Source organism: Mesorhizobium sp. CA8, from assembly GCF_020164955.1.
In the GTDB taxonomy this organism is placed as follows: domain Bacteria; phylum Pseudomonadota; class Alphaproteobacteria; order Rhizobiales; family Rhizobiaceae; genus Mesorhizobium.
Window position 1 is genome coordinate 167,667 of sequence record NZ_JAIUHG010000005.1, and the last position, 109,668, is coordinate 277,334.

A 109,668-nucleotide genomic window follows, 5' to 3' on the forward strand; every position below is an offset into this window, starting at 1 on the left:
CTTCCGCTTCCCCGGCAAGGGCAAGCTGACGATCAAGTTCGTCGGCGAGGACGGCCAGGTGATCGAGCACGACGTCTATGATGCTCCCGGCGCCGGCGTGGCCATGGCCATGTACAATCTCGACGAGTCGATCCGCGAGTTTGCCCGCGCCTCGTTGAACTACGGCCTGCTGCGCAACTTCCCGGTCTATCTGTCGACCAAGAACACCATCCTTAAGGCTTATGACGGCCGCTTCAAGGACATCTTCCAGGAGGTCTACGAGAAGGAATTCGAGGCCGAGTTCAAGGCAAGGAAACTCTGGTACGAGCATCGCCTGATCGACGACATGGTCGCTTCCAGCCTGAAATGGTCGGGCGGCTATGTCTGGGCCTGCAAGAACTATGATGGCGATGTGCAGTCCGACACCGTGGCGCAAGGCTTCGGCTCGCTCGGCTTGATGACTTCGGTGCTGATGACGCCGGACGGCAAGACGGTGGAAGCGGAGGCCGCGCACGGCACCGTGACCCGCCATTACCGCCAGCATCAGAAGGGCGAGGAAACCTCGACCAATTCGATCGCCTCGATCTTCGCCTGGACGCGCGGCCTCGCCCACCGCGCCAAGCTCGACGACAATGCCGAGCTGAAGCGCTTCGCCGAGACGCTGGAAAAGGTCTGCATCCAAACCGTCGAGAGCGGTTTCATGACCAAGGACCTGTCGCTGCTGATCGGCCCCGACCAGCCCTGGCTCTCGACCACCGGCTTCCTCGACAAGATCGACGAGAATTTGCAGAAGGCGATGGGGTGAGGAGCGGTGCGCGAAGCGCATGAAAAGCCCCGAAATGGGCTTTTCATGCGACGAACGCCCGGAGCCATTGCGGAGGGCCGGGCCTGATGGCCAAACCAACTCTCTACGGCGCGGATTACAGCGTCTATGTGCGCATCGCGCGGATGACGTTGGAGGAAAAGGGCGTCGGCTATCAGCTGGTGCCGCTGGACATCTTCGCCGCCGAAGGCATTCCGGCCTGGTATCTGGACCACCACCCTTTCAGCCGCATCCCGGCTTTCGAGCATGCCGGTTTTCGTCTGTTCGAGACAGGCGCCATCGCGCGCTATGTGGACGAGGCCTTCGACGGTCCCGCGCTACAGCCGGCCGACGCGCGCGGCCGCGCCAGGATGAGCCAGATCACCGGCATGCTCGACGCCTATGGCTATCGCGCCATGGTCTGGGATGTGGCCGTGGAGCGGCTGGAGAAGGCGGCACCGGATGAGGCGCTGATTGCCAGCGGGCTCCGCCAAGCTGAGACGGTGCTCAAGGTGCTGACATCGCTGAAGGCAAGAGGACCTTGGCTGCTTGGCGAGCAACTGACGCTGGCCGATCTGCATGCCGGGCCGATCATCGCCTATTTCCTCAAGGTCGCGGAAGGACGCGATCTGTTGGCGCGGTTTGCGGATATGCGCGATTGGTATGCGCGGATAGCCGGACGGCCGAGCTTCGCGCGGACGGAAAAGGTCGCGTAAATCGCTCAGCGTCGGCGCCGCCCCTCATTGCCCTGCCGGGCATTTCTGCCCGTAAACGGGGAGAAAGAAGCAGTTGCAACGCTGGCGATTGGCGAAAGCCTATGTGACAGCGCCCTTCTCCCCATTCAACGGGGAGAAGATGCCGGCAGGCAGATGAGGGGCAGCGCGGCCTGCGGAGAATGGGAACCGGCCTGAGCTACAGCCGATCGCCCCGACCGTCACGCCGCCTCCAGCGCCGCCTTCACCGCCGCGATCGCATCATTGGCCCTGGAGGCGTCCGGGCCACCGGCCTGCGCCATGTCGGGACGCCCGCCGCCGCCCTGGCCGCCAAGCGCGGCGGACGCGACGCGCACGAGATCGACGGCGCTGAAGCGGCCGGTCAAATCGTCGGTGACGCCGACGACCACGCTCGCCTTGTTGTCCTCGCCGGCGCCGACAAAGACGACCACGCCGGAGCCGAGCGTCTTCTTGCCGGCATCCGCCAGCGGCTTCAGGTCCTTCGGCGCGACACCGCTGACTGCCTTGCCAAGGAAGCCGACGCCGGCGACCGTCTCGTTGGCGGCCGGGGCATCGGCAACGGCCGAACCGCTGCCCAGCGCCAGCTTCTTGCGCGCCTCGGTAAGCTCCTTTTCGAGCTTCTTGCGCTCTTCGAGCAGCGCCTCGACACGTGACGGCACATCGGCCGGCGAGATCTTCAAGGTCGCCGCCGCGGCTTTCAGCCGCCTGTCCTGCTCGTCGAGATGCTTGCGCGCCGCCTCGCCGGTCAGCGCCTCGATGCGGCGCACGCCGGCCGCCACCGCGCTGTCCGACAGGATGCGCACCAACCCGATATCGCCGGTCGATTTCACATGCGTGCCGCCGCAGAGTTCGACTGAATAGGGACGATTGGCCTTGGCGCCATGCAGGCCGGTGCCCATCGACACGACGCGGACCTCGTCGCCATATTTCTCGCCGAACAGCGCCATGGCGCCCTCGGCGATCGCATCGTCGACCGACATCAGCCGCGTCGTCACCGGGCTGTTCTGGACGACGATCTCGTTGGCCATGCGCTCGACCTCTTCGAGCTCAACGGCCGAGATCGGCTTGTTGTGCGAGATGTCGAAGCGCAGCCGGTCCGGCGCCACGAGCGAGCCCTTCTGCGCGACGTGGGTGCCCAGCACCTCGCGCAACGCCTCGTGGATGAGATGCGTCGCGGAATGGTTGGCGCGCAGCTTCGAGCGGCGGGCGTGGTCGACCCTCAGTTCGACAGCCACACCCGTCTTGACCGTGCCTTTGGCCACCTTGCCCAGATGCACGAACAGGCCGTCGGCCTTCTTCTGCGTGTCGGAAATCTCGATCAAGAAGCCCTCGCCGGAGATCACGCCGGTGTCGCCCATCTGGCCGCCCGATTCGCCATAGAACGGCGTCTGGTTGACGATCACGGCGACCGCGTCGCCCTGGGATGCGCTATCGATCGCTTTGCCGTCCTTGACCAGCGCCTGGACGATGCCTTCGGCCTGCTCGGTCTCATAGCCGAGGAATTCGGTCGCACCGGTGTTTTCACGCACGGAAAACCAGACGGTCTCGGTCGCGGCCTCGCCCGAGCCCGCCCAATGCGCGCGTGCCTCGGCCTTCTGCCGCTCCATCGCGTCGGTGAAGCCGGCGATATCGACCGAGATGCTGCGCTGGCGCAGCGCGTCCTGTGTCAGATCGAGCGGGAAGCCATAGGTATCGTAGAGCTTGAAGGCCGTCTCGCCGTCCAGCATGTCGCCGGCTTTGAGCGTCTCGGTCGCTTCCGAAAGCAGGCCGAGGCCGCGCACCAGCGTCTTGCGGAAGCGTGTTTCCTCGAGCTTCAGCGTCTCGGTGATCAGCGCCTCGCCGCGCACCAGCTCGGGATAGGCCTGGCCCATCTCGCGCACCAGCGCCGGCACCAGCTGCCACATCAGCGGATCCTTGGCGCCGAGCAGCTGCGCATGGCGCATGGCACGGCGCATGATGCGGCGCAGCACATAGCCGCGGCCTTCGTTGGACGGCAGCACGCCGTCGGCGACCAGAAAGGAGGACGAGCGCAGGTGATCGGCGATCACGCGGTAGGACGCCACGTTCTCCTGGTTCGGACCCTGACCGAGCGCCGAGGACGCCACATCGATCAGATGCTTGAAAAGGTCGGTCTCGAAGACGCTCTCGACCCCTTGCAGGATGGAGGCCATGCGCTCCAGGCCCATGCCGGTGTCGATGGAGGGACGCGGCAGGTCGATGCGCTCTTCCTTCGTCACCTGCTCATACTGCATGAACACCAGGTTCCAGAATTCCAGGAACCGGTCGCCGTCCTCTTCCGGGCTGCCGGGCGGGCCGCCCCAGATATGCTCGCCGCGGTCGATGAAGATTTCCGAGCACGGCCCGCAGGGACCGGTGTCGCCCATCGCCCAGAAATTGTCGGAGGTCGGGATGCGGATGATACGGTTATCCGAGAAACCGGCGATCTTCTTCCAGTATCCCGCCGCCTCGTCGTCGGTGTGATAGACGGTGACCAAGAGCTTGTCTTTCGGCAGACCGAATTCCTTGGTGATCAGGTTCCAGGCAAGCTCGATCGCGCGCTCCTTGAAATAGTCGCCGAACGAGAAATTGCCGAGCATCTCGAAGAAGGTGAGATGGCGCGCGGTGTAGCCGACATTGTCGAGGTCATTGTGCTTACCGCCGGCGCGCACGCTCTTCTGCGCGGTCGCGGCGCGCGAATAGGGACGCTTCTCCAGGCCGGTGAAGACGTTCTTGAACTGCACCATGCCGGCGTTGGTGAACATCAGCGTCGGATCGTTGCGGGGCACCAGCGGGCTGGAGGCGACGATCTCGTGGCCCTCCTTGCGGAAGTAGTCGAGGAATGTCGCCCGGATATCGTTCACGCCACTCATTGCGTATTGCCTTTTCGCGAGAACCGCCGGCGTTGCCGGCGGCTGATGGGCTTTTGTTTCAGAAGATAGATGGGCCTTTTAGCGATAGCTCCTCACCCTGTCCAGAAACACGGAATTAATGCATGTCGCCCGGAAGGGCGCAGCGGTTCTGGGCACAACGACATGCATCAAAACAAAGACCTAAAGCGCGTCACCTGGACCCGTTTCAGCGCGACGCGCTTTGGGCCAATCTTCGTAGGAGCGGCGCCTCAGCACCGCCCGCAAAACGCAAAACCGCCGGCGCGAAGGCCGGCGGTTCGGGTACGCAGTACTCAAGAACTCGATTACATAAGCACAAACCGATAAACCAGGATTGTGGCCGAACTCCGGCTGAGCCGACGAATTGCTTTCGCTCAATCCCGAACAGGAAACCGCCGGGCGGCCTTCCTGGACGAACCGGCCCTATATGGCGCCGGCTTCGTCCTCGAAACCGTCGTCTCCGCCTTCGGAGCCGCCATTCTCGAGGAATTTCTCGGCGATCAGTCCGGCATTCTGCCTGAGCGCCATCTCGATCTCGCGCGCCGTGTCGGGATTGTCGCGCAGGAACAGCTTGGCGTTCTCGCGACCCTGGCCGAGACGTTGCGAATTATAGGAGAACCAAGCGCCCGACTTCTCGACCACGCCCGCCTTGACCCCGAGATCGACGAGCTCGCCGGTCTTGGACACGCCCTCGCCATACATGATGTCGAACTCCACCACCTTGAAGGGCGGGGCCAGCTTGTTCTTGACCACCTTGACGCGGGTCTGGTTTCCGACCACCTCGTCGCGGTCCTTGACCGAGCCGATGCGGCGGATGTCGAGGCGCACCGAAGCGTAGAATTTCAGCGCGTTGCCGCCCGTGGTCGTCTCGGGCGAGCCGAACATGACGCCGATCTTCATGCGGATCTGGTTTATGAAGATGACCATGGTGTTGGAGCGCGAGATCGAGGCGGTCAGCTTGCGCAGCGCCTGGCTCATCAAACGAGCCTGGAGGCCGGGCAGCGCGTCGCCCATCTCGCCTTCGATTTCTGCGCGCGGCGTCAGCGCCGCGACGGAGTCGACGACCAGAACGTCGATCGCGCCCGAGCGCACCAGCGTGTCGCAGATTTCCAGCGCCTGCTCGCCGGTATCGGGCTGCGAGATCAGGAGGTTTTCCAGGTCGACGCCGAGCTTGCGGGCATAGACCGGATCGAGCGCGTGCTCGGCATCGACGAAGGCGCAGATGCCGCCCTTCTTCTGCGCTTCCGCAACCGTGTGCAGCGCCAGCGTCGTCTTGCCCGAGCTTTCCGGCCCGTAGATTTCGATGATGCGGCCGCGCGGCAGGCCGCCGACGCCGAGCGCGATGTCGAGCCCGAGCGACCCGGTCGGCACGGTTTCGATCTCGACCACCTGCTCATTGGCGCCGAGCCGCATGATCGAGCCCTTGCCGAAAGCGCGCTCGATTTGCGACAGCGCCGCATCCAGAGCCTTTGATTTGTCCACTGCCTTATCCTCTACAAGCCGCAAAGTATTCTGAGCCATGATACATCACCCCTTGGTCGTCAATGAAGGCCGGACAATCCGTGATCCCTGCTCTTTTGTACCTTTTTTGTTCTCATTTGGCAAGGGGCAACAAATATCTGAAAAACAACCACTATCTGGATTTGTTCTATTTTTGTCTCACCAGAGCTGGCGTGGAGCACAACCACTGGTCCAGAAGAGATTTCGATCCAGCCGTCCCGAATCGCGACCCCGACTGCAGGGCGACCCGGGGAAACCTAGAGCAATTCCGGGAAAAGTGCGTAGCGGTTTTCCGTTCGGAATTGCGCAAGAAGAAAGATTTAGAGCGGTTCAGCGATTCCGAGAAACGCCGAACCGCTCTAGTGTGCGCAGCCACACGATCAACGAAAGTCAGCGATCCGAAATGCCGACATCCCCAACTATCCTAGCGCTGGGCGGCGCCCATATCGACCGGCGCGGGCAGGTCTCGGGCATTTATGTGCCCGCTGCCTCCAACCCCGGCATGATGCGCGAGGACGTCGGCGGCGTCGTTTTCAACGCGCTGCGCAGTGTGGTGAAGCGCGGCGTGTCAGCCTCGCTGATGTCCGTGCGCGGCGGCGACGCGGCAGCGGACATAGTAGCCTCGGCGATCGACAGCGCCGGGATAACGGACCTCTCGGTCGTGTTCCTCGATCGCACGACGCCGAGCTACACGGCGCTGATCGACGCCGAGGGCGAATTGATCGTCGGCCTGGCCGACATGGCGCTCTATGACCTCGCCTTTCCCAAGCAGATAAGGCGTTCCAAGGTGCGCGAGGCGATCGAAGCCGCTGACGCGATCCTGTGCGATGCCAACCTGCCGACGGCGGCGCTGGAGCGCCTGATGGCGTTGGCCGGCGGCAGGCCGGTCTTCGCCATCGCCGTCTCGCCGGCCAAGGTCGTCCGGCTGGCGCCGCTGCTCGACAAGCTGTCGCTGCTTTTCATGAACCGCCGCGAAGCCGCTGCGCTGGTCGGCACCGAACTGTGGGGCAAGGCCCTTGTCGACGCGCTCAGGCGGGTTGGCCTGAATGCCGGCGTGGTTACGGCGGGCAGCGCCCCGGTGCTGGGCTTCGACGACACCGGCCTCTTTGAAATCGACCCGCCCACGCCGCGCCGGGTCGCCGACGTGACCGGCGCCGGTGACGCCTTGACCGGCGCGACCGTCGCTGCCCTGCTGCGCGGCCTGCCGCTGCGCGCCGCGCTTCGCGAAGGCGTTGCGGCGGCGATGCTCGCCATAGAGAGCTCCGAGGCCGTGCCGTCCTTCACGATCGCCAATTTCACGCAGGCGCTTGCCCTTGTGCCGGAGGCACGGGAGGTGGCATAGGGCCACCCACCATCTACTTCCTCCTTATCGGAGACAGCCATGACGCCGGAAACCGCCCGCCCCTTCGTCGATATCCACCCGCCGGTAGCGGAAGCGCTTGCCGCCGGCCGGCCCGTGGTGGCGCTGGAAAGCACCATCATCACCCACGGCATGCCCTATCCCGACAATGGCGCGATGGCCGCCAAGGTCGAGCAGATCATCATCGACGGCGGCGCGGTGCCGGCGACGATCGCCGTAGTCGACGGCCGCATCAAGATCGGCCTCTCCGACGGCGAACGCGAATCGCTGGCCATGACGGGCGATGCCATGAAGTTGTCGCGCGCCGATCTCGGCTTCGCGGTCGCTCAAAAGCGCACGGGCGGCACCACGGTCGCGGCCACCATGATCGCGGCGCATATGGCCGGCATAAGGGTCTTCGCCACTGGCGGCATCGGCGGCGTCCATAAAGGCGCCGAAAAGAGTTTCGACATCTCTGCCGATCTCGACGAGTTGGCCCGCACGCCGGTTGTCGTCGTCTCGGCCGGCGCCAAGGCGATCCTCGATATTGAAAAGACGCTGGAAGTGCTGGAGACGCGCGGCGTGCCGGTGATCGGCCATGGCTGCGAGACGATGCCGGCCTTCTGGTCGAGGCAGTCGCCCTTCCGCGCTCCGTTGACGCTCAATGCGCCAGAAGACATCGCGCATTTCTACCGCACACGGCAGGCGCTGGGCCTGGGCGGCGGCATTCTGGTCGCCAATCCGGTGCCGCGGAATGACGAGATACCAGCCGCTGAAATGGACGGTTACATCCAGGCGGCGCAGAAAGCGGCCCAAGCACAGAACGTCACCGGCAAGGCGGTGACGCCGTTCCTTTTGTCGAAAATCCTTGAGCTGACCGGCGGCCGCAGCCTCAAGACCAACATCGCGCTGGTCGAGAACAATGCGCGGCTGGCGGCGGAGATCGCCAAGGCGCTGTAGAGCGTCCAGGTTGCGGCAGCCCGGCCAACTGCAATGGCCGAGTTCCTTCACACTCCCTCTGTCCCGCCAGCATTTTTAACTTTCACTTCCCCGCCCTTCGTCCCGCTTCATAAGCCCGCCGCGCCCACACCGCCATTTCATCGGGATCGTCGAAGGCGTCGTCGGGCACGCTCCAATAGGGCATCGCCACCTCCTTGCCGTGGCGCGAGCCGGTATAGGTCCACTGGCGGCAGCCCGCGGCCTCGAAAATGGGAATGGTTTCGTCATCCGCCTTGAGCATCAGCTCGCCACGCACGACGACCGCGACAATGACGCCGTCGCAATAGATGCCCTTGCCGCCGAACAGTTTTCGGATGCCGATAGGCCCAAGGCTTTCGAACAATTCTTCAAGGCGCGCATTATCCATGCCGCGATCATCTCATCCGTCACCGGCCTTGTCATCGCCGCAACCAAAAGCATGCTGACAGGTTGAAACCTGGAAACGGAGTTCCCGCCATGCCCGTCCTGCTTAAAGGCTCCTGCCGCTGCGGCGCCGTCCGCTTCGAGGTGGAGAGCCACACGCCGATGCCTTTCATGCTCTGCTACTGCTCGATCTGTCGCAAGCAGCAGGGCGGCGGCGGATTCGCCATCAATCTCGGCGCCGACTACAAGACGATGAACATAAGGGGCAAGCGCAACCTCGGCGTCTACCGCGCCGAAATCGAGGATGACGAGCATCCGCATTGCGAGGTCTCGACCGGCGAGCGCAATTTCTGCCGGAAATGCGGCGCGGCACTCTGGCTCTATGATCCGACCTGGCCGGAGCTTGTGCATCCGTTCGCCTCGGCGATCGACACCGACCTGCCGACACCGCCGGAAAAGGTGCATCTGATGCTGAAATATAAGGCGAACTGGGTCGAGCCGGTCGTCGGCAAGAACGACAAGGTGTTCGACGTCTATCCGGAGGAATCGATCGCCGACTGGCACAAGCGGACTGGAATGTGGGTTGATTCGGCAATTCCAGAAAAACTGCGCAGCGGTTTTCCGCTCGCAATTGCATCAAGACAAGCATCTGGCGACAGGAGACCGAAATGAAGCTCACAACGCACAAGAAATTCAAAGGCGATCGTTTGATGCCTTGCGGCAAGGGCACGGTCGTCTCGGACGCCAAGGGATATGTTTTCCTGTCCGGCAACACCGCCACGGTCGACGACTACGATCCGTCGAAGCACCAGGGCGGCGCTGTCGGCGACGCGGCAACGCAGTGGCGTGAAATCCTGGCGAACATCAAGTCGGATCTGGAGGAACTCGGCAGTTCGCTCGACCATCTGGTCAAGGTGACGTTCTACGTCAAAGGGCCTTTTCCGTCCGGCGGCGTTCTCAGCTCACCCAATTTTCGTCTGGACGTATTGGACGAATTCTTCGCCGAACATTGCCCGAAGCACTGCAGCTACAACAATCCGCCGCCATCGGAGGTAATAGGGGTGGCCGCCCTGGCGCAGCCCGACCTTGTTGTCGAGCTCGTCGTCATCGCCGCACTGCCCGACTGAGCGGGAGCGTTGGCGTCTAGTCAGGCTGAGGCGCGCGCCTCGGCAAGCGCCTTCAAGTCCGCCGGCTTCAGCTCTACGGATTCGCCGCAGCCGCAGGCCGAGCTCTGGTTCGGATTCTTGAAGGTGAAGCCGGTGCGCAGTGTCGTCTGCTCGAAATCCATCTCCGTGCCGAACAGGAAGAGCGCGGCTTCGGGCGCGACATAGACATGTGCGCCGTCGCGCTCGATATGGTCGTCCTTGGGGTTCGGCTCGGCCACCAAGTCAACCGTATACTCCATGCCGGCGCAGCCGCCCTTCTTGATGCCGAGCCGGATGCCATGCGCACCTTCGCGCGTGGCGACGATCTCGCGCACCCGGTCGGCGGCCTTTTCGGTCATCGTGATGACGGCGAAGCGTCCCATGTTTTTCCTTCTCCATTCCATGCAGGTTCAAGGCCTGCCGAATGATTCTCACCTAAAATGGTGAAGTTTTACAACTGGCGCAAGGGTATCGGCCTCAGTACCACCCCACCGCGACCTGCGCCTCTTCCGACATGCGGTCGGGCGTCCACGGCGGATCGAACACCATGCTGACCTCGACACCGGACACGCCCTCGACGGCGCCAACAGCGTTCTCGACCCAGCCAGGCATCTCGCCGGCCACCGGGCAGCCCGGCGCGGTCAGCGTCATGTCGATCTTGACGGAGCGGTCGTCCTCGATATCGATCTTGTAGACCAGGCCGAGCTCATAGATGTCGGCCGGGATTTCCGGGTCGTAGACGGTCTTCAGCGCCGAAACGATGTCGTCGGTCAGCCGCGCCAACTCGTCAGCGGGAATTGCCGAGGCCGAAACGATGCCGTTGGCGACCGTTTCCGGCGCTTTTTCAGCGGTGGTGCTCACGTCGTCCATCATCGTCACCCGAAGAACTTTCGCGCCTTTTCCAGCGCCTCGGCCAAAGCGTCGACTTCGGCCCTTGTATTATACATGCCGAACGATGCCCTGCATGTGGAGGTGACGCCGAAGCGTTTCAACAGCGGCTGGGCGCAATGCGTTCCGGCCCGGACCGCGACACCTTGCCGATCGATCACCATCGACACGTCATGCGCATGGATACCTTGCAATTCGAACGAGATGATGGCGCCCTTGCCGGGCGCGTCACCGAAGATGCGCAGCGAGTTGATCGCCCGCAGCCGCTCATGCGCGTAAACCTTGAGATCCGCCTCGTGCGCCGCGATCCGCTCGCGGCCGACCTTCTCCATATAGTCGAGCGCGGCGCCCAGGCCGATCGCCTGCACGATCGGCGGCGTGCCGGCCTCGAAGCGGTGCGGCGGCTCGTTGTAGGTGACGATGTCCTCCGTCACCTCCTCGATCATCTCGCCGCCGCCCATGAAGGGCCGCATCTCTTCCAGCCTGTCCTTCTTGCCGTAGAGCACGCCGATGCCCGACGGGCCGTAGACCTTGTGACCGGTGAAGACGAAGAAATCGCAGTCGAGATCCTGCACGTCGATCGGCATGTGCACCGCGCTCTGGCTGCCGTCGACGAGCACGGGAATTCCACGCGAATGCGCGATGCGCACTATCTCCTTGATCGGCGTCACCGTGCCCAGCGCATTCGACATGTGGGTGATGGCGACCAGCCTGGTGCGGTCGGTCAGGCGCTTTTCGAATTCCTCGATGTGGAAGGCGCCGAGATCGTCGACCGGCACCCAGACGAGCTTCGCGCCCTGCCGCTCGCGGATGAAATGCCAGGGCACGATGTTGGAGTGGTGCTCCATGATGGACAGCACGATCTCGTCGCCCTCGCCGATCCGCGGCATGCCCCAGCCATAGGCGACCGTGTTGATCGCCGAGGTGGTGTTGGAGGTGAAGACGATGTTGTCGGTGCTTGGCGCGTTGAGAAACCGCTGCACCGACTTGCGCGCATTCTCATAAGCGTCGGTTGCGGCGTTCGACAGGAAATGCAGGCCGCGATGCACGTTGGCGTATTCCTGGGAATAAGCGTGCTGGATGGTGTCGAGCACCACCTGCGGCTTCTGCGCCGAGGCGCCATTGTCGAGATAGACCAGCGGCTTGCCATAGATCTGGCGCGACAGGATCGGGAAGTCGCGGCGGATCGCCTCGACGTCATAGGGAGGGGTTTCGATCTTCTGGTCCACAGCAATCAACCTTCCAATGTGGCTCCCCCTCACCCGACCTCCGCTTCGCTCCGGCCACCCTCTCCCCGGCGGGAGAGGAGGTCACCAACGTCGCGCCTGCCTCTTCTCCCCTCGGGGAGAAGGTGGCCGCGAAGCGGCCGGATGAGGGGGCTTGCGCCCTATGCCGCTAGCCGTGCGTCGAAAACCAGCCGTCGAGCCGCGCTTCGAGCGCTTCGACCAGCGCCTCGTCGTCCAGTTCCTCGATCACTTCGGCGACGAACGCCTTCACCAGAAGACCCCGCGCCGACTTCTCGTCAATGCCTCGCGCCATCAGGTAAAACAGATGGTCGTGGTCGATCTCGGTGACGGTGGCGCCATGGCCGCAGACGACGTCGTCGGCGAAGATTTCCAGCTCCGGCTTGGTCGAGAACTCGCCGTCGTCAGACAGAAGCAGCGTGTTGCAGGCCATTTTGGCGTTGGTCTTCTGCGCGTATTGATGCACGTTGATGCGGCCCTGGAAGACGCCGCGCGCCTTGCCGGTCACCACGTTGCGGATCACTTCGGTCGACGTGGTGTGCGGCACGGCGTGGTCGAGCACCATGGTGGTGTCGGTATGGGTGTCGCCGGCGAGAAGGTTGATGCCGCGCAATTTGAAGTCGGCGCCCTCGCCTGTAGTCCTGACCACGACCTCCTGGCGAACGAGCTTGCCGCCGGCGTTCATCACGAACAGCGTCAGCTTGGCGTCCTTGCCGATATGCGCCTTGAACTGGGCGAGATGCGTGGCCGTCTCCGGCTGCTCCTGCACGATCAGCCAGGTCACTTCCGCGCCGTCGCCAACCACGAGCTGGCTGACCGAAGAGACGAGCGCCTCGTCGCCTTCGCCGGCCTGGCGCTCGACGATGACTGCCTTGGCGCCGGCCCCGACGCGCGCCAAGAGCCGCACATGCGACTGGCCGCCGGCCTGTAGGTTCTGCAGCTCAACCGGCTTTTCCAGCTTAGCGCCGTCGGCGATATCGACGAAATAGCCGTCGGCGACGAAAGCCGTGTTCATCGCGCCGATCGCGTCGTCACTGCCATAGGGATCGAGCCCGGGCGCGACGCTGCCGTCGGTCAGCTTCTCCGACAGGCGCTGCACAGTGACGCCGTCGATCTCCGGCAGTTTCGTCTGCGAGAGGCCGTTCAGCACCGGCAGGACCGCCGACCCTTCAAGAACCGGCGCAAGGGCCTTTGTGACGGCGCCGGCCTCGAAAGCCGGAACCTTGGTCAGCAGCCGGCGCAGATCCGTATAGTGCCAGGATTCGACGCGGCGCGTCGGCAGGCCGTGCTTGATCGCCTCGATCGCATCGTCGCGCTTGACCATCACCGCGCCGTCGCCGGGCAGCAGCGACAGACGCTCGCCGAAGGCATCGATCAGCGCCGTCTCGGCCAAGGTCCGCTGGGGCTGTGCGTGCATGTTCATTGTTCTTGCCTCGACCGCTCCCATCTCACGCGGCTTGCCCGATCACGCCGGCATAGCCATTGGCCTCAAGATCGAGCGCCAGCGACTTGTCGCCCGACTTGATGACCTGGCCCCTGTAGAGCACGTGCACCGTATCAGGCACGATGTGCTCGAGCAGGCGCTGGTAGTGCGTGATGACGACGATGGCGCGGTCCGGCGAACGCAGCGCGTTGACGCCGTCCGAAACGATCTTCAGCGCGTCGATGTCGAGGCCGGAATCGGTCTCGTCGAGCACGCAGAGCCTCGGCTCCAAGAGCTTCATCTGCAGGATCTCGGCGCGCTTCTTCTCGCCGCCGGAGAAACCGACATTGAGCGGCCGCTTCAGCATCGCCATGTCCATGTTGAGCGAGGCGGCCGCATCCTTCACCCGTTTCAGGAATTCCGGAACCTTCAGCGGCTCCTCGCCGCGCGCCTTGCGCTGCTCGTTCATCGCGACCTTCAGGAATTCCATGGTGGCGACGCCCGGTATCTCCATCGGATACTGGAAGGCGAGGAAGATGCCGGCGGTGGCGCGCTCGGCCGGATCCATTTCGAGGATCGACTGGCCGTTATAGAGGATGTCGCCTTCCGTCACCTCATAGTCCTCGCGGCCGGCGAGGATATAGGACAGCGTCGACTTGCCCGAGCCGTTCGGCCCCATGATGGCGGCGACCTCGCCCGCTTTCACCGTCAGGTTCAGCCCGCGGATGATCTCGGTGCCATCGTCGACGATGCGGGCATGCAAATTCTTGATCTCAAGCATAATTTCTTCCTGAATGTCTTTTGCGGTCAGCCGACCGAACCCTCTAGGCTGATGCCGATCAGCTTCTGCGCCTCGACGGCGAACTCCATCGGCAACTGCTGGATGACGTCCTTGACGAAGCCGTTGACGATCAGCGCGATCGCTTCTTCTTCGGGGATGCCGCGCTGCATGACGTAGAACTTCTGGTCCTCGGAGATCTTCGAGGTCGTCGCTTCGTGCTCGAACTTCGCCGTCGCGTTCTTGGCCTCCATGTAAGGCACTGTGTGCGCGCCGCACTGGTCGCCGATCAGCAGCGAGTCGCAATTGGTGAAGTTGCGCGCGTTGGCCGCCTTGCGATGCGCCGAGACCTGGCCGCGATAGGTGTTCTGCGAGAAGCCGGCGGCGATGCCTTTGGAGATGATGCGGCTCGACGTGTTCTTGCCGAGATGGATCATCTTGGTGCCGCTGTCGACCTGCTGATAACCGTTCGACACCGCGATCGAATAGAATTCGCCGCTGGAATCGTCGCCGCGCAGGATGCAGCTCGGATATTTCCAGGTGATCGCCGAACCGGTCTCGACCTGCGTCCACGAGATCTTCGAGCGGTCGCCGCGGCAATCGCCGCGCTTGGTGACGAAATTGTAGATGCCGCCCTTGCCCTCGGCATCACCCGGATACCAGTTCTGCACCGTCGAATATTTGATCTCGGCATCGTCGAGCGCGATCAGCTCGACCACCGCGGCATGCAGCTGGTTCTCGTCGCGCTGCGGCGCCGTGCAGCCTTCGAGATAGGAGACGTAGGCCCCCTCCTCGGCGATGATCAGCGTGCGCTCGAACTGGCCGGTGTTCTTCTCGTTGATGCGGAAATAGGTCGACAGCTCCATCGGGCAGCGAACGCCTTTGGGCACGAAGACGAACGAGCCGTCGGTGAACACCGCCGAGTTCAGCGTCGCGTAGAAATTGTCCGAGGTCGGCACGACCGAGCCGAGATATTTCTTCACCAGCTCCGGATGCTCGCGGATCGCTTCCGAGATCGAGCAGAAGATGACGCCGGCCTGCGCCAGCTCCTTCTTGAAGGTGGTGACCACCGACACGGAATCGAACACCGCGTCGACCGCGACGCGGCCCGATTTGTAGACGTTGTCACCGACCTCTTCTTCTTCCGCGTCAGCCGCCCCGGTCTTCTGCACGCCCGCGAGGATCTCCTGCTCCTTGAGTGGGATGCCGAGCTTCTCATAGACCTTGAGCAGTTCGGGATCGACTTCGCTCAGCGACTTCGGCCCCGGCGTGCTCTTCGGCGCAGCATAGTAGTGGATATCCTGGAAGTTGATCTTCGGATAGTGGACGCGCGCCCAGGTCGGCTCTTCCAGCGTCAGCCAGCGGCGATAGGCCCCCAGACGCCATTCCAGCATCCAGTCCGGCTCGCCCTTCTTCTCGGAGATCAGACGGATGATATCTTCGCTCAGGCCCTTGGGGGCCTTGTCCATCTCGATCTCTGTCTGGAATCCGTATTTATACTGGTCGACGTCGATCTTTCGAACCCGATCGATCGTCTCCTGCACAGCAGGCATAAGCGTTCTCCATCCACGCCGGGGTCAAGGCCCGGCAGTTTTCAAACTATGGCACCGCCGAAATCGCGCCCCAGGGAGGGACTCGCGGCGGAGTAAGCTCCATATAGTGCGTGTCCGCCGGAAATTCACCCGGCCAGGACAAAACGCACGGCTCTACCAGGCCCTAAGCCTGAATTCGTTTTCGAGCAGCGGAAATGCGGGAAACGCGAGGCGTTTCCCGCTCCGATGCTTTGCCGCGTCAGGCGGCTTCTTCCTTGCCCGCCCGGCGCGCGACGATGCCTGCCAGCGCCGCCCGGAACGTCGCGATATCCTCGGCGCCTGTCGCACGGCCGATCGAGACGCGCAAGGCGCCCAGGCTGTCGCCATGGCCCATCGCCTTGAGCACATGGCTCGGCCCGACTTTTCCCGACGAGCAGGCCGAGCCCGCCGACAGCGCGATGCCGGCAAGATCGAAAGCGATCTGCGCCGTCTCGGCCTTGATGCCGGGAATAGCGAAGAATGTCGTGTTGGCAAGCCTTGGCGGTGCTGCTCCAAAGATTTCCGCGTCGGGCGCCAATTCGGTCACTATCGCCTCGATCTCGTCGCGCCGGCGCGCGATGGCTTCCATGTCGGCGAGACCGGCCAGCGCGGCACGCGCTGCGGCGCCGAAACCGGCGATCCCGGCGACGTTTTCCGTTCCGGCGCGGTGCCCTTTTTCCTGGCCGCCGCCATTGACCAACGCCCGCGGCATCATCAGGTCGGACGCGGCGACGATCGCGCCGACGCCTTTCGGACCGCCGATCTTGTGCGAAGACAGGATCAGATAATCGGCATAAGAGCCTGACATATCGATTGGAATCCGCCCGGCCGCCTGCACGGCGTCGATGACCAGCACCCCGCCCGGTTCCTTGACGATTTCGGCAATGCGCCCAACCGGCTGGACGACGCCGGTCTCGTTGTTGGCAGCGTGGATCGCCACCAGCGGCAGGCCGGTGGCCTTGTCATGCGCGGCGAGCGCTGCGGCAAGCGCTTCGAGATCGACAATGCCGTCGCGATCGACGCCGATCCTCGTCACCTGTGCCGATGCGAAGCGCCCGCCATTCAGGACGCAGGGATGGTCGGCCTCAGAGACGTAGAGATGGCTCATGCGGATAGCGCCGCGTCCCATCTGCCAGTCGGGCGTAAGCAGCGTCGAAGCGGCTTCGGTGGCGCCGGAGGTGAAGACGACATGTTCGGGCCTGGCGTTGACCAGCCGCGCCACGTCGCGGCGCGCGTCTTCGACCAGCCGGCGCGAGACCCGGCCCTCGGTGTGGACCGATGAAGGGTTGGCGGCATCGAGCGCGGCGACCATCGCCGCGCGCGCTTCCGCAAGAAGCGGCGCGCTGGCGTTGTAGTCGAGATAGGCGCGGGTTGCGGCCATTTTCGCTCAGTTCGTCCTTTCGCCAACTGTCCCGCGAGGATAGCGCGTTATTTCCTTGAAATTGCAAGGCAAGCCGTCCTATTTACGCGGCTTGCGGCGCGGGCGGCCGGACCATCGGGTTTCGGCCTCCCAGTTTTGAACAATTCTAAACTAGCTTCTAGGAAGACGCTCGCCCGGCGTCAAGGCCACAGAAGATGTGGGGCCGCACGAGAGTTGGGGCCGAAGAGTTCCGGGCTAGCGCATTCATATGCCACGTGGAGTATTTTATGCCTGAGGTCATTTTCGCCGGTCCGGCTGGTCGCCTGGAGGGACGTTATCAGCCCTCGAAGGAAAAGAGCGCCCCGATCGCCATCGTGCTGCACCCGCACCCGCAATTCGGCGGCACGATGAACAACAAGATCGTCTACGACCTCTTCTACATGTTCCAGAAGCGCGATTTCACCGTGCTGCGCTTCAATTTCCGCGGCATCGGCCGCAGCCAGGGCGAGTTCGACCACGGCACCGGCGAATTGTCGGACGCGGCCGCGGCGCTCGACTGGGTGCAGTCGCTGCATCCGGATTCCAAGAGCTGCTGGGTCGCCGGCTATTCCTTCGGCTCGTGGATCGGCATGCAGCTTCTGATGCGCCGGCCGGAAATCGAGGGCTTCATCTCGGTCGCGCCGCAGCCCAACACCTATGATTTCTCCTTCCTGGCGCCCTGCCCGTCATCCGGCCTGATCATCCATGGCGATGCCGACAAGGTGGCCCCGCCGAAGGACGTACAGGGCCTGGTCGACAAGCTGCACACGCAAAAGGGCATCACCATCACCCAGAAGACGCTGCCCGGCGCGAACCATTTCTTCGCTAACGATTCCGAGCTGCTGATCCAGGAGTGCGCCGACTATCTCGACCGGCGCCTCGCCGGCGAGCTCGCAGATCCGAGGCCGAAGCGCCTGCGCTAAGCACGGCAGGCCGCCAGTCCAGGCGTCTTAAGGGGTCTGGATTCGGTCGGCGCCGATCTCGTCGCTTTCGACCGGGACGGACATCGAAACCATGCCACTCGGCGCGCGGAACGGTCCCAGCCGGAATGTCCGCTTGCGCACCGGCAGCTTCGAGCTTGTCTGGCCGAAGATGAAGCCGAGCCGGGCAAACACCAGGCCCGAGACCACCGCGAACGCCAGCCCGAGGCCGAAGCCCGCGACCGTGTCGCTCGGATAGTGCGCGCCGACGAAGACGCGTGTCGAAGCGATGCAGGCGGTGACTGCCAGCGCGATATACCAGCGTCGCGGGAACAGCAGCAGCAGGATGCCGAAGACCGCGCCCATCGTCGTGGCATGGCCGGACGGAAAGCCGGCAAAGCGAGCGTCCATGGCGAAAGGATGCAGCGACAGGACGCCGAAACTGTCGAAATAAAGCGGCCGGGCCCGGCCGATGCCGTATTTCAACAGGTTGACCGCCAGACCGGAGAGACCGACGGCACAGAGCACCAGGAAGGCGAAGCAGGTCCAGTTGTAGACGATCATCCGGCCATGCCGCGACAGGCCGCGCCAATCCGTCAGATTGGCGGCTACGAGGCAGAGTGCCGCTGGAATGAGATACCAGCCGCCGAGGCCGAACTGCGTGAAGAAATCGGTGAAACGCGCAAGGCCAGAGGACCATTCGCCGCGCATCTCGCCCGCGCCGGCGTCGAGGCGCAGGAAGATCGCCACCGTCAGCAAAATCCAGGCCATGAGCCAGACGCTCCACAGAATTCGCGGATAGCGCGCCGGCCGCACGGAAAAGCGTCGCTTCACGATCGACATCGTGTCGCGGAAATTGCCGAGCGAGCGGCGGTAAAGGACAAGTGGCGCGGCGGACATGGCTTCAGCGCGTGCTTATAGGGACATTCGATGTCCGACACTATTCATCACGGCGCCACTCGATAAAGGCCGAGCGAAAGCTTGTCTCCTGACGAATAGTTGATGCCGTCAATTTCGGTCAGCCGCTTCACCGACTTGCCCTGGGCGGTCAGCACATCGGCAAGCTTCTGCTCGTCCTTGATCGGCGCCAGCCCAAGCGCGCAGGATGGATCGTTGAGCAGATGCCGCGCCACCCCCTCGACATCGGTAAGCACGGTCTTGGTGCCGACTAGGAAGACCAGGCTCGGCTCCTGGAATTTCGCCGAGGCGAGCACCGTGGTGTCGCAGAGCCGGTTGGCGTCGACGGCGGTCTTGACGCCGGGGCTCAGCCAGATCGGCTTCAGCGACGGCGCAATGACGCCGAACAGCAGGCTGAAGGTAATGCCGGCGCCGATCGCGATCGCGGCAATGCGCGGAAGCGGCACCTGCAGCTGTTTGGGGAAGGCAAGATAGCCGGTGACAAGAGCGGCGATCGCTGCCGGTATGCTCCACCAGGAGAAGGTCTTTGTCAGATAAAGCGGCGCGCCGAGACAGACCACGGCAAGGCCGATCGCCACCACGGCAAGGCCGAAGGCAGTCGCCCACCACAGCCATGTCTGCCAGCGCTTCAGCGGCGCGTTGGCCTTGTCCACCGGCAAGGTGAGCAGCCAGCCGACCAGAAGCGCCATGCCCGGATAGGCAGGCATCACATAATGCGGCAGCTTGGTCGGGATCGCCTCGAACACCAGCCAGAACGGGATATACCAGGCCAGGCAGAAGCGCAGGCGCGGATCGTCCCAAAGACGGTTGATGGCCTGGAGCCCGGCGCCGACCGCGATCAGCCCGAAGGGCCACATGAACAGCGAATAGGTCAGCATGTAGAAGCCGGGCGGCAGGCCGTGCGATTCCTCGCCCTGCGCCACCTTGTTCAGCATGTCCTTGCCGACCGCTTCTTGGAAGAAGGCGCCGCCGCTCTTCCAGGTGATGAGAATGAGCCACGGCAACACGATCGCCAGCACGATCAGGACGCCGCGCACCAGCTTCATCTTGAGGAGCCAGCGCCAATCGCGGTCGAAGGCAAAAAGCGCAGCGGCGGTCAGCAGCGACAGTAGCGGCGAAACCGGGCCCTTGATGAGGATGCCGAAGCCTTGCGCGATCCAGAAGATCCACGGCAGATGCCCCGGAACCGGTTCGTTGCGCTTGGCTGCCCAATAGACCTGCGCCAGCGCGCCTTGCGCCATCACGCAGCAGGCAAGCAGTATGGCATCGGTCTTGGCGTCGCGCCCCTCGAAGGCGGTGGCGAAGATCGCCGCCATCATCAGGCCGGCGGCCAGCCCGGCATTGGCGCCGAAGAGTTTCGTCCCGGTCCAGCCGATGCCGACGACCGCGAGCGCGATGCCCAGCATCGAGACCAGGCGATAGACGCAGATCGGCGCCGCGGCCCCCTCGCCGCTCAACGCCACGGCGGCCGACTGCAGCCAGTAGATGCCGATCGGCTTCTTGTAGCGCGTGACATCCTGCAGGCGGATATCGACATAATCGCCGGTCTCGACCATCTGCTTCGTCGACTGGACGAAGCGGGATTCATCGCGGTCGACCGGCGGCAGGCTGGCCAGCCCGCTGACGGTCATGACGATGCTGAACAGAAAGAGGAAGAGGTAGTTCCTGTTCATCGCGGGAGCTCGTCCGATCTGAAACTGCGGGATGGCCCCGTCGCGGCGCATTGCGCCTGTCTTTGCGCGGCGCCTCATTACGCCAGCAAAAAGGACGAAGCAAGGATATGCGGCTTCACCTGAGGACCCCACGACCGGAAACCGCTTTTGTTGATAGCGGTCTTTCGTTTGGCGGGCGATCGGACGCAAAGCCCGAAACCACTTTTGCTGATCGCGGTCTTTCGTTTGGCGGGCGATCGGACGCAAAACCGGAAATCACTTTTGCTGATCGCCCGCGAATGCTAAACGCGCGCCTTCATATCAAGCACGGCCAAGTGCCCGGCGACCTCCAGGAAGAACAAATGTCCGCCTTCAAATCCGATTTCCTGCGCATCATGAGCGAGCGCGGCTTCATCCACCAGATTTCGGATGAATCGGCCCTCGACCAGCTTTTCGCCAAGGAAACGGTAAGCGCCTATATCGGCTTCGACGCCACCGCCAATAGCCTGCATGCCGGATCGCTGATCCAGATCATGATGCTGCATTGGCTGCAGCAGACCGGTCATCGGCCGATCGCGCTGATGGGCGGCGGCACGTCAATGATCGGCGACCCGTCCTTCAAGGACGAGGCGCGCAAGCTGCTCACTCCTAAGGACATCGAAGACAATCTCGTCGGCATTCGCCGGAATTTCGCGCCTTACCTGAAATTCGGCAGCGGGCCGGGCGACGCGGTCATGGTCAACAACGCCGACTGGCTGATGCAGATCAACTACGTCAACTTCCTGCGCGATGTCGGCCGGCATTTCTCCGTCAACCGCATGCTCGCCTTCGATAGCGTGAAGCTCAGGCTCGACCGCGAGCAGTCGCTGTCCTTCCTCGAATTCAACTACATGATCCTGCAGGCCTACGACTTCGTCGAGCTCTACAAGCGCGTCGGCTGCCGGCTGCAGATGGGCGGTTCGGACCAGTGGGGCAACATCGTCAACGGCATCGATCTCGGCCACCGCATGGAGGGCGTGCAGCTCTTCGCGATGACCACGCCGCTGCTCACCACCTCGTCCGGCGCCAAGATGGGCAAATCGGCCTCGGGCGCCGTCTGGCTCGATGGCGACATGCTCTCGCCTTACGAATTCTGGCAGTACTGGCGCAACACCGAGGACGCCGATGTCGGGCGCTTCCTGAAGCTCTACACGACCCTGCCGCTCGACGAGGTCGCGCGCCTTGAAAAGCTCGGCGGCTCGGAGATCAACGAGGCGAAGAAGATCCTCGCGACCGAGATCACCGCCATGCTGCATGGCCGCGACGCGGCCGAGACCGCAAGCGAGACGGCGCGCAAGACTTTCGAGGAAGGCGCGCTCGCCGACACTCTGCCCAGCATCGAAGTAGCCAAATCGGACCTCGAAGCCGGCATCGGCATTCTGGTGCTGTTCGTAAGCGCCGGGCTTGCCGGCTCGAACGGCGAAGCGCGCCGGCATGTCCAGGGCGGCGCCGTGCGCATCAACGACCAGCCCCTGACCGACGACCGCCGCGTCGTCACGCTTCAGGATCTCGGCCCGGAAGGCGTCGTGAAGCTTTCGCTCGGCAAGAAGAAACACGTGCTGGTCCGGCCGATCTGATCGGCCGCGGCTTACTGCCCACTTTGGGACGGTTGCTGCCTGTACTCGAAGATCGAGCGGAATATGCCTGGCGCGACCACCGATAGCGGATTGATGTTAAGCGTCGGCTTGTTGGCGTTGCCGCGCAAACGGTAGGTGACGCCGATCAGGCCGCGGTCACGCCCGTTGCCGAGCAGCGGCCCGAACAACGGCAGTTCGCCGAAGATACGGTTGAGACCATAGACCGGCATGAAGGTGCCGGTCATATCCATGTTGTTGTTCGCATCGTAGAGCGTGCCCTGGAAAGTCGTGCCGATGCGCGGGCCCCGCAACAGGCCGTTCGCCAGTTTCAAATAGCCGGAACCCTTATCGATCTCGGCGAAGCCGCGCTCGAACTGCACCCTGGACGTGTCGATGTTGCTTTTGACGGCCTGGTTCAGGCTGCGTGTATCGCCGGCCGGAGTCGTCGATACGATCGAGGCCAGCTTTGGCTCGTTGACCACATAGAAGTTGCGCGCATCCACCTGTCCCTTCATCGGCCCGTCGGCGGCGCCCGAGAGCGACAGCGTGATCGCGCCGCCCTCCATATGCTCGTAGACGTTGAGGAACCGCAGGATGGCGCCGGCATCGGCAGATTTCACCCTGAGCACGCGGCCGCCTTCGCTTGTGGTGTTGTTGATCGCGATCGCCGCGCCGGAGCTTGCCGCGGCCGTGACGTTGAGCCCGTTCACGCGCGATCCGGCGGCGCTGTATTCGAGCCTGAGATTGGAGAGCACCTCGTCGTGGAAGCCGGTCAGCGATGCCACGTCGGCCCTCACCGAGACGGCATCGCTGCCCGCGCCCTTTGTCGCGGTGTCGACATCCGAGGTGAACTGCTTGATCAGCGAGCGGGCGTCGAGCGACGCGCCGCTGACGTTGACGGCATAACTCTTGCCGGAGCGCTTCACCGAAACGGCGACGTCGTCGCCCCGGTTCAACGAAACCTTGCTGAAGCGGGCCGTTGACAACGTCCCGTTGACCAACGTCACATTGCCGTCGATCGAAAAGCTTTTTCCGCCGAGATCGAAATCCGACAGCGTGGTGGTGCTGCCGGACTTTGCCATGTTGAAAGCGACCTTGGCGGGAATGCCGGCGCCCTTGCTCCAGCCGGCCCAGGGAATGTCGAGCCTGGCATTGGTCAGGTCCGCCGAAACCTGCTGGGCGCCCTGGCCGCTCTTGTCGATCGCCACCTTGATGGTTCCCGAAAGCAGGTCCGACAGTCCAGGCATGCTGGCATTGCGCGTCTTGTCATCGAGAACCAGCGTAACCTTGCGGCTTCGCGCCGGCCCGTCGTCGGCTAGCGGCTCGACCAGATCGAGCTCGGCCGGAATGCCGTTGAGCTTGGCCTCGGCGGAAATCACCGCCTGCTTCGGCCCGACGGTGATCGAGCCAGTGGCGTCGGTGACCGTCTGGTCCTCGAAAGGCTTGGCCAACGACAGATCCTGATAATCGAGCGAAACCAGCCAATCGAGCTTCGAGGTATCCATGCCCTTCGTCAGCGGAATGTCCGCCCTGACATGGCCGGTGACGGTGCCGGACAGATCCTCGGGTGCCAATCCGACATGGCGCATGGCGTTGATCGGCTCGTAGGAGGCAAGCTCGGCGATAGCCGGGGCCTCACCCGCAACGTCGATGTCGAGCCCGCCAACCACAATCGGCAAATTGGCGTTCTTGATCGTCAACGTGCCGCCGCTTGCCGCCACGGTGCGGCCGCTCGGCATATAGACGCTGCCGGAGGAGAGCGCGATGTCGACATCGTTGCCGTGGAACCCAACGACGCCGACGGCGTCACGGACCGGCGGGATGCGCCCGGCGGTATCGAAGCGCGATCCTTCGACCCGGAAACGGCCGAACACTTCGTCGCCGGTAAGCGGCACGCCGTTGCCCAAGCGCCCCGGCGCGACCTGGAACTGCAGGTTGGCATCGGTCACCGTGCCGCCGAACAGGTTGCCCAGCACCCAAAGCCGCGCGTTGCGGGCCGAGAACCACGGCCACAATTGCTTGACATGCGAGACCGGCATGTCGTGAACGTTGAGCGACAGCGATACTCCTGGAGGACCGTTGTCGATGAAGGCGACCGTGGCGGCCCCCAGCACCTCGCCCGGTCCGCCCGAGCGCACGCCGATCTGCTCAGCGACAAGCTTGCGGCTCCTCGGCTGGTAGACGCCGGCGATACGGGCCAGGAATTGAAGTGCCGGTTCCGGCGATTCCGAGGGCGCCAGCATCGAGCCGTCGCTGGTGAGATCATAGCGGTAGGCAGGCTCCTCCCCCGCGGCTGCCGGCTTCGGTCCGATCGATCCGGCAAAGTCGAAGCTGGAGCGGCCGCTTCTGATCAGCAGCCGGTCGACCGAGATCTTGTTCGAACCGGCCACCAGCGTGGCATCGGCATCGACATCGGTCGGCAACAGCCCGCGTTCGTCCAAGTCGAGCACAGAACCGTTGAGCGAGAGTGATGCCGCCAGGCGCGAAGGGTTGTCGCCCGATGCTTCCGAGCCCGAGAGCTTCAACGCGATCGAACCCAGTTTAGCGCCGTCGGCCGCCGGGCCGAGTCCTGTCGAACTGTTCCCGCCGGAGGGGCCGGCTATCTCGAGATTGGCGTCCAGCGACGAAATGCGTTTTGCTGTCGCATCGCGCGTCGCCGAGGCGATCAACGTCGCGTGCCGGCCGTCGACATCGGCATCGTACGAGAACTGCATGCTTCCCGTACCGGTTTGCGCGATGGTCGCCGAGGCGACGGTCACGCGCTTGACCGGCCCGGTGTCCGGCAGCTCGAACTCGACATTGCGCAGATCGATCTGGCGCATCGAGTCCTCGCGCACGGCATCCAGCGCGTCATTGACGCCTGAAAACACCGCCGCCGACACTTTCTCCGGGTCGATAAGGCCGTTCTCGTTGCGCAACGCCGCCGTCCAGTCGCCTCCGCCGGAGGGCATTGCGGCCACCACGATATGAGCATCGGAAAATCTGGCGGCGGTCAGCCGGACATCGCCGGAAAGCAGCGGCAGCAGGCGCATGCCGAAACGCACGCGCCCGATATCGGCCATCGGCTTGCCGTCGGCCGTCTTCAGGCTGACGTCGTTCACCTGCAGGGCAACGAAGCTCGACCCGTCGAGCGTCAGTCGCGCCGCGCCGACGGCGACGTCGACGTCGACGCCCGCCAGCTTCTCGATGGCGGTCTCCGCCTCGGCTCGGAGGCGCTCCGTGCCTATGCCCGAGGCCCCGAGGACATAGACGCCTGCCGCGGCCAGAAGCACTAGCGCGCAAAACCCGGCAAACACGCGACCGAGCATGCGGAAACGCCGCCGCACGGCTGCCCGGCCCAGCGGCGGCACGCTGCACGCGGACGGAAGCATCGCCAGGTCGGTGATCTCGTCACGCCTGAACCTGATCTTCTCGTGCTGCGGTTCTTCCCGATCCAAGCAATATTCCGTTGTGACGAACTCGTCGTGGACGAATCCCCGCTTCACGTTATATCGATGATTTCCCGCGCGTAACCGCTAACAAGGGCATCGATATGGCTGATCTCGACGTGGGCGACGCAGCACCCCAGTTCGATCTCCCGCGTGACGGCGGGGGCTCCATCAGCCTTGCTGCGCTCCGGGGCAAGCCGGTTGTACTCTACTTCTATCCGCAGGACGACACCACAAGCTGCACCAACGAGGCGATCGGCTTCTCGCAGTTGAAGCCGGAATTCGAAAAGGCCGGTGCAGTGGTGATCGGTCTATCGCCCGATAGCGTCAAGAAACACGACAAATTCAAGGCGAAGTACGATCTCACCGTCGATCTCGTCGCCGACGAGGAGCGCAAGGTGATCGAGGCCTATCATTTGTGGGTCGAGAAGACGATGTACGGGCGCAAATATATGGGCGTCGAGCGCGCCACCTTCCTGATCGGCAAGGACGGTCGCATCGCCCGCATCTGGCGCCAGGTTCGCGTCAAAGGCCATGCCGAAGCGGTGCTCGAGGCCGTGCGCGCGCTCTGAAACGGGAGCGCGTGTGGCTTTTCGCGATCGCCGGCCGCTCGTCGGCCTCATCTCTGTCGCAACCGGCCACCCGCAAGGCGCGAATTGGTTGCGCCGATATTGCGGCCGGCAAAACTTTGTTAACCTTAATAATGTGTAGTCGAGCTTGTCGTTGGTTCCGTAATGAAAGCTCGGTCCCGTGAAACAAACCGGTCAGTCAGCGGTCTTCGGCAAGCGCAAGGAACCGCATACGGTCATCATTGCCCGGGGCAATGAGATCAAGCATTTCACCATCCGCCCCTGGCTCGCCGCCTTCATCGGCTCGGCCCTGGCGGCGATCGCCATCGGCTATCTGCTCGCGACGTCCTATCTGGTGCTGCGCGACGACCTGATCGGCGCCACGACGGCCAGGCAGGCGCGCATGCAGCAGGCCTATGAGGACCGCATCTCGGCCCTTCGTGCCCAGGTCGACCGCATCACAAGCCGCCAGCTTCTCGACCAGCAGCTGATGGAAACCAAGGTCAGCGAGTTGCTGGCCAGGCAGACCCAGCTCAGCGAGCGCCATGGGCGGCTTGGCCCGATCCTTGAACGCGCCGAGAACGAGGTCGGCGACCCACCTGCAACGGGCGCAGCGGCACCCAATCCCGACGAGCACGCTGAGGTCACCGGCAGCCTCTCGCAGGCGCCGGCCTATTCCGTCGCATCCTTGAGTGCTGGCGACACACGGCCCTTCTCGCTTTGGTCGACAAGGTCCGATCCGCTCGACGGCGAAACGGCCGCCGACCGCGCCGACAAGCTGTTCGTCTCGATCAATGCGTCGCTCAAGGCCATCGAGAACCAGCAGCTTTCGCGCATCACCACGCTTGCCGACAACGCCTATAAGAATGCCGATGCCATCGCCCAGGCACTGGAAGCGGCCGGCCTGCCGGTCGACAGCGAGCTTGACAAGAGCGATGTCGGCGGCCCGCTGGTTCCGCTCGATCCCTCGATGGTTTTCGACAGCAAGGTCAAGGAGCTGGACGAGGCGCTAGATGCGCTCGACGAGGTCAAGAAAGAGGCGAGCAAGCTGCCGCTCGCCAACCCGGCGCCGGGCCATACGGTGACCAGCCCGTTCGGTGTGCGCACCGACCCGATCCTGGGCAGCGCCGCCTTGCATACGGGAATGGATTTCAGGGCGCCGATCGGCATGCCGGCCAAGGTCACCGCCGCTGGCACCGTCACCAGGGCCGGCTGGGCCGGCGGCTACGGCCGCATGGTCGAGGTCGACCATGGCAACGGCTTTGCCACACGCTATGGGCATCTGAGCGAGATCGATGTGAGCGTCGGCCAGAAGCTTGTCGCCGGCGACGTCATCGGCAAGACCGGCAGCAGCGGCCGCTCGACCGGTCCGCACCTGCACTACGAGGTGCGCCACGACGGCGAGGCGATCGACCCGCTGCGCTTCCTGACCGTCGGCAAGAAGGTCGCGCAGTATCTTTGACCGGCTGATCCAGCACCGGCGCCCGCGAATTCGCTAAGCGCCGGGATTCTCCTGCCCTGCCAGATACATCGTTGCCGCCGAACCAAAGTAAGGACGCCGTTCTTCAACGCGGCCTCGTCGATACGGAACTTGGCGTGGTGAGCGGATAAACCGATCCGACCTCCGGCCGGTCAGGCGTTGACATGGACATCCCGCGGGAACTTCGTCAGCGTCTCGTTGCCGGTATCGGTCACCAGAATGGTCTCGCTGATCTCGATACCCCAGCCGTCCATCCACATGCCCAGGATGGAATGAACGACATTGCCGGGTTGCAGCACCGTCTTGTCACCCGGCCTCAGGCTGATCGTATGCTCGCCCCAATCCGGCGGATAAGCAACGCCGATGGAATAGCCGATGCGCGATTCCTTCTTCAGCCCGTGACGCTCTATGACCTTGCGCCACGCGGCTTCGACCGCTTCGGCGGTCGTGCCCGGCCGCACCGCATCGAGCACCGCATCCATGCCTTCGATCACCGCCTTTGCCGTGTCCGCGACGCGGGTCGGCGTCTTGCCGAGTTGCATGGTCCTGGCAAGTCCCGCAGCGTAGCGGCGGCAGACGCCGGCAAGCTCGAGCGCGATCGTTTCGTCCTTTCCGAACCGCCGGTCGCTCCACATGATGTGCGGCGCGGAAGCATTTTCGCCGCCGCGGCGGCAGCGCCGTGATATCGCCGGCGAAATCCGGGCTGCCGGCGATCTGCGCCGCCTGGATGGAAGCGATCGCGTCGCATTCGCGCACGCCCGGCGCAATGACTTCGTAGGCTCGCGCAACAGCCGCTTGCGCCAGCCTCGACGCGTTGCGCAGATAGGCGATTTCCGGCGCTGATTTCACCGCGCGGATCCAGTTCACGAGCAGATCGGCATCATGCCATGTCGCATCGGGCAATCCGGCGACGAGCCGCGCATGCGCCTTCGGCGAGAAATAGTAGGCTTCGAGCTCGATGCCGATATGGCGGCTGCCCCAGCCCTTGGCGACGATCCACGCCGCGACCCAGTCCATGGGATGACGGTCGGCGCGCTGCACATGGTCTTCCGGGAAGCCGACGATGTTTTCCGGCTTCATCCAGGCCGTCAGCAACCCGCCGGCCGCATCCATGGCGCGGCCGATCCAGACCGGCTCGACCTCCTCGATCGGAACAAGCACCACCTGTGGCGTGTAGAACGACCAGCCGTCATAGCCGGTGATGTAATGCTGGTTGGCGACGTCGTTGACGATCAGTAGTTCGATGCCGCGCATGGCCATCTCGGCGCGGATTTTTCCGAGCCGCCGCTGGTACTCTTCGCGGGCAAAAGGCAGTTCAATCATCTTTTCTCCTCGCCGGACCTATCTGATCGGGGGCGAGCCGCGGCTTCCCCTCCGCCCACCATCGCGATGGTTTTGACGGCCGGCAATCGGCCAGGACAATGCACAAGCATGGCCTAGCCCGGCTTGGCTTAAGCCACCTTGGTGATCGCGGTGGGTTTTTTGAATTCCATTTGACTGAATAGATTTTCTCTGCAAGTCTTGCCGCAGGGATGGGATGCGCAAGCCATGGCGTTGCGGGGGACCAATCAGGAATTCGGGCGGCCGTACAACCGGCGCATCGTACTTGAGTCCATCCGCCGCTTCGGCCCCATCGCGCGCGGCGATATCGCCCGGCATGTTGGACTGACAGTCCAGACCGTTTCGACCATCGTTCGCGAGTTGGAGGAACAAGGTTACATCCTGTCGGTTCGCGAGGAGCCGAAGGGTCGTGGCCTGCCGCCGGCGAGGCTGCGCATCAACCCAGACGGCGGATATGCCGTCGGCATCCACCTCACTCCGCTCGGCATCGACGCGGCGCTGATCAACCTCAGCGGCGACGTGGTAGAGGGTGCGCACCGCAGCGCGCCCAATGCCGCTCCCGATGACGCGTTCGAAGCAATCGGCGCCATGGTCGCCGAAATGACAGGGCGTCGCCCGGGCAGCCGCGTCATCGGCATCGGCATGGCGCTTCCTGGCCCGTTCGGTGTCGAACCCATGAGCTTTGTCGGCCCGACGACCATGGTTGGCTGGCGGGACGTTTTGCTACGCGAGCGGCTGTCGGCAGCCACCGGCCTGCCGGCCTTCTTCGAAAACGACATGGCGGCCGCCGCCATGGGCGAACGCCTCTATGGTTTCGGCGCCAAGCATTCCGAATATTACTATCTATATTTCGGCGTCGGTCTTGGCGGCGCCATGCTGCATGATGGCAGCGTCTTGCGCGGCGCCTGGGGCAATGCCGGCGAGATCGGGCATATCCCCGTCGTTCCGGGCGGCGAGCCGTGCCCCTGCGGCAATCGCGGCTGCCTCGAACGCTATATTTCGCTGGACGCGCGAAGCCGCTGGAGCGGCGACGATGCCGGCTGGGTGGCCGAGGTCGCGCCCGTATTCCGCAACGCGATCGCCATCATCGAGAACCTCTTCGATCCCGAAACCATCGTCCTTGGCGGATTGGCCTCGCCTGGCCTGCTTGAACGGCTGGCGGCATCGCTGGAGCCGCTGCTGAATTCGGTTTCGGCGCGCAAGGATCGCACCACACCGCGTATCCTGCTGGCGCAAGGTGGCCAGCACGCGGTGCTGCGCGGAGCGGCGGCGCTTGCCGTTGCGGGCGTGCTTTCCCCGCGCTTCGGCCAAATCTTCACCGCCAAGCGGCAGCGCGATGGCGACCTTTTGAAGGGTGGAGACATCGCAGCATGAGCGAACCGCTTCTGGTCCTCGACAACGTCGCTAAGAACTACGGCGCCATCCAGGCGCTGCGCGGCATCAGCTTTTCGATCGGACGCGGCGAGGTTGTGGCCCTTCTCGGCGACAACGGCGCCGGCAAGTCGACGCTGGTCAAGATCATCGCAGGCGGACTCGAACCGACCTCGGGCCGCATGCTGTTCGAAGGCAAGGAATTCCTCGCCAGGTCTCCGGCTGAGGCCAAGGCCGCCGGCATCGAAACCGTCTACCAGGACCTTTCGCTCTGCACCAATGTCGATGTCGTAGCCAACTTCTTCATGGGACGCGAGATCACCCGCAAGGTGCTGGGCGTTCCGGTCCTCGACGAGCGCGCGATGGAAGCGGTGGTCGGCAAGGCGCTGGCCAATGCCGGCACGCGTATTCCTTCGCTGCGCACCAAGGTCGAGCATCTCTCGGGCGGCCAGCGGCAGGCGATCGAGCTGAACCGCTTCGTCCATTGGGGCGGCAAGCTGGTGCTGCTCGACGAGCCCTTCGCCGCGCTCGGCGTCGAACAGACCCGTCGCGGCCTCGACATGATCCGCCAGGTGGCGAGGCAGGGTATCGGCGTCGTCATCATCACCCACATCATGCAGCAGGCCTTCCAGGTCGCCGACCGGATCGTGGTGATCCGCCATGGCGTCGTGGCCGGTGACGTTGCCCGCAACAAGACAAGTCCCGACGCGGTGATCAACATGATCACCGGGGAGACGCTCGCCGGTGCCGGACCGGCGGGTTGAGAAACAATGAGGGGTCCGGCGCAAGAGGAGCGAACGACATGAAGCGACTGCTACTTTCTGTCTTCGGTATCCTGGCACTGGCCATTGCCACGCTAACGCCGGCATTCGCCCAGTCCAAGGGTACCGTCTATTACCTGGTGCCGACATTGCTTGACGAATTCCAGACCGGCTCGGTGAGCGCTCTGGAACTGTTCCTGAAGCAGGTCGGCTATGAGATGAAAACGCTGAACGCGGACAACAAGACCGACGCTCAGCAATCGCAAATGAATGACGTTATCGCGCTGAAGCCCAAGGCGATCATCCTCGCGGCGGTCGATTTCAACGCGTTGAAGCCATCCGTTGAAGCCGCCCGCGCTGCCGGCATCCCGGTGGTCGAGTTCGACCGCCAGATCACCGCAACGCCGTCCGACTTCACCTCGGTCGCAGGCACGGTCGAGATCGGCCACATCGCGGCCGATCAGGCCGAGGCCCTGCTGAAGGCCAAAAACGGCTCGGTCAAGGGCAAGATCCTCCAGGTGCTCGGCGATCCGGGCGATCCCTACACGCTCGACATCCAGAAGGGTTTCGAGGAGAAAATGAAGGCGTTTCCGGACGTCAAGATCATTTCGCTGCCGGCCATGCAATGGGAAGCGAGCAATGCCGGCACCATCGTCGCCGACCAGATGTTGGCCAATCCAGACATCGACCTGATCTTCAGCCATGCCGCCCACCTCTCGGTCGCCGCGGTCGCATCGCTCGAAGCCGCCGGCAAGAAGCCGGGCGATGTCATGCTGATGAGCTCGAACGGCGCGCCGGTCGGCCTCGACCTCATCCGGAAGGGCTGGCTGAATGTCGAGGTCGAGCAGCCGCTTTACGCGCAGGCCGCAGCCGTCGCCATGTTCATGGATAAGGTCGCCAACAAGCAGGAGATCAAGCCCGGTGACTACGACGTGCTCGGCCTGAAGTCGGTGGTGACCAAGGAAGCCTGGGGACCCAACATCAAGATCCCGGGCGCCGCGATCACCAAGACAAACGTCGACAATCCTGCCTTCTGGGGCAACCAGAAGCCGCCGACGGATACGGTCAAGTCCGTCGAATAGGCTTTCCCAGCAGAGCTCCGGGCCGCCGTGGCCCGGGGCCTTGCGGTGCGTCCGCGCAGAAGCGGTCGCGCATCCGTCCTGACGCCAACCGGATCGCCCCATGAGTCCGCGCACTCGCCATAGTCTCGAGCTCGTTCTCGACAATCTCGTCTGGTTCATGCTGGTCTTCGTGCTGGCGGTGTTCTCGATGTTCATTCCGAACTTCTTCCAGCTCGGCATTTTCGCCAACATCGTCGAGGCTTCGAGCGTACTGGGCGTCATGTCGATCGGGCTGGCGCTGGTCATCATTGCCGGCCACATGGACCTTTCGGTCGAATCGGTCGCCGCGCTCAGCGCCATGGCGGTCGGCATTATGTTCTGCTCGTCCGGCATAGGCCTCGGCGTGCAACTGCATCCGGATTGGCTGATGGTGCCGGTATCGCTCGCCATCGCGCTGGCGGTGGGCGCGATCATCGGTGTCATCAACGGGCTCCTCATCGTCAGATTGAAGATGAGCGCCTTCATCATCACGCTTGCTTCCTACATCTGGGTGCGCGGCCTCGTGCTGGTCATCTCCGGCGGCCGCTCCGCACAGGACCTCGCCCCCGCGATCCGCTGGTTCGGCATCCAGCGCCTTGCCGGTCTGCCCCTCACCGCGTGGATCGCGGTCGCCTGCTTCGTCATCTTTTCCTTGATCCTGGCCAAGACGCCTTTCGGCCGGCATCTGGTGATGATCGGCGGCAACGAGACGGCGACCTTCCGCGCCGGTATCTGCGTCAACCGCAACCTGATCGTGGCCTTCGTGCTCGCCGGCGCCATTGCCGGGCTTGCCGGTTGGCTGCTTGCCATCCGCACCTCCGGCGCCACCGCCAATCTCGGCGTCGGGCTCCTCTTCAACGCGTTCGCCGCCGTCGTCATCGGCGGCGTCAGCCTGAAGGGCGGCGTCGGCACACTACCAGGGGTTTACGCCGGCGTGTTGCTGCTGTCGGCCATCAACACGGCCATCAACCTGATGGGCCTGCCGGCTAACTTCACCCAGGTCATCCATGGTCTGCTGGTGCTAGCGGCCGTGCTGCTGGACGCTTTCAAGCAAACCATTCGTCAAAAACTCGCATGACAGGACCGCTCGCATGACCGGACGCATCGAAGGCAAGGTGGCAGCGATCGTCGGCGCCGCGCGCGGCATCGGCAAGGGCATAGCCCAGCGCTTTGCCGAGGAAGGCGCAAGGCTGGTGCTCGCTGACAGCGAGGCCGAGGCCGGCCAGGCGAGCGCCGATGAGCTCGGCGCCGCTTTCATCCACACCGACATCTCGAGGATGGCCGACGCGGAAGCCGTTGTGGCATTGGCGCTGGAGCGCCATGGCCGCCTCGACATCATTGTCCAGAACGCCGGCATCTACCCCTGGCAATTAATCGAGAACACCAGTCCCGACGATTGGGACCGCGTCATGGCGGTTAATTTGCGCGGCACTTTCAACGCCGCCCGCGCCGCCCTGACACCGATGAGGGCACAGCAGAGCGGCCGCATGCTCTTCACATCCTCGATTACCGGCCCACAGGTGAGCAGCCCCGGCCACGGTCACTATTCCGCCAGCAAGGCCGGCATCAACGGCTTCATCCGTTCCGCGGCTCTGGAGTTTTCCGGCTATGGCATCACCGTCAACGGCGTCGAGCCCGGCAACATCCTGACCGAAGGCATGAAGCTGCATCGCGATGCCGCGTTCATCAAGAGCATGGAGGACGCCGTGCCGCTCGGCCGCCTTGGTACGCCGCGCGACGTCGCCAACGCCTTCCTGTTCCTGGCCTCGGACGACGCCAGCTATATAACCGGTACGACCATTGTCGTCGATGGCGGCCAGCTCCTGCCGGAAGGCCAGGATTTCCGCCTGACACCGTCGTGATTCGCTGCAACTCCGGCGCCCGTCCACCTTTGGGGTGACAGCCGCTGCAATGACCGGCTCGTTCATCGCCTATTCAACCGGTCTGCTGTAGCATGATGAGCCTGAATCGCACGGAGGACGTATCGTGTCAAAAACCCCAATTTTCTTGATCCGAATGGCGTTGGCAGTCATTTGCTTCGTCGGCTTGGCGGCGACCGCCACCGCCCTTTTCCCCGCCACCGCCTCGGCCCAGCAGCTGCGGCGATGCGCCAATGAAGGCGGCATATGCCGCTTGCCCTATCCCACGGAGGTGATTTACGGCGCGCGTGGTCGAACAACCTCGCGGTTTTTCGACCGTCGGTCCGTCCCCTGCTCGAATCGCCTGTTTGGCGACCCTGCCCCCGGCCGCGAAAAAGCCTGTTATTTCGTGGCGCGTGGCGGCTATGGCGATGACGACAATTACGGAGACGACGATTACGGCTCCCGCCCCTACCGTGGCGAATGGGTCGCCTGCGCCAGGGAGGGTGAGTTCTGCGATTTCCGCGGCCGCGCGATGGTCAGATACGGCGCACGTGGCCAGTACACGCAGGATGTTTTCAGGAACGGTGTCAGATGCGGCAACGACGCCTTTGATGATGATCCCGCCCCCGGCGCTCGCAAACGCTGCTACGTCAGGCAGTAACTGCGCCTGAACCCGGCGCGCGCAATAAGGTGGCGGCCCCAGCAAGGGCCGTCGCCGCATTCCGTTTCGGCTTGTCCGGCAGGCTGGTGGGCGATGACGGGCTCGAACCGCCGACATCTTCGGTGTAAACGAAGCGCTCTACCAACTGAGCTAATCGCCCGCTTGAGCGCGGACCTTTAAGCAGTTAGGGCCGCATTCGCAAGGCCAAATGAATAAGAGGCGCGCCTGTCGCGGTGCGGATTTCCCCAGCCTCGGCGCCGCTGTCAAAAAACCTTCTCCTGATTGCTGTAATGCGTGAATGCCGCGCTTGACACCCGCGGGCGAACCCCTTATCCACCGCCCCATCGACGAACACGCCTGACACGTGCTCGTCAGTGCGCGGGTGTAGCTCAGTCGGTTAGAGTGCCGGCCTGTCACGCCGGAGGTCGCGGGTTCGAGCCCCGTCACTCGCGCCATCTTTTCAAGGGCTTAGGCCCTTTCCCTCCAAAGACGTTTAGCTTTGCGTTCCTGGCCGAGTAATTTGCGGCCTTCGTGCCGGTAATCGTCGGCGGCTCGTACCGCGCCGAGTAGAACGTAAGTCCGCTCCAGGCCTTTAATCCCGGAACCATTCCAACCGTGTCGCGTCAGCCCTCGGGCGAAAAACGGGAGAGATCAGATGGGTGTGAGATGTTGAATTTCGACTCGACGACGAGGGGGATGTCGACGAGCTTGCCTTCCAGGAATTGCCGCGGGTCGGCGAAGCTTGTCGATACCGGTCGAAGGATCAAACAGGGCCCTGCACGTACTCCGCGTCGTTCATATGCCCGGCTGCGAGCAAGGCGCGACGACGATGTTGGAACTGACCAGCAGGATTCTTTAGCGCAGTCCCTTGGAAATCATTCGCCCAGCACAACCCCCGAAGCGACGATCTGGGCCGTCCGTTCGGTGAGCTTCTGGCGCTTTACAAGCGTGGGCTTCTCGTAAGGCTTTTTCATCCTACCGTTCCAAATCGGCGCGCCGACAGGACGTTGAACGCGCTCGCCTCAGTTGCGTTCCGCAATAAAGGGCCGCTAAAAAAGTCTCGAAAAATGGAAGGCGGGAGGCCTCAGGCCTTGGCGAGCAGCGCCTCGACCTCCTTGAGGGTCGGCATGGACGGCGCGGTGCCGGGGCGCGTCACCGAAATGCCGGCGACAGCGCAGGCAAAGCGCACGGCCTCCAGCGGCTCGACGCCCCTTGCCAAAGCGGCTGCGAGGCCGCCGTTGAACGCGTCACCCGCCCCCGTGGTCTCGACCACCGGACCGGCACTGACCGCACCGACATGTTCGGATCGGTCCTTGCTGTGCAGCAGCGCGCCTTTGTCCCCCAGCGTCACGATGACGGTGCCGACGCCCTTGGCGAGCAGCGCGTCGGCGGCGCGGCGGGCGTCGTCGATTGAGGAGACATTGATGCCGGTCAACCCTTCTGCCTCGGTCTCGTTGGGCGTGACATAGTCGCAGAGCGCGTAGATGCGGTCGGGCAGGCTGGCGGCCGGCGCGGGATTGAGAATGGTCGTCACCCCTGCCCCGCGCGCGATTTCCAGCGCCCTCAAGGCCGCATCGATCGGCTGTTCGAGTTGGGTGACGAAGACGCCGGCGGAACGGATGAGCCCGGCATGCGCCTCGATGTCGGCCGGAGAGATCAGCATTGCCGCGCCCGGACTGACGATGATGGCGTTGTTGCCGGTGCCTTCCTCGACGAAGATATAGGCCGCGCCCGTATAGCTGTCCGGGGTGTCGATGACGGCGCTATTCACGCCTGCATCCTTCCAGGTCTGTTTCGCCATGTCGGCGAAGGCATCGACGCCGAGCCTGGTCAGGAAGGTGATGTCGGCGCCGAGTTTCCCTGCCGCCACAGCCTGGTTTGAGCCCTTGCCGCCCGGGCCGAGCTTGAAGGAATTGCCGAGGATCGTCTCGCCCAGACGCGGCTGGCGGTCCGCGCGATAGGCGGTGTCGGCGACGAACACGCCAAGGATCACAACAGGCTTCGTGATGACGGGTTTGCCGGTAGCCATGTCCTTACTCGGCGTCCGGCGGCACGACGCCTTTGCGGAAGGCAAAGCAGCCATAGAAGCGGCGCTCGCCGGTCTGGATCACGCAATAGGCTTTCTTTGAGCGCTCGTAGAAGGCGTAGCGTTCGATCGAGATCATCGGCCAGGGCTTGCCCTGGGCCGCGTCGATCTCCCTCTGAACTTCCTTCTGTACCGGCGGGATTTCATTCGGCTTGCCGACGATCTCCATGCGCGCTGCCGCATCGTCGACGAAAGTATCCAGCGGATAGAGCGACAGCACCGCCTTCACCACCTCCGCCGCCGTCGCATCGATGCGCAACAGCTTGCCGAGCACCGTCTGTCGCGCCACCGAATCGGACGGGAAATTGGTGTCGGCGATGATCAGGTCGTCGCCATGGCCCATCGCCCGCAGCGCCTGGAGCACATCGGCATTGAGCAGCGGATTGATCCCTTTGAGCATGGTTTCCTCTTGAAGGGTTGATGCGGTCAGAGACGCTTGCCGGTCCCGGCGTCGAAGAGGTGGACCTGGTCGAGGCGCGGTTTGAGCTTGAGCGTATCGCCCGGCTTGAAGTCGTGGCGCTCGCGGAACAGCGCCACCATCTCGCCCTCGCCAAACCGTACGAACACCAGCGTCTCCGAGCCTGTCGGTTCGACCACCGAAATCGTGGATGCGACACCGTCGGGATGGATTTCCAGGTGCTCGGGGCGCACGCCATAAACGACGGCCTGGCCGTCTGCCGCGGCGATATTGGTCGGCATCGGAAACGCCGAGCCTGCAATATCGATCACGGGCTTCCCCCCCTTTTTCACGGTGCCCTTGAGCAGATTCATCGCCGGCGAGCCGATGAAGCCGGCGACGAACAGATTGGCCGGCCGGTCGAACAGTTCCAGCGGCGCGCCAACCTGCTCGATGCGGCCGTCGCGCATCACCACGATCTTGTCGGCCATGGTCATGGCCTCGATCTGGTCGTGGGTGACGTAGATGGTTGTGGTCTTCAGCCGCTGGTGCAGTTCCTTGATCTCGGTGCGCATCTGCACGCGCAGTTTGGCGTCGAGATTGGAAAGCGGCTCGTCGAACAGGAACACCTGCGGATTGCGCACGATGGCGCGGCCCATGGCGACGCGCTGGCGCTGGCCGCCGGAAAGCTGGCGCGGGTAGCGCTTGAGATAGGGCGCGAGGTCGAGGATATCGGCGGCGCGCTTCACCCGTTGGGCGACGACGGCCGGATCGGTGCCGCGCAGCTTCAGCGCGAAGGCCATGTTCTGCTCCACCGTCTTGTGCGGGTAGAGCGCGTAATTCTGGAACACCATGGCGATGTCGCGCTTCGCCGGCGGCAGGTTGTTGACGACCCGGTCGCCGATCGAGATCGTGCCCCCGGAAACCGTCTCCAGCCCGGCCACCATCCTGAGCAGCGTGGACTTGCCGCATCCCGACGGGCCGACCAGCACGACGAACTGCCCATCGGCAATATCGACGCTGACCTCATGCAGGACCTTGACGGTTCCGAACGCCTTGGCCACACTGCTGATCGCGACTTGAGCCATCGTCTCCCCTTTATCGTTTGCGGTGAAGCTAGCCATTGCGAACGGCAACGGCAAGTCGGTATCTTATAGATAAAAACCCAATCTTGTTGACAAGGTAATCGATTACGCGAATAGTGGCGAGTGCCGAGAGCAGGCCTGCTATCCTGAGATCGGAGCTCCGGCGACGCAGGGTGGGGTCCCACGTCCGGTATGATCGAGGAGAACCGTGAGGCGTTTCGACGTCCGAGAGATTGGCCACTTCAATTCAATCGCTGATGTTCTGGGAGGAACCTGTAGATGAGAGTCGATCTGTATGAAAAACTGATGCGCGTCGGCGCGAGCCGCCGCGATGTGCTGAAGGGTGCGGCCAGCATGGCCGCAATCGCCGCCGCCTCCGGCGCCGGGCTCGGAGCACTAACGAAGCCTGCGGCCGCCGACGACAGTGTGCGCGCGAAAATCCTGCAGATTCCGGGCGTCGGCAAGGGCCAGCCGACCGATGCGGACTTCCAGAAGGTCGGCGAGCTCTGCCTCGAAGCGACCAAGGCCAATGTCAAGGAAGGCGAGTTCGCCGGTGTCGAGCTCACTTTCATGGGCCTCAACAACCAGAACCTGCACAACGTGCTGTTCCGCGGCTTCCTGAAGCCATGGGAGGCCTATACCGGCGCCAAGATCAGTTGGATCGATCTTGCCCAGGCCGACTACAACGCCCGCCTGCAGCAGTCCATCGCAACCAAGACCGTCGACTTCGACATCATCGAGATGGGCGCGCCCTTCGAAGGCGATGTCTGCGGCAAGGGCCTGACCTCCGAGATGCCCGACTGGGTCAAGAAGCAGATCGATTTCGAGGATCTCGTCAATTACCTGAAGCCCCCGGTCGGCACGTGGAACGGCAAGCAATATCGCGTGACGATCGACGGCGACGCGCACAATTTCAACTACCGCACCGACGTGTTCTCCGACTCCGAGCTGGCGGCGGCCTGGAAAGCCGACAGCGGCGACAAGGCAGGGCTGACGGAGTGGGGCGTGCCCAAGACTTGGCAACAGGTGCAGGCCGTGACCAAGTTCCTCAAGGGCAAGAAGTTCAAGGGCCAAGACGTCTATGGCTATCTCGACGCGCCCAAGCCCTGGGGCGGTTTCGGCTTCTATTTCCTCGGCAGCCGCGCCACGGCCTATGCCAAGCATCCCGACGACAAGGCCTGGCTGTTCGATGCCGACACGATGAAGCCGCGCATCAACAACCCGGCCTGGGTGCGCGCCATCCAGGACGTCATCGACGCCCTGCCCTCCGAGCCCGCCGACCAGATCAACGCCGATCCGAACACCACCGCCTTCCAGCAGTTCCTGGCCGGCACCGGCTCGATGATCCCCTGGTGGGGCGATGTCGGCTCGAATGTGAAGACCAATGACTCATCGGTCATCGGCGACGTCACCGGCTTCTCGATCCTGCCGGGCTCCGACGACGTCTACAACTCCAAGACCGGCAAGTGGGAAAAGCTTGCCAGCGGCCCGAACTATGCGCCCAACTGCGCCTATCTCGGCTGGGGCGTCTATGTCATGGCCCGCGTCGATTCCGACGAAAAGAAGAAGAAGGCGGCGTGGTCGGCGGCCGCCCATCTCGGCGGCAAGGACCTGTCGATCTGGACGGCGATGTATCCGTCGGGCTTCCAGCCCTACCGCAACTCCCATTTCAACATTCCCGAATGGGTTGCGGCCGGCTATGACGAGGCCTTCATCACCTCCTATCTCAAGTCGGAAGGCGATTCCTACAACCATCCGAACGCGGCGATCGAGCCACGCATCCCCGGCATCTTCCAGTACTATTCAGCCGCCGAGGACATCCTGGCCAACACCTTCGCCGGCAAGATGAAGGCGCAGGAAGGCGCCGACGCCATCGCCGCGGCCTGGGAAAAGCTGACCGACCAGATCGGCCGCGAAAACCAGATCAAGCTCTACAAAGCCTCGCTCGGCATGTAGGCTGGCTTATGAGACGTCGCGGCCCGGTGGCACATCGTCACCGGGCCGCATCTTTACCGGCTCGGCCGGTTTGAAGCGTTAGAGCAATTCCAGGAAAAGTGTGAGCGGTTTTCCGTCCGGAATTGCGTAAAAACAAAGAGATAGAGCGGTTCGCCGTTTCCGTGAAACGGTGAAGCGCTCTAGAAGGCGAGAGGCGTGGCTGAGCAGATTTCGACCGCGAATGCGTGGCCGGCACATCCGGCCGACCTGATCCCGGCAGGCCGCAAGCGCCTCGGCTGGGGCCTGCTGGCCATTGCAACGCTTGGCCTGCTGGCGATCATCGTCGTGCAGATCCTCTACAAGACCGAGATGTCCACGGTCGGTTTCGACACATGGCGCCCGGTCGTCTACGCCTACATCTTGTGGGGCGCAGCGCTTGGCGCCTGGCAGGTGCTGACGCGCGGCGAGGACGGGCAGCGCGCGCTGTTCCTTTTGCCGGCCCTGCTCTTCACCATCGCCATGGTGATCTTCCCGACGCTGTTCGGCTTCTACATCGCGCTGACCGACTGGAACCTCAGCTCGTTCTCAGGCCGCCGTTTCAACGGCCTCGACAATTTCTGGCAGATGCTGGCCGACCCTTATTACCGCAACGCGCTGTTGAACATGGTGCTCTATGTGCTTGCGGTGCTGGTCGAATATGTCATCGCCTTCGGCCTGGCGCTGCTGCTCAATGCGCAGATTCGGGCCCGCAAATTCTTCCGCGTCGTCTTCCTGCTGCCGCTGATGCTGTCGCCGGTCGCCGTGTCCTGGATGGTCGGCAAGTCGCTGATGGAGTACCGGTTCGGCCCGGCGGCGACACTGGCGCGTCATCTCGGCTGGGACAATCCCGCCTTCTTCTCCGATCCGATCACCGCCCGCATCTCGATCATGATGCTCGATGCCTGGACCTTCATCCCGTTCATGATGATCATGCTGCTTGCCGGCCTGCAGGCGATGTCGCGCGAGGTGCTGGAAGCCGCCCGCGTCGACGGTGCGACGGCATGGCAGACCTTCTGGCAGGTCACCTTCCCGCTGATGCTGCCGGTATCGGTGACGGCGGTGATCCTGCGCATCATCTTCAAGCTGAAGCTCGCGGACATCATCATCACCCTGACCTCCGGCGGACCCGGCGGCGCCACCGATTCCGTGTCGAGCTTTATCTATCGCGAATACCGCGACCGCTCGAATGTCGGCTACGGTACCATGCTGGCCATGGCCTATCTGGTCATCATCATCGTGTTCGTGACCTGGCTCCTGAAATTCGCCAGTCGCTTCGTGCGCAACGTCAACTGAGCGGCATCATGAGCGTCCAGACCACCGACTACACCGTTTCCGAAATCCGCTCGCGGGCGGCCTTCATCGCCAGCCGCGTCTTCATCTATGGCGCGCTTATCTTCTGGGCTTTCGTCTGTCTGTTCCCGATTTATTGGACGATCACCACCTCGTTCAAATCGGCGGTCGACGTCACCCAAGGCCATCTCATTCCCTTCGTCGACTTTACACCTGACTGGAAGGGCTGGCGCTCGCTCGGCCTGTCGCCGGATTCGATCTTCCAGACATCGACCGTGCGCGACGAATTCCTCAAACGTTTCATGAACTCGGTCATCACCTCGGTCGGCGCGTCGAGCCTCGCCATCATCATCGGCAGCCTCGCCGCCTATGGTCTTGTCCGCTACCGCTACAAATTCGCCTGGTTCAAGAACGAGGACATCTCCTTCTTCTTCCTGTCGCAGCTGATCCTGCCGCCGGTCGTTCTGGCGCTGCCTTTCCTGGTGCTCTACCGGGAAGTGGCGCTCCTCGACACCCGTATCGGGCTCGTGCTCCTCTACACGCTGATGGTGCTGCCGATCGTCATCTGGATCATGCGCGACCAGTTCAACTCGATACCCGTCGAGTTGGAGGAGGCGGCTTTGGTCGACGGGCTGTCGATCTGGGGCGCCTTCTTCCGCATCGTCATGCCGATCGCCCTGCCCGGCATGGTCGCTGCCTTCATCTTGGCGATGGTGCTGTGCTGGAACGAGTATTTCTTCGCCGCGCTTCTGACATCGACCGATGCCAAGACCATCCCCGTCATGGTGGCGAGCCAGACCGGCTCGCAAGGTATCAACTGGTGGTCGATGGCGGCCTTGGCCACCGCCGCGATCGCGCCGCTGGCCATCATCGGCATCGCGCTCGAGCGCTATCTGATCATGGGCATGACGGCAGGCTCGGTGAAGTAGGCGGCGCCTTTCCTTCCCCTTGTGGGAGAAGGAAAAACCGCGCCTATCGCACCAGGATCGACCTTAGATGATCCAGGATCATGGCGACGCCGATTTTGCCGAGGCCCGCCGAAGCTTCCGGCGCGCTCTTCGTGTACCAGCTGGTATTGTCCTCGAAATGCCCGGCATCCACCGCCTCGGGACACAACGCCAGCATCAGCGACGTTTCGCCGATGCCGGCATGGTCGAACGGATATTTGCCGGTCATGGCGGCCGGCATTAACGGATGCACCTGCACCCAGTTGAAGACATTCTCGCCCTGCGCATGGCCGGCATAGTAATTGGCCATGGTGTTGGAACCCCACCAGCCCTCGCCGCGCTCCTTTTCCAGGAAGCGGAAGATCGCCTGCCGGCCGGCGGTCTTGAAGGCGAGATCGGTCGGCATACCGGCCGCGAAATTCTCGGTCTGGTGGTGGATGATGGCGTGGATGTTGCGGAAGCCGATACGCAGCAGGCCGTAGAACAATTCCTCCGCGAAGGGCGAAAGCGCCGGACCGCCGACCTGCACCGAGCCGCTGCCTTCCGGCGCCGCGACCGCATAGCTTGCCGCGCCGTAATAGAAGGGCGGCAGGATGACGAGGTCCCTCTCCTTCTCGATCAGCTCCACCGTCTTGACGACGGCCAGCGTGTCCATGCCGACCGCCATGTGCTCGCCGTGGTATTCGAGCACGCCGAGCGGCAGCACGACCGGCCAGTTCTCCTCGATCGCCCTGCGGATCTGGTGCGGCAGCATCAGTTCGTAGCGCATCTCCTACTCCATGTTGGTGGGCCTGGCGCGCATCCCTTCCGGCGTCGCATTGGTCAGCGCCTGGAGCTTCAGCACCATGATTTCGAACAGAAGGAACAGCGCGCCTTCGAACAGCGAGCCCATCGGCAGCAACGAGCTTCTTGCCGCACCCTGGTCGCTGGCCATCGTCTGCGCGGGGATGAGCAGGGTGAAGTCGGCGAGCTTGGCGGCGCTGCTTTCCGGTTCCGCCGTCAAAAGCAGCACCTTCGCGCCGGCATCGCGGGCAACGCGCATCAAGGTCAGCACCGTGGTGGTCTCGCCCGGCCCTGAACTCGCCAGGAAGAGGTCGCCTTGCCCGAGCGGCGGCGTGGTCATGTCGCCGACGACCGAGACCGGCAGGCCGAGATGGTAGAGCCGCATGGCGAAGCCTTTCACCTGCAGGGCCTCGCGGCCGCAGCCATAGACGGCGATCTTGCCCGCGCCGGCCAGCATTGCGCAGGCGGCGTCGATGCGAGCTTCTTCCGTGCGCGCCAGCACCGCGCCAAGCTCGTTCAGCGCGGTCGCGAACATGCCGGATCCGGCTTTGGTCATGACGGCTCACCCTGCCTGCACAATATCGCGAGTCTATCGATTTGCGGTGCGCGCCGCGAAAGACTTTTTTTGTCATGCTACCATTGCGAAAATCGTTGTCCAAAGAGCCTCGGCACTTTTGCTGGGCCACGGGCATGATAGTGTCATGTCAGACAAATCACTCCGGGACATCGTCAGACATGAAGACACGGCACTTCGACCGCATCGGCAATGGCGGCATCACCTTCACCGAGCTCGGCTTCGGCACGGCGCCGCTCGGCAATCTCTACCGCGCCATCTCCGACGAGGACGCCAATGCCACCCTGGAAGCGGCATGGGCGACCGGGTGCCGCTACTTTGATACGGCGCCGCTCTACGGCCTCGGCCTGTCGGAAACCCGCCTCAACCCGTTCCTCCGTCGCAGAAAGCGCGACGACTACGTGCTGTCGAGCAAAGTCGGCCGCATCATGCGCGTCGCCCCGCCGGAGCAGCGCACCGGCATCGGCAAGTTTTTCGAGACGCCGTCGCGCCGGGAAGTCTACGACTACTCCTATGACGGCGTCATGCGCTCCTTCGAGGCCTCGCTGGAGCGTCTTGGCGTCGACCGTATCGACATCCTCTTCGTCCATGATGTCGACATCTTCACCCATGGCAGCAAGGAAGCCTCCGACGCCCGCATTGAGGAGTTCATGTCGTCCGGCTATTACGGGCTGCTTTCGCTGCGTGATCAGGGCGTGATCAAGGCCTTCGGCGGCGGCATCAACGAGTGGCAAGTCGCTCAGACGCTTGCCGAGCGCGGCGACTTCGATCTGTTCCTGCTCGCCGGCCGCTACACGCTGCTCGAACAGGAAGCGCTTCAATCCTTCCTGCCGCTTTGCCAGAAGCGTGGCATCGGCATCGTGCTGGGCGGCCCCTACAATTCCGGCGTGCTGGCGACCGGACCGAAGCCGGGCGCCTTCTACAATTACAGCGAGGCGCCGAAGGAGATCCTCGACCGCGTGGCGCGCATCGAAGCCGTCTGCGAGCGCCACAATGTGCGTCTGATCGAGGCGGCTCTGCAATTCCCGCTGCAGCACCCTTCGGTGATGTCTGTGATCCCCGGCGGCCAGCGGCCTGCCGAGGTCGAGAGCAACCGCGCGCTGCTCGACACCAAGATACCGGTGGCGCTCTGGGCGGATTTGAAACAGGAAGGCCTGATGCGCGCCGACGCGCCGACGGCCTGAGCAATTCCAGCAAAAGTGCAGGGCCGATCGCCAGAAAAAGAAAAGCCGGGCAAGCCCGGCTTTTCTGCTCTTAAAGAATAAAGGTCTTAGTTGACCGCGTCCTTGAGGCCCTTGCCGGCCGAGAACTTCGGCACGGTGCGCGCTGGAATCTGCACTTCCGCGCCGGTCTGCGGATTGCGGCCGGTCGAAGCAGCGCGTTTTGACACGGTGAAATTTCCGAAGCCGACAAGCCGGACATCGCCGCCCTTCTTAAGTTCGCCTGTGATCACGGAGAACACCGCATCGACGGCGGACTGCGCATCAGCCTTCGAAAGGCTTGCGGAGTCGGCGACAGCGGACACCAGTTCGTTCTTGTTCATCAAAATTTCCTTCCATGAGAAAACCGGAACTTACGACTCGTCCGGCAGGAAACGGACTTTAGAAAGAAGCGTACAGGAACCCAAGCCGAAAACCGCAGAATTCCGGGCTTTTTTGCATTTTTCATGGCTTTTTCACATGAAAAAGCCGGGCTCACGGCCCGGCTCTCTCTTTGTGCATTGCAACGTTAGAATATTCTAATGAGCAAGCGACTTTCCGGCATCGTCGCCGGTGTCGACCGGAGCCGGCGCGTTGACCGGCTCGACCCACTCGATCGGCTCCGGCATCCGGGTCAGCGCGTGCGCGAGCACCTCGCCGACCCGCGAGACCGGGACGATTTCCATGCCGTTCTTGACGTTGTCCGGAATGTCCGCCAGATCTTTGACGTTCTCTTCCGGGATCAGCACCTTCTTGATGCCGCCACGCAGTGCCGCGAGCAGCTTCTCCTTCAAGCCGCCGATCGGCAGGATGCGGCCACGCAGCGTGATCTCGCCCGTCATCGCCACATCGGCCCGGACCGGAATACCCGTCAGCACCGACACGATAGCCGTGGCCATCGCAGCTCCGGCGGACGGGCCATCCTTCGGGGTCGCGCCTTCCGGCAAGTGGACGTGGATGTCGCGCTTGTCGAACAGCGGCGGCTCGATGCCGAAATCGATTGCCCTGGAGCGGACATAAGAGGCCGCCGCCGAGATCGATTCCTTCATCACGTCACGCAAGTTGCCGGTGACTGTCATGCGGCCCTTGCCGGGCATCATGACGCCTTCGATCGTCAGCAGCTCGCCACCGACTTCCGTCCAGGCAAGACCCGTGACCACGCCGACCTGATCGTCGGCCTCGACCTGGCCGAAGCGGAAGCGCGGCACGCCGAGATAATCGGCGAGGTTGTCCGCCGTGATCTTCACCGTCTTCTTCTTCGTCCGCAGGATCTCGGTCACCGCCTTGCGCCCGAGCTTCATCAGCTCGCGCTCCAGGCTGCGCACGCCGGCTTCCCGCGTGTAGGTCTGGATGATGCCGCGGATCGCGTCCTCGCCGACCGAGAATTCGTTCGGCTGCAGGGCATGGTCGCGGATCACCTTGGGCATCAGGTGACGCTTGGCGATCTCGATCTTCTCGTCCTCGGTGTAACCGGCGATACGGATGATCTCCATGCGGTCCATCAGGGGCGCAGGGATGTTCAGCGTGTTCGCCGTCGTCACGAACATCACGCTCGACAGGTCGTATTCGACCTCGAGGTAATGGTCCATGAACGTCGAGTTCTGCTCCGGATCGAGCACCTCGAGCAGGGCCGATGACGGATCGCCGCGGAAGTCCTGGCCCATCTTGTCGATCTCGTCGAGCAGGAAGAGCGGGTTGGACTTCTTGGCCTTCTTCATCGACTGGATGACCTTGCCGGGCATCGAGCCGATATAAGTCCGCCTGTGGCCGCGGATCTCGGCCTCGTCACGCACGCCTCCGAGCGCCATGCGGATGAACTCGCGGCCGGTCGCCTTGGCGATCGACTTGCCGAGCGAGGTCTTGCCGACGCCGGGCGGTCCGACGAGGCACAGGATCGGCCCCTTGATCTTCTTCTGGCGGCTCTGCACGGCGAGATACTCGACGATGCGCTCCTTGACCTTGTCGAGGCCGAAATGATCGGCATCGAGCACGTCCTGCGCATAGTTCAGGTCCTGCTTGACCTTGGAGTTCTTGCCCCACGGGATCGACAGCAGCCAGTCGAGATAGTTGCGCACGACCGTCGATTCAGCCGACATCGGCGACATCGAGCGCAGTTTCTTCAATTCGGCTTCCGCCTTCTCGCGGGCCTCCTTGGAAAGCTTGGTCTTCTTGATGCGCGCCTCGATCTCGGCGGCCTCGTCGCGGCCGTCCTCGCCCTCGCCGAGCTCCTTCTGGATCGCCTTCATCTGCTCGTTGAGGTAATACTCGCGCTGCGTCTTCTCCATCTGGCGTTTGACGCGCGAGCGGATGCGCTTTTCCACCTGGAGCACGGAGATTTCGGCTTCCATGAAGCCCATTGCCTTCTCCAGCCGTTCCTTGACGGAAAGCGTGGCGAGCATCTCCTGCTTCTCGGGGATCTTGATGGCGAGATGCGAAGCAACCGTATCGGCGAGCTTGGAATAGTCGTCGATCTGGCTGGCGGCACCCACCACTTCGGGCGAGATCTTCTTGTTCAGCTTGACGTAATTCTCGAAATCGGTGACGACCGAGCGGGCAAGCGCCTCGATCTCGACCTCTTCCTCTTCCGGCTCGGCGAGCGCCGTGGCGCGGGCTTCATGGAAATCGGGGCGATCGGTGAACGAGACGATCTTGGCGCGCGAGGCGCCCTCGACCAGCACCTTCACGGTGCCGTCGGGCAGCTTCAAAAGCTGCAGCACATTGGCGAGCGTGCCGATGTCGAAAATCGCATCGGGCTCAGGATCGTCGTCGGCTGCATTCATCTGGGTGGCGAGCAGGATCTGCTTTTCCTGACCCATCACCTCTTCCAGCGCCTTGATCGACTTTTCACGGCCCACGAAGAGCGGAACGATCATATGCGGGAATACGACGATATCGCGCAGTGGGAGAACTGCGAAAACGCCGTCGCCGGAAGCCTTGGATATCTTGGCCATTGTCCAACCTTTCATGTCGCGGCCGCTTATTTAGCCAACCGCGAATCTCATATTAACGACCGAGCGTCGTTCCGCCTACCACCGTTTGTGACGGGAATTTTACAGCACAGAATTCGGCGCCTCGGCCTTCTGCTGTTAGGTGGATGTAGCCGAGGCAAAGATCAAGGGTTAGCACCGTCGTTCGAGCCCTTCCACTGCCACCCTCCCCGCCTTTGACAGCAAAACGGCGCCACGCGGGCGCCGTTCCATGAAAATTGACGGGTCCAGTGCCATTTCAGGCGCTGACATTGCCCTTCTTTTCCTTCTGCTCGGAGTAGATGTAGAGCGGCCGGGCGTTGCCGGACACCACTTCTTCCGAAATCACCACCTCGCGCACGCCTTCCAGCGCCGGCAGCTCGAACATGGTGTCGAGCAGGATCGCTTCCATGATGGAACGCAGGCCGCGCGCGCCGGTCTTGCGCTCGATGGCGCGCTTGGCGATCGCCGACAGCGCGTTTTCGTGGAACGTCAGGTCGACATTCTCCATCTCGAACAGCCGCTGATACTGCTTGACCAGCGCGTTCTTCGGCTCGGTCAGGATCTGGATCAGCGCCGGCTCGTCGAGATCTTCCAGCGTCGCCAGAACCGGCAGACGGCCGACGAATTCAGGGATCAGGCCGAATTTCAACAGATCCTCGGGCTCGACCTGGCGGAAGATGTCGCCGGTGCGCCGATCCTCGGGCGAGGCAACCGTCGCGCCGAAGCCGATCGAGGTTTTGCGGCCACGGTCCGAAATGATCTTGTCGAGACCCGCAAAGGCGCCACCGCAGATGAACAGGATGTTGGCGGTATCGACCTGCAGGAATTCCTGCTGCGGATGCTTGCGGCCACCCTGTGGCGGCACCGAAGCGACCGTGCCTTCCATGATCTTGAGCAGCGCCTGCTGCACGCCTTCGCCCGACACGTCGCGGGTGATCGAGGGATTGTCCGACTTGCGCGAGATCTTGTCGATCTCGTCGATATAGACGATGCCGCGCTGGGCGCGCTCGACATTGTAGTCGGCCGACTGCAACAGCTTCAGGATGATGTTCTCGACGTCCTCGCCGACGTAGCCGGCCTCGGTCAGCGTCGTGGCGTCGGCCATGGTGAACGGCACGTCGATGATGCGGGCGAGCGTCTGGGCGAGCAGCGTCTTGCCGCAGCCGGTCGGGCCTATCAGCAGGATGTTCGACTTCGCCAGTTCGACGTCGTTATTCTTGCCGGCATGCGCCAGGCGCTTGTAGTGGTTATGGACCGCCACCGACAGCACGCGCTTGGCGTAAGGCTGGCCGATAACGTAGTCGTCGAGGACCTTGAGGATCTCCTGCGGGGTCGGCACGCCTTCGCGCGACTTCACCATCGAGGTCTTGTTCTCCTCGCGGATGATGTCCATGCACAATTCGACGCATTCGTCGCAGATGAAGACCGTCGGTCCGGCGATCAGCTTGCGGACTTCGTGCTGGCTCTTGCCGCAAAACGAGCAGTAAAGCGTGTTCTTTGAATCGCCGCCGCCGTTGCTGACCTTGCTCATTTTTCTGTCCTTTCACCGTCGCCCGCCGATCGCCTGGCTTTGAGTGACGTCTCACCAATCTATCGCGGGAATCCGCCACCGCCAGTGCCCCGGCTCACACAGCGCATTCCGTACGAAACACAATTCAGAAAACGCGGCAACGATTCGCAGCAACCCCATGCAAAGCTAAGCCGTCGAAAATCAACATAGCCTTAACGTAGGCAATCCCAACGCCTGAGGGAACAGCCAATTGTGGCCGAAATGCCGCAAGACGCGCCAAAACCGCGTTATGCTGTCATTTGCTGTGGATGTCAGGCCGAGACTGCGACTGTCTCGACGGCCTCGCGGCTCGATATGACCTTGTCGATCAGACCAAAGTCCCTGGCCTCCTCCGCGGTCATGAAATGGTCGCGGTCGAGCGTCCTCTCGATCTCGTCATAGCTCTTGCCGGTGTGCTTGACATAGACCTCGTTCAGGCGGCGCTTCAGCTTGATGATGTCCTGCGCATGACGTTCGATGTCCGAAGCCTGACCCTGGAAGCCGCCGGACGGCTGGTGAACCATGATCCGGGCGTTCGGCGTGGCAAAACGCATGTCCTTGTGGCCGGCGGTCAGAAGCAGCGAACCCATCGAGGCGGCCTGGCCGATGCAGAGCGTCGACACCGCCGGCTTGATGAACTGCATGGTGTCATAGATCGCCATGCCCGAGGTGACGACGCCGCCCGGCGAATTGATATAGAGGTTGATTTCCTTCTTGGGGTTTTCCGCCTCGAGGAACAAAAGCTGTGCACAAACCAGTGTCGCCATCCCGTCCTCGACCGGGCCGGTGATGAAGATGATGCGTTCCTTCAGGAGGCGCGAGAAAATGTCATAGGCACGCTCGCCGCGATTGGTCTGCTCGACGACCATCGGAACGAGGTTCATGTAGGTTTCAACGGGGTTCTTCATGGACTACCCTTGTGGAGATGGATTCCGGCACCTTGGTATTATCAGCAATCGCGCGGAATCGTTCTGGATCGGTTACGCCCTAAATAGGATGCCGGCTCACCCTAGCGCAAGGCCGCCTCTCCTAGCCATCTGGTTAAGCCGAATCAAGCGTCGCGGCGCCGGCAAAAACCCAGGCAAATAGGCCGACGAGGCTCGCTCGGTCCGGCTGGCCGAACCGAAGACATGGTAAGGTAGCAATTCCTTAACCGCTCCGCTTAACGAAAAGCCCTGAAATCGCTGCCGGCCCCCGGACCTTCCGCTACAGTCCTGCGTTGTGAAGGCGTCCTTTTTCAACGGGGGAATGTCATGATCCGGAAAAGCTCCGCATCGCTGGCGGCCGTCGCTATGCTTGCCAGCGTCTGTGAAACCGCCGCCGGCGGCCGCGCGCTCGAATGCTATGAGCCGATCCACAGGCCGGCACTTTACGACACCGTCTACGAGGATGTGATGGTGAGCCCCGGCGGACAGGTCGTCGATTACGACGCGCCGATCTACGGCACCTATCAAAGCGTGGACCGGATCGCTCCAGCGCGCGTCGCCTACGAGACAGTGCCGGCGGTCACACGCACGGTCTACCACACGGTCAAGGTCGACGATGCCGGCTATGCCTGGGAGTGGCGCATCATTCATGGCCGCAAGGTGCTGTGCAAGGTGTGGCGCAAGGCCCGCTATGCGCGTGTCGCCGAGACGGTCGTGGTCCAGCCGGAGCGCGTCCGGCGCGTCGTTCAGCCGGCGGAATTTGAAGCGGTTGCCCACGAAGTGCTGGTGCGTCCGCAGCAGGTACGCATCCGGCAAATCCCGCCCTCATACGGGACAGTGGCGCGCCGGGTAGTGGTGCGGGAAGGTTCGACCAGCTGGCGGCGAGTGCATATCCCGCCGCACTGTCAGGATTAGGCGGCATCTCGCCTGTAGGTTGCACCGGCCGGACGGCGATGTTCCGCGCCCCGGCCAGAGCTGTTGCCGGCTTAGCCCAGATCGATGTCGAGAATGGCCATCGAGAAATTATAGTCGCCGTCGTCCTCGTCCTTGAAGACGATGCCGAGGAATTCGTCGCCGACATAAACCTCGGCCGAGTCTTCCTTGCGCGGGCGCGCCTTCACCTGCAGCTTGGGATTTTGGAAGACGCTTTTGAAGTAAGCGTCGAGCTTTCTGATTTCGTCAGGCTTCAAAAGTCTTCTCCGAAATGTCGGCCTTGTTCGTGGGAACGCGCTTCTGACACGCCAACAATGGCCATGTAAAGGCAAGCTGGCAGGATAACATGGGAGAACGGCCAAGCGAAACGGCGGCTCGTTGGGCGGCCGCCGGCAAAGGATCGGTCAGATATCGAAGCTCACGACGTGGTCCATGCTTTGCGACGGCAGGAGCTGGTCCATCTGCCGCGAAGGCTGGTCGCAGCCGGTCTCCCCCACGACCCGAGCGGGCACGCCGGCGACCGTCTTGTTGTGCGGCACTGGCGACAGCACGACCGAGCCGGCCGCGATCTTGGAGCAATGGCCGATCTCGATATTGCCGAGGATCTTGGCGCCGGCGCCGATCAGCACGCCGCGGCGGATCTTCGGGTGGCGGTCGCCACTGGCCTTGCCGGTGCCGCCCAGCGTCACCCCGTGCAGGATCGAGACATCATCCTCGATGACGGCGGTCTGGCCGACGACCAGACCCGTGGCATGGTCGAGGAAGATGCCCTTGCCGATGCGGGCGGCCGGATTGATATCGGTCTGGAACACAGAGGACGAGCGGCTCTGCAGATAGAGCGCGAAGTCCCTGCGGCCCTGGTTCCACAGCCAATGCGCCAGCCGGTGCGTCTGGATGGCGTGAAAACCCTTGAAGTAGAGAACCGGCATGATGAAGCGGTCGCAGGCCGGGTCGCGATCGTAATAGGCCTGGATGTCGACGCGAACCGTCGAGCTCCACTCCGGATCGTCGTTCAGCATTGCCTTGAAGGTCTGGCGGATGAGATCGGAACCGATATCCTGATGCGCCAGGCGCTCGGCCAGCCGGTGGATCACCGCTTCTTCGAGGCTCTCCTGGTTCAGGATAGTCGAGTAGAGAAAGGCCGCGAGCAGCGGATCGCGGTTCACTGCCTCCATCGCCTCGTCGCGGATCGACCGCCAGATCGGGTCGACCGGCTGCACCATGCTGGGGCGGGCAATCGTAACGCTGTTCATCGACGCTCTCCGGCCTTGCTCATTCTCCGGCGGCACATATAGGCCAGATCATAGCACGGTTGAACTCAATTTTCCTTAGTGCTTTGTCAAATGGACCTGGTTCATCCAAATTCAAGCGACGATGGAAAACGAACCCTTGATCGACGATGCGCTGAAAAGCGAGCTTGCGACGCTCTACAGGGCCGCGGATCGCCACTATCACGGCATGGCCCATATCGAAGCGATGCTGGCGCTGGCAAGCGAATACCGGCACCTTCTCGATGATCCTCAGGCCGTCGAGGCGGCGATCTGGTTCCACGACGCGATTTATGACAGCCGCGCCAAGGACAATGAGGCAAAAAGCGCAGACCTGGCCGAGAAAAGGCTCGCCGGGCGCGCCGATCCTCATCGCCTCGCCCGCATAGCGGCGATGATCAACGCCACCGCCACCCATCAATTGCCGCCTTTCCGCGACGAGGACGCGGTCAACGATGCGGCCCTTTTGCTCGACATGGATCTGGCGATCCTCGGCGCCGAACCGGCGGTGTTCGATGCTTATGAGAAGGCGGTCCGGCTGGAATATGGCTGGGTGGAGGAGCCGATGTGGCGCGCGGGCCGGGCGGCCGTCCTGAAGAGTTTCCTCGCCCGTCCGCACATTTTCTGTACGACCGAGTTCCGGGATCGGTTCGAGGCGCAGGCCAGGGAAAATCTCGGCCGTTCACTGCAAGCGCTGCAAGACCAGCCCTGATAGGCCCATACTCCCGCAGGGCTTTGCCCCTATGCCCAAATCCAGGGCCCTGCGATCACCATCGAACGTGAACCGCTCTGGGATGGCCGCCACCATGGAAAACAGCTTCCACCAACCCGTCGACGCAGCGCAGGTGCCGCGCTTTGCCGGGCTTTCCACCTTCATGCGGCTGCCGGCCGTGCCGAGCGCGAAGGGGCTCGACATCGCCCTTGTCGGGATTCCCTGGGATGGCGGCACGACCAACCGGGCCGGCGCCCGCCACGGTCCGCGCGAAATCAGGAACCAGTCGAGCCTGATGCGCCGCGTCCACCATGTCTCGGGAACCGAACCGTTCAGCATCGCCAATGTTGCCGATGTCGGCGACGTCTCGGTCAATCCGATCAACCTGCTCGACGGGTTGAAGCGCATCGAGGACGGCATTGCCGCGATCGTAGCGGATGGTGCCCTGCCGCTCGCCGCGGGCGGCGACCACCTGACGACGCTGCCGGTGCTGCGCGCGGTGGCCCGCAAGGCGCCTGTCGGCATGGTTCACTTCGATGCGCATTCCGACACCAACGACCGCTATTTCGGCGACAATCCCTACACCCACGGAACGCCTTTCCGCCGCGCGATCGAGGAAGGGCTGCTCGACCCGAAACGGGTTGTCCAGATCGGGATCAGAGGCTCGATCTATGAACCGGGCGAACACGATTGGGCGACCGCTCAGGGCGTGCGCATCATCTATATGGAAGAATTCGTCCGGCGCGGCGTCGTTTCCGTCATGCAGGAAGCGCGCGATCTTGTGGGCGACAGCCCTACCTATGTGACGTTCGACATCGATTGCATTGATCCGTCCATGGCGCCCGGCACCGGAACGCCGGAGCTCGGCGGCTTCACCACACGCGAGGTGCAGGAGATGGTTCGATTGCTGGGCGGATTGAATTTCGCAGGCGCCGATGTCGTCGAGGTCGCGCCTCCCTTTGACATTGGCGGCATGACGGCGCTGGCCGGCGCGACGATCATGTTCGAGCTGCTGTGCGTCATGGCGGGATCCCTCGCCGACAGGAGGGAGCGCGGCTAGCGCGATTACAGGAAAAGCGCACAGCGCCTGTCCGGCTAATCCTGACGCTCTCGATCCTCCGGGGTAGATCCCGAACGCCGCGACGCAAGCGGTGCGCCCTGCGGCGGCGCCAGCATCTCCATATAGGTGACGAGAAGATCGACCATTGCGAGCCGAGGAGCGCCGCGCGCTCAGAGCGGGTTTTCGGCGTAGAACTCGAGTACGCGCTGCTTGAAGCTTTTGTCGCCGACGGCGAGCATGTGGTCGCGTCCCTCAATGTGAAAGGCCCTGGCGTTGGGCATGAGGGCGGCAAGCTCGTCCGGCGAGCCGCCGATATCGTCCTTGGTGCCGACGGCGATCAGCGTCGGCTGGGCGATGCGGGCCATGTCATCCTCGCTGAGCAACTCGCGCGACTTTGCGATGCAAGCCGCAAGCGCGCGACGGTCGCTGCGCGTCTGATCCGCGAAAGCGCGAAAGGAGCGCCCGCGCGGATGTGTGGTCTGGGAAGGGTCTTCCGCCAGCAGGGCAGCCGCGATCGGATCCCAGTCGCCGACGCCGTCGACCATGCCGATGCCGAGACCGCCGAACACCAGCGTCGCGACCTTCTCCGGATCGGAGAGCGCCAGGAAAGCCGAGACGCGCGCGCCCATCGAATAACCCATGACATGCGCGCGCTCGATGCCGAGATGATCGAGCAGCGCGGCCGCGTCGGACGCCATTTTTTCAGGGGTGTAATCGGCCTCCTCATAGCTCTTCGACGACGAGCCGTGGCCGCGATGGTCGAAGGCGATCGCCCGGTAGCCGGCGTCGTTCAGCGTCTTGAACCAGCCCGGCGAGACCCAGTTGACATAGTGGCTGGAGGCAAAGCCATGGATCATCAGCACCGGGTCGCCCTGTCCCGAGGCCGGCTGGCGATCGAGATAGGCGAGTTCGAAACCGTCATGCGAAAGGAAATCCATCGGCGGAACTGCTTCTCAGTTGGAACTGGAGCCGATAGCCGGATGGCGCAAAAGATCGCCTTCCCTGATGCCGTCCTTGGCGGCCGTACCCGCCTTCAGCTCAAGCACGAAGCGCACCGGCTGTCCGGGCGAGATGATCGCTTCGGATTCGGGCTCGCCGCGCTTGATGGCTTTGATCCTGCCGTCCTGGCCGATGAAGATGAGGTCAAGCGCCATCGGCGTGTTCTTCATCCAGAAATCCACCTCATCGGTTCTTTCGAAGACGAACAACATGCCGTGATCGTCGGCCATGGTCTGGCGAAACATCAGTCCCGCCTCTCGTTCGGCAGAGGTATCGGCGATCTCGATGGAGAAGGAACGATCACCGGAGCCGGTCGACACCACCAGCGGCGTCCGGTCGGTGGGCAGCAGCATCGCATCCGCCGAACTCGGCTTCGCGGCGATGAAACAGGCGGCGAAAACGATCGCGGCGCAGAGCGCGCCCGCAGTCAGCCAATTGCGATGAGCCATGGGGTACCTCGTCCAGACCCTCGTCCTAGACCATGATCCGGAGAAGTGGAACCGGTTTTCGGACAATATGGTCGGCCCGCGGCAAAGGAACTTCTCGACTGCGTCGAGAGACCTTAGTGCGAGACCGACAAGGTGCCCATATCGGGGTGGATTTCGGCGGCCATAAGGCCTTTGTCGCCGCGTCCGAAGCGGACGAGCACGACCTGGCCGGGGCGGAGCTCGGTTATGCCGTAGCGCCGCAAGGTCTCCATGTGGACGAAGATGTCTTCCGTCCCCTCGCCCCGCGTCAGGAAGCCGAAACCCTTGGTGCGGTTGAACCACTTCACCAAGGCCCGCTCGAGGCCGCTCTCAGGGCTCACGGTAACGTGGGTGCGCTGTTCCTGCTCTGCCGGGTGCACCGCCGTCGAGGCATCCATGGACAGGACACGGAAAGCCTGCAAGCCGCGCTCGCCCTGTTTCACCAGGCAGACGACCCGCGCGCCTTCGAGCGCCGTCTGGAAACCGTCCCTTCGAAGACAAGTCACATGGAGGAGAATATCACCCGAGACGCCGTCGTCCGGAAGGATGAAGCCGTAGCCCTTGGCCACGTCGAACCATTTGATCGCGCCGGCGATTTCGACAAGCTCGGCGGCATCGCCGCCATTGTCCCGCTGCAAGGCGTCGTCAAGGCTTCCGTCCCGCCTCGTAAAAGAGGCTTTTTCCCCCATAAGAATGCCCCCTTTTTTCCAACTGAACTGCAACTGATTCTTGCCAAGAGATTAACACTGCGGCTTCCAGGGTGTGCAAGGGCTGACGTGCCTTTTTTCACCGTTCAGTTGCGGAAAGGCTGAAATGTTGTTTGCCGGCGCTTCCCAAGGACGAACGGCGGGGGTCCGAAATCAGCCGCAGCGCCGCAATTGTCGGACGATTGCCCTTTCGCCGGGTGGCCCCTATGTTGCCTGGCAACCCCAACAGCCCGAGGAAGCCGCCATGCGCTATCTGCACACAATGGTCCGCGTCGCCGATATCGACCAGTCGCTCGATTTCTACTGCAACAAGCTCGGCCTGAAGGAGGTGCGCCGTTACGAAAACGAGCAGGGACGCTACACGCTGATCTTTCTCGCCGCGCCGGAAGACGAGCAAAGCGGCATCCATGAGAAGGCGCCGCTGATCGAATTGACCTACAATTGGGACCCGGAGGACTACAAGGGCGGCCGCAATTTCGGCCACCTCGCCTACGAGGTCGACGACATCTACGCCACCTGTCAGAAGCTGATGGACAATGGCGTGACCATCAATCGCCCGCCGCGCGACGGCAACATGGCCTTCGTACGTTCGCCGGACGGCATCTCGATCGAGCTGCTGCAGAAGGGCCCCGCCAAGGCGAAGGCCGAACCGTGGGCCTCGATGCCGAACACGGGCGTCTGGTAAAGCCGGCGATCCACGTCGATTTGACCGGTGGCCGCTGGCGTTTCGCCGGGCGTTGCCTATCTTTCGGGAATTGGCGCCAGCCTGTCCAGGCTGGCGTTTCTTCATCCGCCAGGAGAATTTCATGCCGACCAGCCGCGCCGATGTCGCCACCGAACATGCAAGCCGCTATCTGCAGCAGCTCTGCAAGCACTGGTCGCACAAATTCCCGGTCGAGTTCGACCCGCAGCACGGCGCCATCCAGCTCTCGATCGGACGCACCGTGATAGATGCCGACGACCAGGCGCTGCACATCGCTTTGGCCGCCGACGATGAAGCTTCGCTGGAAAGGCTGGAGAGCGTGGTCGCCGACCATATCAAGCGCTTCGCCTTCCGCGAGGAATTGAGCTTCGACTGGCAAAAGGCCGCCTGAGCCAGAGCAATTCCGGGAAAAGTGCCTCGAACAGTCAGCCGCCGGCCTTGCCGGCTATGTCCAGCAGCGCAAGCACGCTGCGCCAGTTGCGCGCCGTGCCCGGCACCTTCAAGGTACGCGGGATGAGGTTGGCGAACACCGATTTGCCGAGCCCGTCCGGGGCATGAAGATAAAGCACGTCGCCCTTGATCTCGAAGCGCTCGGGGCCGGTGCATTTGTCGGCGAGCCGCTTCGTCTCCTCGGCGGTCGGCTCCCGTTCCAGCGCATAGGCATGCAGCTTGGTCGGCTCGCCGGCGACCTCGGGATAGGGATTGTCCTTCACCAGCCGCTCGAACCAGCCAGCATCGCGCACCATGATGCGCGAGTTGAAGCCCCATTTCTTCTCGAAGGCTGCCTCGAGTTCTTTGGTTAGCGCCGCCGTATCCCCCTTCTTCGCCCGGAACACGACATTGCCGCTCTGCACATAAGTCGTGACATCGCTGAAGCCGAGACTTTCGAAGAACGCTTTGAGCTCCGCCATTTTGACGATGCGGTTGCTGCCGACATTGATGCCGGAAAACAGCGCGACGAAAACCGTACTTTGTTTTGCGCTCATATGATGAACCCAGCCAGCGTCTCGTTGTCGGTGATATCCTGATATTGCACGCCCTCGGCGTCGAAATTGGCCTTCAGCAGGTCGAAATTGCGCCGGTCCTTGGTCTCGATACCGATCAGCACCGAACCGAAATTGCGCGCCGACTTTTTCAGATACTCGAAGCGGGCTATGTCATCGTCGGGACCAAGCATTTCGAGGAAATCGCGCAGCGCGCCCGGCCGCTGCGGGAAGCGGATGATGAAATACTTCTTCAGCCCCTCGAAGCGCAGCGCCCGCTCCTTCACGTCCGGCAGCCGCTCGAAGTCGAAATTGCCGCCGGAGACGACGGCGACGATGGTCTTGCCCCTGATCTCCTTGCGCGAAAAATCCTTGAGCGCGTCGATCGCCAGCGCGCCGGCCGGCTCCAGCACGACGCCCTCGACATTGAGCATCTCGATCATGGTGGCGCAGAGCCGGTTCTCCGGAACCAGCCGCACGGCATCGGCTGTGAAGTCCTTGAGATGGCGCAGCGGCTCGCGGCCGATCTCGGCCACCGCAGCGCCGTCGACGAAATTGTCGACCTTGGCGAGCTTGACCCGCTTGCCGCCGGCAAGGCTCTCACGCAGGCTCGGCGCGCCCGCCGGCTCGCAGAACACGAAACGCGGGTCGCGATGCTGGTCGGCGAAATAGTGGGTCACACCGGCGGCAAGGCCGCCGCCGCCCACCGGCAGAATGACAATGTCGGGCACGCGCCCGCCCGGCATCTGGGCCGCGATTTCGTAGGCGACAGTCGCCTGGCCCTCGATGATGTCCTTGTGGTCGAAGGGCGGCACCATGTGCGCGCCGGCGTTTTCGGTGAATTCGAAGGCGGCGCGGTAGCAATCGTCGAAGAAGTCGCCGACCAGCCTGATCTCGACGAAATCACCGCCGAACAGCCGCGTCTTGTCGATCTTCTGCTGGGGCGTTGTCACCGGCATGAACACGACGCCCTTTTTGCCGAAATGCCGGCAGACGAAGGCGAAGCCCTGCGCGTGATTGCCGGCAGAGGCGCAGACGAACAGCTCGGCATTGTTGCCGGCGGCGAGCGCCTTGCGGAAGAAGTTGAAGGCGCCCCTGATCTTGTAGGAGCGCACCGGCGTCAGGTCCTCGCGCTTCAAAAGAATGCGGGCGCCGGTCTTCTTCGACAGGTAGTCGTTCTCCTGCAGCGGCGTTTCCGGAAAGATTTCGCGGATCGCCTCGGCGGCTGCAGCGACGCGAGAAGAGAAGCTGTTCAACAGAAGTCCCTCATTTGGTCTCGGCGGTACGCCATGACAGCCATGTCCCGTGCCGGCAGACCTTCCTGCCGCCCTTTTGGCTTTCGCGCAACACTGCGATGACGGTCGTGCGGCACGGAGCGGATTTCCGCGGGACACGACTTACTTTGGCCGCACTTCGCCTGTCCGGGAGATTTCCGCGGAGGTGGACGGCCAATTGTGGTCGCGGTGGAATTGCAGTGAAAGTGTCGACGTGCGGTTGAAGACAATTCTGATCATTGCCCTTGCCCTGCTGATGGCGGGTTGCGCGGGCCACCAGACGCAGGAAATCCTGGGCAGCGTCGTCGTGCCGACGACGGCGACCGACATCGCCGGCAACCACTCGATCTTCATCGCCACCACGCGCAAGCGCTCCGACGACCCGAACAAGGTCTTCGATGGCGAACGCTCCGCGACGCTCAATTACGCACGCGTCAACGTCACCGTTCCCCCTATTCATCAGACCGGCCAGATCGAGCGCCGTTCGCGCGGCAAGTCGAACGATCCGACGAAGTATTTCATGGCCTCGGAAGTCGTCGGCTACGACACGCAGCCGAAATTCGCCAGCGCCCTCAACGCAGACATCGACGCCCGCGGCGGACGTGTGATGGTCTTCGTCCATGGCTACAACACCGGTTTCGACGATGCCGTCTACCGGCTCACCCAGATCGTCCATGATTCCGGCTATCCGGGCACGCCGGTGCTGTTCTCCTGGGCTTCCGGCGCCAAGACCACCGACTATGTCTACGACAAGGAAAGCGCCGCAGCGGCTCGCGACCAGTTGGAGGTGACGCTGCGGATGTTGGCGCAGACCGGCGCCCGGCGCATCGACATCGTCGCCCATTCGATGGGAACCTGGGTGACGATGGAAACACTGCGTCAGCTCGCCATCACCGGCGACCGCGATCTCGGCGGCAAGCTCGGCGACGTGGTGCTCGCCTCGCCCGACATCGATGTCGACGTCTTCAAGAGCCAGATGCGCCGCTACGGCAAGCCGGACAAGCCCTTCATCCTGCTCCTGTCGGATGACGACCGGGCGCTGCGGCTCTCCGGCCTTATCGCCGGCGCTCGGCCGCGCGTCGGCGACTACCGGGATGCCGCCGACCTTGCTTCCTATGGCGTCACGGTGGTCGACCTCTCGAAGGTCAAGGGCGCCGACAGCTTCAACCACACCAAATTCGCCGACAACCCGATGATGGTGCAGATGATTGGACAGCGGCTGCGCGAGGACGACGGCTTCGCCAGCGATCGGGACGTGACGGACCGCATCCGCCAGCTCGCTGCGCAGTAACCGTATCGGTGCGGGTTCCGCGCCACAGGGACTTTGAACTGGACCCGGCCGCTCTCTGGCTTTATCGGAGTAGCAAGAGAGGTTGCCGCCCTTGGGGGATCCCGGGTGACTGTGCATGTGAAGATCGTTGTCGGCCTGGCCTTCACGCTCGCCCTCGCCGGCTGCGCCGCTCCCACGCATGACCTTCTCAACCGCAAAACAGTTACAGCGCCTGCCTCCGACATCGCCGCCAGGCACGAAATCTTCGTCGCCACCACCCGCCAGCAGGCGACCAAGGATCCGCGCCAAGTGTTCGACGGGGACCGTTCGCTGACCACCAGCTACGCTCGCGTCGACGTCACCGTGCCGAAGATCCATCAGGTCGGCGCGATCGAACGCGCCAAGGGCTCGGCAGACTCCAATCCAGCCAAGCAGTTCACCGCCACCGATGTCGTCCACTATGGCGACGCGCGGCAATTCGCCATGGCGGTCGGCGCCGACATTTCGATGCGCGGCGACCGCGCCCTGGTGTTCGTGCACGGCTTCAACAATGGTTTCGACGACGGCATCTACCGCATCACGCAGATAGCGCATGACACTAAATATCCCGGAACGCCGGTGCTGTTCTCATGGGCATCGAGCGCCAAGGCGACCGGCTATATCTACGACAAGGACAGCTCGACCGCCGCGCGCGACGACCTCGAGGCGACGCTCAGGATGCTCGCCAAGACGCGCGTCAAGAGCATCGACATCATCGCCCATTCCATGGGCACCTGGCTGACGATGGAGGCGCTGCGCCAGCTCGCTATCACCGGCGACCGCGATCTCGGCGGCAAGCTCGGCTATGTCATCCTCGCCTCGCCCGACATCGACGTCGATGTCTTCAAGAAGCAGATGATCCGCTACGGCAAGCCCGACAAGCCCTTCGCCATCCTGCTTTCGGGCGACGATCGTGCGCTGAAGCTGTCGAGCTTCATTTCCGGCGACAAGCCGCGCGTCGGCGACTACGGCAACGCCGCCGATCTTGCCGATTACGGCGTGACGGTCGTCGACCTGACCCGCGCCAAAGGCGGCGACGGCCTGAACCACGCCAAATTCGCCGATAACCCGATCCTGGTGCAATTGCTGGGCAACCGGCTGCGCACACCGGCCGGGCTTGCGTCGGACGAGCCCGACCCGACGCAGCTCAACGATATCGGCCAAGGCCTCGGCAAAGCGGTCGGTTCGGTCGCCGAGGTCGTCATCACCACGCCGTTCAAGGTGTTGACCATCGCGACCGGCGGTGACCCACCCTAAACAAACAGGTCGACCTTCCGGAACGTCGTCACGTCGACCAGGCCGACATCCGAGATCCTGAGCTCCGGAATGACCACCAGCGCCAGCAGCGAGTGCTGCATATAAGCGTTGTTGAGCGAGCAGCCGACCTTGCGCATGGCCTCGGTCAGTTGCTCGGCCTTTGCCGCGACGATCTCGGCGCGCTCGTCCGACATCAGCCCGGCGATCGGCATCTCGACCAGCGCCAGCTCCTTGCCCCTGGAGTAAAGCACGACGCCGCCGCCCACCTCGCCCAGCCGGTTGACGGCCAAAGCCATGTCTTCCTTGTTCGTGCCGACGACGATGATGTGGTGCGCGTCATGCGCGACGCTGGACGCCATCGCGCAGTCCTCCACATAGCCGAAACCGGACACGAAAGCGTTGGTGACGCCCCCCGTGCCGCGATGGCGCTCGACCAGGGCGATCTGGCAGATGTCGTTGCGCCGGTCCATGGCGACCAGCCCGTCCTCGACCGCTAGATCGGCTTCCAGAGCCCGCGTCGGCGCCTGGTTCTCGATCACGCCGATCACCCGCGCCCGCACCTCGTTGGCGCCCTGCGGCGCAAAAATGTCGAAGTCTTTCGCCGCGAGTTTCTTGCCGAGCCTGACTGTATTCTTCGCCGATTGGGGATAGTCATAGGCCGCGATGTCGATCTCGAGCTTGCCGGCCTTGGCCAGCCTGACGCCGCGGCCATAGACTTCGTCTATGGTCATCTGGGCAAGGTCCGAAACGATCAGAAGATCGGCCAGGCGTCCCGGCGCGATCGAGCCGATCTCGCGCTCCAGCCTGAAATGCTGCGCGGTGTTGAGCGTCGCCATCTGGATCGCCGTCACCGGCTTCAGCCCCTGGCTGATGGCATGCCGCACCACGCGATCCATATGGCCTTCATGCACCAGCGTGCCGGAATGGCTGTCATCGGTGCACAAGATGAAGTTGCGCGGGTCGATGCCGCCTTCGGTCACCGCCTTTATCTGCGCCGCGACGTCGTACCAGGCCGACCCCAGCCTCAGCATTGCCTTGATGCCCTGGCGCACCCGCGCGATCGCGTCCTCCGCGCGCGTGCCTTCATGGTCGTCCTCCGCCCCGCCGGCGACATAGCCGTGGAAGGGCAGGCCGAGATCGGGCGACGCATAATGGCCGCCCACCGTCTTGCCGGCCCTGACCGTCTCGGCGATCTCGCCCGACATCACCGGATCGTTGGCGGCAACCCCTGGGAAATTCATCACCTCGCCAAGCCCGATGATATTTTCCCAGGTCATTGCCTCGGCCACGTCGGCGACCGTCAGCTCGGCGCCGGCATGCTCCAGCCCCGGCGCCGAGGGCACGCAGGACGGCATCTGCACATGCACGTTGATCGGCATCGCGACCGCTTCGTCATGCATCAGGCGCACGCCCGGCAGTCCAAGCACATTGGCGATCTCGTGCGGATCGATGAACATCGAGGTGGTGCCGTGCGGGATCACCGCGCGGCAGAACTCCGTCACCGTCACCATGCCGCTCTCGACATGCATATGCGCGTCGCAAAGGCCGGGCACCAGATAGCGCCCGCCGGCGTCGACGACCTTGGTCCCCTCCCCGATGGCGTGGCCGGCATTCGGCCCGCAATAGGCGAAGCGGCCGGCGGCGATCGCGATATCGGTGCCGGGGATGATCTCGCCCGAATGGACGTTCACCCAGCAACCATTGCGGATGACCAGTTCCGCGGGCTTTCGGCCCATCGCGACATCGACCAGATATGTCGCCACTTCGGTCCACGGTTTCGGCTGTGTGGCGCTTGTCGGCTTGGCGTTCGTCATTGGCTGAGTCCTCTGCATGGGCCAGTTTGGCAAATGTCGGCGCCCGGAGCCAGAGCGTCAGGTCGTAAACCACTGTTGCAGAGATGCAATTCCGTTTCGCCGTGATTGGGGCTAGTCTGCCCTAAGGAGTCCTCGAAACCGCCATTTCGGAGCGCCCTATGCGTCGACTGACGCTCGCCAGTGCCGGCCTTCTTGCCCTGCTGTCCGGCTCTGCCTGGGCGGCGGATCTAGGCACTAATCTGCCGATGACCGCGCCCGGCTTCGACTGGACCGGCTATTATGCCGGCATGCAGGCCGGCTATGGCTGGGGTCGGTCCGACATCACCGTAGAAGGCGGTTCGGTGAAGCCCGACATCGATGGCGGTTTCGTCGGCGGCCATGTCGCGGGGCTCTGGCAATTCGACCAGGCCGTGATCGGCGCCGAGGCCGATCTCAACTACGCCTCGATCGACGGCACCGCCGACGCCGGCCCGGCAAACACATTCGGTACCGACATCAAGTGGTTCGGTTCGGTCAATGCCAAGGTGGGCTACGCCATGGATCGCTTATTGATCTATGGCATCGGCGGCGTGGCTTTCGCCGGCATCGAGACCTCGCAGGCGGCGGGCACCGGCTTTACCCAAACCCGCACCAGCACCGGCTGGACGATCGGCGCCGGCGTCGACTATGCCTTGACCAACAATGTCGTCGTCGGCGCGCAATATCGCTACTATGATTTCGGCAAGGAGCATTTCGACGCTTCGAACACCTTCACCGAGCGCGATCAGGACGTGAAGCTGCAGACGCTGGGCGTGAATTTCAGCTATAAATTCTGAGGCTTCGCCGCCGCGTCGATGCGAAAGACCTCTCCCGCATCAATCTGTCGAAATAGAGTGGCCGGCGCCCGCAGGGGGCGGGGGATTGGGTTGGGGGCCTGATAGACGCCGGCCTCGGCGGATCGATCCGCCGCGTCGCGAAACTAGCGTTCCCTCGGTAGACCGTAATTCCGTGGTCGCGCCACTTTCCAATCGCCCTGCCCCGCCGTGGCGGATGTGGCGGACATGCTTGGCTGAATGCTTGCGGCCGGCCTATCAGAATCGGTCCGAATCTCTTTTCCTTCAGGCATGGCGTCGAGACATTCCTGCAGCCGCCGCAGCCGGGCCTTTTGCCAGCGCAGCGTGTGCGCGACCTCATGCAGGTTCCATTTGGCCTTCGAGTTGGCGGCCTCGATCAGACCCCGCTCGAGCCGATCGATCTCGCTGCGCAGCTGCCGCGCCTCCGCCTCCCGCACTTCCCTGATCCAGCCTGGCCCACGCATGGTTCCACCATCAAAGCCGGCCCCGATGCTCGCACACAAAGGCTAATGGGATCGGTTCGGAGAATTTGGCATTTTAAACATCACTAATGTTAAATCTGCGCGATGGCCGCCCGCGCAAACTGCGGACGATCGGAAACATCGCTTGACGGCTCATATCAGGCATTTGAAAAGGGGCACGCCTGCGGACGTGGCGGAATTGGTAGACGCAAGGGACTTAAAATCCCTCGATCTCTGATCGTACGGGTTCGATTCCCGTCGTCCGCACCACCTTGCTCTTCGAGCTTCGGAGGGCGGGCCACCGAATGCCGAAGCATCGCAGCCGAGACAGAGTCAAACCTTGATCGGGTTGAGCTTCAGATGCTGGATCAGGATGATCGTCTTGGCGTCGACGATGCGGCCGTCGGCGATACCAGCCAGCGCGTCGTCCAAGGGCATTTCCAGAACCTCGATGTCCTCGCCTTCTTCCGGTGAGCCGCCGCCGTCGGAAATGCGGTCGGCCGGCGAATAGCGCGCGGTGAAGAACCAGAGCCGTTCCGTCACGCTGCCCGGGCTCATGAACGGCGAAAACAGCCGCTCGACATCCTTCAGGTGGTAGCCCAGCTCCTCCTCCGCTTCCTTGCGGATGGCGGTTTCGGGATCGTTTTCATCGAGCAAGCCGGCGCAGGCCTCGATCAGCGGCTCGCGATGGCCCACGGCGTAAGCCGGGAAGCGAAACTGCCGCACCAGGAGCACGGTCGAGCGCTGCGGATCGAAGGGCAGGATCACCGCGCCGTCGCCGCGATCGTAGGTCTGGCGGATCTGCGTCTCCCATCGCCCGTCGCGGCGGCGATAGTCGAGCACGGTCTTCTTGAGCACCGCCCAGTCGTCCGAAAGGACCTCCTCCGAACGGATGCGAACGCGATCTTCCATGACGACCTCCGTATTGGCGGCAAAGGGATAGAGCAATTTCAGGAAAAGTGTGAAGCGGTTTTCCGTCCGAAATTGCGTAAGGCAAAAAAGATGGTGCGGTCCTCCATCTCGAAGAACGGAGAACCGCTCCATCGAGAAAGGTGGCGCACGCAATCCTGGAAACCGGCTGGCCCGAAACCGACTGGCCTGGAAACCGACTGGTCCAGCGGGAGTCTCACCGGCTCGTGTCTGGCGCGACGCGCCGCGGCTGCCTAGATAGCGGTATCTCGCCAGGAGCCCGTTTCATGACATCATCGCTTTTCCAGCCGATCACCCTCGGCGGCCTCACCTTCCCCAATCGCATCGCGGTTGCCCCCATGTGCCAGTATTCGGCCGAGGACGGCTCGGCCAGCGACTGGCATCTCTATCACTGGATGAACCTGGCAATGTCGGGAGCCGGCATGGTGACCGTCGAGATGACCGATGTCGAGCGGCGCGGACGTATCTCGCATGGCTGCCTCGGCCTCTATTCCGACGACAACGAGGCGGCCGCCAAGCGCACGCTCGACGCCGCCAGGCGTGTCGCCGCGCGCGGCACGAAATTCGGTGTCCAGCTTGCCCACGCCGGCCGCAAGGCCTCTAACCGCAAACCCTGGGAAGGCGGCGGTCCGCTGCGGCCTGGCGAGGATCCCTGGCAGACGGTTTCTGCCTCGGCCATCGCCTATGACACGGGCTGGAATGTGCCGCACGCGTTGGAGGAGGACGAGATCCTGGAGCTGATTGCGCGCTTTGCGCAGGCGGCCGTGCGCGCCGAACGCGCCGGTTTCGACTTTGCCGAATTGCACGCCGCGCATGGCTATCTGATCTTCCAGTTCCTCTCGCCGCTCTCCAACCAGCGGACGGACCGCTGGGGCGGGGCGCTGGAAAATCGCATGCGCTTTGCGGTCGAAATCGCCAGGGCGGTGAGGAAGGCCGCTCCGTCCGTGATGCTGGGCGCACGCCTTTCGGTTAAGGAATGGGTCGAAGGCGGTTTCGACGTCGAGGACGCAATCGAGGTGGCCAAGGCGCTGAAGGCCGAGGGCATCGCCTATATCTGCTGCTCCAGCGGCGGCAATTCGCCCCTGCAGCAGGTGCCGCCCGGCCCTGGTTACCAGGTGCATCTGGCGGAGGCCGTGCGCAACGGCGCCGGCATTCCGACGCGCGCCGTGGGGCTGATCGACGATCCGCGCCAGGCCGAGGCGATCGTGGCCGACGGTCGTGCCGACATGGTGGCGCTGGCGCGCGCCTTCCTCGCCGACCCGCGCTGGGGCTGGCGCGCGGCGGCTGCTTTCGGCGAGGAAATCCATCCCGCGCCGCAGCTGGCACGTTCGGTGACGACGATGCGGCATTGGATGAAGGCCGCCGGCTAGGGGTGTGTTGAGATTAGGTCAAGCCGAGCCGAGAACGGTGGTTTGCGAGAACCGGAGCGGAGCGTACTAAGTACGTGAGCACCGGAAGCGCAGGAAACCATCGTTCGCAGGCCGGCATCACCTGAATATCAACGCAACCTAGGCAAATTCCAGGAAAGTCTTGACACGGTCAGGCTCGGCGGCTTCGCCGTGGCTTCCGTCCGGAATTGCGTCAAAACAAACTCGAATCAGCAGAGTGCTGAGACGTTTGGGCGCAGGTTTCTCGCCACAACTGCAACCAATTTGGCCGTTTTACGTTGGCGGCCATGATAGACAACAAGCCCTTTGAAAAGCCGGTGGTGGTCATGTCGGCAAATATCGCCAAATCCGAAGCACCCGCGAAGCAGCCGAGTGCCTGATGACCGTTTGGCCGCTCAATCGCGGCGAGCGTCATCGTGATGCTCTGGACACTTGCCTCAAGGCGCTGGAAGGTTATCGTTCGACGGCGGACGCACGTCGCGCCCTCGTCGAGGCAGCCAGGGAATCGGAAGTGCTGGTTCCTGAAGACAGGCTGCCCGACGGAAAGCTGCATTGAGCGGATTTCTTAACCGGAGGATTCCATGGCGAAGCTGACTTACAAGATCGTCGAGCATGATGGCGGCTGGGCCTACAAGGTCGGCTCGACATTCTCTGAAACTTTCCGCACGCACCAGGAAGCGCTGCGCGCCGCCGAAATCGCTTCGGCCGAGCAGCAGGTCGCCGGCACTACGGACGGCATCCAGTACGAGGATGCCGAAGGAAAATGGCACGACGAACTCGCCGACGGCAGAGACCGTCCGCAGACCGAAGTATCTGACTGAAGCATTCCAGGAAAAGTGTGAGCGGTCAGGCTCGGCGCTTTCGCCGCAGCCTTCTGCCCCGAACTGCGTCGGGCGTTTCGCCGTTTCGTGAAGCGGAGAAAAACACTCCAACAAACTGGAATCGCCTCCGCGACCGGCAAAGCCCAAGGCTTCATGCCGGCCGCCGGAGACCATGCGGCCCTATTTGCCGCAGTAGTTGTCATTGACGTTCTGCTGCGAATTGGCATCGGGACCTGGCGTTGTGTCGGCACACGGCCCGATAGCGCCGGTATTGCCTTGGGTGGTCAGCCCGGAGCCACCGTTGATGCTGCCTGTGGTATAGGGGTCCACCTGCTCGCTCACGTCGGGACGATGGTCGCGGTGCCACCACCACCAGTCATCTGATGACTGCGCCATGGCCGCGCCACCCATGGCCAGCACCAGCGCCGAAGCTGCGATAAGTCTTGTAAGCATCGGATTTCTCCATTCTCTCAATCGCAAAAATATATGGGGCCGAGGCCCCACAGCGACAAAGGCGAAACCCTGCCGCCGGGGCTAAAGTTCCACCGGAAATTGCGGGTGGGACGGAATGTCCGACACTTTTGTGTGACGCCGCGTGATCAACCGCGAAGCATTGCCGTGACCACCAGCCGAATTCATTTCGCGTCGGCGAAAGCACGCGCGGCGACACGTTCGATAAAGGCCATCACCCGTTCGGGTTCCAGGAATTGCGGCATGTGGCCTAGACCTTCGACCCGTTCGAAGTCGAGGCCCCCGATCCTATCCAGCATCGGTTCGCCATGCACGGCCTCGACGATCACGCGGTCATCGGTCCCGAACAGAATGCCTGCCGGCATCGCTATGTCGCGGTAACGCCGTTCGATTTCGCCAAGATCCCGTTCCACCGCCACGACATCGGTGGAGGTGGCGAAATAGTGGGACGGACGCAACCCGAGCCAGCCCCCGCCGGCGACCATGTAGTCCGCGGGAACCGCTTGCGGCGCGAAAATGAACCTCAGCGTCGGCCGCGCGTAACGAAGGCTAAGTGGCACCGCCACCGTATGGGCCAGGACGCGGCGCAACAGCGGCCATGGAACATAGAGCAGGTCAAACCGCTCACGTATCCTCGCTTCGAGATGCGTCAGCGGTGAAAGCAGCGCAATGCCGGAAATCGCTGTCGGATGCCCGGCTGCCAGAGCAAGGGCAATGGCCCCACCGAGCGAATGGCCAACGATGAGTGGCCGTTCCAGGCGCAATTCCTCGATGAAGCGCCGCAGGATGTCGGCCTGTTCGGGCAATCGGCCGGTCGCACCCCTTGCCCGAACCGAATAGCCGGAGCCTGGCCGGTCGAGCGCGATCAGCCGGTAACCAGAACCGAAGCGCCCGAACAGGGTGTGGCGAAAATGGTGGAGCTGAGCGCCGAGCCCGTGCACGAAGACGATCGGCTTGCCCTCGCCCTCTTCCACATAGTGGATGCGGTTGCCGTCGATCTCGACGAATTTTCCGCAAGCCGGCACCCGTCTTTCGGCCTTTGCCGCGATCCGCCAGGTCGCAAGCATCAGCGCGAGCACGACAAGCACGATGGCGGCAAGCAAGCCGGCAAGCAGCCACAAGACAATCGATATCAGCATGTTTTCACCTGGCCCGACCGACCGCACCATATCGGCAACGGCAGCCGCCACAAGCGCATCAACACATCCGGGTTTCGCATTGCCGCCGGCCGCCGGCCGCGTTATCTCAGGCGACCTATTGTGCCGGAGCCCGCCATGCCTGAAATCGTCACCGCCGCCATGCTCGTCATCGGCGACGAGATCCTCTCCGGCCGCACCAAGGACAAGAACATCGGCCACCTCGCCGACATCATGACGGCGATCGGCATCGATCTTAAGGAAGTGCGCATCGTCCCCGATAAGGAGGACGAGATCGTTGCGGCGGTGAATGCCCTGCGCGCTCGTTATACCTACGTCTTCACCACCGGCGGCATCGGCCCCACGCATGACGACATTACCGCCGACTCGATCGCCAAGGCCTTCGGCGTGCCCTGCGAATACGACGCCAGGGCCTATGCGCTGCTCGAAGCAAGCTATGCCGGGCGTGGCATCGAATTCACCGAAGCGCGCAAGCGCATGGCGCGCATGCCGCGCGGCGCCGACCATATCGACAATCCCGTCTCCGTCGCGCCGGGCTTCCGCATCGGCAATGTCCATGTCATGGCCGGCGTGCCGTCGATCTTCCAGGCCATGCTCGACAATGTTGTGCCTACGCTCAGGGCCGGCACGAAGATGCTGTCGGCCACGGTGCAGTGTCCCTTCGGCGAAGGATTGATCGGCGGGCCGCTGGCCGAGATCCAGAAGGCGCATCCCGACACGATCATCGGCTCCTATCCCAAATATGGCGACGGCAAGTTCTGGACCGAACTCGTCGTCCGAGCCCGCAGCGAGGAAGCGCTCGAGGCCGCGCGCAAGGACGTCGAGGCAATGGTGGCGGGCTTGGCCAAGGGAGGCTGACCGGGCATTCGGCTGGAACCAGTCAACGCGCTGAGGCGTTCCTTTGCTGCGCGCACGCGTAGCGCAAGTACGCAAGTAATTGAGGGACCAGCCATGCGCTTCAAGACAATCGTCGCCATTTTGCAGAACGAGCAGGACGCCGAGCGCGTCCTCGATTACGCCCTTCCGCTTGCCGAAAGGTTCGAGAGCCATCTCGTCGGTATCCATGCCGAGGCGCTTCCCGTGCCCTACACATCGGCCACCGGCTTCCCGGATACCGAATTCCTGCAGGTCTCGGCCGAGATGAATAAGGAACGCGCCGACAAGTTGCGGGCCTATTTCATGAAGAGGATCGAGGACTCCGGCCTGTCCTTCGAGTGGCGTAGCCTGGAAAGCTTCTCCGGCGACAGCGCGCTGACCGGCATATCGAGCGTGCGCGCCGCCGATCTGATCATTGCCGCGCAGCGCGACACCGGCGGCGATCCTGGCGCCGACGTCGACACGTTGGTCTACGATGCCGGCCGGCCGGTGCTGGTCGTGCCCCATGCCGGGCCACTGGTCACGACCTTCAGACGTGTGCTGCTGGCCTGGAACGGCAGCAAGGAAGCGGCCCGGGCCGCGTTCGATGCCCTGCCCTTCATCGCCGAGGCCGACAAGACGGACATTCTCGTCATCGACCCGCCGGAGACGCTCGATGAATCTCCGGAAGCCGCCGGCGCCGAGATCGCAGCGGCGCTGTCGCGTCATGGTGCCAATGTCAGTGTCTCCGTGCAGAAATCGGACGGCTCCTCGGTGGACGATATCATCCAGTCGCGGATAACCGAGTCCGGCGCCGATCTTCTGGTGCTTGGCGCCTACAGCCACTCCTGGCTGCGCCAGCTTCTGTTCGGCGGCGTCACCCGCACGGTGTTGCGCACGACGAATGTGGCGGCCTTCCTGTCGCGGTGAGGGTAGGTCTCGAACCCGTAAGCGGTTTCGAGGCCGCGACCTGTGTCAAGCTAAAAGCGCATCGCTTCAATTCGTCTCAGCGCAACGCGCTTGAGCCCACAGCCCCTCCCCTTGCCAAGCCCGGCGCTTTCCGGCTAATTCCGGCTGCATTCCAGTGTTTCTGCGCGCCGACGGCGCGCCTTGCGGAGTGCGCGAACCATGTCCCTTCCAGAAAAAGCCTTTCCCGTCTCCTGGGACCAGTTCCACCGCGACGCCCGGGCGCTTTCCTGGCGGTTGTCCGGCGCCAACAAGGGGCAATGGAAAGCGATCGTCTGCATCACGCGCGGCGGCCTGGTGCCTGCCGCCATCATCGCGCGCGAGCTTGGCATCCGCGTCATCGAGACGGTGTGCGTCGCCTCCTATCATGACTACACCAGCCAGGGTCAGTTGCAGGTCCTGAAGGAGATTTCGCCTCCGCTGCTCGCCGATGACGGGGCGGGCGTGCTGATCATCGACGACCTCACCGATACCGGCAAGACGGCGGGTATAGTGCGCGCCATGATGCCGAAAGCGCATTTCGCGACTGTCTACGCCAAGCCGAAGGGCCGCCCGCTGGTCGACACATTCGTCACCGAGGTCAGCCAGGACACCTGGATCTACTTTCCCTGGGATATGGGCTTCACTTACCAGAAGCCGATCGCAGACGATCACGCCGGCTGAGCGGCCTTCACGTTTCGAGAGAATCTGGCTCAAGCCAGGTCCTGTAACCGCGCCAATGAGCGCAACTACTTGGGCAAATGACCTTTTCTGGTGGCATTTCCCGATAGCGTGAAGTTTTTTACTTTTAAAGCCCATAATTCGCCCTAAGATTTGTAAGGTGGCAAACGATTCCGGAGGCTTGGGGCAGCTTCTTACCATGTTGACGAGGTCGACGACGCACAACCAGATGGCCGAGAGAGTCCGGCGGCTCTTCGGCGTCGCGCCTTGTCGCCTGCAGGTGGCCGCCTTGCCTTGGCGTGAGGGCGAGAACGGCGTCGAGATCATGCTGATCACCAGTCGCGACACCGGGCGCTGGGTGCTGCCCAAGGGTTGGCCGGAGGCCAGGGAACCGCTTTGCGAAGCCGCCGCTCGCGAAGCGGGCGAGGAAGCCGGGCTGCGCGGCACCGTCTCGCATCTTGAAGCCGGCCGCTATTTCTATGCCAAGGTCCTTGCCTCGGGCGAGGAAGTGCCTTGCGAGGTGCTGGTCTTTCCGCTGCATGTCGAGCACGTGGCGGATCGCTGGAAAGAGAAACGCGCGCGCACCCGCAAATGGGTCGGCCCGAACGAAGCGGTCCGTATGGTCAACGAACCTGACCTTTGCCAGATCATTGCCGGCTTCTGCGCCGCGCCGCACAAGTTCGCCTGATTCAAAAGCAATCCCAGGAAAAGTGTGAGCGGTTAGGCTCGGCGGCTGGCTGTAGCTGAGCTCGGCGACTTCGCTGTAGCTGGGCTCGGCGACTTCGTCTTAGCTGGGCGGCGGCTTCGCCGTAGCCTTCCGTCCGGAATTGCGTGGATCGTCAGACGCGGCCGAAATCATCGGAGCTGAGCCGGGTCCAACGATCGCCCATCAACCCGCCGATGAAGATGTCGCCGGAGCGGACCGCCTCCGTGACTTCGGCAACGCGCGAGCGGACCATCGTGCCACCGGCATAATGGAAGAAGACGTTCTTGTAGCCGAAGAGTTGAGGCATGAACCTGCTCTGGGTCTGGCCCCTAATGCCTACACAGCCCAAATCCCGCGCCGCCGCAATGAGAGCATCCAGCGTCACGCCCCAGTGGGATCCGGACGCCTGGATTTGCAACAGGTTCGCGATGCCGCCGGCTTGGCCATAGAAGGCGTAGCACCCCAGCATCTTGCCCGTTTCTTCGTCAATCCCGCCGAAATGAAGCGGCCCGTCGGCCTGCTTCTCGGCCGCCAGCGCGAGCAACCGCGGCAGCTCGCCATCCTTCCAGCTCGGACGCAGGGAATAATCGGCCATGAGGACAGGCAGCCGCTCCGCAAATTGGGCCGCGTCGATCGGCTCCCGGCGGATACGTTGGCTTGACGAATGCTGGGCCGGCGGATCGAACCTTCTTCGTGCGAGCGCATCAAATGCTCCCGCGAAAGGATCGAGCGCAAGGCGAGGCAGCCCCGGCCATTTGCGGCGCACTGTGGCGACGGCCATGCCGCCCGGCCGGAAAACACAGGTCCATTCCAGACAATGCACCGGCAGGAGCTGGTACTTCATCGGACGCGCGAAGGCCAAGGATGTCCGGTTGGCGGAATCGGTCAGGTACAGGTCGAATTCGCTTTGATGCAGGGCACGCAGCAATTGCGGCCCGGCCCAACCGTGATCGATGCTGGAGTCGGTCATGAATGGACCGATGATGGCAGCGTTCAATGCCGTTCCGTTAAGCTCATATCGAGCTTTCAGAACACCCATGAAGCCACCCAATCGGCCCTGCGGGTTGATCTGGACAAGAGCCTTGCTCTTATCCCCATCAAGGTAGAGCTTCCTCATATAGTCCGCCGTCTGCGCGATCGCGCGATCGCGCTGGCGGCGACGATGGCGAAACTTCATCAGGAACAACGCGGCGACGTGCTCGAGATCCTCGGCGGCTAAAGGCCGAACCGAACCATGGGATTCCAGCGCCGACGGCCCAGCCACCTTGCCCGGGCTCGCTTTTGCGGAAACCGGATTCATCGTGAATGCCTAGACCAGAACGCTAAAGGCTGCCGTTCTTCCCAAAGAAGTCTCCATGCGATCGGCTTCCTGCAAAAATCTCCTAGAGCCTTCTTCTGCCGTACCTGATTTTCGTTTCTGTAAATACATTCAATCATTGTTTTAATCGCGTGAATAGCTAAAATCTAAAATAAAACTTCCTAAACTTCTAAATGCAAAGTAATTTGAAAAACATATTGAGCCCCTCTAACCGCATCGCGGGAGAGCGGTTGCAACCGCGTTGCGGCTGATGGCGCCCGGCAGAGGCCGGGCGCCATCCTTCCTCAGGCGACGAGGCCCTTCGTCAGTTCGAGCGCCTGACGCTCGAACAGCCGCCGGTAGATGCCGCCGTTCAGCCGGATCAGCTCGTCATGCGAACCTTCCTCGGCGATACGTCCGCGATCGAAGACCAGCAGCCGGTCGAGCGCCCGCACCGTCGAGAGCCGGTGCGCGATCACCAGCGTCGTGCGCCCGACCATCAGCCGCTCCATCGCCTTCTGGATCAGCACTTCCGATTCCGAATCGAGGCTCGATGTCGCCTCGTCCAGGATCAGGATGCGGGCGTCGGCCAGGAAGGCGCGGGCGATCGCGACGCGCTGGCGCTCGCCGCCCGACAGTTTTACGCCGCGCTCGCCGACCAGGGTTCCATAGCCCTTGGGCAGTCTGGTGATGAAATCATGGGCGCTGGCGAGTTTGGCCGTATGCTCGATCTCGGCCTGGCTGGCGCCGGGCCTGGCATAGGCGATGTTCTCGGCGAGCGACCGGTGGAACAGGATCGGCTCCTGCTGGACGATGGCGATCTGGCTGCGCAGCGACGCCTGCTCGACCTGCGAGATGTCCTGCCCGTCGATCAGGATCCGCCCGGCGTTCACGTCATAGAGCCGCTGGATCAGCTTGACGAAGGTCGTCTTGCCCGAACCCGAATGCCCGACCAGTCCGATGCGTTCGCCCGTCGCGATATCGACCGAGAAATCGCGGTAGAGCGGCAGAAGGTGATTGCCGTAGTGGAACGTCACCTTGTCGAAGGTGATGTGCCCATCGGTGATCCGGATCGGCCGGGCGTCGGGCCGGTCCTCGATGCCGAGCGGTTCGGACTGGAAGTCGACCAGTTCCTCCATGTCGTTGATCGACCGCTGCAGGTTGCGGATATGCGTGCCGATGTCGCGCAGATAGCCCTGCAGCACGAAGAACGAGGTCAGCACGAAAGCGACATCGCCGGCGCTCGCCTGGCCCCAGGCCCACAGCATGAGGGCAAGGCCGATGACCGCCGCCCGCATCACCAACAGCAGCACCCCTTGTGTGGTGCCGTTCGCAGTGCCGCGCATCCAGGTGCGGCCGGTGCGCAGGCGCCATTTGGCGACGACGCGTGCCAGCCGCGCTTCCTCGCGGGTCTCCGCCCCGAAGCCCTTGACGACCGCGTTGCAGCTCACCGCGTCGGCCAGCGAACCGCCCAGCCGCGTATCCCAGCTGTTGGCGAGCCGCGCGGCGGGCGCGACATAGCCGAGCGACAGCATCGCGGTGACAGCGATGAACAGCACCGAACCGGCGGCCACCACAGCCCCCATCAGCGGCCAGAACCAGCCGAGCAGCAGCGTCGATCCGACAAGCATGACAACCGACGGCAGCAGCGCGATCAGGATCGTGTCGTTGAGCAGATCCAGCGCCCACATGCCGCGCGTTATCTTGCGCACCGTCGATCCGGCAAAGCTGTTGGCGTGCCAGTCCGTCGAGAAGCGTTGCACCCGATGGAAAGCATCGGAGGCAATGTCCGACATCATCTTCAGCGTCAACTCGACGATACACAGGAAAGCGGCATTGCGCAGCACAACGCCTGCCAGCGCCAGCGCCACCAACATCGAGAACGCCACCATCGCCGCATTCCAGGCTACTTCGTCGGTTCCCGCGCCGCTGGCGACCGCATCGACCAGGCGGCCGGAATAGAAAGGCGTCAGCACATCGGCCAGCGTCGAGAGCAGGAATGCGCCCATGATGAGCGAAAGCCGCCACGGCTGGCGCTGCCAATGGCTGAACGTGAAGCCAAGCACGCTGCGAAAGGCGCTCGCGCGCAGATCCATCTTGAAACGAGCCATGATGTCATCCGGGGCAAAACGACCCGGTCCCGGTAAAAATCGAATTGGAAAACCCGCGTCCGCGCGTTGCAGCGTCTATGACAGCGGGAGGTTCAGTATGGTAGGCCGCCTGCCCTGAGGCGGCGACCGCAGCGGCAAATGCCTGTCCTGCGTCCGGCTCTCCGAAAAACCTTCGGAAAGCCCGAGCAGACCTAGGCCTCGCGACCTCGCATAACGATGTCAAATCCTGCCATACGGTCCTCCCGCAAGGGAATCGCGGAGAGGCCGTTATAGGCAGGCATCAGCCGATCGCCAAGTCGGCCCGTCGCCAAAACGACATTTGGTCCAAGCACTGAGACGAATTTGCAACAACGGCGGGTTGTGGCGGGGCCTCAGACAGCGGGTGAGCGATCCAGTCGCATGTAGCACCCTTCCGCCCGGAATCCGAACTTCTGGTAGAGGCTGTGAGCGTCGCTGGTCGTAAGGCTCCAATGAGAGACGGTCTTCATATCGGGATGATCGAGGAGTGCCTGCACAAGCCGTTTGCCGAGGCCATGCCCACGACGCTCCGGCCAGACGATGACGTCGGCAAGATAGGCGAGGACCGTGTAGTCAGTGATTGCGCGGGCGAACCCGACCTGCTCGCCGTCGAGGTAGGCGCCGACGCAAAGCGAGTTGTCGAAGGCGCGGCGGTTGGCCTCGTCGGTTCGCGACGCACCCCAATAGCTTTGCATGAGCAAATCGGAGGTTGCCCGAAAATCGATCCGCGACAGGTCGAAACTGATTTCAACATCCTGCATGGCGCAATCTCGCGGACTAGCCGCGGTCCCGGAACCGGTTGGTGATCGGATAGCGGCGGTCGCGGCCGAAATTCTTCTTGGTGATCTTCACGCCGGGCGCCGCCTGGCGGCGCTTGTATTCGGCGATGTAGAGCAGGTGCTCGACGCGCGTCACCGTCGCCCGGTCGTGGCCGCGCGCGACGATGTCCTCGACGCTCATCTCGTTCTCCACCAGGCATTCCAGGATGTCGTCCAGCACCGGATAGGGCGGCAGCGAATCCTGGTCGGTCTGGTTCTCGCGCAGCTCCGCCGACGGCGCCTTGTCGATGATGTTCTTGGGGATAACCTCGCCGGACCGCCCAAGCGCGCCCGGCGGCACATGCGAATTGCGCCAGCGCGACAGCGCGTAGACCTGCATCTTGTAGAGATCCTTGATCGGATTGAAGCCGCCATTCATGTCGCCGTAAAGCGTGGCGTAACCGACCGACATCTCGCTCTTGTTGCCCGTGGTGACCACCATCGACCCGAACTTGTTGGAGATTGCCATCAGGATCGTGCCGCGAGCGCGGCTCTGCAGGTTCTCTTCGGTGATGCCTTCCTGGGTGCCCTCGAAGAGCTGCGTCAGCGCATGCTTGAAGCCTTCGACCGGCTCGGAGATCGGCACGATGTCGTAGCGGCAGCCGAGCGCGCGCGCGCAGTCCTCGGCATCCTTCAGCGAATCCTTCGATGTATAGCGGTAAGGCATCATGACTGTGCGCAGCCGCTCCTCGCCCAGCGCATCGACGGCCAAAGCCGCACAGATTGCCGAGTCGATGCCGCCGGAGAGGCCGAGCACCACGTTCTTGAAGCCGTTCTTGTTGACGTAATCGCGCAGGCCCAACATGCAGGCGCGATAGTCGGCCTCTTCGCGCTCGGGGATCTTCGACATCGGGCCTTCCGAGCAGACCCAGCTGTCTTCCTTTCTTTTCCAGGTGGTGACGTCGACCGCCTCCTCGAACTGGCTCATCTGGAAGGCAAGCGTCTTGTCGGCGCCGATGGCGAACGAGGCGCCGTCGAAGATCAGTTCGTCCTGGCCGCCGAGCTGGTTGGCGTAGATCATCGGCAAGCCGGTTTCGATGACCTGCCGGATGACGATCTGGTGGCGAACGTCGATCTTGGCACGGTAATAGGGCGAGCCGTTCGGCACCAAAAGGATCTCGGCGCCGCTTTCGGCCAGCGTCTCGCATACGGCGATATCGCCCCAGATGTCCTCGCAGATCGGAATGCCGATGCGCACGCCGCGGAAATTCACCGGACCCTGCAGCTCCGGCCCGGCCTGGAAGAGGCGCTTCTCGTCGAACTCGCCATAGTTGGGCAAATCGAGCTTGTAGCGTTCGGCGATGATCTTGCCGCCATCGGCGAAGACGACGGAGTTGTGCGTGCCGGACCGGCGCTTCAGCGGCATGCCGATGATGACGCCGGGCCCGCCATCGGCCGTGTCGTTGGCGAAATCCTGCGCGGCCTTCTCGCACGCCTTCAGGAAGGAAGGCTTAAGCACCAGGTCTTCCGGCGGATAGCCGGCGAGGAAGAGCTCGGTATAGAGCACCAGATCGGCGCCCTGGCGCGCCGCGTCCGCCCTCGCCTCGCGCGCTTTTGCCAAATTGCCGGCCACGTCACCGACGGTCGGGTTGAGCTGGGCAACGGCGATACGCAGGATATCGGGAGCGGTCTTGGTCATGGAACGGATTTAGCGTGGCTGAAATCGCCCCGCAATGGCGTTTGGTTGTGCCACTTAGGACTAATCGGCAGAGCCGATTATGTCCCTGACCTATCGATGGAGATCGATCGATCCCAACCACCTAGTCGCCCATATATTCGCGCAACGCCTCCGCCGAGCGATTCTCGCCGATCGACATCGCCAGGATGCGCGAGATGTGCCGGCGCGGCAGACCGGTCTCGGCCGACCATCGGTTGATCTGCGCCTGGATCTTGTCGAGGTCCCGCTTCGAGGTCGGGTTCTCGGCGATATCGAGGCCGGCATCGCGCAATGCCGCCGCCATGTCGGCGGAGACGACGAACGTGTCCCATTCCAGCCAGCGCAGGAAATACTGGCCGGTGTTGCCGCCCAGCCGGCTGCCATGCTTGGCGAGATACGCGGTCAGGCCGACCTGATCGTCCGCCGGCCATCCGGCGATGAATTTGCCGAAGCTGCCATGTTCCTTCGATACGCGATCGACGAAGGCGGCGTTGTCGCGCACCGACTTGATCTTCTGCGGGTTGCGCACGATGCGGCTGTCCGACGCCAGCTCGTGCCAGAAATCGTCGGGCTGGAACAAAAGCCGCTTCGGCTCGAAGCCGAGGAACGCTTCCTCGAAACCGGGCCATTTCTGTTCGATGACGCGCCACACGAATCCCGCGGCGAAAATGCGCTCGGCCATGGTGGAGAGAATACGGTCGTCGGGGACTTTCGCCACCGCCGCATTGTCGGGCGCAGGACCAAGCAGCGGAGCTAGCACCGCCTCGCCGCCCTTGCGCTTTGCCGCCCGCGCGTGGATTTTCTGGAAATCGAGCATCGTTGTCCTCGCCTGTTCACCGCAATCTAGCACTTCACGTCCGACCCGGCAGCCTCTACGTCTATCGATGCCGGGGCGAAGGAGAGGACAGATGAACAAGATCGTCGAGGACATGGCGAACCGTTTGCTCAAGCGGAAGCCGGACGGTTTCGGTCCGCTCGAGAGCCGCGTCCTCCAGTCGACGCTTGAGCGCACCACCATCACCCGCGACACCAACAAGGCCGTCGCCTTCCACGCGACGTATGGCGACCGCGTCGCCGATACTATCGCCAGGATCGGCGGCTCCTGGTCCTTCATACTCGGCTTCCTTGCCTTTCTCGTTGTTTGGACCGTCGGCAATGCCTGGCTGCTCACGCGCGACGCTTTCGACCCCTACCCCTTCATCTTCCTCAACCTGGTGCTGTCGATGCTCGCGGCGATACAGGCGCCGGTGATCATGATGTCGCAGAACCGTCAGACCGAGCGCGACCGCATCGACGCGGCCCACGACTACGAGGTCAATCTGAAGGCCGAGATTGAGATCATGGCCCTGCATGAAAAGCTCGACGAGTTGCGCCACAGCGAGATCATCGGCATGCGGGACGAGATCCTGCGCATGGCCGAGCAGATCAGGTGCATCGACGAGAAACTGTCGGCGCGGTCCGTAACGGAATGAGCGAAACCATCCATCATCTCATCGGGCAATACGGGCTGATCGCGGTCTTCCTGGGTTGCGTCGCCGAAGGCGAAAGCGCGGCAATCCTTGGCGGCTTCTTTGCCCATCAGCATGTTTTCGTGCTGTGGCAGACTTTCCTCGTCGCATTTCTCGGCGCCTTCGCCGGCGACACCTTCTTCTTCACCATGGGGCGCGGCTTCGCCGAACATCGTTATGTGAGACTATTGCGCAGGCGTCCGGGTTTCAGCCGCGCCTACCGCCTGCTCAACACCCATCCCAACATTTTCGTGCTGACCAACCGCTATATCTACGGCATGCGCCTGGTCGGCGGCGTCGCCGCCGGCCTGTCGACCGTGTCCGTGCCGCGTTTCGTCATCCTGAATGCCATCTCGTCCGCGGTCTGGGCGGCCCTGTTCAGCGGCATTGGCTTTGTCTTCGGCCTGGGCGCGGAGGAAATGGTGGGCCAGGCGTTTGCACGCCATGAGCGCCTGCTCATCGCCCTTGGCGTCGGCGTCGTTGTCGCCGCGGTAGCCTGGTTGGTAGGCCATCACTTCGCAAAGCGTGAACGCGCCAGGGAAGACCAGGCGGGATCGTGATCAATCGCAAGGATCAGATCGGCGCACCGGTAAGGCGCTCGATCAAGGCGACGCCCCAGACGCCGCCGGCGATCACGATGGAAATCAGCACCGCCAGCGACCCGCAATCCTTGGCGAGCTGGATATCGATGTGGAATTCCCGCGAGATCGCGTCGCAGGCCGCCTCAATGCCAGTGTTGAGCACTTCGACCATGATCAGGAGCAGCACAGCGCCGATCAGCAGGGCGTAGCCGCGCCACGAGACCGAGATGAACCAGCCGGCCGGCAGGGCGAGCGCAAGCAGCATCAGCTCCTGCTGGAATGCCTTCTCATGTGCGGCAAGCTTGCGGAAGGCCCTTACCGAATTGATGAAAGCGTCGATCAGCCGCTGCATGCCCAGCCCCGTTTCGAGTAACCGTCAGGGGGATATCGCAACGGCCGGATCAAGGGAATAAGGCAGCCGAACCAAAAATCATTCGTCCGCCACCTTTATCGACGGCGTCGACTTCTCGAACTGAGGTAACCCGTCTTCGATCGAATAATAGTCGCCTTTGTCGCCGACGAAGATGTGGCACTCGCCCCGCAGGCTCGTCGGTTCGTCGAAAGACCCGGCCAGAACCGACACATATGCATCCTCCCTCGGCTTCCAGAACAGCGCCGATCCACAGGTCTTGCAAAAGCCGCGCTTGGCAAAGGTGGAGGCTTCGTACCAGGTGAGGTTTTCCGCGCCGGTGATCGCGATATTGGCATCTGGAACATTGGTCGCGGCGAAGAAATGCCCGCTCTGCTTCCGGCACTGCGTACAGTGACAATAGATCACTCCTCGCAACGGGCCCCTCGTCCTGAAGCGCACCGCCCCGCACAGGCATGATCCACTGTGATTTTCGTCCATCCCGGCTCCTTCGACATCGTCCGCCCGATCCACTGCCGAAAGGATTCCAGGTTTAAGGCGGCCGGTCGCAGGCAAATGCGACACCGAAGCGACGCCTTTCGAAAGCTGCTCCGCATGAGATTACACGTTGTGATAGCAAAGACATCGAGGAAATGCAGGCTGTTAAGGAAACTTTAGCGCAACTGCATCTATGATTCCTGCAAGCGAAAGTCGTGTTGGGGACGCGCCATCGCATTTATGGTTCCGATTCAAATCCCCGCGAGCGTCTCCCGGCGGAGGCAGGTCTGCGGTCGCACTGAAGGGGCAGTGAACACGATATGCAGCCGGCAGCCATTCCGACTGACAGGAACACCGACATCGCCGGCACCGTCGTGGGGACGATGCGTCAGCTCGGCGTGCTCGGACTGCCGCGCAACTACGAAATCTTCTACGAGGCACTCACCGGCAGCAATCACGAGCTCAGCCTTGCCGTTGTCTCGTTGAGCAATCGCCCGACCCAGGAGGACCTTGACGGCATCGGGCGCGCCTTCTTTCCCCAGCATCATGGTCCGGCCATCGTCGAGCATGCCCGCGAGATGGTCGCCAACGAGCTCGAGGACATCGCTGCGCTGTTGCGCAGCGAGCGTTCGCATATCGAAAAGTATGGCCGAATTCTCGATGAGACCTCGACCGGCCTCAGCAACCGCAGCCTGCTTTCGCAGGAAATCCTCCAGAAGATCGCCGGCGCGATGTCTGCCGCCACCAGCTCGACGATCGACCATGGCCGCCAGATCGCCAGCACGCTCAGCGAAAAGACGGCCGAGCTTGAAAGCGTCAAGTCGAAGCTCGAGGAATACAAGCGGCTTGCCGATACCGACCCGCTCACGCAGCTGTGGAACCGCCGCGCCTTCGACAAGGAGATCACCCGGATCTACAACAGCAATCGCGGCATCCTGTTCAGCGCTTTGATCCTTGCCGATATCGATCATTTCAAGGACATAAACGACCGCTACGGCCATCCGGTCGGCGACAGGTTCCTGCAGATCATCGCCGAGATCTTCCAATCCGGCGTCCGTTCCGACACGTTCGTCGCGCGCACCGGTGGCGAGGAGTTCGCGTTTATCGTCGAGGGCGCCAGCGAGGAAGCCACATGTGAGATCGCCGAGCGCATCCGCGCCCTGATCGAGCAGACCCCGTTCACCAGCAGCCAGACCGGCATGAACTACGGCACCGTTACTGTGTCGATGGGCATCTGCATGGCCTCGGAGGCGGAAAATCCCGAAGATCTCTATGCGAAGGCGGACCGGGCGCTTTATCGCTCCAAGGTCGGCGGTCGCAACCGTGTGACAAAGCATTCGGCCATGGCCGGCCGGGCCGGCAAAGGCTGGCTGCTTTACAAGAAAGACTGACACTGCCCTTTCCAAGAGAATTTTTGTGGACTATATTTTCCACAGAAATGAAAGGTGCGCTTTATGCAACGTCCAGTCGCGGCCGCGACGGCGGCCGAAAACGCCGTTGTCACCAAGGCCACGCTGCGCGCGGCCGATCTGCTCGACATCACCGCCAGGACGCTCGCTTTGGTCATCGGTGTGTCGGAAGCAACGGTCTCGCGCATGCGCCGGCAGGAATTCCTGCTTGAACGAGGCACCAAGCCGTTCGAGCTGGCGGTGCTGTTCGTCCGCCTGTTCCGCTCGCTCGACGCCATCGTCGGCGGCGACGAGACCGTTGCCCGGGCCTGGCTGAAGAGCCCCAACACCACGCTCGACGGCACGCCGCTCGAAAAAATCCTGACGATTGCCGGACTTGTCGATGTCATTGCCTACCTGGACTCCCGGCGCGCTCTCGTCTGAGGCCGTCAGGCTCGAAGGCAAGTACTGGCGCATGGTCGAGGCGCAGCACCGCGTCTCGACCCTCAAGCTCATCGACACGCTCGATGAGCAGTCGCTGCTGGAAGACCTCATCGAAGACACCAAGCCGCATATCCCGCTGGAGTGCCGCCACCTCCATTACCTGTTGTCGACGCCTTTTCGCTATGGCTCCGTCTATCCATACGGCTCGCGCTTTCGCCGCGCCGGCAAGACCAAAGGCGTCTATTATGCCGCCGAGACGGTGCTGACGGCGGTGGCGGAAATGGCTTTCTACCGCCTGTTGTTCTTTGCGGAGTCGCCGGCGACGCCATGGCCGAACGACGCCGCGGAATACACTGCCTTCGCCGCTGCGATAAAATGCGGCCGCGCGATCGACCTGACACGGCCGCCGCTCGATCGCGACGAAAAGGCCTGGACGCAGCCCACCGACTACACCGCCTGCCAGGCGATCGCCGATGTCGCGCGCGAAGCCGAACTGCAGGCGATCCGCTATCGCTCGGTGCGCGATCCCAAGGGCGCCAATATCGCGCTGTTGACCTGCAAGGGCTTTGCCGAGGCCAGGCCGCTGGAGCCGCAGACCTGGCGCATCCGGATCGGCTCTTTCGGCCTGCAGGCGATCTGCGAATTCCCGGAGAAGAGGCTGGAATTCTCACGCGCTGCCTTTGCGGACCCAAGACTTGCCGGAATGCGCTGGGAGCGCGGCTCCTGAACTCGCAAAGCTGTATCGAGATTCAGGTCAGGACGAGCCGAGAATGGTGGCCTCCGAGAACCGGAGCGGAGCGTGCCTCAATTACGTGAGCACCGGAAGCGCAGGAGCCCGCCATTCGCAGGCCGACCTCACCTGAGTATCGATACAGTTTTAGGCCAGGATGTTGACGGCCCGCGCCGCCACCAGCGCGATCGTCAGGAGCGAGATCATCGCTTCGGCCATCATCAGGAGCTTGGCGCGTTGCGTGAGCGGCAGAGTGTCGGTCGGCGAGAACGCCGTGGCGTTGGTGAAGGCGAGGAAGACATAGTCGACGAAGCCCGGCAACCAGCCCTGGATCTCGCGATCGGGCAACGTCATTTGCGGGAACAGGAAATCAGCATGCGCGCGCTTGACAAGGCCGCAGGTCGGCGGACCGCCGCGGTCGGTGCTCCAGAACCAGAGCGCAAAGACGATCACATTGGTGACCCAGATATTGAGCGCGTCGACGAGTAGCGTCGTGCCCGCGCCGGCGCGTCCTTCCAGCAGCGCCCGCACCAGGAAGACCAGCGATCCGCAATTCATGATGCTGATGACGCCGGTCATAACCAATGCCGTGCGGCGGATATAGAGTCGCAATCGGCCGATCGCGTACCAATGCTCATGGTCGACCGCTTTGCGCGTCTGCATCTGCGTCCATGCCGTCGCGATCGACAGGGGCGCCAGCAGCGCCGCCTCGACCGTCGGGGCCAGCCAGCGCGGGCCGAAGGACAGGTTGTTGATGACCAGAAGCTGCAGGCAGATGATGACGAGAACCGCCGCGCGCGCCGACCAGAAGTCTAGCCCACGGTGATGGATGACGGCGTGCTGGTGACGCATGGAGGCACCTGAATGGCTGGAGCATGATGCCGAAAGCGGTTTTCGGACGGCACCATGCACTCTGGAACCGCGGCGCTCCGAACAGCGGGCCGGCTCAGGCAACCATCAGCCGGCGGGTCCTGCCCGAAGCGCCGGCGGTGGGTTCCATCGCAATCTTGGTTTTACAATGTTGCGGAAGAATACATTTTCGTAAGCTTTTGCTATCGCACTGTTCAGCAATCCACCGGTATGATTTTAGGCCCGCATGTCGAGAACCACGGAATCCGTTCATCTTTGGCCGTCGGCAATCGCCGCGGAAGGCAATCTGCCTTCGATCTGGAACGGCTTGGTCCGGCACCCATGGCGATTGCTGGCGCTTTTGTGCCTGACGCAGATCGCTTGCTGGACCGTCATGCCGGCGATCGTCAATGTCGGGCCGCCTCGCGACGTCGTCGAGGGGTTCATGTGGGGCCGCGAATGGGTGCTGTTGACCTATAAGCACCCGCAGCTCCCGTGCTGGCTGCTCGAGATCAGCCATCTCCTGACCGGCTCGTTCCGCTGGCCGCAATACCTGCTGTCGCAATTGATGGTCTCGACGACTTTCGTCCTGGTCTATCTGCTTGCGCGCGACATCATGGGCTCGACCCGCGCGCTCGCCGCCGTTCTGTTGATGCCCTCGATCTACTTCTTCGGCTGGCCCACCCCGCAGTTCAACCATGATTACGCACAGATGCCTTTCTGGGCGGCAATCTCATGGCTGCTGTGGCGCTCGGCGCGCGATGGACGGCCAGGCTGGTGGCTCGCCCTCGGCCTCGTTTCCGGCCTGGGGCTCTATGCCAAGTTCTCGACGGCTTTGCTGCTCGCCTTCGGCGGCATCTGGATCTTATACGACACCCGTGCCAGAAGCCGCCTTGCCACCCCATGGCCATGGCTCGGCCTCGCGGTTTTTCTCGGCGTCGCGGCGCCGCTGGCAGTTGAGCTTGTTCGCCTCGATTTCCTGCCGTTGACCTATGCCGCGCATCGCAACGCCTGGGTGCTCGCCAACCGCGCCCGGCTTTACTATATCGGCGTTCAGCTTGCCGGGCTTGCCGCTCTTCCCGTCGTTCTTGCTCTTTCCGGCCTGCTGCGACGGCAGGCCGCCCCCGCACGGGACCCCTTACCGGCCCACCCCGTCCCCGAGCGGCGCGCGATTGTCTACCTGGCATGGATGGGCGTGGGGCCGGCGCTCCTGATCATGGTCGCCTCGCTGTTTACCGGCACGGGCGAGTCCTGGGGCGCGACGATGTACAATCTCGTCGGTGCCCTGGCGATCGCGCTTCTAGGCCAGCGACTGGGATCTGTGGAATTGCGCCGGCTGATGGTGCTGGCCTTGCTATGCGTGGTCGGCGTATCGAGCGCCTATGCGGTGACCCGCTGGACGGGTTGCAACGTCCTCGGTCGCCTGCAGCCGATGTGCTGGCCGGCACGATCGATCTCGCAGACGGCCGAGGCGATCTGGCATGAGACGGTGCCAGGACCATTGGGCATCGTCGGTGGCGAGGACGGCGTGGCCCAGCTTGCCGGGCTGGAAGCTGCGGACCAGCCCTCTATCTTCACGGCTCTCGACAGGCGCCTTGCCCCCTGGATCACGGACCAGCGCCTGCGGGATCAGGGTATGCTGCTGGTGTGGCCGACCCATTGGAGGCTTTCCCCGCAACAGCAGGCGTGGATCGCCGGCCTGCCGGTCAAGACGGTGCCGTTCGACTGGTCGCTCAAAGCACCGCCCTTGCAGATCAGCTTTGCCGTCATTCCGCCCGGCAGAACCAATTTCCCGGGCGACCCGCCCGGACCGCCCGATCCGGATTGAAGTTTATCAGCCCCGACGTCAAAAGGCGCTGGCGTCGCGGCCAGCGCCTCCAATGATAGGCGTCAAGCCTCTGTTCAGGCGTTGGCGGCCTGCTTGTGCTGCACCGGGTGGCTCTTCTTGAGCAGGTCCGACACCAGGAAGGCGAGTTCGATCGCCTGGTCGGCATTGAGGCGCGGATCGCAATGGGTATGGTAGCGGTCCTGTAGGTCCTCCGCCGTGATGGCGCGGGCGCCGCCCGTGCATTCGGTCACGTTCTTGCCGGTCATCTCCACATGGATGCCGCCCGGATGCGTGCCCTCGGCGCGGTGCACCTCGAAAAAGGTCTGCACTTCCTTGAGGATGCGGTCGAACGGCCGCGTCTTGTAGCCTGCCGCCTCGATCGTGTTGCCGTGCATCGGGTCGGACGACCACACGACGTTGCGGCCTTCATTCTTCACAGCTCGCACCAGCTTCGGCAGGTGCTCGGCGACCTTGTCGGAGCCGAAGCGCGCGATCAGCGTCAGCCGGCCGGGCTCGTTCTCGGGATTGAGCAGGTCGATGAGTTCCAACAATCCATCCGGCGTCAGCGACGGACCGCATTTCAGGCCGAGCGGATTTTTGATGCCGCGGCAATATTCGATATGCGCATGGTCCGGCTGGCGGGTGCGGTCGCCGATCCAGATCATATGGCCGGAGGTTGCGTACCAGTCGCCGGAGGTCGAATCGACGCGTGTCAGCGCTTCCTCATAGCCAAGCAGCAGCGCCTCATGGCTGGTGTAGAAATCGGTCTCGCGCAACGCGAAGTTGGTTTCGGACGTGATGCCCACCGCGCGCATGAAATCCATCGTCTCGGTGATGCGGTTGGCGAGCGATTCGTATTTTTCTCCCTGCGGGCTGTCGGCGACGAAGCCCAGCATCCAGCGATGCACGTTCTCAAGGCTGGCATAGCCGCCCTGCGCGAAGGCGCGCAGAAGGTTGAGCGTCGCGGCGGACTGGCGATACGCCATCTCCTGGCGTGCCGGATCCGGAATGCGCGAGGAGGCATCGAATTCGATGCCGTTGATGATGTCGCCGCGGTAGCTCGGCAGCGTCACGCCGGCCTTGGTCTCGTTGTCGGACGAGCGCGGCTTGGCGAACTGGCCGGCGACGCGGCCAACCTTCACCACCGGCTGCGCGCCGGCGAAGGTGAGCACCACCGACATCTGCAGGAAGACGCGGAAGAAGTCGCGGATGTTGTCGGCGCCATGCTCGGCAAAGCTCTCGGCGCAGTCACCGCCCTGGAGCAGGAAGGCTTCGCCGGCGGCGACCGCCGCCAGCTGCTTCTTCAGCTTGCGCGCCTCGCCGGCAAAGACCAGCGGCGGATAGGTCGCAAGCCGCGCTTCCGTGGCTTGCAAAGCGCCAAGGTCCGGGTAGGCCGGGACCTGCTTGATCGGCTTTGCTCTCCATGAATTCGGCGACCATTTCGTCATCGCTGCACCCAACGCCCTTTCGGAGCAACCCCAGGAAAAATGTGAAATTTCCGTCCGGAATTGCGTCAAACAAACCGGCGAGCGTGCTTGCCCGCCCTTCCAGCCTCGATACGAGGTCGCGGCTCCTTACACGAAGCCGATTACCTATTCTAGCCGCGTTTTTCAGTGGTGGCGAATGCGTCGAGCTGCTCGGCTTGCCAATGCGGACGTCGTTAGGCGGCTTTGTCGACCAATCTTGCCAATTGGGTCATGACAACAGCCGAACCGGCGAGCCGCTTCTCCGCGTTCGGCCAATCGCGGATGAAGACCACGCTGTGGTCGGCCCTGATCTTGGCCTGCGAGCCCTGCTCGCCGATGAATTTGACCAGCCCGACCGGATTGGGGAACTCGCGCTTGCGGAAATGGATCACGACGCCCTTCGGGCCGGCATCGAGCTTCTCGACATTGGCCTTGCGGCAGAGCGCCTTGATGAAGACGATCTTCAACAGATGCGTCACCTCTTCCGGCAGCGGCCCGAAGCGGTCGATCAGCTCGGCGCCGAAGCCGTCGATCTCCTCGGTGGTTTCGAGGTCGCCGAGGCGACGGTAGAGGGCCATCCTGAGCTGCAGGTCCGGCACGTAGCTTTCCGGGATCATCACGGCGGTGCCGACCGCGATCTGCGGCGACCAGCCGCCGTCCTGCACTTCGCCGGTGTCCTTCACCTCGGCCACCGCCTCCTCGAGCATCTGCTGGTAAAGCTCGAAACCGACCTCCTTGATATGCCCCGACTGCTCTTCACCAAGCAGATTGCCCGCGCCGCGTATGTCGAGGTCGTGGCTGGCGAGCTGGAAGCCGGCGCCGAGCGTGTCGAGCGACTGCAGCACCTTCAGCCGGCGCTCGGCCGTGTCGGTCAGCTTGCGGTTCGCCGGCAGCGTGAACAGCGCGTAGGCACGCACCTTGGAACGGCCGACGCGGCCGCGCAGCTGGTAGAGCTGCGCCAGGCCGAACATGTCGGCGCGATGGACGATCAGCGTGTTGGCGGTCGGGATGTCGAGGCCGGATTCGACGATGGTCGTCGACAGGAGCACGTCGTACTGGCCGTCGTAGAAGGCGTTCATGATGTCGTCGAGCTCGCCCGGCGGCATCTGGCCGTGGGCGACCGCAACCTTCAATTCCGGCACGGATTCCTTTAGGAAATCATGGATTTCGGCCAGATCGCTGATACGCGGCACGACATAGAAAGAATGGCCGCCGCGATAGCGCTCGCGCAGCAGCGTCTCGCGGATGACCAGCGGATCGAAGGGCGAGATGAAGGTGCGCACCGCCATGCGGTCGACGGGCGGCGTCGCGATGAGCGACAGCTCGCGCACGCCGGTCAGCGCCAATTGTAGCGTACGCGGGATAGGCGTCGCCGACAGCGTGAGCACATGCACGTCGTTCCTGAGCTCCTTCAGCCGCTCCTTGTGCTTGACGCCGAAATGCTGCTCCTCGTCGATGATCAAAAGCCCGAGATTCTTGAACGAGATCGAGCTGCCGAGCAGCGCATGCGTACCGACGACGATGTCGACCGTGCCCTCGGCGATCCCCTTCTTGGTTTCGGCCAGTTCCTTGGAGCCGACCAGGCGCGAGGCCTGCGCTATGCGGATCGGCAGGCCTGAGAAGCGCTGCGAGAAGGTCTTGAAATGCTGGCGCGACAGCAAGGTCGTCGGCACGACGACCGCCACCTGGAACCCTTCCATGGCCGCGATGAAGGCGGCGCGCAGCGCCACTTCCGTCTTGCCGAAGCCGACATCGCCGCAGACCAGCCGGTCCATCGGCTTGCCGGCGCCGAGATCGTCCATGACCGCGTCGATCGCCGTCTGCTGATCGTCGGTTTCCTCATAGGGGAAGCGCGCAGCGAACTCGCCATAGAGCCCCTCGGCCGGGATCAGGGCAGGTGCGGCGCGCATCTGCCGCTCGGCGGCGATGCGGATCAGCTGCCCGGCCATGTCGAGCAGGCGCTTCTTCAGCCTTGCCTTGCGCGCCTGCCAGGCGCCGCCGCCCAGCTTGTCGAGCGGCGCCTCAGCCGAATCCGAGCCATAGCGCGAAAGCAGCTCAATGTTTTCCACCGGCAGGAAGAGCCGGTCATCGCCCGCATAGTGGATCTCCAGGCAATCATGCGGCGCGCCGACCGCCTCGATGGTGCGCAGCCCGACGAAGCGGCCGATGCCATGGTCGGCATGGACGACGATGTCGCCTGCCGACAGCGACGTCGCTTCGGCAATGAAATCGGAGGCCTTTTTCTTGCGCTTGGAACGCCGAATGAGCCTGTCGCCGAGGATGTCCTGCTCGGCGACGACGACCAGATCGTCGGTCTCGAAGCCGGATTCGAGCGGCAGCACGGCGAGGCCTGCCTGCCCCGGCTCCAGCTTTTCGACCTCGGCAAGCGTCGCGACGGGTTCCAGATTACTTAGATGGTGCTCCGCGAGAATTTGCCCGAGCCGGTCGAGCGAGCCTTCAGTCCAGCCGGCGACGACGACTCGGCGACGCGCCGCGCGCTCGTCGGCAATGTGTTTTACGACGACGTCGAAGACATTGATGTTCGGGTCGGCACGTTCCTCCGCGAAACTGCGGCCCTGCCGCGAGCCGCCATGGAAGACCTTCTTGCCTCCGACATCCGGCGCGTCAAAGACGGTGAAATCGATGTCCTCGCGCGGACCGAGCGACGCCTTGAGATTGTCCGGCGAGAGATACAGAAGATCCGGCGCCACCGGTTTGTAAGGCACGGCATCCTTGAGCGCGCTGTCGGCCTGCTTCCGCCGCGCCTCGTAATGGTCGAGGATCAGCGTGTGCCGCTCGGCCAGCGCCTCATGCGCCAGATGGTCGAATACCACAGGCGCGTCCGGCAGATAGTCGAACACCGTTTCCAGCCGCTCGTAGAAGAAGGGCAGCCAGTGCTCCATACCGGCGAAACGGCGGCCTTCGCTGACCGCCGCATAGAGCGCGTCGTCGCGCGAGGGCGCGCCAAAGGCTTCGATGTAAGAGCGGCGGAAGCGGCTGATCGTCTCCGGCGTCAGCGCCACTTCACTCATCGCTTGCAGCGACATGGACTTGCGCTGCCCGGTGGTGCGCTGGGTCGCCACGTCGAAGACGCGGATCGATTCCAGCGTGTCGCCGAAGAAGTCGAGCCTGAGCGCCTCGCTCCAGCCGGGGGCAAAGAGGTCGAGGATGCCGCCGCGCACCGCGAATTCGCCGAGGCCGCGCACGGTCGGCACGCGCTCGAAACCGGAGATCTCCAGCCGCGCGATGAGCGCGTTCATATCGATCTGGTTGCCGGGCCTGGCATGGAACGTCTGCGCTTCGATCAATTCGGCCGGCGGAATGCGCTGCAGCAACGCATTGGCGGTGCTGAGGATGACGGCGCGATGTGGCTTCTTGGCCAGCGCGATCATGGCCGAAAGCGCATCGAGCCGCCGCGCCGCGGCATCGGCGCCGGGCGACACGCGATCGTAAGGCAGGCAGTCCCATGCCGGCAGTTCCAGCACCGGCAGGCCGGGCGCGGCAAAGGCGAGCGCCTCGTTGATCGCCGGCAGCCGCTGGCCGTCGCGGGCGACGAACAGCACCGGCTTGTCGGGCGCGATCTCCTGCGCCGTCTGCGCCAGGGCGAAGGCTTCGTAGCCGTCGGCGACGCCGTCGACGATGAACTGGCCGGCGCGGCCCTTGGGCAGGCCGATTGTAGGGATAAGGCTCATGGATGGGTGTTTTTCAAAATGTCATGGTCCGGCGCGACGCCAGGATCTTTTGCAGCACCGCGCAATCGATATCGGGCGGAACCGGGCGCTCTCCGGTGACCATCGGGAAAAATTCGGTGTCGGGAATTTCGAGAAGTCTCTCATATTGGTCGATTTCATCGGCCGTCAAGACGCCGATCTCGGCATCGGCGAAGGAGCCCAGGATCAGGTCCATCTCGCGCATGCCGCGGTGCCAGGAGCGGAACAGGAGCTTGCGGCGGCGAGCGTCCAGCCCCTCGCTTGATCGCTGTGTTCCGGTCATCTCGCCGCATCCCTGTCCAAAGCGGCGCATATAGCGTGGATAGAGAGCGGTGTCAGCCTTTGCGCTGCCCTCGTCGCGACATAAGCTGACACGATGCGTCCCACCATCCTCGATCCCCTGTTCGTCCCGATCACCTCGCTTGCCGGCGTCGGCCCGAAAGTCGGTTTGCTGATCGAGCGCGTGGTGCCGGCCGATCTCGGCGATCGTGCCGCGCGCGCGGCCGACCTTTTGTTCGTGCTGCCCAACACCGTGATCGACCGCCGCAACCGGCCCGGCATCGCGCTGTCGGCCGAAGGCCAGATCGTCACGCTCGAAGTGCGGGTCGACCGCCACCAGCCGCCGCCCCGCGGCAACAGGTCGGTGCCTTACCGGGTCTACGCCCATGACGACACCGGTGAGGTCGCGCTGACCTTCTTCCATGCTCATGCCGCCTATCTGCAGAAGATGCTTCCCGAAGGCGAGCGTGTGGTGATCTCGGGTCGCATGGAGTGGTTCAACGGCCGCCCGACCATGGTCCATCCCGACCATATCGCGTCGATCGACGAGGCCGAAGGGCTGCCGCTGGTCGAGCCGGTCTATCCGCTGACCGCCGGCCTCTCGGCCAAGGTGCTGCGCCGCGCCATAGGCCAGGCACTTGGCCGCCTGCCGGAACTGCCGGAGTGGCAGGACGACGCTTTTATGCGCCGCCACACCTTCCCGGCCTTCGGCGACGCGCTCGCCCGCATCCATTATCCGAAGGACCCGATCGACGTTGCCGTCGAAGGCTCGGCCTGGCGCCGTCTCGCCTATGACGAATTGCTGGCCGGGCAGGTTTCGCTGGCGCTGGTGCGGGCGAGAATTCGCCGCCTCTCTGGCCGGCCGCTTACCGGCGATGGTCGCATCGTCGAGAAATTGCGCGCCGCCCTGCCCTACAAGCTCACGCCAAGCCAGGAATTCGCGCTTGGCGAGATCAACGCCGATCTCGCCGATCCCGAGCGCATGCTGCGCCTGCTGCAAGGCGACGTCGGTTCCGGCAAGACCGTGGTGGCGCTGCTCGCCATGGCTCGCGCGGTCGAGGCCGGCGGCCAGGCGGCCCTGATGGCGCCGACCGAAATCCTGGCGCGCCAGCATCTGGCGACGATCGCGCCGCTGGCGGAAAAGGTCGGCCTGCGCCTTGCCATCCTGACCGGGCGTGAGAAGGGCCGCGAACGCACGGAGACGCTTGCAGGTCTTGCCGGCGGCGCGATCGACATCGTCGTCGGCACGCATGCCCTGTTCCAGGAAAGCGTGACGTTTCACGACCTGGTGCTGGCCGTCGTCGACGAGCAGCACCGCTTCGGCGTCCACCAGCGCCTGGCCATCACCGCCAAGGGCGACGCGCCGGACATGCTGGTGATGACGGCCACGCCTATCCCGCGCACGCTGGTGCTGACCGCCTTTGGCGACATGGACGTCTCGAAGCTCACCGAAAAGCCGGCCGGCCGGCAGCCGATCCGCACCGTCACCTTGCCGATGGAACGGCTGGATGAGTTGGTCGGACGCATGCTCGATGCCGTCGCCGATGGCCAAAAAATCTACTGGATCTGCCCGCTGGTCGAGGAATCGGAAGAGATCAAGCTGATGTCGGCGGAGGACCGTTTCGCTTCGCTGAAACCGCTCTTCGGCGATCGGATCGGCCTCGTGCACGGCCGCATGAAGGGTGCGGAAAAAGACGAGGCGATGCGCGCCTTCAAGCAAGGCGAAACGTGCATCCTCATCGCCACCACCGTGATCGAGGTCGGCGTCGACGTACCCGACGCCACGATCATGGTCATTGAGCATGCCGAACGCTTCGGCCTTGCCCAGTTGCACCAGTTGCGCGGCCGGGTCGGGCGGGGCGACAAGCCGTCATCGTGCGTCCTGCTCTACAAGGAGCCGCTCGGCGAGACGGCAAAGCGCCGGCTTTCGGTGATGCGGGAGACCGAGGATGGCTTCCGCATCGCCGAGGAGGACCTGAAACTGCGCGGCGAAGGCGAGTTGCTGGGCACCCGCCAGTCCGGCACGCCAGGCTTCCAGGTGGCGCGCCTCGAGTTCCATGCCGATCTGCTCGAAGCAGCGCGGGACGACGCGCGGCTGATCCTGTCTGGCGACCCGGAACTGCAATCCGAACGCGGCGAGGCGCTGCGGCTGCTGCTTTACCTGTTCGGCCGCGACGAGGCAGTGCGGCTGCTGCGCGCCGGCTGAGCGGCGCCGATCGCCGGGTTGGCGAGGCCGCCTTCGACGGGCTCGCCATTCAGCGTCACCAGCTTGGCCTTGACCTCCGGCGCCACCATGCCGGCAGAAACGATCAGCTTGGCGCCGTCCTCGATCGACATGTCGAGCGGCACGATCTCGGATTTATGCACATACATCAGGAAGCCGGTGGTCGGGTTGGGCGTGCAGGGCATGAAGACCGCGATCAGCGGATCGCCTTCCTGGTCGAGCTTCTGGTTGATCTCCGTTTCCTTGTCATTGGCGACGAAGACCAGCGACCAGACGCCTTTGCGCGGATATTCCACTAGGCCGACCTGGCGGAACATGTCACCCTTGTTCGACAGCACCGTCTCGAAAATCTGCTTCAGCGAGCCATAGATGCCGCGCACCAGCGGCATCCGGCCAAGCAGCCGCTCGCCGAAATTGACGATGGCGCGGCCGACGATGTTCGCCGTCAGGAAACCGATCAGCGTGATCAGCACCAGCGCCACGATCAGCCCGAAGCCCGGAACCGGGAATGGCAGATAGCTGTCGGGATTGTAGCGGGCGGGGATGTAAGGCTTCACCCAGGAATCGACCCAGCCGATCAGCGACCACGCGATATAGACCGTGATCGCCAGCGGCGCGCAGACGACGAAGCCGGTCAGGAAATAGTTCCTTAGGCGGGTCATGCCAGAGGTCTTCAGGGCGTCGGACATGAGTTCACCGCGGCGCAGGTTGCAACGCTGAGATTAGTGAACCGCGAGCCGGTTTGGAACTGCGAAGTTTTTAAGGGTGCCCTCCATCAACCGGCTTTCAGCATTCCAAATGGAAGCTGCTCCGTTCGCGATTGGCCGCAACACCCCTCCGTCGTCATCCACTGGCGGAGCGGGAGCGAAGCGGACGCGCAGACCCGAGGATCCATTCCGTGACGCCGGCCAAAATGCCACCCGTCAGAATAGTCCCCTAACCATCAATCCGTTACCGTTCACGCATGACGGGCTATGTCTATATGACAGCAAGCAACAAGCGCGGCACCATCTACACTGGTGTCACGAACGATCTTGGCCGTCGGATGCCGGAGCACAGGTCCGGCGAAGGCTCGCGCTTTACGGGCGCTACGGCGTGCAGCGTCTGGTCTGGTACGAGGAATATTTCGACATCCGCGATGCCATCCAGCGCGAAAAATCGCTGAAACGCTGGCCGCGCCAATGGAAGATCGAACTGATCGAAAAAGCCAATCCCCTGTGGTTCGAGCTGTTCCGCGGTATCGGGTGGTAACGCCTAGTTTTGCATCGGCTTGATCCACTCAAGCGTCACGGAATGGATCCTCGGGTCTGCGCAGGACCTTCGCTCCTGCTCCGCCCGTGGATGACGAACGAAACGGGGCGGCAGCAAACCCGCGCCTACTCCACCGTTACGGACTTCGCCAGATTGCGCGGCTGGTCGACGTCGGTGCCCATGAAAACGGCGGTGAAATAGGCCAGCATCTGGATCGGCAGCGCATAGATGATCGGCGAGATGATCTCCGGCACCTCGGGCAGGATGATCGTCTCCATCGTCTTTATGCCGGCCTGCGCCGCTCCCTTTTTGTCGGTGATCAGGATGATCTTGCCGCCGCGCGCCGCCACTTCCTGCATGTTCGAGACGGTCTTTTCGAAGATGCGGTCATGCGGCGCAATCACGATCACTGGCATGTTCTCGTCGATCAGCGCGATCGGCCCGTGCTTGAGCTCGCCGCCGGCATAGCCTTCGGCGTGGATGTAGGAGATCTCCTTGAGCTTCAGCGCGCCTTCCATGGCCAGAGGAAAATTGGTGTCGCGGCCGAGATAGAGCACGTCCTTGTAGCGCGAGAGCTCGCGCGAGATGCGCTCGATCTGCTCGTCGAGCTTCAGCACCTGGGTGGCATAGCGCGGCGCTTCGGAAAGCTCGCGCACCAGCTGCTTTTCCTGATCGGGCGAGATCGTGCCGCGCGCAACGCCCGCGCGGACCGCGAGCGCAGCCAAGACGGATAGCTGGCAGGTGAAAGCCTTGGTCGAGGCAACGCCGATCTCCGGCCCGGCAAGCGTCGGCAGCACGACGTCGGATTCGCGCGCCATGGTCGATTCGCGCACATTGACGACAGCACCGATCTTCATGCCGGCCTTGCGGCAATAGCGCAGCGAAGCCAGCGTATCGGCGGTCTCGCCCGACTGCGAGATGAAGAAGGCCGCATCATTGGCCGAAAGCGGCATCTCGCGGTAGCGGAACTCGGAGGCGACATCGATATCGACCGGCAATCGCGCATAGCGCTCGAACCAGTATTTCGAGATCAGCCCGGCGAGATAAGCGGTGCCGCAGGCCGAGAGCGCCAGCCGGCCGATCTTGGCGAAATCGAAGGGCAGGTCGAGCGGCTTCGACTTGCCCGAAACGAAATCCACGTAATTCGCCAGCGTGTGCGAGATCACCTCCGGCTGCTCGTGGATTTCCTTTTCCATGAAATGGCGGCGGTTGCCCTTGTCGACCATGAAGCTGGTCGACAGCGACTGCTGCCGCTTGCGATCGACTTTGTTGCCGTCGATGTCATAGATGGTGACGCCGTTGCGGCGCACTTCCGCCCAGTCGCCGTCTTCCAGATAGGTGACCGCATTGGTGAAAGGCGCCAGCGCGATGGCATCGGAGCCCAAAAACATCTCGCCTTCGCCATGGCCGACTGCCAGAGGCGGGCCGTTTCGGGCGCCGACGATCAGGTCCTCGTCACCCGTGAACATGATCGCCAGCGCGAAGGCGCCCGAGAGGCGCCTCAGCGCCGCATGCGCGGCTTCCACCGGCCTCAGCCCCCTGGCGAGTTCGCGCGCCACCAGATGCGCGACGACCTCCGTGTCGGTTTGCGAAGAGAAGGAGTAGCCGTCGCGGGTGAGCTCGTCGCGCAATTCGGCGAAATTCTCGATGATGCCGTTGTGGACGATGGCGACGCCCTTGGAAAAATGCGGGTGCGCGTTGGTCTCGTTGGGCACGCCATGCGTCGCCCAGCGCGTGTGGCCGATGCCGATCGTGCCGTCGAGCGGCTCGTCCTTCAGCCGGCGCTCGAGATTGATCAGCTTGCCTTCGGCGCGGCGGCGGCCGAGCTCGCCCCTCTCGATGGTGGCGACGCCGGCCGAGTCATAGCCGCGATATTCAAGGCGCTTCAGCGCGTCGACGATGAGCGGCGCGACCTGCTCTCGGCCCACGATTCCAACGATACCGCACATGGCGCTTGCCCCCGATTCCCAGCAAAAAACCCAGCGTTATCTATGGACCGCCGGGCCGTGGCGAAAGTCACTTTGCGTTTCGTTCCGTGTCAACCGGAACCCTGTTCGAAGACCACCATGGCAGAGGGCCATTGCGATCCAGTTACCGCAATTGCTCGGTTTTTCGGCCGCTTCAGCGCCGAAGCGTGCACGCGCATTGCCGTTCGTCTCCGCTGTAAGGTGCTGCTGCGGTGGCGAGTATCATTTGCCGCGGCGGTGCGTCATCCTCCAAATGACGATCCATGCTGAATCGCGCAAGGCGGCCTTGAGACGCTATCCGCGCTGCCGCTGTTCTTCCTGATCCTCAGTCCCTGCTCGCTATTCCGCCGCAGCCTTCTTCCGCGCCGCGGCGGCCGAAGCGAGGCGCTCGCGCAACTCCTTGCCCTTGCCGGGAATCGTCTTCTGGCGGGCGCGGCCGAAGGCCAGCGCATCGTCGGGCACGCTTTCGGTGATCACGCTGCCGGAAGCGATGTACCCGCCCTTGCCGATCGAGACCGGCGCCACCAGCGAGGAATTCGAGCCGACAAAGGCGCCCTCGCCGATATCGGTGAAGAATTTCGAGTAGCCGTCATAATTGCAGGTGATGGTGCCGGCGCCGATATTGGCCGCGGCACCCACGCGTGCATCGCCGATGTAGGTCAGATGGTTGACCTTGGCGCCCTCTTCGATCGTGGCCTGCTTGACCTCGCAGAAATTGCCGACCTTTGCCTTGTTTCGAAGATCCGCGCCCGGCCGCAGCCGGGCGAACGGCCCGACATCGCAATTTGAGGCGATCGTTGCGCCCTCGATATGGCTGAAAGCACGGATCTTGGCGCCCGACGCGATCTTGACGCCCGGCCCGAACCAGACATTCGGCTCGACGATGGTGTCAGTGCCGATTTCGGTATCGTGCGAGAAATAGACGGTTTCGGGCGCGATCAGGGTAACTCCGGACAGCATCGCCTCGCGCCGGCGGCGCGCCTGCCAGATCGCTTCCGCCTCGGCGAGCTCGGCCCGGTTGTTGATGCCGAGCGCGCTTTCGAAACTCTCTTCCGTCGCCACTACGTCGAGACCTTCCGCGCCGGCGATCTCGACGATGTCGGTGAGGTAGAATTCGCCCTTGGCGTTCTTGGTGCCGACCTTGTCGAGCAGCCGCAACGCATGCTTGCCCGTCACCGCCATCATGCCGGCGTTGCAGAAGCCGATCTTCTTCTCCTCGTCGGAGCAGTCTTTTTCCTCGCGGATGGCGATGAGATGACCGCTCTTTTCAATCAACCGGCCGTAGCCGGCTGGGCTTGGCGGACGGAAGCCGATGACCGCGACGGCGGCACCCTCCGCCAGCTTCTGCCGCGCTGCGGCCAACGCCTGCGCATCGATCAGCGGCGTGTCGCCGAACATCACGAGAATATCGTCATAACCCTTTGATATCGCTTCACGCGCGGCAAGGACCGCATGCGCGGTACCAAGCCGCTTCTCCTGCACGAAAGTCTCCGCCTTCGGCGCGAATTTCTGCACCGCCTTGCGCATCTCGTCTGCGCCGTGGCCGATCACCAGCACCACGCCGGTCGCGCCGGCAGCCTCAGCGGCTTTCACGACGTGAGCCATCATCGGCAGGCCGGCAATGGCATGCAGCACCTTGGGCATCGCGCTTTTCATGCGCGTGCCTTCGCCGGCGGCGAGGATGACAGACAGGCAGGATCTCTGGCTCATGGATGGGCAACCATATGAAAAAGGTTTGAATCAACGCATGTTAACAGCGCAGGCCATGCTGCACCAATGCGGTTAAATTCCGGTGAGATGCTGGAGCAACTACTTTTAATCAGCACGTCCACAGTTCGATGCTGCGCGCAACGAAGATTATCCCAGCCGCCCAAGCACCGGAAAATTCTCCAGCAGCCAGTAGGACGCGCTCTGCACGCCGCCGGTGAGGAAAAACACGCCGGCGACGACCAGAAGCGCGCCGATCGCCTTCTCGACGCGGCCGAGATGGACGCGGAATTTGCCGAGGAAGCGCATGAAGGCGCCGGAAAACAGCGCCGCGATCAGGAACGGGATGCCGAGGCCGAGCGAATAGGCGGCAAGCAGAAGCGCGCCTTCGCCCACGGTCTCGCGCCCGCCGGCCAAAGTCAGGATCGGCCCAAGCACCGGGCCGATGCAGGGCGTCCAGCCGAAAGCGAAGGCCAGCCCCATCACATAGGCCGCGATCATGCTCGCCGGCTTGCCCTGCGATTGGAAGCGCGCCTCGCGCGACAGAAGCGGAATGCGCAGGATGCTAAGGAAGTTCAGGCCCATGATGATGATCAGCACGCCCGCCGCCATCGCCAGCGGTTCCTGCCAGACGCGCAGCAGCCGCCCGATGGTCGAGGCGCCGGCGCCGAGCGCCACGAACACGGTGGAAAAGCCGAGCACGAAGGCCAAAGACGCATAAAGCAGCGCGCCGCGCGCGCCTTCCTTCGCCGTGACACTCTGATTGCCGCGGAAATCCTCAACCGAAACGCCGGCCATGTAGCAGAGATAGGGCGGCACCAGCGGCAGCACGCAAGGCGACAGGAACGAGATCGCCCCTGCCCCGACCGCGCTGACATAGCCGATGTCCAATACCATCCAATGAGTCCCGATTGCTGGCGTCGATATAGCGATGCGGGCACGCCCCTGCCAATCACCATTGTGTGGCACGTCGCGCTTCGCCGCAGGAAGAAACAGGCATCCCGACGCGTTGACCGAACAAGCGCGCGACTGCCGCGCGCTTGTTTTCAGGGAGACTATCGTGAAAGCAATCGCACTCGGGTTTGCCGCGCTACTGCTGGGCACCGCCGCATCCCAGGCCGCGGAAGCCTGGAAGGAAGCCGAAGCGGGCGGCACCAAGATCTATACCGACGCCAAGGGCATGACGCTCTATACCTTCGACAAGGACGAGAAGGGCAAGTCCAATTGCTATGACAAATGCGCCACCAACTGGCCGCCGCTGAAGGCCGAGGCCAGCGCCAAGGCGGACGACGAATGGACGATCGTCGAGCGCAAAGACGGCACCAAGATGTGGGCCTATGACGGCAAGCCGGTCTATACCTTCGTCAAGGACAAGAAAGCCGGCGACATGACCGGCGAAGGCGCCGCCGGCGCCTGGCACGTGGTCAAGGCCGACTGAGGCAACGCTGTTGAATGCTCCGGCTGCCGGCTCCCTTGATCCGGCAGCCGGTCGTCTTTACCGGTCGTCCGCCCGGTTCGCGGCGTGCATCCTCCATCCCAAAAAATGTGATCTTTGCCATACACTCTAAGAGTGTATCGTCCGCGGCCGCTTCCCAAATTGGCCGCTTCCCCTTGACCGATTGCAAAAGCACGGCCATGTGAGCGACGAAAAGAGTGGGATTTCGTCGTGCGTCGCGGAGTTCTTCCGCCACCTCACAGCTGATTAAGAGACCTCATGGACGTCGTCGTCGTCGAATCGCCGGCCAAGGCGAAGACAATCAACAAATATCTGGGCAAGAACTATAAGGTTCTGGCCTCGTTCGGCCATGTCCGCGATCTGCCGGCCAAGGACGGCTCGGTGCGGCCCGACGAAGACTTCGCCATGTCCTGGTCGGTCGACACCGCGTCCGGCAAGCGCCTCGCCGACATCGCCAAGGCGGTCAAGGATGCCGATGGGCTGATCCTCGCCACCGACCCGGATCGCGAGGGCGAAGCGATTTCCTGGCATGTGCTGGAAGTCCTGAAGCAGAAGCGCGCGCTGAAGGACAAGCCGGTCAGCCGGGTCGTCTTCAACGCCATCACCAAGGCCTCGGTGCTCGATGCCATGGCCAATCCGCGCCAGATCGACGCGCCGCTGGTCGACGCCTATCTCGCCCGCCGTGCGCTCGACTATCTCGTCGGCTTCACGCTCTCGCCGGTGCTGTGGCGCAAGCTGCCGGGCGCCCGCTCCGCCGGCCGCGTCCAGTCCGTGGCGCTGCGCCTGGTCTGCGACCGCGAATCCGAGATCGAGCGCTTCATCCGCGAGGAATACTGGCAGATCGCAGCCATCCTCGGCACCCCGCGCAACGACAGTTTCGAGGCGCGGCTGACCGCCTTCGCCGGCAAGAAGCTGCAAAAGCTCGACATCGCCAACAAGGCTCAGGCCGACGACATCAAGGCGATGCTCGAAGGCGCGACCTTCAAGGCATTGTCGGTCGAAGCCAAGCCGACAAAACGCAATCCCGGCCCGCCCTTCACCACCTCGACGCTGCAGCAGGCCGCCTCGTCAGGCCTCGGTTTCTCGGCCAACCGCACCATGCAGGTGGCGCAAAGACTCTATGAAGGCATGGATGTCGGCGGCGAGACCGCCGGACTCATCACCTATATGCGAACCGACGGCGTGCAGATGGCGCCGGAGGCGATCGAGGCCGCCCGCAACGCCATCGTCAGCGAGTTCGGCGCCAAATACCTGCCGGAGAAGCCGCGTTTCTACACCACCAAGGCCAAGAACGCCCAGGAAGCCCACGAGGCGATCCGGCCGACCGATTTCAAGCGCACGCCGGCTTCCGTTCGGCAATATCTCGATGCCGACCAGGCCCGGCTCTACGAGCTGATCTGGAAGCGCGCCATTGCCAGCCAGATGCAGCCGGCCGAGATCGAACGCACCACGGTCGAGATCGAGGCCGTCAACGGCGCCCGCACCGCGGAGCTGCGCGCGATCGGCTCGGTCGTCCGCTTCGACGGCTTCATTGCCGCCTATACCGACCAGAAGGACGAGGACGCCGAGGACGAGGAGAGCCGCCGCCTGCCCGAGATCCGTTCCGGCGAGCAGCTTGCCCGTCAGGCGATCAACGCGACCCAGCACACCACCGAGCCGCCGCCGCGCTACTCCGAGGCGTCGCTGATCAAGAAGCTGGAAGAGCTGGGCATCGGCCGGCCGTCGACCTACACCGCGATCCTGAAGACGCTGGAGGACCGCGACTACGTCACCATAGACCGCCGCAAGCTGGTGCCGCAGGCCAAGGGCCGGCTGCTCTCGGCCTTTCTCGAAAGCTTCTTCGAGCGCTATGTCGAGTACGACTTCACGGCCTCGCTTGAGGAGAAGCTCGACGAGATTTCCGACGGCAAGCTCGCTTGGAAAGACGTCCTGCGCGACTTCTGGAAGGATTTCTCCGGCGCCGTCGACGACATCAAGGAACTGCGCGTCGCCGACGTGCTCGATGCGCTCAACGAAGAGCTCGCGCCCCTGGTCTTCCCGGAGCGCGAGGACGGTTCCAACCCGCGCATCTGCCCGAAATGCGGCACCGGCAATCTCTCGCTGAAGCTCGGCAAGTTCGGCGCATTTGTCGGCTGCTCGAACTATCCTGAATGCTCCTACACCCGCCAGCTCGGCGACGCCGCCAATCCCAATGGCGAGAACGGCAATGGCGAGGACGGCGTCAAGCTGCTCGGCAAAGATCCTTACACGGCCGAGGAAATCACGCTGAGGAGCGGCCGCTTCGGGCCCTATATTCAACGCGGCGAAGGCAAGGAAGCCAAGCGATCGAGCCTACCCAAGGGCTGGACGCCCGAGTCGATCGACCACGAGAAGGCGCTGGCGCTGCTGGCCCTGCCGCGCGATGTGGGAAAACATCCCGAAACCGGCAAGATGATCTCGGCCGGCCTCGGGCGATATGGCCCGTTCGTGCTGCATGACGGCACCTACGCCAATCTGGAGAGCATCGAGGACGTGTTCTCGATCGGCCTGAACCGCGCCGTCTCGGTGATCGCCGAGAAGCAGCAGAAGGGCAAGGGCGGCCGCAACGGCGCCACGCCGGCGGCCCTGAAAGAGCTTGGCGACCATCCCGATGGCGGGGGCAAGATCGTCGTGCGCGACGGCAAATATGGTCCCTACGTCAATTACGGCAAGGTCAATGCGACGCTGCCCAAGGGCAAGGACCCGCAATCGGTGACGATGGAAGAGGCGCTTGGCCTTATCGCCGAAAAGGAAGCCAAGGGCGGAGGCGGCAAAAAGCCCTTCCGCAGGGCGGCGAAGAAGGGGTAGCAGGACGTGGCGCGCAGGATCTCCGCAAGAAGCCACGGCGATCCGCGCCACGCCGACACGAGGGCCAAGGTGGTCAAGGACGATTACCGGCCCTCGCGCGACGAGATCCTGCGCTACATCGCCGAAAATCCGGACCGCTCCGGCAAGCGCGAGATCGCCAAGGCCTTCGCCCTGCGCGGCGGGGATCGTGTCTGGCTGAAAGAGATGTTGCGCGACCTGCAGGACGAAGGCCTGCTGACCAAGGAGCGCAAGCGCCTCAGCCGCGCGGGCGCCGTGCCTCACGTCGCCGTGCTCGATATTTTCGGCCGCGACGATGACGGCGTGCTTTTGGCCAATCCGAGCGAATATACCGGCGCCGGTTCTCCGCCCGTCATTGCCATCCGCATTTCGCGCAGCGCCAGCGGCCCCGTGCCGGGCATCGGCGACCGCGTGCTCGCAAAAACCTTCCCGACCGACGATCCGTCAGGCCCAGCCTATACCGGGCGGGTGATGAAGATCTTCGAGAAGCGCAGCGATGCGGTGCTCGGCGTCTTCCGCGCATTGAAGGACGGCACGTTCCGCATCGAGCCGGTCGAGCGGCGCCAGCCGGAGTTGATCGTCGACAAGGAATTCCAGAACGGCGCCAGGAACGGCGACCTCGTCGAGGTCGAGCCGGCGCGCGCATCCCGTTACGGACTGCCCAGGGCAAAAGTGCTGGTGGTGCTGGGATCCTTGAGCAGCGAAAAGGCGGTCTCGATGATCGCCATCCATGCCCACGACATTCCGCATATCTTTCCGGCGGACGTGATTGCCGAGGCCGAAGCGGTGAAACCGGCGACGCTCGATCACCGCGAGGATTGGCGCGACCTGCCGCTGGTGACTATCGATCCGGCCGATGCCAAGGACCATGACGACGCGGTCTTCGCCACGCCCGACACGGACGAGAAGAATCCCGGCGGCGTTGTGATCACCGTGGCGATCGCTGATGTCGCAGCCTATGTCCGCTACGGCACGCCGCTCGACCGCGAAGCCTTGAGGCGCGGCAATTCGGTCTATTTCCCGGACCGGGTCGTGCCGATGCTACCCGAACGCATCTCCAACGACCTCTGCTCGCTGCGCGAGGGCGAGGATCGTCCGGCCATCGCCGTGCGCATGACCTTCTCCTCGGAAGGCCGCAAGCTCAAGCACTCCTTCCACCGCGTCATGATGAAGTCGGCCGCCAAGCTCGCCTATCCGCAGGCGCAGGCCGCGATCGACGGCGTGCCCGACGACAAGACGCGGCCGATCCTCAACGGCGTCCTGAAGCCGCTCTGGGACGCCTATGCTGTGCTGAAGCGCGGCCGCGACTCCCGCCAGCCGCTGGAGCTCGACCTGCCGGAGCGCAAGATCCTGCTGAAGCCCGACGGCACGGTCGACCGCGTCATCGTGCCGGAGCGCCTCGACGCGCATAAGCTCATCGAGGAGTTCATGATCCAGGCCAATGTCGCGGCGGCCGAGACCTTGGAGGGCAAGAAAGAGCCCCTCGTCTACCGCATCCATGACGCGCCTTCGCTCGCCAAGCAGGAATCGCTGCGCGAATTCCTGCAAACGCTCAGCCTGTCGCTGGCACGCGGCGCGCAGATGCGGCCCAGCCAGTTCAACGGCATTCTGGAGCAGGTGCGCGGTGCCGACAATGAGGCGCTGGTCAACGAAGTGGTGCTGCGCTCGCAGAGCCAGGCGGAGTACTCGCCGAAGAACATTGGCCATTTCGGCCTCAACCTCAGGCGTTACGCGCATTTCACCTCGCCGATCCGCCGCTATGCCGATCTGATCGTGCACCGCGGGTTGATCGCGGCACTTGGTCTCGGTCCCGGCGGCCTGACGCAGCAGGAGGCGGACCGGCTGGAGGAGGTCGCCGCGCTGATCTCGGCCACGGAACGGCGCGCCATGGCCGCCGAGCGCGATACGGTCGACCGGCTGATCGCCGCCTATCTCGCCGAGCGCGTCAACGACACCTTCGACGCGCGCATTTCCGGCGTCACCAAGGCGGGACTCTTTGTCCAATTGCCGCAGTATGGCGCCGACGGCTTTATTCCGGTGTCAACTCTGGGCGGCGACTACTATATCTACGACGAAACCGCCCGATCGCTGTACGGGGAACGCACCGGCAAGGGCTATCAGCTTGCCGATCGTGTCGAGGTTCGGCTGGTCGAGGTCGCGCCGATGGCCGGCGCGATGCGTTTCGAGATGCTGACCGACCCGAAGCCCCTGCCCGGCTCGAAGCGGTCATTCCACAAGGCCAAGGGCCGCGCCCGCGCGTCGCAATCGCGCGTCGGTCCGCGCGGCAGGAGACGGTAATGCCAGGTAACTTCCAAGTGGAAGAACAGGTTTTCGGCGGCGAGCACCATTCGGGCCGTATCGCGCGTCCACTATGGACGGCGATGAAGCGCGGCTTGCTCGGTCGCTGCCCGCATTGCGGCAAGGGAAAGCTGTTCCGCGCGTTCGTGAAGCCCGCAGACAGGTGCGAAGTCTGCGGCGAGGAGTTGCACCACCATCGCGCGGACGACCTGCCTGCCTATCTGGTCATCGTCATTGTCGGCCACATCGTGGTCGGCTCCTTCATGGCAGTGGAGGCGACCACCACGCTGTCGACCCGGCAGCACGCGCTGATCTGGGTGCCGCTGACCGTTATTCTGGCCGTCACGCTGCTGCAACCGGTCAAGGGGGCTGTCATCGGCCTGCAATGGGCATTTTATATGCACGGCTTCGGCGACGAGAAGGACGAATTCGAGGGCCAATCATAAGCCAGGTCGCGCCATCGTCCACCCTGGTTCAAAAGCCGCGACGCGCAAGCCACTTTCACATCGAGGAAGTTTCCGCTAGGTCGGGCGCATGGAAGGAATGACCAAGGCGGATGTCGACAAGCTCGATAAAGGCTTGGCCGTGCGCAGCGGCCGGGCGCTGCGTCCGCGTGATGCCGCGACCCTCATTCTGCTCGACCGCCGGGACAAGGACGTCCTGGTGCTGATGGGCCGGCGCCATGCCGGGCATGCCTTCATGCCCGGCAAATTCGTCTTTCCCGGCGGCCGCACCGATCCTGCGGACAGCCGCATTCCTGTCGGCGCGCCTCTGCGCGGCGAAGAAGAGAAAAAGCTGGTCGCCGGCCCCGGCCAAGCCAGCGCGGCGCGGGCGCGGGCAATCGCCCTGTCGGCGATTCGCGAGACCTATGAGGAAGCCGGCCTTCTGATCGGCCGTAAGGGCGCCTTCTCGACCGCGAAGCGCGACTGGCAGGGTTTCGCCGAACATGGCGTTATCCCGTCGCTGGACGTGCTCCGCTTCATCGCCCGCGCCATCACCCCGCCCAATCGCGTGCGCCGTTTCGACACGCGTTTCTTCAGCGCCTGGCGCCACCACGTTGCGGTGGAACTGCCCGGCGGCGGCCCGACCAACGAGCTGGAGGAACTCGTCTGGCTGCCGCTTGCCGACGCCCGCAAGGCCGACATCCCCGACATTACCGGCATGATCCTGGAAGAACTGGAAAGTCGGCTTGCCGGCGATCCCTTGCTGCGGCCGGGGGGTGCCGTGCCGTTCTTCCGGCTCGTCCGCAACCGCTTTGTCCGCGAAGTCCTTTAGAAGCAGAGCATTTTGATCCCATGACGGTCGATACCCAACAACAGGGCGACGAACGCGTACACTGGCTGCCGATGGTCGCGGCGATCTCCTCGATCAGCGTCGTCGGCATCGCCATCGGCCTCGGCATGCCGCTGCTCAGCGTCATTCTGGAAAGCCGCGGCCATTCGGCTTCGATGATCGGCCTCAACACCGCCGTCGCCGGCCTCGCCTCGATCGCCGGCGCGCCTTTGGCCACGCCGCTTGCCATGCGGCTCGGCGTCGCCTGGACGATGCTTTTGATGATCGCCATCGGCGCGCTCGCCTTTGTCGGTTTCCATTTCGCGCCGGATTTCTGGATGTGGTTCCCGCTCCGCGTCGCCCTGCACATCTCCCTGACGGTGCTGTTCATCCTGTCGGAATTCTGGATCAGCACCTCCGCCCCGCCGAACCGGCGGGGCCTTGTGCTTGGCATCTACGCCACCGTTTTGTCACTCGGCTTTGCCGCCGGACCCTGGCTGTTCGCCCATCTCGGCAGTTCGGGCTTCCTGCCATTCGGCGTTACCATAGCGCTGGTGACGCTTGCCGCCATTCCGGTGCTCGCGGCCCGCAACGAGAGCCCGAGCATCGTCGCCGACAGCGAGACCAGCCATTTCCTGCGCTACATTTGGCTGGTGCCGACGGCGACCTTCGCCGTGCTTGTCTTCGGCGCGGTCGAGACCGGCGGTTTCTCGCTGTTCCCCGTCTATGGCAGCCGGATCGGCTATTCCGAGGCCGACGCAGCGCTCCTGCTGACCATGATCGGGCTTGGCAACGTGCTCCTGCAGATCCCGATCGGCATGATCAGCGACCGCATCTCGGACCGCCGCTACCTGCTTCTGGCCTGCGCCACCGTCGGCCTTGTCGGCACCGTCTTCATGCCGTTCTTCGCGCAGAACTGGCATCTGATGGCGGCCCTTCTGTTCGTCTGGGGCGGCGTCGTCGCCGCCATGTATACGATCGGCCTTGCCCATCTCGGTTCCCAGCTTTCCGGCCATGAGTTGGCATCGGCCAATGCCGCCTTCGTGCTTTGCTATGGTGTCGGCATGGTGCTGGGTCCGCAGGCGATCGGCATCGGCATGGATGCCTTCGGCCCATCCGGCTTCGGCTGGTCGCTGGCCTTTTTCTTCGCCGCCTACATGGCTCTGATCCTGGTCAGGCTGGTGCGCAAGATTCTTTAGGCAAATGCCGCCGAAGCGTCGGGCATCCTGACATCACCGTGTCAGCAACACCCCGCTATAACCGGCCTCTCACGCGAGGTAGGAGAATTGCGATGGTCGACAGCGGCTTTGAAACCAGATCCCTCAGGATGGAACTGCTTCTGCTCGTCACATTCCAGGCGCCGGCCGCCAATGTCGAGCGCATCATGGAGGCCGTGGTGGCGATCACGCCGCTGCGCATGGGCAAGTATGACGCCAACGCCTATCAGTCGGCGCAAGGCATCGAGCGCTACCGGCCGCTCGAAGGCGCCGCCGCCGGCGCCGAGACCGAACTGCGCCGACGGCCCGGCACCGTCGAAGTGTCGTTCGAGATCGCCGACGACCAGGCGCTCGCTGCCCGTGTCGTCGAGGTGATTTTCCAGGCCCATTCCTACCAGGAGCCCGTCATCCGCATCCAGCCACTGCTCGCCAGCCGTTCCAAGGGTCTGGACGACCGCGCCAATCCGAACCGCTGGTGGAACACCACGGGCGACTGGAAAAAGGCGGGACAGGTGATCGGAGAGCACGCTTGAAGCGGTGAAATCAGCCATGCCGGAATGAGGTAAGGAAGGGCCCGGGCTGTCGGTAGCTAATCAAGTTGTCCGGTTTGGTAGCACATCATTTGTCCGCTTCAGTTTGCGTCGAAGCGGTTCACGC

At 63.4% G+C, this 109,668-nt stretch carries 98 protein-coding genes, 3 tRNA genes and 3 pseudogenes (1 of these 104 cut by a window edge); 52 read left to right on the top strand and 52 right to left on the bottom strand.

From position 1 onward, the window contains the following. Positions 1-784 carry the 3' portion of an NADP-dependent isocitrate dehydrogenase gene (locus LB553_RS07995; protein ID WP_224512142.1) on the top strand. It extends 428 nt beyond the left edge of the window, so 784 of the gene's 1,212 nt are visible here — the last part of the coding sequence; its start codon lies off the left edge, out of view; its stop codon occupies positions 782-784. 86 nt (positions 785-870) lie between these two features. Next, on the top strand, positions 871-1,497 hold the full coding sequence (locus tag LB553_RS08000; RefSeq protein ID WP_224512144.1) for a glutathione S-transferase family protein: 627 nt from the start codon (positions 871-873) through the stop codon (positions 1,495-1,497). 218 nt (positions 1,498-1,715) lie between these two features. On the opposite strand, the gene alaS is transcribed toward LB553_RS08000, so the two are convergent. Continuing rightward, positions 1,716-4,385, bottom strand: a complete 2,670-nt coding sequence (alaS, locus tag LB553_RS08005) for an alanine--tRNA ligase (protein WP_224512147.1) — start codon at positions 4,383-4,385, stop codon at positions 1,716-1,718. Between the two features lie 441 nt (positions 4,386-4,826). Continuing rightward, entirely contained in the window at positions 4,827-5,924 is a 1,098-nt protein-coding gene (gene recA, locus LB553_RS08010; protein WP_224512150.1) for a recombinase RecA, read from the bottom strand. Between the two features lie 382 nt (positions 5,925-6,306). Between recA and LB553_RS08015 the strand changes: the two genes are divergently transcribed. Then, positions 6,307-7,245: a carbohydrate kinase family protein gene (locus tag LB553_RS08015; RefSeq protein ID WP_224512152.1), complete on the top strand. Its 939-nt coding sequence runs from the start codon at positions 6,307-6,309 to the stop codon at positions 7,243-7,245. A 39-nt stretch (positions 7,246-7,284) separates the two neighbouring features. Further along, the gene (locus LB553_RS08020) at positions 7,285-8,202 is read left to right on the top strand and encodes a pseudouridine-5'-phosphate glycosidase (RefSeq protein WP_224512154.1); all 918 of its coding nucleotides are present in this window, start codon (positions 7,285-7,287) and stop codon (positions 8,200-8,202) included. A gap of 82 nt (positions 8,203-8,284) precedes the next feature. Here the strand turns inward: LB553_RS08020 and LB553_RS08025 are convergent, their stop codons facing one another. Beyond that, entirely contained in the window at positions 8,285-8,608 is a 324-nt protein-coding gene (locus LB553_RS08025; RefSeq protein ID WP_224512156.1) for a TfoX/Sxy family protein, read from the bottom strand. An 89-nt stretch (positions 8,609-8,697) separates the two neighbouring features. Between LB553_RS08025 and LB553_RS08030 the strand changes: the two are divergent. Further along, positions 8,698-9,192: pseudogene (locus tag LB553_RS08030) on the top strand (GFA family protein); the annotation flags it as partial. A gap of 80 nt (positions 9,193-9,272) precedes the next feature. Then, positions 9,273-9,731 (top strand): RidA family protein, encoded by a 459-nt coding sequence (locus tag LB553_RS08035; protein WP_224512158.1) that lies wholly within the window; start codon positions 9,273-9,275, stop codon positions 9,729-9,731. 20 nt (positions 9,732-9,751) lie between these two features. On the opposite strand, the gene sufA is transcribed toward LB553_RS08035, so the two are convergent. The 7 genes from sufA to LB553_RS08070 form a co-directional block, all read right to left on the bottom strand. Continuing rightward, entirely contained in the window at positions 9,752-10,132 is a 381-nt protein-coding gene (gene sufA / locus LB553_RS08040) for a Fe-S cluster assembly scaffold SufA (protein WP_224512161.1), read from the bottom strand. Positions 10,133-10,226: 94 nt separating this feature from the next. Next, on the bottom strand, positions 10,227-10,619 hold the full coding sequence (locus LB553_RS08045) for an SUF system Fe-S cluster assembly protein (protein WP_224512163.1): 393 nt from the start codon (positions 10,617-10,619) through the stop codon (positions 10,227-10,229). Positions 10,620-10,624: 5 nt separating this feature from the next. Continuing rightward, positions 10,625-11,866, bottom strand: a complete 1,242-nt coding sequence (locus tag LB553_RS08050; RefSeq protein WP_224512165.1) for a cysteine desulfurase — start codon at positions 11,864-11,866, stop codon at positions 10,625-10,627. Between the two features lie 166 nt (positions 11,867-12,032). Then, positions 12,033-13,304, bottom strand: coding sequence for a Fe-S cluster assembly protein SufD (gene sufD / locus LB553_RS08055; RefSeq protein WP_224512166.1), 1,272 nt, complete (start codon positions 13,302-13,304; stop codon positions 12,033-12,035). A 25-nt stretch (positions 13,305-13,329) separates the two neighbouring features. Then, positions 13,330-14,085, bottom strand: coding sequence for a Fe-S cluster assembly ATPase SufC (sufC, locus tag LB553_RS08060; protein ID WP_224512167.1), 756 nt, complete (start codon positions 14,083-14,085; stop codon positions 13,330-13,332). Between the two features lie 26 nt (positions 14,086-14,111). Beyond that, on the bottom strand, positions 14,112-15,635 hold the full coding sequence (gene sufB / locus LB553_RS08065; protein WP_224512168.1) for a Fe-S cluster assembly protein SufB: 1,524 nt from the start codon (positions 15,633-15,635) through the stop codon (positions 14,112-14,114). Positions 15,636-15,873: 238 nt separating this feature from the next. After that, positions 15,874-17,034 (bottom strand): cysteine desulfurase family protein, encoded by a 1,161-nt coding sequence (locus tag LB553_RS08070; RefSeq protein WP_224512169.1) that lies wholly within the window; start codon positions 17,032-17,034, stop codon positions 15,874-15,876. A 266-nt stretch (positions 17,035-17,300) separates the two neighbouring features. Between LB553_RS08070 and LB553_RS08075 the strand changes: the two genes are divergently transcribed. Further along, positions 17,301-17,975, top strand: coding sequence for an alpha/beta hydrolase (locus tag LB553_RS08075; protein WP_027166430.1), 675 nt, complete (start codon positions 17,301-17,303; stop codon positions 17,973-17,975). A 27-nt stretch (positions 17,976-18,002) separates the two neighbouring features. On the opposite strand, the gene LB553_RS08080 is transcribed toward LB553_RS08075, so the two are convergent. Together LB553_RS08080 and LB553_RS08085 are read right to left on the bottom strand one after the other, a co-directional pair. After that, complete coding sequence (locus tag LB553_RS08080) at positions 18,003-18,872, bottom strand: phosphatase PAP2 family protein (RefSeq protein ID WP_224512170.1); 870 nt, start codon at positions 18,870-18,872, stop codon at positions 18,003-18,005. Between the two features lie 47 nt (positions 18,873-18,919). Continuing rightward, positions 18,920-20,563, bottom strand: a complete 1,644-nt coding sequence (locus LB553_RS08085; RefSeq protein WP_224512171.1) for an ArnT family glycosyltransferase — start codon at positions 20,561-20,563, stop codon at positions 18,920-18,922. A gap of 341 nt (positions 20,564-20,904) precedes the next feature. Here LB553_RS08085 and tyrS point away from each other — a divergent pair, with 341 nt between their 5' ends. Continuing rightward, positions 20,905-22,158 carry a tyrosine--tRNA ligase gene (gene tyrS, locus LB553_RS08090; protein ID WP_224512172.1) on the top strand — a complete coding sequence of 418 codons (1,254 nt, stop codon included), beginning with the start codon at positions 20,905-20,907 and terminating at the stop codon, positions 22,156-22,158. Between the two features lie 11 nt (positions 22,159-22,169). Here the strand turns inward: tyrS and LB553_RS08095 are convergent, their stop codons facing one another. Beyond that, positions 22,170-25,595, bottom strand: coding sequence for a DUF3971 domain-containing protein (locus LB553_RS08095; RefSeq protein ID WP_224512173.1), 3,426 nt, complete (start codon positions 25,593-25,595; stop codon positions 22,170-22,172). Positions 25,596-25,690: 95 nt separating this feature from the next. On the opposite strand from LB553_RS08095, the gene LB553_RS08100 reads away from it, so the two are divergent. Together LB553_RS08100 and LB553_RS08105 are read left to right on the top strand one after the other, a co-directional pair. Further along, positions 25,691-26,158, top strand: coding sequence for a peroxiredoxin (locus LB553_RS08100; RefSeq protein WP_224512174.1), 468 nt, complete (start codon positions 25,691-25,693; stop codon positions 26,156-26,158). Between the two features lie 178 nt (positions 26,159-26,336). Continuing rightward, positions 26,337-27,617, top strand: a complete 1,281-nt coding sequence (locus LB553_RS08105; RefSeq protein WP_224512175.1) for a peptidoglycan DD-metalloendopeptidase family protein — start codon at positions 26,337-26,339, stop codon at positions 27,615-27,617. Positions 27,618-27,787: 170 nt separating this feature from the next. Here LB553_RS08105 and LB553_RS08110 read toward each other — a convergent pair. Further along, a pseudogene (locus LB553_RS08110) lies at positions 27,788-28,958 on the bottom strand (M24 family metallopeptidase). 225 nt (positions 28,959-29,183) lie between these two features. Here LB553_RS08110 and LB553_RS08115 point away from each other — a divergent pair. The 6 genes from LB553_RS08115 (at position 29,184) to LB553_RS08140 (ending at position 34,731) form a co-directional block, all read left to right on the top strand. Continuing rightward, on the top strand, positions 29,184-30,350 hold the full coding sequence (locus LB553_RS08115; protein ID WP_224512176.1) for an ROK family transcriptional regulator: 1,167 nt from the start codon (positions 29,184-29,186) through the stop codon (positions 30,348-30,350). Then, positions 30,347-31,111, top strand: coding sequence for an ATP-binding cassette domain-containing protein (locus LB553_RS08120; RefSeq protein ID WP_224512177.1), 765 nt, complete (start codon positions 30,347-30,349; stop codon positions 31,109-31,111). The genes LB553_RS08115 and LB553_RS08120 overlap by 4 nt, the downstream gene beginning before the upstream one ends. A 38-nt stretch (positions 31,112-31,149) precedes the next feature. Further along, the gene (locus LB553_RS08125; protein ID WP_224512178.1) at positions 31,150-32,190 is read left to right on the top strand and encodes a sugar ABC transporter substrate-binding protein; all 1,041 of its coding nucleotides are present in this window, start codon (positions 31,150-31,152) and stop codon (positions 32,188-32,190) included. Positions 32,191-32,290: 100 nt separating this feature from the next. Next, complete coding sequence (locus LB553_RS08130) at positions 32,291-33,286, top strand: ABC transporter permease (RefSeq protein ID WP_224512179.1); 996 nt, start codon at positions 32,291-32,293, stop codon at positions 33,284-33,286. A gap of 13 nt (positions 33,287-33,299) precedes the next feature. Beyond that, the gene (locus LB553_RS08135) at positions 33,300-34,070 is read left to right on the top strand and encodes an SDR family NAD(P)-dependent oxidoreductase (protein ID WP_224512180.1); all 771 of its coding nucleotides are present in this window, start codon (positions 33,300-33,302) and stop codon (positions 34,068-34,070) included. Positions 34,071-34,194: 124 nt separating this feature from the next. Next, positions 34,195-34,731, top strand: a complete 537-nt coding sequence (locus tag LB553_RS08140; RefSeq protein ID WP_318011485.1) for a hypothetical protein — start codon at positions 34,195-34,197, stop codon at positions 34,729-34,731. An 84-nt stretch (positions 34,732-34,815) separates the two neighbouring features. Here LB553_RS08140 and LB553_RS08145 read toward each other — a convergent pair. Beyond that, positions 34,816-34,891: transfer RNA gene (locus LB553_RS08145), tRNA-Val, on the bottom strand. A 218-nt stretch (positions 34,892-35,109) separates the two neighbouring features. On the opposite strand from LB553_RS08145, the gene LB553_RS08150 reads away from it, so the two are divergent. Then, positions 35,110-35,186: transfer RNA gene (locus LB553_RS08150), tRNA-Asp, on the top strand. 420 nt (positions 35,187-35,606) lie between these two features. Here LB553_RS08150 and LB553_RS08155 read toward each other — a convergent pair. The 4 genes from LB553_RS08155 to LB553_RS08170 all read right to left on the bottom strand — a co-directional run bounded on the left by LB553_RS08155 (position 35,607) and on the right by LB553_RS08170 (position 38,302). Continuing rightward, the gene (locus tag LB553_RS08155) at positions 35,607-35,705 is read right to left on the bottom strand and encodes a putative RiPP precursor (RefSeq protein ID WP_208648418.1); all 99 of its coding nucleotides are present in this window, start codon (positions 35,703-35,705) and stop codon (positions 35,607-35,609) included. A gap of 110 nt (positions 35,706-35,815) precedes the next feature. Then, the gene (gene rbsK / locus LB553_RS08160; RefSeq protein WP_224512181.1) at positions 35,816-36,760 is read right to left on the bottom strand and encodes a ribokinase; all 945 of its coding nucleotides are present in this window, start codon (positions 36,758-36,760) and stop codon (positions 35,816-35,818) included. Between the two features lie 4 nt (positions 36,761-36,764). Further along, positions 36,765-37,217, bottom strand: coding sequence for an RbsD/FucU family protein (locus LB553_RS08165; protein WP_224512182.1), 453 nt, complete (start codon positions 37,215-37,217; stop codon positions 36,765-36,767). Between the two features lie 26 nt (positions 37,218-37,243). Next, positions 37,244-38,302 carry an ABC transporter ATP-binding protein gene (locus LB553_RS08170; RefSeq protein WP_224512183.1) on the bottom strand — a complete coding sequence of 353 codons (1,059 nt, stop codon included), beginning with the start codon at positions 38,300-38,302 and terminating at the stop codon, positions 37,244-37,246. Positions 38,303-38,578: 276 nt separating this feature from the next. On the opposite strand from LB553_RS08170, the gene LB553_RS08175 reads away from it, so the two are divergent. The 3 genes from LB553_RS08175 (at position 38,579) to LB553_RS08185 (ending at position 42,492) form a co-directional block, all read left to right on the top strand. Next, positions 38,579-40,255 carry a sugar ABC transporter substrate-binding protein gene (locus tag LB553_RS08175; RefSeq protein WP_224512184.1) on the top strand — a complete coding sequence of 559 codons (1,677 nt, stop codon included), beginning with the start codon at positions 38,579-38,581 and terminating at the stop codon, positions 40,253-40,255. Between the two features lie 195 nt (positions 40,256-40,450). Continuing rightward, positions 40,451-41,566 (top strand): carbohydrate ABC transporter permease, encoded by a 1,116-nt coding sequence (locus tag LB553_RS08180; protein WP_224512186.1) that lies wholly within the window; start codon positions 40,451-40,453, stop codon positions 41,564-41,566. A gap of 8 nt (positions 41,567-41,574) precedes the next feature. Next, positions 41,575-42,492, top strand: a complete 918-nt coding sequence (locus tag LB553_RS08185; RefSeq protein ID WP_224512188.1) for a carbohydrate ABC transporter permease — start codon at positions 41,575-41,577, stop codon at positions 42,490-42,492. Between the two features lie 43 nt (positions 42,493-42,535). On the opposite strand, the gene LB553_RS08190 is transcribed toward LB553_RS08185, so the two are convergent. Further along, the gene (locus tag LB553_RS08190; RefSeq protein ID WP_224512190.1) at positions 42,536-43,279 is read right to left on the bottom strand and encodes a creatininase family protein; all 744 of its coding nucleotides are present in this window, start codon (positions 43,277-43,279) and stop codon (positions 42,536-42,538) included. 3 nt (positions 43,280-43,282) lie between these two features. Next, positions 43,283-43,849, bottom strand: a complete 567-nt coding sequence (locus LB553_RS08195) for an SIS domain-containing protein (RefSeq protein ID WP_224512192.1) — start codon at positions 43,847-43,849, stop codon at positions 43,283-43,285. A gap of 179 nt (positions 43,850-44,028) precedes the next feature. Between LB553_RS08195 and LB553_RS08200 the strand changes: the two genes are divergently transcribed. Beyond that, positions 44,029-45,051: an aldo/keto reductase gene (locus LB553_RS08200; RefSeq protein WP_224512193.1), complete on the top strand. Its 1,023-nt coding sequence runs from the start codon at positions 44,029-44,031 to the stop codon at positions 45,049-45,051. An 86-nt stretch (positions 45,052-45,137) separates the two neighbouring features. On the opposite strand, the gene hupB is transcribed toward LB553_RS08200, so the two are convergent. The 4 genes from hupB to clpP form a co-directional block, all read right to left on the bottom strand. Then, complete coding sequence (gene hupB, locus LB553_RS08205; RefSeq protein WP_224512194.1) at positions 45,138-45,410, bottom strand: DNA-binding protein HupB; 273 nt, start codon at positions 45,408-45,410, stop codon at positions 45,138-45,140. A 195-nt stretch (positions 45,411-45,605) separates the two neighbouring features. Next, positions 45,606-48,017: an endopeptidase La gene (lon, locus tag LB553_RS08210; protein ID WP_140750552.1), complete on the bottom strand. Its 2,412-nt coding sequence runs from the start codon at positions 48,015-48,017 to the stop codon at positions 45,606-45,608. Positions 48,018-48,291: 274 nt separating this feature from the next. Next, positions 48,292-49,566, bottom strand: coding sequence for an ATP-dependent Clp protease ATP-binding subunit ClpX (gene clpX, locus LB553_RS08215; protein ID WP_224512195.1), 1,275 nt, complete (start codon positions 49,564-49,566; stop codon positions 48,292-48,294). Between the two features lie 290 nt (positions 49,567-49,856). Continuing rightward, positions 49,857-50,492, bottom strand: coding sequence for an ATP-dependent Clp endopeptidase proteolytic subunit ClpP (clpP, locus tag LB553_RS08220; protein ID WP_224512196.1), 636 nt, complete (start codon positions 50,490-50,492; stop codon positions 49,857-49,859). A gap of 345 nt (positions 50,493-50,837) precedes the next feature. On the opposite strand from clpP, the gene LB553_RS08225 reads away from it, so the two are divergent. Continuing rightward, the gene (locus LB553_RS08225) at positions 50,838-51,425 is read left to right on the top strand and encodes a hypothetical protein (protein WP_224512197.1); all 588 of its coding nucleotides are present in this window, start codon (positions 50,838-50,840) and stop codon (positions 51,423-51,425) included. A 71-nt stretch (positions 51,426-51,496) separates the two neighbouring features. Here LB553_RS08225 and LB553_RS08230 read toward each other — a convergent pair whose 3' ends face one another. Both LB553_RS08230 and cysE read right to left on the bottom strand, forming a co-directional pair. Next, complete coding sequence (locus LB553_RS08230) at positions 51,497-51,700, bottom strand: DUF3126 family protein (RefSeq protein ID WP_140750558.1); 204 nt, start codon at positions 51,698-51,700, stop codon at positions 51,497-51,499. Between the two features lie 147 nt (positions 51,701-51,847). Further along, positions 51,848-52,696, bottom strand: coding sequence for a serine O-acetyltransferase (gene cysE / locus LB553_RS08235; RefSeq protein WP_224512198.1), 849 nt, complete (start codon positions 52,694-52,696; stop codon positions 51,848-51,850). Positions 52,697-52,817: 121 nt separating this feature from the next. Between cysE and LB553_RS08240 the strand changes: the two genes are divergently transcribed. Further along, entirely contained in the window at positions 52,818-53,423 is a 606-nt protein-coding gene (locus LB553_RS08240) for a hypothetical protein (RefSeq protein ID WP_224512199.1), read from the top strand. A 94-nt stretch (positions 53,424-53,517) separates the two neighbouring features. After that, on the top strand, positions 53,518-54,483 hold the full coding sequence (gene speB, locus LB553_RS08245) for an agmatinase (RefSeq protein ID WP_224512200.1): 966 nt from the start codon (positions 53,518-53,520) through the stop codon (positions 54,481-54,483). Between the two features lie 170 nt (positions 54,484-54,653). On the opposite strand, the gene LB553_RS08250 is transcribed toward speB, so the two are convergent. The 3 genes from LB553_RS08250 to LB553_RS08260 form a co-directional block, all read right to left on the bottom strand. Next, complete coding sequence (locus LB553_RS08250; protein ID WP_224512201.1) at positions 54,654-55,421, bottom strand: alpha/beta fold hydrolase; 768 nt, start codon at positions 55,419-55,421, stop codon at positions 54,654-54,656. 15 nt (positions 55,422-55,436) lie between these two features. After that, complete coding sequence (locus LB553_RS08255) at positions 55,437-55,931, bottom strand: DUF192 domain-containing protein (protein ID WP_224512204.1); 495 nt, start codon at positions 55,929-55,931, stop codon at positions 55,437-55,439. A 113-nt stretch (positions 55,932-56,044) separates the two neighbouring features. Next, on the bottom strand, positions 56,045-56,638 hold the full coding sequence (locus LB553_RS08260; protein ID WP_224512206.1) for a cold-shock protein: 594 nt from the start codon (positions 56,636-56,638) through the stop codon (positions 56,045-56,047). 262 nt (positions 56,639-56,900) lie between these two features. On the opposite strand from LB553_RS08260, the gene gloA reads away from it, so the two are divergent. Further along, positions 56,901-57,341, top strand: a complete 441-nt coding sequence (gene gloA / locus LB553_RS08265; RefSeq protein ID WP_095765146.1) for a lactoylglutathione lyase — start codon at positions 56,901-56,903, stop codon at positions 57,339-57,341. Positions 57,342-57,462: 121 nt separating this feature from the next. Continuing rightward, on the top strand, positions 57,463-57,750 hold the full coding sequence (locus tag LB553_RS08270; protein WP_224512208.1) for a DUF2218 domain-containing protein: 288 nt from the start codon (positions 57,463-57,465) through the stop codon (positions 57,748-57,750). A 34-nt stretch (positions 57,751-57,784) separates the two neighbouring features. On the opposite strand, the gene LB553_RS08275 is transcribed toward LB553_RS08270, so the two are convergent. After that, positions 57,785-58,345, bottom strand: coding sequence for a DUF1697 domain-containing protein (locus LB553_RS08275; RefSeq protein WP_224512210.1), 561 nt, complete (start codon positions 58,343-58,345; stop codon positions 57,785-57,787). Beyond that, positions 58,342-59,598: a threonine ammonia-lyase IlvA gene (gene ilvA / locus LB553_RS08280; RefSeq protein WP_224512211.1), complete on the bottom strand. Its 1,257-nt coding sequence runs from the start codon at positions 59,596-59,598 to the stop codon at positions 58,342-58,344. Before ilvA ends, LB553_RS08275 begins: the two co-directional genes overlap by 4 nt. 274 nt (positions 59,599-59,872) lie before the next feature. Here ilvA and LB553_RS08285 point away from each other — a divergent pair, with 274 nt between their 5' ends. Further along, positions 59,873-60,907 carry an alpha/beta hydrolase gene (locus LB553_RS08285; RefSeq protein WP_224512290.1) on the top strand — a complete coding sequence of 345 codons (1,035 nt, stop codon included), beginning with the start codon at positions 59,873-59,875 and terminating at the stop codon, positions 60,905-60,907. 105 nt (positions 60,908-61,012) lie between these two features. Continuing rightward, positions 61,013-62,182: an alpha/beta hydrolase gene (locus LB553_RS08290; protein WP_224512213.1), complete on the top strand. Its 1,170-nt coding sequence runs from the start codon at positions 61,013-61,015 to the stop codon at positions 62,180-62,182. Here LB553_RS08290 and ade read toward each other — a convergent pair. Further along, a complete protein-coding gene (gene ade / locus LB553_RS08295) occupies positions 62,179-63,996 on the bottom strand; it encodes an adenine deaminase (RefSeq protein ID WP_224512214.1) in 1,818 nt (605 codons plus the stop codon). The two genes, LB553_RS08290 and ade, sit on opposite strands and share 4 nt — an antisense overlap. Before the next feature lie 158 nt (positions 63,997-64,154). On the opposite strand from ade, the gene LB553_RS08300 reads away from it, so the two are divergent. Further along, positions 64,155-64,811 (top strand): outer membrane protein, encoded by a 657-nt coding sequence (locus LB553_RS08300; RefSeq protein WP_224512216.1) that lies wholly within the window; start codon positions 64,155-64,157, stop codon positions 64,809-64,811. A gap of 143 nt (positions 64,812-64,954) precedes the next feature. Here LB553_RS08300 and LB553_RS08305 read toward each other — a convergent pair whose 3' ends face one another. Further along, positions 64,955-65,266: a hypothetical protein gene (locus LB553_RS08305; protein ID WP_224512218.1), complete on the bottom strand. Its 312-nt coding sequence runs from the start codon at positions 65,264-65,266 to the stop codon at positions 64,955-64,957. 208 nt (positions 65,267-65,474) lie between these two features. On the opposite strand from LB553_RS08305, the gene LB553_RS08310 reads away from it, so the two are divergent. Next, positions 65,475-65,560, top strand: a tRNA-Leu gene (locus LB553_RS08310). Positions 65,561-65,623: 63 nt separating this feature from the next. Here the strand turns inward: LB553_RS08310 and LB553_RS08315 are convergent. Continuing rightward, the gene (locus LB553_RS08315) at positions 65,624-66,202 is read right to left on the bottom strand and encodes an NUDIX domain-containing protein (RefSeq protein WP_224512220.1); all 579 of its coding nucleotides are present in this window, start codon (positions 66,200-66,202) and stop codon (positions 65,624-65,626) included. Between the two features lie 284 nt (positions 66,203-66,486). Here LB553_RS08315 and LB553_RS08320 point away from each other — a divergent pair, with 284 nt between their 5' ends. The 3 genes from LB553_RS08320 (at position 66,487) to LB553_RS08330 (ending at position 68,429) form a co-directional block, all read left to right on the top strand. Further along, positions 66,487-67,590: an NADH:flavin oxidoreductase/NADH oxidase gene (locus LB553_RS08320; RefSeq protein ID WP_224512222.1), complete on the top strand. Its 1,104-nt coding sequence runs from the start codon at positions 66,487-66,489 to the stop codon at positions 67,588-67,590. 397 nt (positions 67,591-67,987) lie between these two features. Continuing rightward, positions 67,988-68,164 carry a DUF982 domain-containing protein gene (locus tag LB553_RS08325; RefSeq protein WP_263483960.1) on the top strand — a complete coding sequence of 59 codons (177 nt, stop codon included), beginning with the start codon at positions 67,988-67,990 and terminating at the stop codon, positions 68,162-68,164. Between the two features lie 25 nt (positions 68,165-68,189). Then, on the top strand, positions 68,190-68,429 hold the full coding sequence (locus LB553_RS08330) for a DUF2188 domain-containing protein (protein WP_140750592.1): 240 nt from the start codon (positions 68,190-68,192) through the stop codon (positions 68,427-68,429). Between the two features lie 180 nt (positions 68,430-68,609). Here the strand turns inward: LB553_RS08330 and LB553_RS08335 are convergent, their stop codons facing one another. Next, positions 68,610-68,882, bottom strand: a complete 273-nt coding sequence (locus LB553_RS08335; protein ID WP_224512223.1) for a hypothetical protein — start codon at positions 68,880-68,882, stop codon at positions 68,610-68,612. A gap of 182 nt (positions 68,883-69,064) precedes the next feature. Next, entirely contained in the window at positions 69,065-70,039 is a 975-nt protein-coding gene (locus tag LB553_RS08340) for an alpha/beta fold hydrolase (protein WP_224512225.1), read from the bottom strand. 135 nt (positions 70,040-70,174) lie between these two features. On the opposite strand from LB553_RS08340, the gene LB553_RS08345 reads away from it, so the two are divergent. The 4 genes from LB553_RS08345 to LB553_RS08360 all read left to right on the top strand — a co-directional run bounded on the left by LB553_RS08345 (position 70,175) and on the right by LB553_RS08360 (position 73,226). Continuing rightward, positions 70,175-70,915, top strand: a complete 741-nt coding sequence (locus tag LB553_RS08345) for a competence/damage-inducible protein A (protein WP_224512227.1) — start codon at positions 70,175-70,177, stop codon at positions 70,913-70,915. Positions 70,916-71,008: 93 nt separating this feature from the next. Further along, entirely contained in the window at positions 71,009-71,842 is an 834-nt protein-coding gene (locus tag LB553_RS08350; protein ID WP_224512229.1) for a universal stress protein, read from the top strand. A 198-nt stretch (positions 71,843-72,040) separates the two neighbouring features. Further along, positions 72,041-72,541, top strand: a complete 501-nt coding sequence (gene gpt, locus LB553_RS08355; protein ID WP_095765134.1) for a xanthine phosphoribosyltransferase — start codon at positions 72,041-72,043, stop codon at positions 72,539-72,541. A 196-nt stretch (positions 72,542-72,737) separates the two neighbouring features. Beyond that, the gene (locus LB553_RS08360; RefSeq protein ID WP_224512230.1) at positions 72,738-73,226 is read left to right on the top strand and encodes an NUDIX hydrolase; all 489 of its coding nucleotides are present in this window, start codon (positions 72,738-72,740) and stop codon (positions 73,224-73,226) included. Positions 73,227-73,377: 151 nt separating this feature from the next. On the opposite strand, the gene LB553_RS08365 is transcribed toward LB553_RS08360, so the two are convergent. The 5 genes from LB553_RS08365 to LB553_RS08385 all read right to left on the bottom strand — a co-directional run bounded on the left by LB553_RS08365 (position 73,378) and on the right by LB553_RS08385 (position 79,962). Then, entirely contained in the window at positions 73,378-74,544 is a 1,167-nt protein-coding gene (locus LB553_RS08365) for a hypothetical protein (protein WP_224512232.1), read from the bottom strand. A 302-nt stretch (positions 74,545-74,846) separates the two neighbouring features. Then, a complete protein-coding gene (locus LB553_RS08370) occupies positions 74,847-76,652 on the bottom strand; it encodes an ABC transporter ATP-binding protein (RefSeq protein ID WP_224512234.1) in 1,806 nt (601 codons plus the stop codon). Positions 76,653-77,023: 371 nt separating this feature from the next. Next, on the bottom strand, positions 77,024-77,431 hold the full coding sequence (locus LB553_RS08375) for a GNAT family N-acetyltransferase (protein ID WP_224512237.1): 408 nt from the start codon (positions 77,429-77,431) through the stop codon (positions 77,024-77,026). 16 nt (positions 77,432-77,447) lie between these two features. Beyond that, on the bottom strand, positions 77,448-79,127 hold the full coding sequence (locus LB553_RS08380; protein WP_224512239.1) for an NAD+ synthase: 1,680 nt from the start codon (positions 79,125-79,127) through the stop codon (positions 77,448-77,450). 121 nt (positions 79,128-79,248) lie between these two features. After that, complete coding sequence (locus LB553_RS08385) at positions 79,249-79,962, bottom strand: DNA-3-methyladenine glycosylase I (RefSeq protein ID WP_224512241.1); 714 nt, start codon at positions 79,960-79,962, stop codon at positions 79,249-79,251. A gap of 91 nt (positions 79,963-80,053) precedes the next feature. On the opposite strand from LB553_RS08385, the gene LB553_RS08390 reads away from it, so the two are divergent. Together LB553_RS08390 and LB553_RS08395 are read left to right on the top strand one after the other, a co-directional pair. Next, positions 80,054-80,617, top strand: a complete 564-nt coding sequence (locus LB553_RS08390) for a DUF1003 domain-containing protein (RefSeq protein WP_224512242.1) — start codon at positions 80,054-80,056, stop codon at positions 80,615-80,617. After that, complete coding sequence (locus LB553_RS08395) at positions 80,614-81,213, top strand: DedA family protein (protein WP_224512243.1); 600 nt, start codon at positions 80,614-80,616, stop codon at positions 81,211-81,213. The genes LB553_RS08390 and LB553_RS08395 overlap by 4 nt, the downstream gene beginning before the upstream one ends. A 13-nt stretch (positions 81,214-81,226) precedes the next feature. On the opposite strand, the gene LB553_RS08400 is transcribed toward LB553_RS08395, so the two are convergent. After that, entirely contained in the window at positions 81,227-81,586 is a 360-nt protein-coding gene (locus tag LB553_RS08400) for a diacylglycerol kinase (protein ID WP_224512244.1), read from the bottom strand. A 78-nt stretch (positions 81,587-81,664) separates the two neighbouring features. Then, on the bottom strand, positions 81,665-82,084 hold the full coding sequence (locus LB553_RS08405) for a GFA family protein (protein ID WP_224512245.1): 420 nt from the start codon (positions 82,082-82,084) through the stop codon (positions 81,665-81,667). A 317-nt stretch (positions 82,085-82,401) separates the two neighbouring features. Between LB553_RS08405 and LB553_RS08410 the strand changes: the two genes are divergently transcribed. The 3 genes from LB553_RS08410 (at position 82,402) to LB553_RS08420 (ending at position 84,640) form a co-directional block, all read left to right on the top strand. Further along, a complete protein-coding gene (locus LB553_RS08410; protein ID WP_224512246.1) occupies positions 82,402-83,472 on the top strand; it encodes a GGDEF domain-containing protein in 1,071 nt (356 codons plus the stop codon). Positions 83,473-83,535: 63 nt separating this feature from the next. Then, the gene (locus LB553_RS08415; RefSeq protein WP_224512247.1) at positions 83,536-83,913 is read left to right on the top strand and encodes an MbcA/ParS/Xre antitoxin family protein; all 378 of its coding nucleotides are present in this window, start codon (positions 83,536-83,538) and stop codon (positions 83,911-83,913) included. Further along, positions 83,873-84,640: an RES family NAD+ phosphorylase gene (locus LB553_RS08420; RefSeq protein ID WP_224512248.1), complete on the top strand. Its 768-nt coding sequence runs from the start codon at positions 83,873-83,875 to the stop codon at positions 84,638-84,640. Before LB553_RS08415 ends, LB553_RS08420 begins: the two co-directional genes overlap by 41 nt. 150 nt (positions 84,641-84,790) lie before the next feature. On the opposite strand, the gene LB553_RS08425 is transcribed toward LB553_RS08420, so the two are convergent. Beyond that, a complete protein-coding gene (locus tag LB553_RS08425; RefSeq protein ID WP_224512249.1) occupies positions 84,791-85,495 on the bottom strand; it encodes a hypothetical protein in 705 nt (234 codons plus the stop codon). Positions 85,496-85,739: 244 nt separating this feature from the next. On the opposite strand from LB553_RS08425, the gene LB553_RS08430 reads away from it, so the two are divergent. After that, positions 85,740-87,320 (top strand): ArnT family glycosyltransferase, encoded by a 1,581-nt coding sequence (locus LB553_RS08430; protein WP_224512252.1) that lies wholly within the window; start codon positions 85,740-85,742, stop codon positions 87,318-87,320. A gap of 74 nt (positions 87,321-87,394) precedes the next feature. Here the strand turns inward: LB553_RS08430 and LB553_RS08435 are convergent, their stop codons facing one another. The 3 genes from LB553_RS08435 to LB553_RS08445 all read right to left on the bottom strand — a co-directional run bounded on the left by LB553_RS08435 (position 87,395) and on the right by LB553_RS08445 (position 92,779). Beyond that, positions 87,395-88,768 (bottom strand): class II 3-deoxy-7-phosphoheptulonate synthase, encoded by a 1,374-nt coding sequence (locus tag LB553_RS08435; protein ID WP_224512254.1) that lies wholly within the window; start codon positions 88,766-88,768, stop codon positions 87,395-87,397. Positions 88,769-88,980: 212 nt separating this feature from the next. Then, positions 88,981-92,478: a transcription-repair coupling factor gene (gene mfd, locus LB553_RS08440; RefSeq protein ID WP_224512256.1), complete on the bottom strand. Its 3,498-nt coding sequence runs from the start codon at positions 92,476-92,478 to the stop codon at positions 88,981-88,983. A gap of 13 nt (positions 92,479-92,491) precedes the next feature. Next, positions 92,492-92,779: a succinate dehydrogenase assembly factor 2 gene (locus tag LB553_RS08445; protein WP_224512258.1), complete on the bottom strand. Its 288-nt coding sequence runs from the start codon at positions 92,777-92,779 to the stop codon at positions 92,492-92,494. 93 nt (positions 92,780-92,872) lie between these two features. Between LB553_RS08445 and recG the strand changes: the two genes are divergently transcribed. Then, entirely contained in the window at positions 92,873-94,981 is a 2,109-nt protein-coding gene (gene recG / locus LB553_RS08450) for an ATP-dependent DNA helicase RecG (protein WP_224512260.1), read from the top strand. On the opposite strand, the gene LB553_RS08455 is transcribed toward recG, so the two are convergent. Beyond that, positions 94,933-95,688, bottom strand: coding sequence for a DUF502 domain-containing protein (locus LB553_RS08455; RefSeq protein ID WP_224512261.1), 756 nt, complete (start codon positions 95,686-95,688; stop codon positions 94,933-94,935). The two genes, recG and LB553_RS08455, sit on opposite strands and share 49 nt — an antisense overlap. 275 nt (positions 95,689-95,963) lie before the next feature. On the opposite strand from LB553_RS08455, the pseudogene LB553_RS08460 reads away from it, so the two are divergent. Continuing rightward, positions 95,964-96,250, top strand: a pseudogene (locus LB553_RS08460) (GIY-YIG nuclease family protein). A gap of 125 nt (positions 96,251-96,375) precedes the next feature. Here the strand turns inward: LB553_RS08460 and glmS are convergent. From glmS to LB553_RS08475, 3 genes are all read right to left on the bottom strand, one after another. Next, positions 96,376-98,199 (bottom strand): glutamine--fructose-6-phosphate transaminase (isomerizing), encoded by a 1,824-nt coding sequence (gene glmS / locus LB553_RS08465; protein ID WP_224512263.1) that lies wholly within the window; start codon positions 98,197-98,199, stop codon positions 96,376-96,378. Between the two features lie 357 nt (positions 98,200-98,556). Next, positions 98,557-99,927 carry a bifunctional UDP-N-acetylglucosamine diphosphorylase/glucosamine-1-phosphate N-acetyltransferase GlmU gene (glmU, locus tag LB553_RS08470; RefSeq protein ID WP_224512265.1) on the bottom strand — a complete coding sequence of 457 codons (1,371 nt, stop codon included), beginning with the start codon at positions 99,925-99,927 and terminating at the stop codon, positions 98,557-98,559. Positions 99,928-100,074: 147 nt separating this feature from the next. Next, positions 100,075-100,821 (bottom strand): cytochrome c biogenesis CcdA family protein, encoded by a 747-nt coding sequence (locus LB553_RS08475; protein WP_224512266.1) that lies wholly within the window; start codon positions 100,819-100,821, stop codon positions 100,075-100,077. Positions 100,822-100,984: 163 nt separating this feature from the next. Between LB553_RS08475 and LB553_RS08480 the strand changes: the two genes are divergently transcribed. The 7 genes from LB553_RS08480 to LB553_RS08510 all read left to right on the top strand — a co-directional run bounded on the left by LB553_RS08480 (position 100,985) and on the right by LB553_RS08510 (position 109,544). After that, positions 100,985-101,362, top strand: coding sequence for a hypothetical protein (locus tag LB553_RS08480; protein ID WP_224512268.1), 378 nt, complete (start codon positions 100,985-100,987; stop codon positions 101,360-101,362). Between the two features lie 276 nt (positions 101,363-101,638). Continuing rightward, the gene (topA, locus tag LB553_RS08485; protein ID WP_224512270.1) at positions 101,639-104,206 is read left to right on the top strand and encodes a type I DNA topoisomerase; all 2,568 of its coding nucleotides are present in this window, start codon (positions 101,639-101,641) and stop codon (positions 104,204-104,206) included. Positions 104,207-104,212: 6 nt separating this feature from the next. Next, positions 104,213-106,522 (top strand): ribonuclease R, encoded by a 2,310-nt coding sequence (gene rnr, locus LB553_RS08490; protein WP_224512272.1) that lies wholly within the window; start codon positions 104,213-104,215, stop codon positions 106,520-106,522. Further along, the gene (locus LB553_RS08495; protein ID WP_224512273.1) at positions 106,522-106,968 is read left to right on the top strand and encodes a DUF983 domain-containing protein; all 447 of its coding nucleotides are present in this window, start codon (positions 106,522-106,524) and stop codon (positions 106,966-106,968) included. Before rnr ends, LB553_RS08495 begins: the two co-directional genes overlap by 1 nt. Positions 106,969-107,056: 88 nt before the next feature. After that, positions 107,057-107,797 (top strand): NUDIX hydrolase, encoded by a 741-nt coding sequence (locus tag LB553_RS08500; RefSeq protein ID WP_224512274.1) that lies wholly within the window; start codon positions 107,057-107,059, stop codon positions 107,795-107,797. A gap of 20 nt (positions 107,798-107,817) precedes the next feature. Then, complete coding sequence (locus LB553_RS08505; RefSeq protein WP_224512275.1) at positions 107,818-108,993, top strand: MFS transporter; 1,176 nt, start codon at positions 107,818-107,820, stop codon at positions 108,991-108,993. 92 nt (positions 108,994-109,085) lie between these two features. Beyond that, complete coding sequence (locus LB553_RS08510; protein ID WP_224512276.1) at positions 109,086-109,544, top strand: hypothetical protein; 459 nt, start codon at positions 109,086-109,088, stop codon at positions 109,542-109,544. The last annotated feature ends 124 nt before the right edge of the window (positions 109,545-109,668 follow it).

Excerpts from the sequence above, each read along its gene's own strand:
- LB553_RS08000 (WP_224512144.1), top strand. The coding sequence starts at position 871 with ATGGCCAAACCAACTCTCTACGGCGCGGATTACAGCGTCTATGTGCGC.
- alaS (WP_224512147.1), bottom strand. The coding sequence starts at position 4,385 with ATGAGTGGCGTGAACGATATCCGGGCGACATTCCTCGACTACTTCCGC.
- recA (WP_224512150.1), bottom strand. The coding sequence starts at position 5,924 with ATGGCTCAGAATACTTTGCGGCTTGTAGAGGATAAGGCAGTGGACAAA.
- LB553_RS08015 (WP_224512152.1), top strand. The coding sequence starts at position 6,307 with ATGCCGACATCCCCAACTATCCTAGCGCTGGGCGGCGCCCATATCGAC.
- LB553_RS08020 (WP_224512154.1), top strand. The coding sequence starts at position 7,285 with ATGACGCCGGAAACCGCCCGCCCCTTCGTCGATATCCACCCGCCGGTA.
- LB553_RS08025 (WP_224512156.1), bottom strand. The coding sequence starts at position 8,608 with ATGGATAATGCGCGCCTTGAAGAATTGTTCGAAAGCCTTGGGCCTATC.
- LB553_RS08035 (WP_224512158.1), top strand. The coding sequence starts at position 9,273 with ATGAAGCTCACAACGCACAAGAAATTCAAAGGCGATCGTTTGATGCCT.
- sufA (WP_224512161.1), bottom strand. The coding sequence starts at position 10,132 with ATGGGACGCTTCGCCGTCATCACGATGACCGAAAAGGCCGCCGACCGG.
- LB553_RS08045 (WP_224512163.1), bottom strand. The coding sequence starts at position 10,619 with ATGGACGACGTGAGCACCACCGCTGAAAAAGCGCCGGAAACGGTCGCC.
- sufD (WP_224512166.1), bottom strand. The coding sequence starts at position 13,304 with ATGAACATGCACGCACAGCCCCAGCGGACCTTGGCCGAGACGGCGCTG.
- sufC (WP_224512167.1), bottom strand. The coding sequence starts at position 14,085 with ATGCTTGAGATCAAGAATTTGCATGCCCGCATCGTCGACGATGGCACC.
- sufB (WP_224512168.1), bottom strand. The coding sequence starts at position 15,635 with ATGCCTGCTGTGCAGGAGACGATCGATCGGGTTCGAAAGATCGACGTC.
- LB553_RS08070 (WP_224512169.1), bottom strand. The coding sequence starts at position 17,034 with ATGGCCGCAACCCGCGCCTATCTCGACTACAACGCCAGCGCGCCGCTT.
- LB553_RS08075 (WP_027166430.1), top strand. The coding sequence starts at position 17,301 with ATGCCTGAGGTCATTTTCGCCGGTCCGGCTGGTCGCCTGGAGGGACGT.
- LB553_RS08080 (WP_224512170.1), bottom strand. The coding sequence starts at position 18,872 with ATGTCCGCCGCGCCACTTGTCCTTTACCGCCGCTCGCTCGGCAATTTC.
- LB553_RS08085 (WP_224512171.1), bottom strand. The coding sequence starts at position 20,563 with ATGAACAGGAACTACCTCTTCCTCTTTCTGTTCAGCATCGTCATGACC.
- tyrS (WP_224512172.1), top strand. The coding sequence starts at position 20,905 with ATGTCCGCCTTCAAATCCGATTTCCTGCGCATCATGAGCGAGCGCGGC.
- LB553_RS08100 (WP_224512174.1), top strand. The coding sequence starts at position 25,691 with ATGGCTGATCTCGACGTGGGCGACGCAGCACCCCAGTTCGATCTCCCG.
- LB553_RS08115 (WP_224512176.1), top strand. The coding sequence starts at position 29,184 with ATGGCGTTGCGGGGGACCAATCAGGAATTCGGGCGGCCGTACAACCGG.
- LB553_RS08120 (WP_224512177.1), top strand. The coding sequence starts at position 30,347 with ATGAGCGAACCGCTTCTGGTCCTCGACAACGTCGCTAAGAACTACGGC.
- LB553_RS08125 (WP_224512178.1), top strand. The coding sequence starts at position 31,150 with ATGAAGCGACTGCTACTTTCTGTCTTCGGTATCCTGGCACTGGCCATT.
- LB553_RS08130 (WP_224512179.1), top strand. The coding sequence starts at position 32,291 with ATGAGTCCGCGCACTCGCCATAGTCTCGAGCTCGTTCTCGACAATCTC.
- LB553_RS08135 (WP_224512180.1), top strand. The coding sequence starts at position 33,300 with ATGACCGGACGCATCGAAGGCAAGGTGGCAGCGATCGTCGGCGCCGCG.
- LB553_RS08155 (WP_208648418.1), bottom strand. The coding sequence starts at position 35,705 with ATGAAAAAGCCTTACGAGAAGCCCACGCTTGTAAAGCGCCAGAAGCTC.
- rbsK (WP_224512181.1), bottom strand. The coding sequence starts at position 36,760 with ATGGCTACCGGCAAACCCGTCATCACGAAGCCTGTTGTGATCCTTGGC.
- LB553_RS08165 (WP_224512182.1), bottom strand. The coding sequence starts at position 37,217 with ATGCTCAAAGGGATCAATCCGCTGCTCAATGCCGATGTGCTCCAGGCG.
- LB553_RS08170 (WP_224512183.1), bottom strand. The coding sequence starts at position 38,302 with ATGGCTCAAGTCGCGATCAGCAGTGTGGCCAAGGCGTTCGGAACCGTC.
- LB553_RS08175 (WP_224512184.1), top strand. The coding sequence starts at position 38,579 with ATGAGAGTCGATCTGTATGAAAAACTGATGCGCGTCGGCGCGAGCCGC.
- LB553_RS08185 (WP_224512188.1), top strand. The coding sequence starts at position 41,575 with ATGAGCGTCCAGACCACCGACTACACCGTTTCCGAAATCCGCTCGCGG.
- LB553_RS08190 (WP_224512190.1), bottom strand. The coding sequence starts at position 43,279 with ATGCGCTACGAACTGATGCTGCCGCACCAGATCCGCAGGGCGATCGAG.
- LB553_RS08195 (WP_224512192.1), bottom strand. The coding sequence starts at position 43,849 with ATGACCAAAGCCGGATCCGGCATGTTCGCGACCGCGCTGAACGAGCTT.
- LB553_RS08200 (WP_224512193.1), top strand. The coding sequence starts at position 44,029 with ATGAAGACACGGCACTTCGACCGCATCGGCAATGGCGGCATCACCTTC.
- hupB (WP_224512194.1), bottom strand. The coding sequence starts at position 45,410 with ATGAACAAGAACGAACTGGTGTCCGCTGTCGCCGACTCCGCAAGCCTT.
- lon (WP_140750552.1), bottom strand. The coding sequence starts at position 48,017 with ATGGCCAAGATATCCAAGGCTTCCGGCGACGGCGTTTTCGCAGTTCTC.
- clpX (WP_224512195.1), bottom strand. The coding sequence starts at position 49,566 with ATGAGCAAGGTCAGCAACGGCGGCGGCGATTCAAAGAACACGCTTTAC.
- clpP (WP_224512196.1), bottom strand. The coding sequence starts at position 50,492 with ATGAAGAACCCCGTTGAAACCTACATGAACCTCGTTCCGATGGTCGTC.
- LB553_RS08225 (WP_224512197.1), top strand. The coding sequence starts at position 50,838 with ATGATCCGGAAAAGCTCCGCATCGCTGGCGGCCGTCGCTATGCTTGCC.
- cysE (WP_224512198.1), bottom strand. The coding sequence starts at position 52,696 with ATGAACAGCGTTACGATTGCCCGCCCCAGCATGGTGCAGCCGGTCGAC.
- LB553_RS08240 (WP_224512199.1), top strand. The coding sequence starts at position 52,818 with ATGGAAAACGAACCCTTGATCGACGATGCGCTGAAAAGCGAGCTTGCG.
- speB (WP_224512200.1), top strand. The coding sequence starts at position 53,518 with ATGGAAAACAGCTTCCACCAACCCGTCGACGCAGCGCAGGTGCCGCGC.
- LB553_RS08250 (WP_224512201.1), bottom strand. The coding sequence starts at position 55,421 with ATGGATTTCCTTTCGCATGACGGTTTCGAACTCGCCTATCTCGATCGC.
- LB553_RS08255 (WP_224512204.1), bottom strand. The coding sequence starts at position 55,931 with ATGGCTCATCGCAATTGGCTGACTGCGGGCGCGCTCTGCGCCGCGATC.
- LB553_RS08260 (WP_224512206.1), bottom strand. The coding sequence starts at position 56,638 with ATGGGGGAAAAAGCCTCTTTTACGAGGCGGGACGGAAGCCTTGACGAC.
- gloA (WP_095765146.1), top strand. The coding sequence starts at position 56,901 with ATGCGCTATCTGCACACAATGGTCCGCGTCGCCGATATCGACCAGTCG.
- LB553_RS08270 (WP_224512208.1), top strand. The coding sequence starts at position 57,463 with ATGCCGACCAGCCGCGCCGATGTCGCCACCGAACATGCAAGCCGCTAT.
- LB553_RS08275 (WP_224512210.1), bottom strand. The coding sequence starts at position 58,345 with ATGAGCGCAAAACAAAGTACGGTTTTCGTCGCGCTGTTTTCCGGCATC.
- LB553_RS08285 (WP_224512290.1), top strand. The coding sequence starts at position 59,873 with ATGGCGGGTTGCGCGGGCCACCAGACGCAGGAAATCCTGGGCAGCGTC.
- ade (WP_224512214.1), bottom strand. The coding sequence starts at position 63,996 with ATGACGAACGCCAAGCCGACAAGCGCCACACAGCCGAAACCGTGGACC.
- LB553_RS08300 (WP_224512216.1), top strand. The coding sequence starts at position 64,155 with ATGCGTCGACTGACGCTCGCCAGTGCCGGCCTTCTTGCCCTGCTGTCC.
- LB553_RS08315 (WP_224512220.1), bottom strand. The coding sequence starts at position 66,202 with ATGGAAGATCGCGTTCGCATCCGTTCGGAGGAGGTCCTTTCGGACGAC.
- LB553_RS08320 (WP_224512222.1), top strand. The coding sequence starts at position 66,487 with ATGACATCATCGCTTTTCCAGCCGATCACCCTCGGCGGCCTCACCTTC.
- LB553_RS08325 (WP_263483960.1), top strand. The coding sequence starts at position 67,988 with ATGACCGTTTGGCCGCTCAATCGCGGCGAGCGTCATCGTGATGCTCTG.
- LB553_RS08330 (WP_140750592.1), top strand. The coding sequence starts at position 68,190 with ATGGCGAAGCTGACTTACAAGATCGTCGAGCATGATGGCGGCTGGGCC.
- LB553_RS08335 (WP_224512223.1), bottom strand. The coding sequence starts at position 68,882 with ATGCTTACAAGACTTATCGCAGCTTCGGCGCTGGTGCTGGCCATGGGT.
- LB553_RS08340 (WP_224512225.1), bottom strand. The coding sequence starts at position 70,039 with ATGCTGATATCGATTGTCTTGTGGCTGCTTGCCGGCTTGCTTGCCGCC.
- LB553_RS08345 (WP_224512227.1), top strand. The coding sequence starts at position 70,175 with ATGCCTGAAATCGTCACCGCCGCCATGCTCGTCATCGGCGACGAGATC.
- LB553_RS08350 (WP_224512229.1), top strand. The coding sequence starts at position 71,009 with ATGCGCTTCAAGACAATCGTCGCCATTTTGCAGAACGAGCAGGACGCC.
- gpt (WP_095765134.1), top strand. The coding sequence starts at position 72,041 with ATGTCCCTTCCAGAAAAAGCCTTTCCCGTCTCCTGGGACCAGTTCCAC.
- LB553_RS08360 (WP_224512230.1), top strand. The coding sequence starts at position 72,738 with ATGTTGACGAGGTCGACGACGCACAACCAGATGGCCGAGAGAGTCCGG.
- LB553_RS08365 (WP_224512232.1), bottom strand. The coding sequence starts at position 74,544 with ATGAATCCGGTTTCCGCAAAAGCGAGCCCGGGCAAGGTGGCTGGGCCG.
- LB553_RS08370 (WP_224512234.1), bottom strand. The coding sequence starts at position 76,652 with ATGGCTCGTTTCAAGATGGATCTGCGCGCGAGCGCCTTTCGCAGCGTG.
- LB553_RS08375 (WP_224512237.1), bottom strand. The coding sequence starts at position 77,431 with ATGCAGGATGTTGAAATCAGTTTCGACCTGTCGCGGATCGATTTTCGG.
- LB553_RS08380 (WP_224512239.1), bottom strand. The coding sequence starts at position 79,127 with ATGACCAAGACCGCTCCCGATATCCTGCGTATCGCCGTTGCCCAGCTC.
- LB553_RS08385 (WP_224512241.1), bottom strand. The coding sequence starts at position 79,962 with ATGCTCGATTTCCAGAAAATCCACGCGCGGGCGGCAAAGCGCAAGGGC.
- LB553_RS08390 (WP_224512242.1), top strand. The coding sequence starts at position 80,054 with ATGAACAAGATCGTCGAGGACATGGCGAACCGTTTGCTCAAGCGGAAG.
- LB553_RS08395 (WP_224512243.1), top strand. The coding sequence starts at position 80,614 with ATGAGCGAAACCATCCATCATCTCATCGGGCAATACGGGCTGATCGCG.
- LB553_RS08400 (WP_224512244.1), bottom strand. The coding sequence starts at position 81,586 with ATGCAGCGGCTGATCGACGCTTTCATCAATTCGGTAAGGGCCTTCCGC.
- LB553_RS08405 (WP_224512245.1), bottom strand. The coding sequence starts at position 82,084 with ATGGACGAAAATCACAGTGGATCATGCCTGTGCGGGGCGGTGCGCTTC.
- LB553_RS08410 (WP_224512246.1), top strand. The coding sequence starts at position 82,402 with ATGCAGCCGGCAGCCATTCCGACTGACAGGAACACCGACATCGCCGGC.
- LB553_RS08415 (WP_224512247.1), top strand. The coding sequence starts at position 83,536 with ATGCAACGTCCAGTCGCGGCCGCGACGGCGGCCGAAAACGCCGTTGTC.
- LB553_RS08420 (WP_224512248.1), top strand. The coding sequence starts at position 83,873 with ATGTCATTGCCTACCTGGACTCCCGGCGCGCTCTCGTCTGAGGCCGTC.
- LB553_RS08425 (WP_224512249.1), bottom strand. The coding sequence starts at position 85,495 with ATGCGTCACCAGCACGCCGTCATCCATCACCGTGGGCTAGACTTCTGG.
- LB553_RS08430 (WP_224512252.1), top strand. The coding sequence starts at position 85,740 with ATGTCGAGAACCACGGAATCCGTTCATCTTTGGCCGTCGGCAATCGCC.
- LB553_RS08435 (WP_224512254.1), bottom strand. The coding sequence starts at position 88,768 with ATGACGAAATGGTCGCCGAATTCATGGAGAGCAAAGCCGATCAAGCAG.
- mfd (WP_224512256.1), bottom strand. The coding sequence starts at position 92,478 with ATGAGCCTTATCCCTACAATCGGCCTGCCCAAGGGCCGCGCCGGCCAG.
- LB553_RS08445 (WP_224512258.1), bottom strand. The coding sequence starts at position 92,779 with ATGACCGGAACACAGCGATCAAGCGAGGGGCTGGACGCTCGCCGCCGC.
- recG (WP_224512260.1), top strand. The coding sequence starts at position 92,873 with ATGCGTCCCACCATCCTCGATCCCCTGTTCGTCCCGATCACCTCGCTT.
- LB553_RS08455 (WP_224512261.1), bottom strand. The coding sequence starts at position 95,688 with ATGTCCGACGCCCTGAAGACCTCTGGCATGACCCGCCTAAGGAACTAT.
- glmS (WP_224512263.1), bottom strand. The coding sequence starts at position 98,199 with ATGTGCGGTATCGTTGGAATCGTGGGCCGAGAGCAGGTCGCGCCGCTC.
- glmU (WP_224512265.1), bottom strand. The coding sequence starts at position 99,927 with ATGAGCCAGAGATCCTGCCTGTCTGTCATCCTCGCCGCCGGCGAAGGC.
- LB553_RS08475 (WP_224512266.1), bottom strand. The coding sequence starts at position 100,821 with ATGGTATTGGACATCGGCTATGTCAGCGCGGTCGGGGCAGGGGCGATC.
- topA (WP_224512270.1), top strand. The coding sequence starts at position 101,639 with ATGGACGTCGTCGTCGTCGAATCGCCGGCCAAGGCGAAGACAATCAAC.
- LB553_RS08495 (WP_224512273.1), top strand. The coding sequence starts at position 106,522 with ATGCCAGGTAACTTCCAAGTGGAAGAACAGGTTTTCGGCGGCGAGCAC.
- LB553_RS08500 (WP_224512274.1), top strand. The coding sequence starts at position 107,057 with ATGGAAGGAATGACCAAGGCGGATGTCGACAAGCTCGATAAAGGCTTG.
- LB553_RS08505 (WP_224512275.1), top strand. The coding sequence starts at position 107,818 with ATGACGGTCGATACCCAACAACAGGGCGACGAACGCGTACACTGGCTG.
- LB553_RS08510 (WP_224512276.1), top strand. The coding sequence starts at position 109,086 with ATGGTCGACAGCGGCTTTGAAACCAGATCCCTCAGGATGGAACTGCTT.